Origin of the sequence: Gracilibacillus lacisalsi DSM 19029 (assembly GCF_000377765.1) — a bacterium.
GTDB classification, from domain to species: Bacteria; Bacillota; Bacilli; order Bacillales; family Amphibacillaceae; genus Gracilibacillus; species Gracilibacillus lacisalsi.
In genome coordinates, this window is record NZ_KB898670.1 from 1 (window position 1) to 115,343 (window position 115,343).

Annotated in this window: 111 protein-coding genes, 1 pseudogene and 3 riboswitches (1 of these 115 running past the window's edge); of the genes and pseudogenes, 24 read left to right on the top strand and 88 right to left on the bottom strand. The window is 36.4% G+C overall.

Features of this window, described 5'->3' with window-relative positions:
- The 3 genes and pseudogenes from D569_RS0113800 to D569_RS0113810 form a co-directional block, all read right to left on the bottom strand.
- Window positions 1-606: pseudogene (locus D569_RS0113800) on the bottom strand (UDP-N-acetylmuramoyl-tripeptide--D-alanyl-D-alanine ligase); the annotation flags it as partial.
- Window positions 606-1,382: an alpha/beta fold hydrolase gene (locus D569_RS0113805; protein WP_018933023.1), complete on the bottom strand. Its 777-nt coding sequence runs from the start codon at window positions 1,380-1,382 to the stop codon at window positions 606-608. The gene D569_RS0113805 and the pseudogene D569_RS0113800, both read right to left, overlap by 1 nt.
- A 173-nt stretch (window positions 1,383-1,555) precedes the next feature.
- A complete protein-coding gene (locus D569_RS0113810; protein WP_018933024.1) occupies window positions 1,556-2,095 on the bottom strand; it encodes a biotin transporter BioY in 540 nt (179 codons plus the stop codon).
- Window positions 2,096-2,259: 164 nt separating this feature from the next.
- Between D569_RS0113810 and D569_RS0113815 the strand changes: the two genes are divergently transcribed.
- Window positions 2,260-3,525: a glycoside hydrolase family 18 protein gene (locus D569_RS0113815; RefSeq protein WP_018933025.1), complete on the top strand. Its 1,266-nt coding sequence runs from the start codon at window positions 2,260-2,262 to the stop codon at window positions 3,523-3,525.
- Between the two features lie 172 nt (window positions 3,526-3,697).
- On the opposite strand, the gene D569_RS24025 is transcribed toward D569_RS0113815, so the two are convergent.
- From D569_RS24025 to D569_RS0113900, 17 genes are all read right to left on the bottom strand, one after another.
- Complete coding sequence (locus tag D569_RS24025; RefSeq protein ID WP_018933026.1) at window positions 3,698-3,853, bottom strand: YozQ family protein; 156 nt, start codon at window positions 3,851-3,853, stop codon at window positions 3,698-3,700.
- Window positions 3,854-3,890: 37 nt separating this feature from the next.
- Window positions 3,891-5,345 (bottom strand): tetratricopeptide repeat protein, encoded by a 1,455-nt coding sequence (locus tag D569_RS0113825; RefSeq protein ID WP_018933027.1) that lies wholly within the window; start codon window positions 5,343-5,345, stop codon window positions 3,891-3,893.
- A 16-nt stretch (window positions 5,346-5,361) separates the two neighbouring features.
- Window positions 5,362-6,051 (bottom strand): respiratory nitrate reductase subunit gamma, encoded by a 690-nt coding sequence (gene narI / locus D569_RS0113830; protein ID WP_018933028.1) that lies wholly within the window; start codon window positions 6,049-6,051, stop codon window positions 5,362-5,364.
- Window positions 6,052-6,070: 19 nt separating this feature from the next.
- On the bottom strand, window positions 6,071-6,700 hold the full coding sequence (narJ, locus tag D569_RS22915; RefSeq protein ID WP_018933029.1) for a nitrate reductase molybdenum cofactor assembly chaperone: 630 nt from the start codon (window positions 6,698-6,700) through the stop codon (window positions 6,071-6,073).
- Window positions 6,701-6,713: 13 nt separating this feature from the next.
- A complete protein-coding gene (gene narH / locus D569_RS0113840) occupies window positions 6,714-8,189 on the bottom strand; it encodes a nitrate reductase subunit beta (RefSeq protein WP_018933030.1) in 1,476 nt (491 codons plus the stop codon).
- Window positions 8,179-11,862, bottom strand: a complete 3,684-nt coding sequence (locus D569_RS0113845; protein ID WP_018933031.1) for a nitrate reductase subunit alpha — start codon at window positions 11,860-11,862, stop codon at window positions 8,179-8,181. Before D569_RS0113845 ends, narH begins: the two co-directional genes overlap by 11 nt.
- Window positions 11,863-12,575: 713 nt before the next feature.
- Entirely contained in the window at window positions 12,576-15,122 is a 2,547-nt protein-coding gene (locus D569_RS0113850) for a PEP/pyruvate-binding domain-containing protein (protein ID WP_018933032.1), read from the bottom strand.
- Between the two features lie 365 nt (window positions 15,123-15,487).
- Window positions 15,488-16,792: an ABC transporter substrate-binding protein gene (locus D569_RS0113855; RefSeq protein WP_018933033.1), complete on the bottom strand. Its 1,305-nt coding sequence runs from the start codon at window positions 16,790-16,792 to the stop codon at window positions 15,488-15,490.
- The gene (locus D569_RS0113860; RefSeq protein ID WP_018933034.1) at window positions 16,789-18,633 is read right to left on the bottom strand and encodes a sensor domain-containing diguanylate cyclase; all 1,845 of its coding nucleotides are present in this window, start codon (window positions 18,631-18,633) and stop codon (window positions 16,789-16,791) included. The genes D569_RS0113855 and D569_RS0113860 overlap by 4 nt, the downstream gene beginning before the upstream one ends.
- Before the next feature lie 86 nt (window positions 18,634-18,719).
- Window positions 18,720-18,806, bottom strand: a riboswitch (cyclic di-GMP riboswitch).
- A gap of 250 nt (window positions 18,807-19,056) precedes the next feature.
- Window positions 19,057-19,362, bottom strand: a complete 306-nt coding sequence (locus D569_RS0113865) for a rhodanese-like domain-containing protein (protein ID WP_018933035.1) — start codon at window positions 19,360-19,362, stop codon at window positions 19,057-19,059.
- A gap of 204 nt (window positions 19,363-19,566) precedes the next feature.
- Window positions 19,567-21,357 (bottom strand): methyl-accepting chemotaxis protein, encoded by a 1,791-nt coding sequence (locus tag D569_RS0113870; protein ID WP_018933036.1) that lies wholly within the window; start codon window positions 21,355-21,357, stop codon window positions 19,567-19,569.
- Window positions 21,358-21,489: 132 nt separating this feature from the next.
- Window positions 21,490-22,143 (bottom strand): class I SAM-dependent methyltransferase, encoded by a 654-nt coding sequence (locus D569_RS0113875; protein ID WP_342662687.1) that lies wholly within the window; start codon window positions 22,141-22,143, stop codon window positions 21,490-21,492.
- 190 nt (window positions 22,144-22,333) lie between these two features.
- Window positions 22,334-22,750: a universal stress protein gene (locus D569_RS0113880; RefSeq protein ID WP_018933038.1), complete on the bottom strand. Its 417-nt coding sequence runs from the start codon at window positions 22,748-22,750 to the stop codon at window positions 22,334-22,336.
- Between the two features lie 20 nt (window positions 22,751-22,770).
- On the bottom strand, window positions 22,771-24,231 hold the full coding sequence (locus D569_RS0113885) for a SulP family inorganic anion transporter (protein WP_018933039.1): 1,461 nt from the start codon (window positions 24,229-24,231) through the stop codon (window positions 22,771-22,773).
- 266 nt (window positions 24,232-24,497) lie between these two features.
- Window positions 24,498-25,769: an MFS transporter gene (locus D569_RS0113890; RefSeq protein ID WP_018933040.1), complete on the bottom strand. Its 1,272-nt coding sequence runs from the start codon at window positions 25,767-25,769 to the stop codon at window positions 24,498-24,500.
- Between the two features lie 126 nt (window positions 25,770-25,895).
- Window positions 25,896-26,756 carry a peptidoglycan-binding protein gene (locus D569_RS23650; RefSeq protein WP_018933041.1) on the bottom strand — a complete coding sequence of 287 codons (861 nt, stop codon included), beginning with the start codon at window positions 26,754-26,756 and terminating at the stop codon, window positions 25,896-25,898.
- Window positions 26,756-27,034: a phage holin family protein gene (locus tag D569_RS0113900; protein WP_018933042.1), complete on the bottom strand. Its 279-nt coding sequence runs from the start codon at window positions 27,032-27,034 to the stop codon at window positions 26,756-26,758. Before D569_RS0113900 ends, D569_RS23650 begins: the two co-directional genes overlap by 1 nt.
- 315 nt (window positions 27,035-27,349) lie before the next feature.
- On the opposite strand from D569_RS0113900, the gene D569_RS0113905 reads away from it, so the two are divergent.
- The 3 genes from D569_RS0113905 (at window position 27,350) to D569_RS0113915 (ending at window position 32,403) form a co-directional block, all read left to right on the top strand.
- A complete protein-coding gene (locus tag D569_RS0113905) occupies window positions 27,350-29,161 on the top strand; it encodes a BCCT family transporter (RefSeq protein WP_018933043.1) in 1,812 nt (603 codons plus the stop codon).
- Window positions 29,162-29,276: 115 nt separating this feature from the next.
- Window positions 29,277-29,978, top strand: a complete 702-nt coding sequence (locus D569_RS0113910; RefSeq protein ID WP_018933044.1) for a DsbA family oxidoreductase — start codon at window positions 29,277-29,279, stop codon at window positions 29,976-29,978.
- 262 nt (window positions 29,979-30,240) lie between these two features.
- A complete protein-coding gene (locus D569_RS0113915) occupies window positions 30,241-32,403 on the top strand; it encodes a methyl-accepting chemotaxis protein (RefSeq protein ID WP_018933045.1) in 2,163 nt (720 codons plus the stop codon).
- Between the two features lie 594 nt (window positions 32,404-32,997).
- Here the strand turns inward: D569_RS0113915 and D569_RS0113920 are convergent.
- From D569_RS0113920 to D569_RS0114015, 20 genes are all read right to left on the bottom strand, one after another.
- A complete protein-coding gene (locus D569_RS0113920; protein ID WP_018933046.1) occupies window positions 32,998-33,660 on the bottom strand; it encodes a rhamnogalacturonan acetylesterase in 663 nt (220 codons plus the stop codon).
- A complete protein-coding gene (locus tag D569_RS0113925) occupies window positions 33,653-34,333 on the bottom strand; it encodes a YesL family protein (protein ID WP_018933047.1) in 681 nt (226 codons plus the stop codon). Before D569_RS0113925 ends, D569_RS0113920 begins: the two co-directional genes overlap by 8 nt.
- A gap of 14 nt (window positions 34,334-34,347) precedes the next feature.
- Complete coding sequence (locus tag D569_RS0113930) at window positions 34,348-36,864, bottom strand: glycosylhydrolase-like jelly roll fold domain-containing protein (protein WP_018933048.1); 2,517 nt, start codon at window positions 36,862-36,864, stop codon at window positions 34,348-34,350.
- Window positions 36,865-36,885: 21 nt separating this feature from the next.
- A complete protein-coding gene (locus D569_RS0113935) occupies window positions 36,886-39,213 on the bottom strand; it encodes an AraC family transcriptional regulator (protein ID WP_018933049.1) in 2,328 nt (775 codons plus the stop codon).
- Window positions 39,214-39,300: 87 nt separating this feature from the next.
- Entirely contained in the window at window positions 39,301-40,176 is an 876-nt protein-coding gene (locus tag D569_RS0113940; RefSeq protein ID WP_018933050.1) for a carbohydrate ABC transporter permease, read from the bottom strand.
- A 30-nt stretch (window positions 40,177-40,206) separates the two neighbouring features.
- Complete coding sequence (locus D569_RS0113945) at window positions 40,207-41,100, bottom strand: ABC transporter permease (RefSeq protein ID WP_245548507.1); 894 nt, start codon at window positions 41,098-41,100, stop codon at window positions 40,207-40,209.
- A gap of 156 nt (window positions 41,101-41,256) precedes the next feature.
- On the bottom strand, window positions 41,257-42,789 hold the full coding sequence (locus D569_RS0113950; RefSeq protein ID WP_033405008.1) for an extracellular solute-binding protein: 1,533 nt from the start codon (window positions 42,787-42,789) through the stop codon (window positions 41,257-41,259).
- A 483-nt stretch (window positions 42,790-43,272) separates the two neighbouring features.
- The gene (locus D569_RS0113955) at window positions 43,273-44,490 is read right to left on the bottom strand and encodes an EAL domain-containing protein (RefSeq protein WP_018933053.1); all 1,218 of its coding nucleotides are present in this window, start codon (window positions 44,488-44,490) and stop codon (window positions 43,273-43,275) included.
- 101 nt (window positions 44,491-44,591) lie between these two features.
- Entirely contained in the window at window positions 44,592-45,962 is a 1,371-nt protein-coding gene (gene glnA, locus D569_RS0113960; protein WP_018933054.1) for a type I glutamate--ammonia ligase, read from the bottom strand.
- 301 nt (window positions 45,963-46,263) lie between these two features.
- Entirely contained in the window at window positions 46,264-46,479 is a 216-nt protein-coding gene (locus D569_RS0113965) for a YdbC family protein (protein WP_018933055.1), read from the bottom strand.
- A 72-nt stretch (window positions 46,480-46,551) separates the two neighbouring features.
- On the bottom strand, window positions 46,552-47,712 hold the full coding sequence (locus tag D569_RS0113970) for an MFS transporter (RefSeq protein WP_018933056.1): 1,161 nt from the start codon (window positions 47,710-47,712) through the stop codon (window positions 46,552-46,554).
- Window positions 47,713-47,714: 2 nt separating this feature from the next.
- Window positions 47,715-48,131 carry a MarR family winged helix-turn-helix transcriptional regulator gene (locus D569_RS0113975; RefSeq protein WP_018933057.1) on the bottom strand — a complete coding sequence of 139 codons (417 nt, stop codon included), beginning with the start codon at window positions 48,129-48,131 and terminating at the stop codon, window positions 47,715-47,717.
- Window positions 48,132-48,231: 100 nt separating this feature from the next.
- Window positions 48,232-49,701, bottom strand: coding sequence for a sodium:solute symporter family protein (locus D569_RS0113980; RefSeq protein ID WP_018933058.1), 1,470 nt, complete (start codon window positions 49,699-49,701; stop codon window positions 48,232-48,234).
- Complete coding sequence (locus tag D569_RS0113985) at window positions 49,698-49,886, bottom strand: hypothetical protein (RefSeq protein ID WP_018933059.1); 189 nt, start codon at window positions 49,884-49,886, stop codon at window positions 49,698-49,700. Before D569_RS0113985 ends, D569_RS0113980 begins: the two co-directional genes overlap by 4 nt.
- Window positions 49,887-50,559: 673 nt before the next feature.
- Entirely contained in the window at window positions 50,560-52,188 is a 1,629-nt protein-coding gene (locus D569_RS0113990; protein ID WP_018933060.1) for a BCCT family transporter, read from the bottom strand.
- A 96-nt stretch (window positions 52,189-52,284) separates the two neighbouring features.
- Window positions 52,285-52,470: a hypothetical protein gene (locus D569_RS0113995; RefSeq protein WP_018933061.1), complete on the bottom strand. Its 186-nt coding sequence runs from the start codon at window positions 52,468-52,470 to the stop codon at window positions 52,285-52,287.
- Between the two features lie 111 nt (window positions 52,471-52,581).
- Window positions 52,582-52,878, bottom strand: a complete 297-nt coding sequence (locus tag D569_RS0114000; RefSeq protein ID WP_018933062.1) for a metal-sulfur cluster assembly factor — start codon at window positions 52,876-52,878, stop codon at window positions 52,582-52,584.
- A 13-nt stretch (window positions 52,879-52,891) separates the two neighbouring features.
- A complete protein-coding gene (locus tag D569_RS0114005) occupies window positions 52,892-54,139 on the bottom strand; it encodes a hypothetical protein (RefSeq protein WP_051084520.1) in 1,248 nt (415 codons plus the stop codon).
- A 1-nt stretch (window position 54,140) separates the two neighbouring features.
- Window positions 54,141-54,356 (bottom strand): DUF2249 domain-containing protein, encoded by a 216-nt coding sequence (locus D569_RS0114010; protein ID WP_026287334.1) that lies wholly within the window; start codon window positions 54,354-54,356, stop codon window positions 54,141-54,143.
- Window positions 54,343-54,597: a DUF2249 domain-containing protein gene (locus D569_RS0114015; protein WP_018933065.1), complete on the bottom strand. Its 255-nt coding sequence runs from the start codon at window positions 54,595-54,597 to the stop codon at window positions 54,343-54,345. The genes D569_RS0114010 and D569_RS0114015 overlap by 14 nt, the downstream gene beginning before the upstream one ends.
- A gap of 192 nt (window positions 54,598-54,789) precedes the next feature.
- Here D569_RS0114015 and D569_RS22925 point away from each other — a divergent pair, with 192 nt between their 5' ends.
- Window positions 54,790-55,602 (top strand): COX15/CtaA family protein, encoded by an 813-nt coding sequence (locus tag D569_RS22925; protein WP_018933066.1) that lies wholly within the window; start codon window positions 54,790-54,792, stop codon window positions 55,600-55,602.
- A 61-nt stretch (window positions 55,603-55,663) separates the two neighbouring features.
- Here D569_RS22925 and D569_RS0114025 read toward each other — a convergent pair whose 3' ends face one another.
- From D569_RS0114025 to D569_RS0114035, 3 genes are all read right to left on the bottom strand, one after another.
- Entirely contained in the window at window positions 55,664-56,701 is a 1,038-nt protein-coding gene (locus tag D569_RS0114025; RefSeq protein WP_018933067.1) for an LLM class flavin-dependent oxidoreductase, read from the bottom strand.
- Window position 56,702: 1 nt separating this feature from the next.
- Entirely contained in the window at window positions 56,703-57,401 is a 699-nt protein-coding gene (locus D569_RS0114030; protein ID WP_018933068.1) for an RluA family pseudouridine synthase, read from the bottom strand.
- 149 nt (window positions 57,402-57,550) lie between these two features.
- Window positions 57,551-57,931 carry a cupredoxin domain-containing protein gene (locus tag D569_RS0114035; RefSeq protein ID WP_018933069.1) on the bottom strand — a complete coding sequence of 127 codons (381 nt, stop codon included), beginning with the start codon at window positions 57,929-57,931 and terminating at the stop codon, window positions 57,551-57,553.
- A gap of 171 nt (window positions 57,932-58,102) precedes the next feature.
- Between D569_RS0114035 and D569_RS24395 the strand changes: the two genes are divergently transcribed.
- The 5 genes from D569_RS24395 to D569_RS0114060 all read left to right on the top strand — a co-directional run bounded on the left by D569_RS24395 (window position 58,103) and on the right by D569_RS0114060 (window position 61,998).
- Window positions 58,103-58,228 carry a hypothetical protein gene (locus D569_RS24395; protein WP_018933070.1) on the top strand — a complete coding sequence of 42 codons (126 nt, stop codon included), beginning with the start codon at window positions 58,103-58,105 and terminating at the stop codon, window positions 58,226-58,228.
- A gap of 95 nt (window positions 58,229-58,323) precedes the next feature.
- Window positions 58,324-58,785, top strand: a complete 462-nt coding sequence (locus D569_RS0114045; protein ID WP_018933071.1) for a cytochrome c oxidase subunit II — start codon at window positions 58,324-58,326, stop codon at window positions 58,783-58,785.
- A 12-nt stretch (window positions 58,786-58,797) separates the two neighbouring features.
- Window positions 58,798-60,477: a cbb3-type cytochrome c oxidase subunit I gene (locus D569_RS0114050; RefSeq protein ID WP_018933072.1), complete on the top strand. Its 1,680-nt coding sequence runs from the start codon at window positions 58,798-58,800 to the stop codon at window positions 60,475-60,477.
- A 343-nt stretch (window positions 60,478-60,820) separates the two neighbouring features.
- Window positions 60,821-61,447 (top strand): SCO family protein, encoded by a 627-nt coding sequence (locus D569_RS0114055; RefSeq protein WP_018933073.1) that lies wholly within the window; start codon window positions 60,821-60,823, stop codon window positions 61,445-61,447.
- On the top strand, window positions 61,444-61,998 hold the full coding sequence (locus D569_RS0114060; protein ID WP_018933074.1) for a hypothetical protein: 555 nt from the start codon (window positions 61,444-61,446) through the stop codon (window positions 61,996-61,998). Before D569_RS0114055 ends, D569_RS0114060 begins: the two co-directional genes overlap by 4 nt.
- Here the strand turns inward: D569_RS0114060 and D569_RS0114065 are convergent.
- Window positions 61,995-62,561 (bottom strand): YdcF family protein, encoded by a 567-nt coding sequence (locus D569_RS0114065; protein ID WP_018933075.1) that lies wholly within the window; start codon window positions 62,559-62,561, stop codon window positions 61,995-61,997. The two genes, D569_RS0114060 and D569_RS0114065, sit on opposite strands and share 4 nt — an antisense overlap.
- A 100-nt stretch (window positions 62,562-62,661) precedes the next feature.
- Between D569_RS0114065 and D569_RS0114070 the strand changes: the two genes are divergently transcribed.
- The gene (locus D569_RS0114070; protein WP_018933076.1) at window positions 62,662-63,456 is read left to right on the top strand and encodes a thermonuclease family protein; all 795 of its coding nucleotides are present in this window, start codon (window positions 62,662-62,664) and stop codon (window positions 63,454-63,456) included.
- 57 nt (window positions 63,457-63,513) lie between these two features.
- Here D569_RS0114070 and D569_RS0114075 read toward each other — a convergent pair whose 3' ends face one another.
- The 15 genes from D569_RS0114075 to D569_RS0114145 all read right to left on the bottom strand — a co-directional run bounded on the left by D569_RS0114075 (window position 63,514) and on the right by D569_RS0114145 (window position 76,058).
- Window positions 63,514-64,269 (bottom strand): TatD family hydrolase, encoded by a 756-nt coding sequence (locus D569_RS0114075; RefSeq protein WP_018933077.1) that lies wholly within the window; start codon window positions 64,267-64,269, stop codon window positions 63,514-63,516.
- Window positions 64,262-65,005: an ABC transporter ATP-binding protein gene (locus D569_RS0114080; protein WP_018933078.1), complete on the bottom strand. Its 744-nt coding sequence runs from the start codon at window positions 65,003-65,005 to the stop codon at window positions 64,262-64,264. The genes D569_RS0114075 and D569_RS0114080 overlap by 8 nt, the downstream gene beginning before the upstream one ends.
- Window positions 65,002-65,760, bottom strand: coding sequence for an ABC transporter permease (locus tag D569_RS0114085; RefSeq protein WP_018933079.1), 759 nt, complete (start codon window positions 65,758-65,760; stop codon window positions 65,002-65,004). Before D569_RS0114085 ends, D569_RS0114080 begins: the two co-directional genes overlap by 4 nt.
- A 145-nt stretch (window positions 65,761-65,905) precedes the next feature.
- Window positions 65,906-66,199, bottom strand: coding sequence for a thiamine-binding protein (locus D569_RS0114090; RefSeq protein WP_018933080.1), 294 nt, complete (start codon window positions 66,197-66,199; stop codon window positions 65,906-65,908).
- Window positions 66,200-66,215: 16 nt separating this feature from the next.
- Entirely contained in the window at window positions 66,216-67,190 is a 975-nt protein-coding gene (locus D569_RS0114095; protein WP_018933081.1) for an ABC transporter substrate-binding protein, read from the bottom strand.
- An 80-nt stretch (window positions 67,191-67,270) separates the two neighbouring features.
- A riboswitch (TPP riboswitch) is annotated at window positions 67,271-67,380 on the bottom strand.
- A 99-nt stretch (window positions 67,381-67,479) separates the two neighbouring features.
- The gene (gene wrbA / locus D569_RS0114100) at window positions 67,480-68,079 is read right to left on the bottom strand and encodes an NAD(P)H:quinone oxidoreductase (protein ID WP_018933082.1); all 600 of its coding nucleotides are present in this window, start codon (window positions 68,077-68,079) and stop codon (window positions 67,480-67,482) included.
- A gap of 160 nt (window positions 68,080-68,239) precedes the next feature.
- Window positions 68,240-69,205 carry a DUF3221 domain-containing protein gene (locus D569_RS0114105; protein ID WP_018933083.1) on the bottom strand — a complete coding sequence of 322 codons (966 nt, stop codon included), beginning with the start codon at window positions 69,203-69,205 and terminating at the stop codon, window positions 68,240-68,242.
- A 95-nt stretch (window positions 69,206-69,300) separates the two neighbouring features.
- The gene (gene arsC / locus D569_RS0114110; protein ID WP_018933084.1) at window positions 69,301-69,720 is read right to left on the bottom strand and encodes an arsenate reductase (thioredoxin); all 420 of its coding nucleotides are present in this window, start codon (window positions 69,718-69,720) and stop codon (window positions 69,301-69,303) included.
- A 19-nt stretch (window positions 69,721-69,739) separates the two neighbouring features.
- Window positions 69,740-71,035: an arsenic transporter gene (locus tag D569_RS0114115; RefSeq protein ID WP_018933085.1), complete on the bottom strand. Its 1,296-nt coding sequence runs from the start codon at window positions 71,033-71,035 to the stop codon at window positions 69,740-69,742.
- A 16-nt stretch (window positions 71,036-71,051) separates the two neighbouring features.
- Complete coding sequence (locus tag D569_RS0114120) at window positions 71,052-71,399, bottom strand: ArsR/SmtB family transcription factor (RefSeq protein WP_018933086.1); 348 nt, start codon at window positions 71,397-71,399, stop codon at window positions 71,052-71,054.
- A gap of 100 nt (window positions 71,400-71,499) precedes the next feature.
- Complete coding sequence (locus D569_RS0114125; RefSeq protein WP_018933087.1) at window positions 71,500-72,042, bottom strand: hypothetical protein; 543 nt, start codon at window positions 72,040-72,042, stop codon at window positions 71,500-71,502.
- Window positions 72,042-72,668, bottom strand: coding sequence for an SCO family protein (locus tag D569_RS0114130; protein WP_018933088.1), 627 nt, complete (start codon window positions 72,666-72,668; stop codon window positions 72,042-72,044). The genes D569_RS0114125 and D569_RS0114130 overlap by 1 nt, the downstream gene beginning before the upstream one ends.
- Window positions 72,649-74,103 (bottom strand): cbb3-type cytochrome c oxidase subunit I, encoded by a 1,455-nt coding sequence (locus D569_RS0114135; RefSeq protein ID WP_156822958.1) that lies wholly within the window; start codon window positions 74,101-74,103, stop codon window positions 72,649-72,651. The genes D569_RS0114130 and D569_RS0114135 overlap by 20 nt, the downstream gene beginning before the upstream one ends.
- Window positions 74,104-74,116: 13 nt before the next feature.
- On the bottom strand, window positions 74,117-74,641 hold the full coding sequence (locus D569_RS0114140; RefSeq protein ID WP_018933090.1) for a cupredoxin domain-containing protein: 525 nt from the start codon (window positions 74,639-74,641) through the stop codon (window positions 74,117-74,119).
- A gap of 379 nt (window positions 74,642-75,020) precedes the next feature.
- A complete protein-coding gene (locus tag D569_RS0114145; RefSeq protein ID WP_018933091.1) occupies window positions 75,021-76,058 on the bottom strand; it encodes a metal ABC transporter solute-binding protein, Zn/Mn family in 1,038 nt (345 codons plus the stop codon).
- Between the two features lie 285 nt (window positions 76,059-76,343).
- Between D569_RS0114145 and D569_RS0114150 the strand changes: the two genes are divergently transcribed.
- Entirely contained in the window at window positions 76,344-77,099 is a 756-nt protein-coding gene (locus D569_RS0114150; RefSeq protein ID WP_018933092.1) for a FixH family protein, read from the top strand.
- 91 nt (window positions 77,100-77,190) lie between these two features.
- Here the strand turns inward: D569_RS0114150 and D569_RS0114155 are convergent, their stop codons facing one another.
- The gene (locus D569_RS0114155) at window positions 77,191-77,514 is read right to left on the bottom strand and encodes a DUF4870 domain-containing protein (protein ID WP_018933093.1); all 324 of its coding nucleotides are present in this window, start codon (window positions 77,512-77,514) and stop codon (window positions 77,191-77,193) included.
- Window positions 77,515-77,630: 116 nt separating this feature from the next.
- Between D569_RS0114155 and D569_RS0114160 the strand changes: the two genes are divergently transcribed.
- The gene (locus tag D569_RS0114160) at window positions 77,631-78,932 is read left to right on the top strand and encodes a lysine N(6)-hydroxylase/L-ornithine N(5)-oxygenase family protein (protein ID WP_018933094.1); all 1,302 of its coding nucleotides are present in this window, start codon (window positions 77,631-77,633) and stop codon (window positions 78,930-78,932) included.
- 67 nt (window positions 78,933-78,999) lie between these two features.
- Here D569_RS0114160 and D569_RS0114165 read toward each other — a convergent pair whose 3' ends face one another.
- From D569_RS0114165 to D569_RS0114210, 10 genes are all read right to left on the bottom strand, one after another.
- Complete coding sequence (locus tag D569_RS0114165; protein ID WP_018933095.1) at window positions 79,000-79,605, bottom strand: hypothetical protein; 606 nt, start codon at window positions 79,603-79,605, stop codon at window positions 79,000-79,002.
- 20 nt (window positions 79,606-79,625) lie between these two features.
- Window positions 79,626-80,303: an HAD family hydrolase gene (locus tag D569_RS0114170; RefSeq protein ID WP_018933096.1), complete on the bottom strand. Its 678-nt coding sequence runs from the start codon at window positions 80,301-80,303 to the stop codon at window positions 79,626-79,628.
- 129 nt (window positions 80,304-80,432) lie between these two features.
- A complete protein-coding gene (locus tag D569_RS0114175) occupies window positions 80,433-81,209 on the bottom strand; it encodes a class I SAM-dependent methyltransferase (RefSeq protein WP_018933097.1) in 777 nt (258 codons plus the stop codon).
- Between the two features lie 297 nt (window positions 81,210-81,506).
- Window positions 81,507-82,040, bottom strand: coding sequence for an ATP-binding protein (locus D569_RS0114180; protein ID WP_026287338.1), 534 nt, complete (start codon window positions 82,038-82,040; stop codon window positions 81,507-81,509).
- Between the two features lie 71 nt (window positions 82,041-82,111).
- A complete protein-coding gene (locus tag D569_RS0114185; protein WP_018933099.1) occupies window positions 82,112-83,146 on the bottom strand; it encodes a serine hydrolase domain-containing protein in 1,035 nt (344 codons plus the stop codon).
- Window positions 83,147-83,458: 312 nt separating this feature from the next.
- Window positions 83,459-84,028 carry a Uma2 family endonuclease gene (locus tag D569_RS0114190; protein ID WP_018933100.1) on the bottom strand — a complete coding sequence of 190 codons (570 nt, stop codon included), beginning with the start codon at window positions 84,026-84,028 and terminating at the stop codon, window positions 83,459-83,461.
- Between the two features lie 150 nt (window positions 84,029-84,178).
- Window positions 84,179-84,970: an alpha/beta hydrolase gene (locus D569_RS0114195; RefSeq protein WP_018933101.1), complete on the bottom strand. Its 792-nt coding sequence runs from the start codon at window positions 84,968-84,970 to the stop codon at window positions 84,179-84,181.
- 69 nt (window positions 84,971-85,039) lie between these two features.
- Entirely contained in the window at window positions 85,040-85,594 is a 555-nt protein-coding gene (locus D569_RS0114200) for a GNAT family N-acetyltransferase (protein WP_018933102.1), read from the bottom strand.
- A gap of 132 nt (window positions 85,595-85,726) precedes the next feature.
- Entirely contained in the window at window positions 85,727-86,335 is a 609-nt protein-coding gene (locus D569_RS0114205; RefSeq protein ID WP_018933103.1) for a transglutaminase-like domain-containing protein, read from the bottom strand.
- 63 nt (window positions 86,336-86,398) lie between these two features.
- Entirely contained in the window at window positions 86,399-86,872 is a 474-nt protein-coding gene (locus D569_RS0114210; RefSeq protein ID WP_018933104.1) for a GNAT family N-acetyltransferase, read from the bottom strand.
- Between the two features lie 107 nt (window positions 86,873-86,979).
- Here D569_RS0114210 and D569_RS0114215 point away from each other — a divergent pair, with 107 nt between their 5' ends.
- Window positions 86,980-87,432, top strand: coding sequence for a GNAT family N-acetyltransferase (locus D569_RS0114215; RefSeq protein WP_018933105.1), 453 nt, complete (start codon window positions 86,980-86,982; stop codon window positions 87,430-87,432).
- A gap of 53 nt (window positions 87,433-87,485) precedes the next feature.
- On the opposite strand, the gene queE is transcribed toward D569_RS0114215, so the two are convergent.
- From queE to queC, 3 genes are read right to left on the bottom strand one after another with little or no spacing between them, the layout of a single operon-like run.
- Window positions 87,486-88,214, bottom strand: a complete 729-nt coding sequence (queE, locus tag D569_RS0114220; RefSeq protein ID WP_018933106.1) for a 7-carboxy-7-deazaguanine synthase QueE — start codon at window positions 88,212-88,214, stop codon at window positions 87,486-87,488.
- Window positions 88,207-88,674, bottom strand: a complete 468-nt coding sequence (gene queD / locus D569_RS0114225; RefSeq protein ID WP_018933107.1) for a 6-carboxytetrahydropterin synthase QueD — start codon at window positions 88,672-88,674, stop codon at window positions 88,207-88,209. The genes queE and queD overlap by 8 nt, the downstream gene beginning before the upstream one ends.
- On the bottom strand, window positions 88,674-89,342 hold the full coding sequence (queC, locus tag D569_RS0114230) for a 7-cyano-7-deazaguanine synthase QueC (protein ID WP_018933108.1): 669 nt from the start codon (window positions 89,340-89,342) through the stop codon (window positions 88,674-88,676). Before queC ends, queD begins: the two co-directional genes overlap by 1 nt.
- 78 nt (window positions 89,343-89,420) lie before the next feature.
- A riboswitch (PreQ1 riboswitch) is annotated at window positions 89,421-89,465 on the bottom strand.
- Between the two features lie 367 nt (window positions 89,466-89,832).
- Here queC and D569_RS25140 point away from each other — a divergent pair.
- A complete protein-coding gene (locus D569_RS25140) occupies window positions 89,833-90,858 on the top strand; it encodes a pectate lyase (RefSeq protein ID WP_425401991.1) in 1,026 nt (341 codons plus the stop codon).
- A gap of 95 nt (window positions 90,859-90,953) precedes the next feature.
- Here D569_RS25140 and D569_RS0114240 read toward each other — a convergent pair whose 3' ends face one another.
- Window positions 90,954-91,751 carry a helix-turn-helix domain-containing protein gene (locus D569_RS0114240; protein ID WP_018933110.1) on the bottom strand — a complete coding sequence of 266 codons (798 nt, stop codon included), beginning with the start codon at window positions 91,749-91,751 and terminating at the stop codon, window positions 90,954-90,956.
- 311 nt (window positions 91,752-92,062) lie between these two features.
- Between D569_RS0114240 and guaC the strand changes: the two genes are divergently transcribed.
- Window positions 92,063-93,037, top strand: a complete 975-nt coding sequence (guaC, locus tag D569_RS0114245; protein ID WP_018933111.1) for a GMP reductase — start codon at window positions 92,063-92,065, stop codon at window positions 93,035-93,037.
- A gap of 129 nt (window positions 93,038-93,166) precedes the next feature.
- Window positions 93,167-93,694, top strand: a complete 528-nt coding sequence (locus D569_RS0114250) for a CueP family metal-binding protein (RefSeq protein WP_018933112.1) — start codon at window positions 93,167-93,169, stop codon at window positions 93,692-93,694.
- Between the two features lie 15 nt (window positions 93,695-93,709).
- Here D569_RS0114250 and D569_RS0114255 read toward each other — a convergent pair whose 3' ends face one another.
- From D569_RS0114255 to D569_RS0114265, 3 genes are read right to left on the bottom strand one after another with little or no spacing between them, the layout of a single operon-like run.
- On the bottom strand, window positions 93,710-94,387 hold the full coding sequence (locus D569_RS0114255; protein ID WP_018933113.1) for a DUF2306 domain-containing protein: 678 nt from the start codon (window positions 94,385-94,387) through the stop codon (window positions 93,710-93,712).
- A 4-nt stretch (window positions 94,388-94,391) separates the two neighbouring features.
- Window positions 94,392-95,327: an SDR family NAD(P)-dependent oxidoreductase gene (locus tag D569_RS0114260; RefSeq protein WP_018933114.1), complete on the bottom strand. Its 936-nt coding sequence runs from the start codon at window positions 95,325-95,327 to the stop codon at window positions 94,392-94,394.
- A gap of 46 nt (window positions 95,328-95,373) precedes the next feature.
- The gene (locus D569_RS0114265) at window positions 95,374-95,949 is read right to left on the bottom strand and encodes a TetR/AcrR family transcriptional regulator (RefSeq protein WP_018933115.1); all 576 of its coding nucleotides are present in this window, start codon (window positions 95,947-95,949) and stop codon (window positions 95,374-95,376) included.
- Window positions 95,950-96,170: 221 nt separating this feature from the next.
- Between D569_RS0114265 and D569_RS0114270 the strand changes: the two genes are divergently transcribed.
- Window positions 96,171-96,773 carry a PilZ domain-containing protein gene (locus D569_RS0114270; protein ID WP_018933116.1) on the top strand — a complete coding sequence of 201 codons (603 nt, stop codon included), beginning with the start codon at window positions 96,171-96,173 and terminating at the stop codon, window positions 96,771-96,773.
- 41 nt (window positions 96,774-96,814) lie between these two features.
- Here the strand turns inward: D569_RS0114270 and copZ are convergent, their stop codons facing one another.
- The 4 genes from copZ to D569_RS0114290 form a co-directional block, all read right to left on the bottom strand.
- On the bottom strand, window positions 96,815-97,021 hold the full coding sequence (copZ, locus tag D569_RS0114275; RefSeq protein WP_018933117.1) for a copper chaperone CopZ: 207 nt from the start codon (window positions 97,019-97,021) through the stop codon (window positions 96,815-96,817).
- 21 nt (window positions 97,022-97,042) lie between these two features.
- A complete protein-coding gene (locus D569_RS0114280; protein WP_018933118.1) occupies window positions 97,043-99,412 on the bottom strand; it encodes a heavy metal translocating P-type ATPase in 2,370 nt (789 codons plus the stop codon).
- 17 nt (window positions 99,413-99,429) lie between these two features.
- Window positions 99,430-99,732, bottom strand: a complete 303-nt coding sequence (locus D569_RS0114285; protein WP_018933119.1) for a metal-sensing transcriptional repressor — start codon at window positions 99,730-99,732, stop codon at window positions 99,430-99,432.
- Between the two features lie 214 nt (window positions 99,733-99,946).
- The gene (locus D569_RS0114290; RefSeq protein WP_018933120.1) at window positions 99,947-100,603 is read right to left on the bottom strand and encodes an SOS response-associated peptidase; all 657 of its coding nucleotides are present in this window, start codon (window positions 100,601-100,603) and stop codon (window positions 99,947-99,949) included.
- 234 nt (window positions 100,604-100,837) lie between these two features.
- Here D569_RS0114290 and D569_RS0114295 point away from each other — a divergent pair, with 234 nt between their 5' ends.
- Window positions 100,838-101,644 (top strand): VLRF1 family aeRF1-type release factor, encoded by an 807-nt coding sequence (locus D569_RS0114295; RefSeq protein WP_018933121.1) that lies wholly within the window; start codon window positions 100,838-100,840, stop codon window positions 101,642-101,644.
- Between the two features lie 45 nt (window positions 101,645-101,689).
- Here the strand turns inward: D569_RS0114295 and D569_RS0114300 are convergent, their stop codons facing one another.
- Together D569_RS0114300 and D569_RS0114305 are read right to left on the bottom strand one after the other, a co-directional pair.
- Complete coding sequence (locus D569_RS0114300; protein WP_018933122.1) at window positions 101,690-102,874, bottom strand: hypothetical protein; 1,185 nt, start codon at window positions 102,872-102,874, stop codon at window positions 101,690-101,692.
- Between the two features lie 104 nt (window positions 102,875-102,978).
- A complete protein-coding gene (locus D569_RS0114305; RefSeq protein ID WP_018933123.1) occupies window positions 102,979-104,151 on the bottom strand; it encodes an HD-GYP domain-containing protein in 1,173 nt (390 codons plus the stop codon).
- 470 nt (window positions 104,152-104,621) lie between these two features.
- Here D569_RS0114305 and D569_RS0114310 point away from each other — a divergent pair, with 470 nt between their 5' ends.
- Window positions 104,622-105,089: a nucleoside deaminase gene (locus D569_RS0114310; RefSeq protein WP_018933124.1), complete on the top strand. Its 468-nt coding sequence runs from the start codon at window positions 104,622-104,624 to the stop codon at window positions 105,087-105,089.
- Window positions 105,090-105,191: 102 nt separating this feature from the next.
- On the opposite strand, the gene D569_RS0114315 is transcribed toward D569_RS0114310, so the two are convergent.
- A complete protein-coding gene (locus tag D569_RS0114315) occupies window positions 105,192-106,397 on the bottom strand; it encodes a Bcr/CflA family efflux MFS transporter (protein ID WP_033404999.1) in 1,206 nt (401 codons plus the stop codon).
- A gap of 220 nt (window positions 106,398-106,617) precedes the next feature.
- On the opposite strand from D569_RS0114315, the gene D569_RS0114320 reads away from it, so the two are divergent.
- The gene (locus D569_RS0114320; RefSeq protein WP_018933126.1) at window positions 106,618-106,899 is read left to right on the top strand and encodes a hypothetical protein; all 282 of its coding nucleotides are present in this window, start codon (window positions 106,618-106,620) and stop codon (window positions 106,897-106,899) included.
- 42 nt (window positions 106,900-106,941) lie between these two features.
- On the opposite strand, the gene D569_RS0114325 is transcribed toward D569_RS0114320, so the two are convergent.
- A complete protein-coding gene (locus tag D569_RS0114325) occupies window positions 106,942-107,856 on the bottom strand; it encodes a phosphatidate cytidylyltransferase (protein ID WP_018933127.1) in 915 nt (304 codons plus the stop codon).
- Window positions 107,857-107,947: 91 nt separating this feature from the next.
- On the opposite strand from D569_RS0114325, the gene D569_RS0114330 reads away from it, so the two are divergent.
- Together D569_RS0114330 and D569_RS0114335 are read left to right on the top strand one after the other, a co-directional pair.
- Window positions 107,948-108,508: a C40 family peptidase gene (locus D569_RS0114330; protein WP_018933128.1), complete on the top strand. Its 561-nt coding sequence runs from the start codon at window positions 107,948-107,950 to the stop codon at window positions 108,506-108,508.
- Between the two features lie 82 nt (window positions 108,509-108,590).
- A complete protein-coding gene (locus tag D569_RS0114335) occupies window positions 108,591-109,493 on the top strand; it encodes a 3-hydroxyacyl-CoA dehydrogenase (protein ID WP_018933129.1) in 903 nt (300 codons plus the stop codon).
- Window positions 109,494-109,531: 38 nt separating this feature from the next.
- Here D569_RS0114335 and D569_RS0114340 read toward each other — a convergent pair whose 3' ends face one another.
- From D569_RS0114340 to D569_RS0114350, 3 genes are all read right to left on the bottom strand, one after another.
- Entirely contained in the window at window positions 109,532-110,524 is a 993-nt protein-coding gene (locus D569_RS0114340; RefSeq protein ID WP_018933130.1) for an LLM class flavin-dependent oxidoreductase, read from the bottom strand.
- Window positions 110,525-110,861: 337 nt separating this feature from the next.
- Window positions 110,862-112,634 carry a YhgE/Pip domain-containing protein gene (locus D569_RS0114345; RefSeq protein ID WP_156822959.1) on the bottom strand — a complete coding sequence of 591 codons (1,773 nt, stop codon included), beginning with the start codon at window positions 112,632-112,634 and terminating at the stop codon, window positions 110,862-110,864.
- Entirely contained in the window at window positions 112,634-114,580 is a 1,947-nt protein-coding gene (locus D569_RS0114350) for an efflux RND transporter permease subunit (RefSeq protein ID WP_026287342.1), read from the bottom strand. The genes D569_RS0114345 and D569_RS0114350 overlap by 1 nt, the downstream gene beginning before the upstream one ends.
- Before the next feature lie 266 nt (window positions 114,581-114,846).
- Between D569_RS0114350 and D569_RS0114355 the strand changes: the two genes are divergently transcribed.
- Window positions 114,847-115,343 carry the 5' portion of a TetR/AcrR family transcriptional regulator gene (locus tag D569_RS0114355; protein ID WP_425401990.1) on the top strand. Its footprint extends 88 nt past the window's final position, so only the first 497 of its 585 coding nucleotides appear in the window; it begins with the start codon at window positions 114,847-114,849; the stop codon falls past the right edge of the window.

The following is a 115,343-nucleotide window of genomic DNA, read 5'->3' on the forward strand; positions in this document are numbered from 1 at the left end:
AAAATGTGATGACAAAATCGTATCTAAAATAAACTTTGTACTTGTTTTACCAAAACTACCGGTAATTCCGATTGTTTTCGTATTTTTGGCACTGTTGATCATTCGTTTTGCATCTTGATAATAGTATTCTTTGATTCTATTTTCAATCGGCTTGTTAATAAGATTAGCCAATAACACTACTCCATATGTGAAGATCGAACCTAACACCATCACTAACCCAGCATAGCTTAACGGGTAATCATTCCAAATAAAATGCAAGCTCGTTGCGAATAAGAAAAGATAAATAATCGCAATAGTCGTAATCAGACGTTTGACACGTGCGGTAACAGCTAATTTTTTCTTTTCTTGTTTCGTTCTAGGCACGAATAGACCTAGCAATGCGATCACGAATATGAGCCAATTCCACTCCAAAAATAATAGTAGGGCGAAAATAAGTGCTAACCACTCATGAATAGGTACAACTTTTGACCAATGCTCTGTCATCCATCGCCATAATCGATTGTTAAAATAACTGTTTAATTGCAGCATATGGATCGATTGTTTCACTCGAAAGAAAGCATATACCATCCATAATACACTGACAATTGAAAATATAATCTCCATCATCAAACTGCTCCTTTATCCTCTTCTAAAAAAGTATCTACAATCACCGCGACACGACGTTTTTGTTCTAAAAACACATAATGGCCTGCATTCTCAATTAAAGCTAATCCTGCATTTGGAATTAACTTTTCCATCATTTTCGCATCTTGTACAGGCGTTGCCGCATCATTTGCACCCCAAATTAATAATGTTGGTGCTTTAATATTAGGCATATGGTGCTGTAGATCCTCGTTAACTACTTTACTTAATGTTTGCTGCATCACTCTAGATGCATTTTGATAATCCGAAGATCCAGCTTTACCACGGTATTTTGCAATAATTTCATCTTTATAACGATTTAAAATTGGCAAGCTTAACACTTTTTTCAGTGTTTTATACGTGTATACTTTTACATAATAATCTGCTTTACGCTTCGGTTTCACACCAGCACTGCCTATTAATATTATCTTATGTACATTATTCTGGTGTCGGTCTGCATATTTTATTGATACTCTTCCACCAAAAGAATGACCGATTAATATCGGATTGTTTATATCTAACTTTGCTAAAAACTGCTCAAAGAAATCTGTGTATCTGCCTACATCCCATGCTTCAGGTGGTTCATCACTTTGACCAAAGCCAGGAAAGTCCAAGGACGTAACCTGAAAATGAGCACTTAAACTATTTTGTAAATCCTCAAACAAATCGAGGCTCGTTCCCCAACCATGAAGCATAACGACAGGACGACCCTCACCAGTTTGTTTATAATGTATTTTTAATTGGTCAATATCTGTAAACACGAATGAACGCTCCCTTATTAATCTCAACTTATAATTTTCGAACATTACTTCTACTATATGACGCAAAACTGCTATTTAGAAAGAAAAATTTCACATCCATTATCATACCATAAAACAAGACAGAGGGACAGATTTAATGTACCGATATCAGCCCATTAACCTGTCCCTCTTATCTACAATAAATTTGCTTTGATTAATCTATTTCTTATCATAATTCCAAGCCAGCTTGCAAGAATGGCTTTGATGATTCCTACGATTAGGAATGGATATACGCCTGAAGCCATTGCTGCACTCCAACTTAATTCTGCCACGAATTTAAGCTGCGTCATGCCAAATGCCAAGGTAACAAACATTCCCACAATATTTGCGATCAATGCCATTCTGAAATTGAAGGATGTTTTTTCTAAAATGAATCCAGTTATGTACGCAGTCGCAATAAAGCCAAAAATGTAACCTCCGGTTGGCCCGACTAAAACTTGCGGTCCTCCTGATAAACCGGAGAATACTGGAAGTCCGATCAGACCGATTAACAAGTAGCCAAACATCGAAAGCGCGCCAAGCTTGCTGCCGATAATCGTTGCTGTCAATCCTACTGCTAAGGTTTGTCCACTGAATGGAACAACCCATAATTGTACTTGTAATTGTGCTAAAATAGCTGTAATTGCCGTGAAGATACTTGCTAATATAAGTGCTCGTAATTTACTAGAATGCATGATTCTCTCCCTTTCGTTAACCGTTACAAAATAAAAGTTAACACAAAAACTTAAAAGAGACAACTATATTTTTCAAGAAGATGAGACTAGCAACGATTCATTGCAGTTTTTAGTTCTAATTCATAAATGGAAGACCATACACTAGGAACAAGGGGTGAAAACGAATGACCGTTCATGTTGTCCAAAGCGGAGAATCTTTATGGCAAATTGCAAATCAATACCAACTTTCGGTTTCTACTATTGTTGAAGTGAATGGTTTGTCTAATCCAGATAGTATCATACCTGGTCTAGCTCTTTATATTCCAGAAGGACTTAATGGTCAGTTGCGACCTTATATCGTCAGAAGAGGAGACACGCTTTGGCAGTTGGCAAATCGTTTTAACACCACAGTAGAAGCAATAATACATGCAAACCCCATAGTAGGACCAGAGCAATTATATATTGGTCAAAGACTCTTGATTCCAACATTATTAAAGCCTCAAATAGAAACATTAGGATTTATTGTTCCTTACTCACCACAAACCTTTTTACCAATTCTTCAAAATTTATCTGATAAGCTTACATATTTAGCAGTTGTATCTTATTCATTTACTTCAGAAGGCAATGCCTATGTATTATTAGATGATACAGAGATCGTAAGAGAAAGTAACCGGCTCGGTGTTACCTCACTATTAATGATTCGTAACTTTACATCGGAAGATTTTGACGCAGAGTTAGCTGGGAACGTGTTGGCTAATCCCGTTTATCGGAGAAATTTAATCGATAGTTTATTACAGTTTATTCATGACAAAGAATATGGCGGAGTTTCCCTGGATATAGAATTTATTCCTCCTGCACAAAGAGATAATTTTAATACATTTTTGAATGAATTAAAAACCGCTCTTGGTACGCTTATTCTACATGTTAATGTACATGCAAAAACAGAAGACTTGCCAACAAATCCGATTGTGGGAGCCTATGACTATCAGGCAATTGGTGCGATTGCAGACGTAATAGCTGTTATGACCATTGATTATGGATATCCAGGTGGTCCACCCGATCCAGTAGCTCCGTTGTGGTGGATGTATGAGGTTGTCCGATATGCAACAAGCTTAATTGATTCTCGTAAAGTACAAATCGCTTTTCCTTTGTATGGATATGATTGGCGAGTAACCGATAATACGACCGCTGCTTTATCAGTTATAGGTGCCCAAAACCAGGCAATCTCTGCTCAAACAGTAATTGCCTTTGATCAGGTTGCTGCCTCACCGTGGTATCGATATTGGGAAGAAATGGAGGAGCATATCGTTTGGTTTGAGGACATTAGGAGTTATCAGGAAAAATATCATGTAGTCGATCAGTATCAATTGTTAGGTGTAACATACTGGCAATTGAATTTGCCGGCACCACAGAATTGGAATTATTTAAGTAATCATTTTATTATTAGATAAACGCTATCCTCCTTCCCCGGACAGCTGGTTCTGTTCCTTGGATAACTGCGTTTATTCAAGGAAGAATGAATGATTTTTTCCAAGGCAAAAACACGAGCATCCATATTGATGTTCGTGTTTGGTCATAAATCAAATTGTTAGTCTTCATATTTCCCCGGAAACAACTTACTTTTTATTCAGTCTGTTCTTCGTCGTTGTCCCCGCCCATATAGCTATCTGACACTTGTTCGTGTGTTTCGGCTAAACCTTTGCTCATTTGATCATTTCGTTTATAATCTTCTACCTCATAATTTCGTTCTGCAATTTTGGAATTGTTTTTTGGATCCATACTATCACCTCACCTATAGCATGAACCCACTAGCCAATTATATACTCTTTTTATTGAATTGAATTAATTTATGTTCGTACTGATATTGTTTTTTCGGTTGATTGGTTTCTTTATAAAATTCTATTAACGCTAAATAGGCTTCTTGTTTAATCGCTTGATCATTTACTTTTTCAATTGTCTCAGCACCAAGTTCGTAATATTTTTCAGCTTGCTTTATCTCCCCTGCTTGATAATAGCTATAACCTAGTCTAATGGCCGTTAATCCTTTCTCATTGCGGCAATTGGATCCTAGCTTTTCATAAATCGAAAGTGCTTCATGATAACGTACAATCGCATTATCTACATCAGCTTGCATTAAAAAGTTATAAGCGATGGCTTGTAATGTATTGGCATACGCTAATGTTCGCATTTTATCTTGTGCTTCTAGACCTTGTAAAAAGTCTGTATACATATCCATTGCTTGCTCATATATTTCTTGTTTAGAATAAATCTTTCCTAAAGCATATAAAAACTGCATGCGAATCTTTGGATATTTATCTGATAATGGTAAACCTGCTTCTAAAAATCGCTTTGCTTTTTGATCTTCGCCCATTTTTAACGCAATCGTACCTAATTTAGAATACAAAAACACGACAAGAAAATGGTCTTTTTCATACTTTTGATTGATAATCTCCAAGGCCCGCTCATAATATTTCACTGCACGTGGAAATGCTGTAAGATTTTCTTCAATCTCTGCAAGCAACATAAATCCTCTTACAGATAACGGATGCTCTGTATTCACCAGTTTTACAGCTTGATCAATGATCCGGCGAGCCTTTTTTAAATCAATATGAAAATGCAGCTCTCCTGTTTTCATCAATAGTGTCGCTTTACCCTCATCTGAAAGCAAGGTGTCCTCTCTAGCGATGATGTTATCAAACAATTGAATCGCTAGTGCCGGTTGTTCCAAAGCGACATAGATATCAGCTAACTGATCGGTAACCTTCATTACCATTGGATCAACTGGTTCTAACTCTTCCAGCAATAGTTTTCGAGCTTGCTCCATTTGGGTATGGGCCTGATGTAATTCTTCTTCTTGATAAAACAACCAGCCGATCCGTTGATAAACACGGGCAATCTCAGTATTATCCGCTTGTTTCTTTTCAAGATATTGCAGTACCTTTGCTAATGTCATTCTTGCCTGACTGAATTGCTTGAACTGTTCATCCAATTTAGCAAAAGCAAGATGTGCCTGCAGCCAAATTTCTTCCGCTTCCTTGTCACGATAACGGTGCTTCATAGCTTGTTGAAAATGATGAGAAGCTAAGGAATAGTTCTTCTCTGCTTGATAAAATAAAGCTGCTGTGTGATGAAGAAATAGAAGTTCAGCATTAGACAATTCCTCTATTTTTTTCAACTGTTGTTCGATTTCCACCACTTCTCGTTGTACCAGATGATGTTGACCTTGTTGGATTTTTTCGATTATGGTATTTGCTTTTTGCTTCCATTCCATTTTTTATCACACCTTTTTAAGCTTTTCGAACTTGTTTCTTGTAAATCACATAACTTCTTGACAAGTAACGTATAGGGAAACTGAACACATGCACCATTCTAGTAAACGGCCAAATCGATGCAAAAGCATAATTGGCAAGTAAGTGAATTTTAAACCAAACAGGTACTTCCGCCATTAGATGCGGATCAATCCGAAATATGAATAATCCTCTAAACCAAGGTGCAATCGTTGTTCGATAGTCAAACCCATGTGAATCGACATTCAAAAACGTTGCTGATAAACCTGATACGACAACAATCAATAAAAAGAATAAGACGGCCCAATCGCCTTTGGATGTTGTTTTTTTAATCCGTTGTACACTTAAACGACGATAACAGAGTAAAACAAGACCGATCACTGCTGCAATACCTGCTGGAATACCAAATGCAAGTGCGATAATATGGTACTGATGCTCGGTAACACCGAATGATTCATAAACAGTTATAGGGACTAATATTCCAAGAAAATGACCACCTAAGACAAACAACATTCCCCAATGAAACAAAGTCGAGCCGATTCGCAAATGTTTTTTCTCTAAAAATTCACTTGATTTGGAAGACCAGCCAAACTGATCCTTTTGATAGCGATAAATATGACCACCAATGAATATGGTTAACACGATATAAGGAAGGATTCCCCATAGAATCCAATCGATGGAGGCACTCATTGTTCCGCTCCTTTCTCCTTTAACTTAGCTGATTATTAATTAATTGTTCACGCATAGATTGCATGATCCGAACATCTTCTAAAGACAATGGCTTTTCTTCTACAGTTAGCGCTTCTTCCTCTACTTCCAAACCTTCAGCCTTTATCAATGTGATCAATGCGTTTAATAAAAGATGATAAGCACTTTCGAATTTGACTAACTTATTTTTCGTTTCCACAATCGCTGCGACATGTTTTGCTAATAACTCGAGCCTTACTTCTTTTCTTACTTCCCCACAAAATTCGAGCATTAAAGGCAAGAAATCAGGAAGTTCCTTATCCGTTACTTCAAAACCAGCCGCTTCATAAAATTTCTTCAGCTTTAATAGTTCTAAACCTCTTTCTTTTTGTTCCCCAAGCTTTAAATAAGTCATATATAAGTTAGAAGTTTTGCCGAAATCAAATACTTCGATATAATGTTCCACCCATTGATCCTGATCCCATTCTGAGATAGTATCGAGAAAATTTGTGAGCGACTTGTTAATGGATAGCTCCTTGATTTCAGCAACAAATCTTTGGGCTTCTTCAACCGCCAACCTATGCTCTTCCGTTGGGTAGCGAAGTAAAAAGCTGATTAACTGATAGGTGGAAGATATCACTTCCTGTTTCATACTATTTCCCTCCTTAGGTCAAGACGCCACAGCTTCCTGGTCCACCAGCAAAGTCAAGACCACATGCACCTTGATCCTCATATAAATCACGAACATCTTCACGGTGGCTTTTTGGAATCACAAAACGATCATCATACTTCGCAATCGATAATAAACGGAACATCTTTCTTGTTTCTTCTTTCGTTAGACCTAATTCCTTCATGATCTCTTCATCAAAAGATTTTCCGGTTGTTTCTGCTCGCATAAAACTTCTCATCACCGCCATTTTTTTCAGTACAGTCCGTATATGATCCGTATTTCCGGCTGTTAAAAGGTTGGCAAGATACTCAATAGGAATACGCATATCATCAATGGCAGGGAAAATATCGTCAACGTCTGCTACACTGCCCTTTCCTTCAATTACGTTCATCACAGGGCTTAGTGGTGGGATGTACCATACCATTGGCATTGTGCGGTATTCGGGATGTAAAGGTAATGCGATTTTCCAATCCATAATCATTCGATAAATAGGTGACTCTTGTGCTGCTTCGATCCAGTCATCATGGATACCATCTTTTTTCGCTTGTTTGATCACCTCTGGATCATTTGGATCTAAAAATATTGTTAATTGTTCTTCATATAATTTATCTTCATCTTCAACAGATGCTGCTTCTAATACGCGATCTGCATCATATAGCATGACACCGATATAGCGGATACGGCCAACACATGTTTCAGAACAAATCGTCGGCTGGCCATTTTCAATACGTGGATAACACATTGTACATTTTTCCGCTTTATTTGTTTTCCAGTTAAAATATACTTTTTTGTAAGGACAAGATGTTACACAATGACGCCATGCTCGGCATGCATTTTGATCCACTAATACAATACCGTCTTCATCTCGTTTATACATGGCACCTGAAGGACAAGAAGATACACATGGTGCATTAATACAATGTTCGCAAATTCGTGGAAGATACATCATAAATACGTCTTCGAACTCCGTTTTGATTGATTCTTCCATTTGCTCAACGTTAGGGTCACGCAAACCTGTTATATGACCACCAGCCAAGTCATCTTCCCAGTTCGGTCCCCATTCCAGATCCATAAACTCACCAGTGATAGCTGATTTTGCACGAGCTACCGGTTGATGTTTACGTTCTTCGGAATTCGTTAACTTTTCATAATCATAGTTCCATGGCTCATAGTAATCATCAATAGTTGGTTGATATGGATTATAAAAAAGGTTCATCAACCGTTTTGTTTTGGAACCTGATTTTAATTTCAATTCTCCCTTGCTATCTAGCTCCCAACCACCTTTATAATGGTCCTGATCTTCCCAGCGTTTCGGATAGCCGATACCAGGTTTTGTTTCGACATTGTTAAAGTACATATATTCTGCACCCGGACGATTTGTCCAGGTGTTTTTACACGTTACACTGCATGTATGACAACCAATACATTTGTCTAAATTCATGACCATCCCGATTTGTGCTTTAATCTTCAAGCCAATCAACCTCCTCTAGTTTGCGAATGACGACATGTAAGTCACGTTGATTTCCTGTCGGTCCATAATAGTTAAAGCCGTAGCTAAGCTGTCCGTATCCGCCAATCATATGGGTAGGTTTCATATGAATTTTGGTTGGACTATTATGAGTACCTCCGCGATTTTTCGTTAAGTTGGTTCCAGGTACGTGAATATGACGGTCCTGTGCATGATGCATAAATGCCATCGTCCTCGGAATCCGGTGTGACACAACTGCTCTGGCAACGACCACACCATTACGGTTAAAGCATTCGATCCAGTCATTATCTTCAATACCAGCCTCACTTGCATCATCTTTGTTAAGCCAAATAGTTGGACCGCCTCTGAATAAGGTCAGCATTGGCTGTGCATCATAATACATACTGTGAATCGACCATTTGTTGTGTGGAGTCAAGTAATTTAAGGTTATTTCTTTCCCTTCCACTGGCGGGCGATCCTTCTTAAACGGTGTATGGTGAAGCATTGGTTTATACGTCGCCATTTCTTCTCCAAATTCTTTCATCATTTCGTGATCTACAAAGTATGACTGTCTTCCGGTTATCGTACGGAACGGAATTAATTTTTCGATATTGGTAGTAAAAGGGGAGTACCTTCTGCCACCTTTTTCTGAGCCACTAAATGCCGGGGACGTAATGACTGTTTTGGGCTGAGCATTAATTTGCTCAAAGGTAAACAGTTCTTCCTCACGTTCTTCCGCTAAATCTTTCAGCTCTAAGTTTGTTTGTTTCTCTAATGCTTCCCACGCTTTCACGGCTACTTTACCGTTTGTCGTTGATGAAAGCCGTAATATTGCTTCACATGCACCGCGAGCATCGGTGATATTGGGTAAGCCTTTTGATATACCTTCCTCTTCTACTTGACCAATCGCATGCTTCGTTTGTTCATATTCCTTTTCCATGGACCAGTTGATTCCTTTACCACCGTAAGGATTTTTTGCAATATTATCTCCCAGTGAAGTGAACTTTTTATATAGTTGTTTATAATCACGTTCTACGACATGAACATTTGGCATAGTTTTACCTGGAATTGGTTCACATTCACCTTTTGACCAGTCTTTGATTTCACCTAATGGTTGTGCAATTTCTTGTGGTGTATCATGTTGTAATGGGCTTGTGACAATTTCCTTAAATGCTTCAAAATCTACTTCTTCTGCTAAATCAGAGATCCCTTTTGCTAATGCTTTGAAAATATCCCAATCCGATTTTGCTTCCCATGGTGACGAAATTGCTGGATTGAACGGGTGTACAAACGGGTGCATATCGGTACTGGATAAATCGTGTTTCTCATACCATGTTGCTGCTGGCAAAATCACATCGGAATAAAGACCGGTTCCTGCCATACGGAAATCTAAGTCAACCAGTAAATCTAACTTTCCTTCTGGTGCTTGATCACGCCACTTTATTTCTGATGGGCGTAGGCAGTCTTGATCATCATTTAATAATCCATGATCTGCACCTAGTAAATGCTTTAAGAAATATTCATGACCTTTTCCCGAGCTAGAAATTAAATTGGCTCTCCAGACAAAAAGGGTTCTTGGATAGTTGACCGGATTGTCCGGGTCTTCTATGGAAAATTCTAGTTTTTTCTCTTTTAATTGATCGGCCACATATTTACCGATTTCTTCTTGTGTTTGGTTACCAGCTTTCACCGAATCTTCGTATACTTTCGTACTGTTTTGCTTAAATGTTGGATAAGATGGTAACCAACCTAGCCTTGCTGCTAACACATTATAATCTGCTGGATGTTCGTATCTTGCCTCGTCAACCGTTTTGGCTGTTAACTCATTGATCGATGTTTCTTCATAGCGCCATTGATCCGTTGCAAAATAGAAAAAGGATGTTCCATTTTGTAGTTTCGGTGGTGCCTGCCAATCTTTTGCGGTGGCTATCGTGTTCCATCCTTCGGCAGGACGTAACTTCTCCTGACCGACGTAATGTGCCCAGCCCCCGCCGTTTACACCTTGAGCACCAACCATGATCACCAGATTGACTACCGCTCTGTAAATCGCATCGGAATGGAACCAGTGGTTAATGCCTGCTCCGACAATGATCATCGAGCGGCCATTGGTATCAATCGCATTTTGCGCAAACTCACGAGCAATTTTGGTTACTAGATTTCGATCGACACCAGTAATTTTCTCTTGCCATGCCGGTGTGAAAGCTTCGATCTCATCATAGGATGAAGCAACTTCACCGCCAATGCCACGGTCAATACCATAATTAGCGAGCATTAAATCATAAACCGTTGTAACATACTCGATTTTCCCATTGATTGCTACTTGTTTCACCGGAATGTTACGCTTCATCGTTGATCTTGTATTAGCATCGAAATAAGCAATTTCTACTGTTTTGATCGTATCCTCGATTCCTAAAAAGCCAAGAACTGGTTCGATTTTTTCCCCATTCCGTTCATCAATTAGTTTGAGGTTCCATTTGCCCTCTTTATCCCAGCGACTACCCATCGTTCCTTGCGGCAAAGCGAAATCTTCTGTTAAAGCATTGTACATTAACGGCTTCCATTCACTATTGGTCGTTTCTAGTGCTAAATCCTTCGCATGTAGAAAACGGTCGGCAATATAAGTATCTCCTTTTTGCTTTAATTTTACGGTAAAAGGAAAATCAGTATATTGTTTAGCATAGTCTTCAAAATATGGCGTGCGATTTTTTTGATAAAACTCATTTAAAATCACGTGTCCCATCGCCATCGCAACAGCACCATCTGTACCTTGTTTCACCGACATCCAATCATCTGCGAATTTGGTCGATTCAGCATAATCCGGACTAACGGACACTACTTTTGTTCCTTTATATCGTGCTTCCGCCAAAAAGTGTGCATCTGGTGTACGGGTTAGTGGTACATTTGAGCCCCAAGTCATAATATAACCGGCATTGTACCAATCTGAGCTTTCCGGTACATCTGTTTGATCTCCCCAAATTTGCGGGGATGCTGGTGGCAAGTCTGCATACCAATCGTAAAAACTAAGCATTGGTCCACCGAGCAGTGACATAAAGCGACTTCCTGCCGCATGACTAACCATGGACATCGCCGGAATTGGTGAAAAACCAATATTACGATCTGATCCATATGTTACCGTTGTGTATAATACAGATGCCGCTACTAATTGAGTGACTTCTTGCCAATCGGAACGGACTAAACCACCTTTGCCTCGTGCACTTTTATACATTCGTGCTTTTTCCGGGTCCTCCACAATACTCTTCCATGCATCTAACGGATTTTCATGTATCTTTAAAGCTTCACGCCATAACATTAATAATTTTTTTCTGACATAAGGATATTTAACACGCAGCGGACTGTAAATATACCAAGAAAAGCTTGCTCCCCTTGGGCAGCCACGTGGTTCAAAGTCTGGCATGTCTGGTCCTGTAGAAGGATAATCAATTGATTGCCCTTCCCATGTTACAATGCCATCTTTTACAAATATATTCCAGCTACAAGAGCCCGTACAATTGACACCATGTGTAGAGCGAATCACTTTGTCATGCTGCCATCTTCTGCGATAGACATTTTCCCAATCCCGATCACCTTCCTGTAATTGGCTATGATCGTTTGCATATTTTTCTTTTGGTTTTAGATAATTCATACGTTGCCATAATGGAGATTTTTTGTTTGGCATCTTGATCCCTCCGTGTTCCCAATTTCTATTGCTTATGTTCATTAAATCACGAACACACCAATACAAGGTGTGAACAACATCACACCAGACCGTGACGATTTTGTGACAAACACCGAGATATCAAGGTTTGATGAATATTTATATATTTTGATTGAAAATGTTTCAAAAGTTTATGCAGTTGAAGTAAATATGTAAAGGTGGGATTCTTACTTTGCTATCTTAATGATTCGTTTTACGAGCAAAACTTCTAAATGAAACTGTAAGATTTCCCGGTAATAATTCATTTACCGGGAAATCTAACAATTTAAATGTGAGGTTTTCCGTGTAAAAAGTTAGTTTATGATAGTTCGATGTAAGCTTTACTTTACCTCTTTTAAAGAGATAACTTTTTTATGATGCAGCTGTTTATTGCGAAATCACTCTTGTTTATTGCGAAACACCGCTTCTTTATTGCGAAATCGCTCTCGTTTATTGAGAAACTCTGCTTCTTTGCAATATAGAACAAATTCGACTAGATATTTCGCTTACTTAGGCAACTCTGTTTAACTTTCTTACGGAAACAACTCCATTAGAAAATCCTACAGCAACAAACTGTAGGATTAACATTACGAGTTATTCAGCACTTTTCCAAATCAGAAAAAAGCATTTTATAATTTTACTGGAGTTGTCCAATTTCAGTAATACAATTCCAGTCCTTATATTATAGCGTAATACTATCTACACAATAACTTCTGCTTCACAATGTCTGATAGTAGTTCCATCCCGGTTACTTTACTAACATGGATCACTTCTTCTGGAATTGTCGGTGTTTCTCCCCAATTCGTTAAGATATTTTCCTGGCTCGTCACATAAGAAGGTTCAAATCGAACCCCTTCTTCTCCATCAAAAATGGCGGCATAAAAAATATCTGATTCAACAATATCTTGAAAGAAGTGACTGCCATAGGATAATTCCGGCATAAAACCTTTTTCTTGCGAGGAGACCTCACAGATAGCAGACACATGTTGAATTTCTGAAAAGTGAACCGGAACACCTAGAGATGGTGTGGACGTCCCCCATCGTCCAGGACCAACCAGAAAAACACGTTCATTTTTGAGATCTCTTGTTATTTTACCTATGGTGCGTGCCACGCTGTATTTATCTTGTTCACTTAAATCGAGGTAACCATCCATATCTACATAAATACAATAATCGATTGGAATACGTACATTACCTCCCATAAAGTTACCCTCTGTTTGTATAAAACAGGCTTCATCTGGTTTTGTTTCTGGTATCTCTACTGATTGCCCCAATCCTTTGGTTTGCAATGGTCGACATTGGACAATGTTAATCTTAAAGTCATCTTTACCACGGAAATTAGCAGTAAACTCTACATCAACAGGATAATCATAAACACGTGCTATTTCTGCTAAAATTTCTCTCATCACTTCTGGAAATGTAGAATTTTTTAATAAGTTTTTAAAATCGAGAATATATGGTGTCGGCATATTCTTATACCCTAAATCCTTCAAACGAAAAGCTGTTTCGGTATCAATCGAGGCGAACAAATTACGCTCAACATCCCAAACATTGGCTATTGCCTCATCAACCTTCACACTAGTCAATTGATTTCTCGACATTGATAAAACGTCGACTCCATGCTGCGAAAATTTCTTTAAATCATCCATATGCATTAACGGCTTCCTTGTCGGCTGATCTAATGTAACAATCTTGGCATAGTCATCAACGGTTCGGTCCACTGCTCTAGTACCTAGCCCGAACACTAAACGAATCATACCTGCATCCATATCAACGCTTTTGTCCCATACATACAGATTGGAAGAGTTACCAACTCCAGCAACATGCGGGAAGAAGTTATCTTCATAGTGATCACCAGATACTCGCTGAATCAAAATTGCCATTTGTTCATCTTTTTCAAATAACCCACGATTCATTCGATATTCCAGTGCATCTTCATTCATTGTACTGGCGTATACAGTACGGATCGCATCTTCTAATGCCTTATAACGCTCTTCCGGTGTGCCCTGATTCACACAAAAGACGCTATCGTATTTCCCGGCAAATGCATTTCCGAAATTATCTTCCAACAACGAACTGGAACGAATAATAATCGGAGATTGACCGAAATATTCGAGTACTTGGACGAATTGTTCCTTAATGTTGGCAGGGAATTCTCCATTTAGTAATTTCTCTCGTAGTTCCCTTGCATACGTATAATAGCCTTCTTTTGTTTTCTGTTTAACACGCAATTTCCATCCGCCATTTTGCACTATATAGGTATAGAAAATATCAGATCCAATATAAAAAGAATCATGTGCTTCCATATATTTTGCAAAACGATTCTTTTTGTCTTCTTTTAATATTTTTCTAGCTAACAGCATCCCGACACTTTTTCCACCGATAAATCCTGTACCAACTTCCCTGGAAGCAATCGTCAGAATGTCTTGTAATGTAAAGTATTGATCACATAAATCAAACATTCTCGACTTTTCACCAATTAACAGAGTCATCAATAATCTTTTTGTTTTTTCTTGCGTCACCTGATCTTTTTGTAAATCGTCATGTGCTCTTGAAAAAATAACATCCCAATAATCCATTCGTTCTTCTACACGATTGATATTAGAAAATAAAGCAGATGCCTCTGCACTTGCTGTAATACTTTTCACCCGCTCATCTTCAATTAAATGAGGGAAAAACATTGTAGGAGAGTAGCGTTGCCATACTTTTAACGGATGAATATAGTGTTTGCCATCCACTTCATACAAATCTAACAAAACTTGTGTAGTTTCACGTATTCGGGCGATTGTTGCATACGTATGAACATTCCGGTTAATCGCAAAATATGCTACTGTATCTAATTCATATAAATAAGGACAGCACACTTTAAAAAAGTTGCCGATCATTAAATCCGAACACCAACTTGATAATAAATCCGTCAAACTATCGAATACATAAAACGTTTTAAATCCTTCATTTTCAATTAACCGATGAATTTCGGTAGCAAAGCTTTCAAATCCTTTTTTAGCATCCACATTGTACTGTTGAACTTCTTCTCTTTCAACCAATGGTTCATGTTTACCGAAGCGTACATAGATAACTTTTCGACCATCTCGTAAAGCTTTGTCAACATACGGAGTAATAATATCTTTATAGGCATGAATGTTATCCACTTGCCATACTACATTATCTCCTAGTCTCAGCGAGTCAATCGTCTTATCAAACCCAGGAATTCCGGTGGATATTTTTAATTCCATTTCCATCTTGATCACCAACCACTTCTATAAATACCTTATATTCTAATTATAACATCATATCATCATAATCCTATATCGATTAGGCATCAATACATTCCAATAAGTTGATAAGTAATAAAGTGTGTGTGTATTCGTTTGATGAAGTATGGATTTAGTTGTCAGCGATTAGAAACGGTCTAATTGACACGAAATGATAGTAAAATAGGCGTTCTTAATGGTTAAGAGACCGCTATACAACACGAGCTACTTGAAATAAGGTGCTTTAGTAGGTTAGAAGAATATGAATTGTTTTAGTGACCATTTTGAAATATATCAATCACATAACCATCGCTTCGGCTGCCCACTTCCCTTTCCTTTGAACATATACTCTTTTATTCCCATTTGGCCTCTTCCTGTGTCTTTGAGTTTAGTAATTTCTGTAATGCTCTCTGATCATATTTGATTCTTTCCTTTATTTCCTCATTTATATTTTCGATTGCTTCACTTGTAATAGCCTTTCCACCATGGAAATCTTTCATCGCTACATCCCAAATAAATTTGATGTTTTGATCTAAAGATTGAGGTGTACCTGGGACTTCTTTGTTCAAGGCAATCCAGTAAAGTTGTTTTAAGTCGGGATTAATGAAATATGGATCATTTTCTACATGTTCATACATATATAGCATGTCATCAGCCATCTTTTTGGCAAATTCCCATGCCAAGTCCTTATGTTGGCTTTTTTCAGAGATGGCAATAGACATACTTGCCTGTTTGTCCACACCTGCTAATCCAAATGGTAAAGTCGTGATTCCCCATTTTCCATTTTGCTCTGGAACCCACTCCTGTAAATGACTTGCAACATAACTGGCCATTTGAAACATCACCAATTCATCATTTTGAAATGCTTCTCTTCCTCTTTCATCCCAAATATTAACATAAGGACTAAGATCTTTTTCGACTACCGCTGTTGCGATATTAAAAGTAGTAACAAAAGGCTCATTTCCCCCTAAATACTCAAATTCTTCATCCAGAAAATAATTGGTTCTTAAAACCATCTCCAATAACATGTGCTCTGAATCTAAAATATAGTGGCCATTTTCTTTGAGGTCTTGAGCCATTTCCAGCCAATTTTCATCTTCATTTATATAACTGGACAATTCTAGTGGGTCACTAGGATAGCCATATTCACTTAAAATATCAGCACGATAGTAAGTAACATAAGGGAAAAACAATAACGGGATGGCAAACATTTCGGTTCCATCTTCACTTTTATAATGATTTAACAAGCTTTCTGGTCTTCGCTCAAAAAAACTTTCCTCATAATATCTTTTTTCGTATAAATTTTCAAAACCGCTTATACCAGTAAATTCACCTAAAACATAATCAGGTAAAATATATAGATCAGGTGTTTTTCCAGCTAACATTCCTTGACGATACTCTTTAATTAGATTATGTTCATCAATCTCTTTTATATTGACATCAACATCTGGATGCATGTCTAAAAACTCTGGTAATGAATCTTCAAAGACGTTACGATGTGTCCAAATGACCAATTCGTTCGCTTGTACAGACTCCTCTTCTACCTCAACCAAGTCACTACTTAGAGAAGATTCCTGAAAGGGCTTAAAACTTGAAGAATGACAACCTACTAAGAACAGTATACTTATTGCCGCTATCCATATTCTGAATGGTTTCAATCGTTTTCCTCCCCATATGTCAAATCTTCTAGATCTTGATGACGTTTTTTCTCTTCATACATTAACGAATCAGCATGATGCAATAAGTCATCTAAAGTCCTCCCATTATCAGGATAAAAACTTATGCCAATACTAGCTGTCAACGTTATTTCTGTTTGATTAATCATTAAAGGTTGAATAATGGCTTCAAGTAATTGTTTGCATAACCTTTGTACTTCTTCCTCTGTTGTTAATTCCACAATTGCTACAAATTCATCACCGGCTAAACGATAGAATGTAATAGGCTTTCCTCGTTCAAATCTCTTTAACCGTTTAGCAAACAATTTTAGCAATAAATCTCCTCCACTATGTCCAAGCGTATCATTGACTTGTTTAAATTTATCCAAATCAATAAATACAATCGAAAAGCGATCTTGCTTCGCTTGCTCCTCAAGCATCTCTGTTAAATCAATATGAAATGAATAACGATTTGGCAAATCTGTTAACGTATCAAAGTGTGCTAATCGATATAGTTTTGACTCTGATTCTTTAAGTTGATTGGTCCTTGCCGTAAGTAAGTCATTTTTCTTTTTAGCATCGGCAAACATTTGCTGCAGCTGGTTTGCTACTTTTCCAATGTTTTGTCCCAATTTTGAAAATTCATCAATCGGTGTATCTTTCCAATAAAAGGTTTCTTGTCGCTTCATTTTGCCTGGTAAATCGGTCGTCATTTGAGTCAGATGTGATAAAGAATTCGATAATATTCGATTCACTAACATACCAAATACTAACGCAATGAATAAAACAAACAATGCGAACAAAAGGTAATCAGTAAGGTGAGTAGCTAATGCTAGCACACCACTACTAATAGGAATAATTAATAATGTTGTTTTGTTTAAAAAGGCAGTTTCCCCGATATAATAGCCTTGATACCAATCAGATAGAGTTTGGTGACTCGACGGTAGCCAAATAAAACCATGTGAATGAACCTCTTTAACAAATCCAGCTTCCATTTCTAGGTTAGAACTTGATTCATTTTGATTTTTCGTATCAAGCCATATTTGCTTTTCTTGATCCATAATCAAGATTCGTTTGTTTGAAGTGCCGATAAACTCATCTAAAATCGATTTAATTTTAGCTTTTTCTAATTCAGCGTCTAATTCATAATTTTGAATGTCATTAGAATCCATTTCTGCTATTTTCCGTTGTAATCTCTCTTCCAACTGTTGATATTGAAGGTAATACTCTTGATATATATCATTTTCCATCGCTCTAGCATTAACTAAAATGATAATGAGTAACGGGAATACAGCCGAGAAAATTAGTATGTGAGAAATCACCTGTCCAAAATATAACTGGTTATGTGCAGGAAACCAGCTTTTTAATTTGGAAATGAGCGGAAGATAATCACATAACATATCTGCAACTAAAGCAGAAAACAAAGTAGCGGTAATAACTTGAAGGATCATAAAGTTAGTTAAAATCTTTATACTTTCAAAAACCTCTGGAAAGAGTAATTCCACCATAAAATATAGTATAAATAGAATGATAGAATAAGCAAAACTCCAGGTAAAAAGGTCTTTTCCTTTTTTAGAATAAAACACTCCTATGATCAGTACTTCAAGAATACTAATGAAGACAAATGAATTGCCAATATGAAGAAAATGCGTAAGTAAACTCATACAAATCGTTAACAAAAGTGCAAAACGGAAGCCAAAAATTCGAATGGATGCTAAGTATAAAACCGGTGCAAAACATAAGGTTAAACCAAAAATTAATGGAACAGCAAATATTTGCGCAATGACAGATACAGTTAAAATCAATATAAACAATGATATTTTTTTACTCATGACATTGCGCATATGTTTGTCTCCTCACTCAATTCACTCTTTATTTAGGTATTAAAAAAACACTATACAAAAAATGTATAGGTTTCCTGTTGTTTATATCAGGTAACCCAGCCATCATTGTGATTTTTCACCTTAGATCTGTGGTTTTGCGTCTCTATTTTTCAATAGATTTGCCTTTTTCTGCTAGTACTATTATATTACGAACATTAACATAACTGGCACAGAACATAAATCTATTTTCCTACAATCATATAACAATCATCTTATAATAATCAATACAATTCAAAATTATTTTAATGAATACAATAATTCAGGGGATTAATCATATTTTTTACTACTCATATTATACAATAATTTTCATCTTAGTTTTGATCAAAAAAAGAGTAACCCTTTTAAAGATTACTCTAATCATTTTATTCAGGCAATTTAGCATCATTACTCAGGTACTTCAGTTTCATCCTCCCAAGCAAGCATGCCACCTTCCATATTGGTTGCTCCAATTCCATTTGCCTCTAAATATTCAGTTGCTCTTCCACTTCGAGCTCCAGAACGACATACCATATAGTAATGTTCGTCTTGATTAAATTCTTCTAAACGGTCCGGTATTTCTCCTAATCTTATATGCTTTGCGCCCGGAATTATGCCTTGTGCCACTTCATCATCTTCCCGCACATCAATGATATTTAATTTCTCGCCATTTTTTAATTTGTTTGCCAATTCTGTTGCTTGTATCTCCTTCATGATTATACCTCCAATAAGTTTATACTTCGTATAGAATTATACGCTAGTTTCGGTATAGATTAGTATGTGATCAATCTCTCATTGAATCATACCATTATTACGTTTTCTTTTCTAACATTTAATCTAACTTCCTTCTTATTAAGAAATCTGTCAATATCCTTTTTTATAAAAAAGAGACAGACATACAAGTCTATCTCAACAATATTATACAATCTTAAACTTTTGAACTTCTTTTTGTAATTCCTCTGCTAAGACATCTAATTCACGGGCACTTTTTGATACCTCTTCCATTGAATGATTGGTTTCCTCGGCTGAGGCTGCTGTTTCCTCTACAGCAGCAGCAGATTGTTCACTTACAGCTGCAATTTCATCCACCGATTTATTCATTTCTTCACTATTTTCATTAACTTCTTCCAAGCTTTTAACCATGTATTTCACACGATCTACCATATCTGTAATGGATTGATTAATTTGTGTAAAGGTCTCACCAGTTCTCTCCATTTGTTCTGTCCCTTTTTCCACTTCTTGAAATCCAGATTCTAAGGAGTGAGCCATTTGTGCTGATTCATCTTGAATATTCGCTACAAGTCCAGTTATATCAGCAATTGAGGCTGTCACTTGTTCAGCAAGTTTTCTTACCTCATCAGCGACAACAGCAAATCCTTTACCTGCCTCTCCCGCTCTTGCTGCTTCAATGGCGGCATTCAATGCGAGTAAGTTTGTTTGCTCGGCAATCTCTTTAATAACAATTACAATTTTATCTATTTCTTCCGTACGCTTATCCAAGCCTGATACTTTTTGATAAGAGTCCTGAACCATTTGATAGATGATTCTCATTTGGCTAACAGACTTTTCTAGTTCCGAACGGCCACCCTGACTTATATTCATAACATCCCGTGACTCATTTGCCACTTGATTACCTTGATCTGCTACTTCTTTCACTTTTCGATTATATTGTTCAACCGAACCGGATAAGTCAGACGCAGAATTTGCCTGTGATTCACTTCCTGATGATAATTCTTCCATAGTAGCAGCTATTTGTTCACTACCTTCACGTACCTGGTCAGCAGATTGATTTAATGTACTGCTTTGCTGCATCACACGCCCAGTAGCTATCATCACCTGATTAACCATTCCATATAAATTATCTTTCATTTGATTCATCGCATTTGCTAGTTCAGTGAATTCATCCTTACTTCTTACTTCAACTTCCGCTCCTGATAAATCACCTTGTGCCAATCGATTCAATTCATTCTTAATTGTCGAAATATTATAGTTAATCACTCTAACGATCAATGTAACAATTGCTATACCGACAATAACGGCGATAATTCCGGTGATGAGAGTCGAGGTAACTATATCTTGACGCATACTCGAAGCAATAAGATACATATCAAAATCAATTGCACCTACCCCAATTAATTCATTATCATCGCCATAAAATGCTTTGGCCAAAGTTACTACTGGTTTGCCAGAAGCAGTATCAATATACGGTTGAGTCCATATTACATTCTCAGGTGACTGAATAGCCTGATTATACCAGTCCGTTGTTGTCGAATCGTAATCATTTAAATTCACTTCACTAGCAGGAATATTATTTAAATATAAAGCACCCTCAGGTGTTCCTAAGTATAAATTAATGATATATTCACGATTTTGAACTTGCTCTGATAAGTAACTTTCATAGTAATTCGTTAATTTGGGATCATTAACTGTAGGCATATGAGAATAGTTTGCATCTTCGAGATCAGAAGCGGAAACCTTTTCATAGTTTAATTCTTCTGATTCACTAAGTGTAGTTAGAAACGTTTCGTATTCTTCAAAGGTTTCCTGATATTTTGGTGACATTTCTACAATATCATCTTTTTGTATTATTGCTTTTTCTAATACCGCTGTCTTTGCATAGGCTATGTAACCCACAACCCCCATTGGAATGACTAATAATAAAATCATAATAGCAGGTAATTTGTATTTGATTTGCTGAAACTTCTGCATGATTGTCCCCTTCCTCTTGTAGTATATAATTCCCCTTTATATATTACCATTAAAAGATTTTCATTACTATCTGCAATAAACAAACAGTCCTAAAGTACTAAAAAACTACACTTTTCATTTAAGTGTAGTTAGTCATTTATATGCAATTACAATACCAAGAGGTTTATGCTCCATTTGGGAACCTTCCATCGGCTCTATTAATGCGCCTTTTTGATAGAAGAACTTCTTCTTTTGGAACTGATCAAACATAGACACAAATTCAGTTTCTGTCATTTGATGGACATGGAATGGCGAACCGCACGGCTTGCCTTTACCTTCACCGAAGGGGGTAGATAAAATTAATGTTCCTCCGGGCTTAAGAAGATGATAAATATTATCCATAAATTGATCTTCATCTTCTATATGTTCAATCGTTTCAAAACTTAGAATTACATCAAATGCACCTAATTGATCAGGTAATGTAGGGTCTGTTACATCTGCCACCTTAAAATCAGATAGTGGGTGATAATAGTTTGCTTTTGCGTACTGAATCGCATTAGAATTAATATCAACACCGATAATTTCCTCAAGTTCATGTTTGCATTTTTTTGCAATAACATGCGCTCCATAACCAACACCAGTTGCAAAATCCAAAGTTCTACCGTAAATATGGGGCACCGAAAAATGATAACGTGCTAAATGTTCTATTAATAACTCATTTGTAATGTCCATCTTCTCTGGTATCACACGCTCTCCATTATCCTTTAACAACATAATCACCGCTTTTTTAAATTTCCTATCAAGCATAACATATCATGTCTATTTGTTAGAACAGATAAGAAAAATAAGAAAAGCGAACCGATGATGACTTATCGGAGGGCGATTCGTGAAGTCGCCTAGTTTTTGGGCGCTCGGAGCTAGACATCTCGCAAATTTTATACTCTCTTTACAAGTAAAAAAAGATAACAGGTATAAGTTAAACCTGTTATCTCTAAGATTATTTCACTATTAAAACTGGGCAATGTACTCGTTTTGCAATTTTGTGACTGACACTACCTAGTATCATTGTTTGTACTTGATTTAATCCACGGCTTCCTACTACAACAAAATCATATTCATTTCGGTTCGCAAAATCGACAATTGCAGGACCTGGTTCGCCGTGCACTACATGTGTTTCACATTCGAGACCAGCTTCTTCAATTACTTCTATAACTGGTAACAATTTTTCTTGTCGTTCTTTTTTTACTTCATATTTATCTAAACCGTGTAAAACATCCTCTTTTGAGGTTTTACCATCTACTGCATAAACAATATCTATTTTACCTTGATCAATCTGAGCAACCTTTACTGCATGAGAAGCTGCTCGAATAGAGTGATCTGATCCATCAGCTGCTAATAATATCTTTTGATACATCTCTACACCTCGTTTACCGATTAATGACCTGAAGCTTTGGATAAGCCGCCAATTTTCTGCTTCAATTGTTTACTTTCCGCATTTAACCCTGTATAAGTTACTTTAACATGGTTTTGCTCAAATTTCGACTCGATTTTGTCCAAAGCACCAATTGCAGAATCATCCCATAAATGGGCTAGACTTAAATCAATTTCAACCTCTTCGATTGCTTCATTAAAATCGAACTTAGCTACTAAGTCATTAACGGAAGCGAAGAAGATCTGACCATCTACTTTATAAACCTTTTTCTTACCCTCAACAGCTACAATTTGGGTCACTTTCACTTTTGAAATCTTAGCTGCAAAGAAGATAGCACTTAAAAGTACACCCGCTAATACACCTATAGATAAATCATGCGTCACCACTACAGTACCAACTGTAATTACCATAACAGCAGCATCTGATCTAGGGACTTTATGGATATTTTTCACAGAAGACCAATCAAAAGTACTGATGGATACCATAATCATAACACCGGCAAGTGCAGCCATCGGTATTTGAACTACAATATTTCCTAAAACAAAGATTAAAAACATCAAAAATACACCAGCAACTAATGCAGATAATCGACCTCGACCACCAGATTTTACGTTAATGACGGATTGACCGATCATTGCACAACCAGCCATACCACCAAAGAAACCTGATACAATATTAGCAATACCTTGTCCACGGCTTTCTTTGTTTTTATCACTCTCAGTATCAGTCATATCATCCACGATATTTGCCGTTAACAATGATTCTAGTAAACCAACAATAGCAAGTGATAATGAATAAGGAAAAATGATTGCTAATGTTTCAAAGTTCAATGGAATATCCGGAATTAAAAAGACCGGAAGATCAGAACTTAAATTACCCAAGTCACCGACAGCACGTACATCAAAACCAAAATAAATGGCTAAAGCTGTCACTACTATGATTGCTACTAAAGTAGAAGGCACAACTTTCGTTAATCGAGGAAAAATATAAATGATTGCTAGAGTTAAAGCTACTAAGCCATACATTACCCAACTTTCTCCTTCAAAATGTTCCAATTGTGAAGTAAAGATGAGAATGGCCAGCGCGTTAACAAAACCTACCATCACCGAACGTGGTACGAATTTCATCACTGCTGCTAATTTGAAGACACCGAACAAAATTTGTAGTACACCTGTCAAAATTGTGGCTGCTAGTAAATACTGCAAACCATAATCAGCTACTAGGGTAACCATCAACAACGCCATTGCACCTGTAGCCGCAGAAATCATACCTGGTCTACCACCGACAAAGGCAATCACTACTGCAATACAAAACGATGCGTACAATCCTACCATCGGGTCAACACCAGCGATAATCGAAAAGGCAATAGCCTCCGGAATTAACGCTAACGCTACTACTATACCGGCTAGAACGTCTCCTCTGACGTTTCCAAACCAATCTTGTTTAATTTTTGCTACGTTCATGAAGCACCTCTTTCTAATTTTTTTGGCTTCTCTGATCCCCTCAGAGAAATTTTCCGAAATGAACAAAACGAATCATAACACAATTCACAAAATCGCCAAAACTCAAAGAAAACGTGAACATCCATGTTATACTTTCATTTTCATGTACATACTCTTTCATTCTTCTATTTATACTAAACCAAATAAAAAGTTTATTTTTCTATGTATTCCTTTCAAGTAGAAAATATATCTATCAAAACAAAAAACTGACTTTTATAAAGCCAGTTTCATAGATACTCCGCTTTATTTGGTTTTTTAGCAAGTAGTGCACTTAATATCCCAATAATCGGAAATATAAGTGATAAAATAATGATTGGATTATAGCTACCAAACGCGTCATATCCAACACCAAATGGTAAAGGTCCTAATGAAGACCCGATAACACCTACAGTCACACCGACACCATTTATACTTCCAATATATTTTCTCCCAAAATAATTGGGCCATATTACGTTGAGACCGATCCGTTCTAAGCCTCCAGCTAATCCCCATAAAACACCAAAGAGAATAGCCAGTAAGAAATTATCAGTTACTAATAATAGAAGTAATACGAAAAATTCGACTATAAAAATGGCTAGTAACACATAGTTAGATTTGATTTTATCTATAATATACCCTGAAGCAAGTGACATCGGAATACCTACAAAAGCCATTAAACTTAAGACCATTGCTGCTACTTCAAGTGATAAACCATTTGTTTTGAAAATCGAGGCAATATGAAACGTAATACCGGTATTGACCATGGCCGGGATACCGACACAGATTAAAATAGCCCAAAAAGCTTTTGTTTTCATTGCTTCTTTAAGTGTCCAATCCTCTTCTGCTTCTTCAATAGTTGGTGCTAATGGATTTCCGCTATCACTTTCATTTTTTCTGCTAAAACCGTCAGGCTCCAAACCGATCATTTCAGGTTTATTTTTTACACCGAAGAAGGCTAAAGGAACAAAAAACGCTAGTAATAAAATCCCCCAAAATCTCCAGGCGACTTGCCAATCCCACGTTTGGATTAACCATGTATTGACAATCGGAAATACCATGGCGCTGGCAAAAGAAAAAAGTGTGACTAAACTGAAAGCACGACCTCGCTTCTTAATAAACCATTGTGCAACAAGCGTATTCGGAATGAGCGACATACTTCCCTGACCTAATAACCTAACTAAAAAGAATCCGATTGCTAACATCCAGATAGATGTGATCAAGCTGTTAAAAAAACAAGCAATAGCAAATAATGTACCAATCGTCACCATCATAAATCGTTGTCCAAAACGATCTATAAAGCGCCCGATAAATATCATTAATAAACCTGCTATTAGAGTTGCTACAGAATAAACACCAGAGACTTCAGAACGTGTCCAACCAAAGTCATTGATGTACTCGTCAATAAACTGTGAATTGGAATATGTTTGGCCAGGACCAGAAAAAAAGATGCCAAACCCGCCAATGATTAGGATAAACCAACCGTAATAAATTTTGTCAAAAATTCTTAGTTTAGAAAGCATGGCTACACTCCTAGTTGTAAAACGCAATCTTCAAACAATAATATCTAACCACACCGACATATCACATGCAAACGTTTTGATTGATCAAATTCCTTTTCACAAGAAAAAAAGGAGGTCTCCCTCCCTTTAAAATAACTTTTGCCATGTTTCTGGACCTACGATTCCATCCACTATCAAATTATGCCGTCTTTGGTATTGCTTCACTTTTCGCTCTGTCTCTGGTCCGAAAATGCCATCGACTTTAGCACCTACTCTACGTTGTATAATTTCAACAATATCTCCTTTGCTTCCTCTTTTGATAATGCCAGGATAATTAGCTACTAGTGTGGTATTTTTGTCCAGTCTCGCTCTTGTTACTGGACCTACAATTCCATCTACTTTTATACCTTCAGATCGCTGAAAAGCTTTTACAGCTGATTCTGTTTCATCTCCAAACACGCCGTCTGCCCCATATTTATTTAAGTTAAAACCAAGTTTTATTAACTCTCTTTGCAGATTTCTTACTTCTGTTCCATTACTTCTTTCTCTAAGTGTCTTATTTGAACTAAACTGATTCAAATAAGAAATCGGATTTACGGTAGATGATGGTTTGTCAGCACGATATCCATATGGTGGAGCTGTTTCTACCTTTTTACGTACTTCAAAATGCAAATGTGATCCTGTTACATATCCGGTTTGTCCTTGATAACCAATTATTTGATTGTATGATACTGTTTGGCCACTCTTTACGGCAGCAGAATCGAGATGTGCGTAAAGCTGGGCTCTGTTATTTCTATCTCGGATTAACACTACATTCCCGTATCCTCCTAAGCCTGTACCACTTTTACCAAAGCCAGCATAAATAACGGTTCCAGAAGTAAAAGCATGTATCGGTGCTCGATGTGATTTTACTAAATCAACACCGGCATGAAAATCTCTTGATCCCCTTATCGGATGAGTTCTGTAACCATATGAACTCGTAATTCGATATCCTCGAAATTCCGCCATTAACTCCCCTCCCTTATAGTATCCTTTGCTCTATTACAAGTTTGCTTTACTATTTGATGACTAAATACAGCCAACCCAGTTGCAATAATTCCTTCCGCAATGGATCGTATGTTCCAACCATACAAATTACACGCTGCTAGGACTCCAATCGTTAATAAAATCCAAATAATCAGCCAATCAGGTATAAACGGTGTTCTTTTGCAGGCGTATCCGATAAACCAGAGTGCCGGTATAATAAAGTGAAAATCCTCTGGTAGCAAATGCCATAAATCATCCATCGAGCGAACACCTCCTCTGATTTCTTCATTCGAGCCACTAAGCAGTTGAGTTCTTCCGCTTCCAACAGCGCAAAGTAAGGACTCATATTACAATATGTATCGACCTCCAATCATGACTTGGCGTTTGACATGGATATTGTCTTATTTTTATAATCGGTGAGATACAAAAGAAAGTGTCTAAATTAATTTATTATTTTCAAAAAAATGTCTATGCTAAAAAATAATAGATTAAATGTTATAAAATGAGGGAATACCTATTAAAATTAACCGCAACATAGAAAGGGGGAACTATGTCAGTAATTGACATAGGTACATATGAAAAAAGAGGACTCAATTAGTGATAAAGTTGGAAAAGTTGGTATTGTATTTATTATTTCGGCTATCTTCGTTGCTATTTTCGTATTATGGGGGGCTATATCACCTTCATCCCTGAGCGATGCTGCAAACTCAGGTCTAGAATGGATGATCACTAACTTTGGTTGGTTCTATATGCTAATCACTGCCCTGTTCGTTTTATTTGTTATAGGTTTAGCTGTTAGTCCTTATGGAAAAATACGATTAGGTAAAACCGATGATAGGCCAGAGTATTCTTGGTTTTCGTGGATTGGCATGTTATTTGCAGCTGGTATAGGGGTTGGTTTTGTATTCTGGGGAGTTGCTGAACCAGTTCTATATTATATGGACCCACCTCTCGGATATGAGCCAGGAACAAGGGAATCCGCATTAGCCGGTTTGCGTTACGGTTCTTATCACTGGGCTTTACATCCTTGGGCTATTTTTTCAATCGTTGGGATGACATTAGCCTATGTTCAATACCGAAAGGACCGACCAGCATTAATCAGTTCAGCATTTTACCCGATCTTGGGTGACAGAGTGAATGGTTGGGCTGGTAAAACGATCGATACATTAGCTGTATTAGCTACATGTACAGGGGTTGCGACTACATTTGGCCTAAGTGCTATGCAAATCACAGGTGGATTATCTCATATCACACCAATCCCTAACTCACCTTGGACACAACTTGTCATTATATGTATCGTTACCGTATTATTTATGCTTTCAGCAGCTCGCGGCCTTGACCGTGGAATCAAAATATTAAGTAATATTAACCTAGTTGTGGCTGGATTACTTCTACTATTTGTTATTATCGTCGGACCGACATTATTTATTGCAGAAAGTTTTGTTACGACATTAGGTGGTTACATAACAAATGTCGTTCCAATGGCACTTACTTTAACACCATTCTCAGAAAGTGAATGGTTAGGGACAAATACCATCTTCTTTTGGGCATGGCATATTGCATGGGCTCCATTTATGGGAATTTTCATTGCACGTATTTCCAAAGGGAGAACGATTCGAGAATTTATGGCTGGTGTACTGATTGTCCCTTCTCTGCTTGCGATTATTTGGTTTACTACATTTGGTGGTACAGCGTTAAATATCGAAATGTACGGTGCAGGAGGTCTAGCAGAATTAATTAATTCGGAAGTTGAATTAGCCTTATTTGCAACACTTGCTGAACTTCCGTTAAGTTTTATTACTAACACTTTAGCGATACTGTTAATCTTGATTTTCTTTATAACTTCTGCAGATTCAGCTTCATTTGTACTCGGGTCCATGACATCTAATGGCGATTTAGAACCAAAAAACTCAGTAAAGTTAACGTGGGGTTTCTTGATAGCTGGTGCCGCAAGTGTACTACTCTTCAGCGGAGGCGGTGGTTTGAATGCACTGCAAACCGCTTCGATTATTGCTGCATTACCTTTCGCGATTGTGATGGTGCTCATGATCATCTCCATTGTTATTACACTAGGAAAGGATTGGAAGCTTGATCAAAGGCTCCATAGAAGAAGACGAGAAAAACGTGTAAAAACGGAGTTCAAAGACGAGTTTAAGGATGAGGTAAAAGAAGATATCCGTGATGATTTTAAGGACGACGTAAAAGAGGATATTTATCAAGATATGAAAAATGACTTCTATGATGACTTCAAAGAAGAAATTTACGATGAAATGAAGGAAGAGTTATATGATGATTTCAAAGAAAAAATATATGATGAAATGAAGGACGAAATAATCGAAGAAATAACAGACGAAGATACCATAGAGAAAGATAAACCCGACAAATAAGTCTGATAGTCCAACAGTGCTGTATTAACAAGTATACACCTCCTTAAGCAAATTGCTTTCTTTGACAGATGCATTTATGTCAGAATAAGATAGAAGCTTAAGAGAGGTGTTTTTTATGCAAATTGAAATATGGTCCGATTTTGTTTGCCCATTTTGTTATATTGGTAAAACAAGATTAGAACAAGCTTTGGAAAGATTTCCACAGAATTTAGATGTTTCGATTCAATATAAAAGCTTTGAATTAGATCCGAATGCAGCTAAATATTCAGGAAAAAATATACATGAATCTTTGGCAGCTAAATACAATATGACAATCGATCAAGCAAAAGAAGCTAATCAACAAATTGGTGAACAAGCAAAAGCTGTAGGTTTGGATTTTGTTTTTGACACGATGAAACCAGGTAATACGTTTGATGCACATCGGTTAAGTAAATATGCTCGCACATTGAACCGTGAGGCAGAATATATAGATACGATGCTTTATCAATATTTTACTTTATCAAAAGATCTTAGTGATAAAGAAACACTTCAATCTATTACGAATGAGCTTGGTTTTGATCAAAAAGAAGTTCAACGTATTTTAGAGGATGAAACAATCCATGCTGATTTAGTCAGACGCGATGAAACAGAAGCACAACAATTAGGTGTAACTGGTGTTCCATTTTTTGTAATCAACAAAAAATATGCTATTTCAGGGGCCCAACCTATCGAAACATTTATGCAAGCATTAGAAAAAGTAGCAGAAGAGGAAAATAATCAATTAGAAAATTTAAACCTTCAACAAGGTAGTTTTTGCGACGGAGATCATTGCAAATAAACCATCGCTATAGTGCAAAAATAGGCTCTTTCCTTTTGAATGGAACAGAGCCTATTTTTTTGTGTTAATCTTAGTCCTTTAGTCCTGATTTTATGGTTAGATAAAAAGTTTGCTATTTCTTGTCGTTTCCTGAATGAAAACATGTTATAATCTATTTGAACTAATTCTTAATGATTATAGACCATTTATCCACCAAGAATATTTACCTACACCCATTATGAAAACCCTTACTAATAATACTTGAAGTACGGAGGATTTGATTATGACAAACAAATTTATACGCAGAACTAAAAGCGTTTTCAACAAAACGAGACAAGTATTTCTAAACACATCGAAAAAAATAGGCAAAGGCGCAAGTAAACTAAAAATAAAAATTCCAAGCAAGAAATCTAAAGATGGACAACAAGTACTGCAAAATAGTAGTGTTTCTAAAAAAGATTCAATTAGCACCAAAATACTAATTAGTATTTTAGCAACAGTACTAATCAGTGTTTTGATCGTTGGAATTGCTTCTTATTTTATTTCTAATAATATTATTAAAGATAAAGTAACAGAAGCTTCTGAACAAACCATTGTCCAATCTGGAGATAAACTCGACTATTTGATGAATCAATATAAAGATCGGGTAACAGAAATATTAATGGCTGATAATTTCAGCAATACATTAGCCGAACTAGATCGTTTCGAAGAAACAAATAATTTTGATTATTTCAATTTAAAAAGTACGATTGATGATGCGCTAACCCAAATTACTATGATTGATAACAATGTGAGTCTCTATCTGTTACATACCGAAAAAGAAAGATTAATTTCTTCTTCGGAAACGCTTCCTGAGGAAACTGTCTTTAGTTCTGATTGGTATCAGAGTGCTATGGAAGCGGAAGGTTCGACTGCCTGGATTGGTGGTCTTGCACAAGGGGTTAATGGTACCTCAGATGATCCTAAAGTTGCTTTTGGACAGAAGTTAAGAATTAGTGGTACAGAATATGTTTTAATAGTTGAATTAGATACTGCCGTATTTGAAGATGCTCTACAAGATGTTAGATTTGGTGAAGAAGGCCTCGTGAGCATGGTAGATCGAAATAATGAAGTTGTCTTTTCTTTTGATCATGAAGAAATAACACAACCATATGCTTACCAAATTGCAGTAGATTCTGAAGAGAACATGACCGAAGATAATGGGCAACTCGTTTTTCAACATGATTCTGAAGTAACAGATTGGTATTTAGTGGGCTCTGTTCCTGAAGCAGAATTAACAAAAGATACAACCATTATTTTTTATGTAACAGCAGGTATTGTCTTATTGTCGTTAATTATCTCTCTTATCATTGCAAATGGAATAGTTAAAACAATTGCTCGGCCAATTGCTGATGTTTCCAGTTTGATGGCTTCTGCCGAACAAGGTGATCTTACAGTGAGATCGAATCATACGTCTCGCAAGGATGAAATTGGAGAATTGGCAGAAAGCTTTAATGAAATGCTTGAAAATATCTCAGGAATGATGCATCAAACAAGAGAATCTGCCAACAAAGTATTACATGCTGCGATAGAATTAACTGATATTTCTCAAATGCAATCACAATCAGCGAAAGAAGTCGCTGCTGCATCTGAAGAAATTGCTAGTGGTGCTACAGGCTTAACAGATGAAGCTGAAAAAGGTAATTCCTTAGCATCCAACATACATGATGAAGTGGAAAATGTCTTCGAAAACAATAGTGATATGGAGAATCATGCGGTAGAAGTGCTAGAGCGAAGTCATGAAGGTTTAGAAAAGATGGACGAGTTAGTAACCAAAACAAAAGACGGCGAGCAAATGACAAATGCACTTGTCGAAAAAGTAGATACATTGAAAGAAAGCACAGAGCAAATCAATCAAGTAATGGAAATGCTCACGAATATTGCACAGCAAACCAACCTACTTTCACTCAATGCTGCAATTGAAGCTGCACGTGCAGGAGAAGCTGGTCAAGGCTTCGCAGTAGTTGCAGACGAAATCAGAAAGCTTTCTACTCAATCTAAAGATTCGATTGATAAAGTGGAAGAAATTACAACAGGTATTGTAAATGAGGTTAATGAAACGTTAGAGGTTTTAGAGGAAGCTACACCTCGTTTCAAAGAACAAGTAACGCAAGCAGAAGATACACAGATAATACTAAATGGTGTTGGAGAAAGTATGGGTACGTTTACTGGTAAGATTCAGCAAGTTACTCAATCTATCCAGCAATTAAGAGATTCACAGGAAGTATTAACTTCTACCATTCACCAAGTAAGTGCAACAGCACAACAGTCTTCTGCGATTAGTGAAGAAGTGTCAGCCACTACAGAGGAGCAATTAAAAGTAAGTGAGTCGCTAGTTACTACTTCCGATGAACTAAAACAACTTTCTGAAGAATTACAAGAAATGATGAAGAAATTTCAGGTGTAGGAGTAGCATATGATTCAAAAGTAGATACAAACTGCGAAGTAATGAGAATTTGACTTGATGTAGCTTCTCCCATTCTGAATTAAGGTGAGTGCTAGCATCCGCTACGGCAGAGTACTGCGCTTTCCATGGGCACGGCTTCAGCTTCCTCGGAAAGCGAAAATCACTTTCCTGCGGGATCTTCAGCTCGCGCTGTTCCCATAAGAGTCTCCGTACTCTGCCTCCGCTATTTTTGTTATCTGATTATAGAAAAAAATGAACTCATGGAACAAAACTTTTCTACAGTACTAACCCTTTTAGCATAGTCGTACCCTACGCTACAATAGTGGAGAAATCGACTGGCTGATTTCGGATAAGTGTTGTGGAGCATAGCTTAACGAAGGCCGCCCACTTCCACTCCTGTGGGACCTGTTTGACCTGAAGATCCACTTTTTCGAGTGGTTTTTGCTCGAAAAAGTTAGCTGAAGGGCAAACCCCACGGAAAGGGAAGTGGGCAGCCGGAGTGGTAGTTAACATCATGATATATTTCAAAATTATCTTTTAATGCAGTACGAGTAAGGGAAGAGAGCAAATCCATGTCCAGTTACTTCGCAGTTTTTAGATATTGTGCATTAAACTATCTTTATTTTTTGGATGATCAAGCAAAGCTTCAAATTGCAGCGCTATTATTCTAGCTATTTGATCGGCACCTTTTTCTGTAAAGTGCGTATGATCTTCTCCATTATGCGCAACCATAAAATAAGTTTTAGCAGCTTGATAGCCAATTGATTGTAAATGAGTATTGCTAAGTTTCATTAAATCTATTAAAGCTACATCTTCTTCAGCTGCTACTTCTTTCATAGCATTACAATAATCACCGAAATCCTGCAAAAATTCTCCCTTAACGTAATGTAACCTAGTTACAGGTGTCAACAGTAATGGTATAGCTTGCTTTGCTCTTGCTCCTTCTATATACTGACGAAGAAAATGCTTGTATTCTTGATATGGCTCTGTATACCTGGCAGGTTTTTCTTTAGTAGAATCATTATGCCCCATCTGAATAAACAAATAATCCTTCTCCCTTATTTCTACTAATATTTCATTTAGCCTTCCTTCTTCTATAAAAGTCTTGGAGCTTCTTCCGCCAATAGCATGATTATGAATATTATATCCCTTCAAATACAGGCCAAGAAACTGTCCCCAACCTGCTTGAGGGTAATCTTGCTTTTGATACGTCTGACATGTAGAATCACTTGCTAGATAAATACTCGTTTTATTCATAACTCCATTCCCTTTTCTTCGTTTTCGATTCTTCTTCCAGTTGTTCTTCTATCCTTTTTTGTTTATATTCAATCTTCACAAACGTAACATACGTAATATACATGACGACCATACTCGTTAAACTCCCGCCAAATAAAAAGATAAAGATCGGAAATGTTGCAAGTAAATAATACAATGTAAAAAGTGCCGCTAAAGCATAGATCGTCCTTAAAGGTTGATAAATGGCAATTAAAAAGGCATTCTTAAAATATTGTTGAAAACTATTTTGATAATGGACATATAAAGGAAATAAGTATACTACCATTATGAAAAATAGAAATGCAAAAAATAGAAACACACCTTTTACTATCAGATTCCATATGGGATCTGATAACGAGAAATACTGTAAATTCGTTAACAGCATTAAACCAAACAAACCGGTAATCCATGTTATGCCATTGGCTCTTAAGAATTCTTTTCGGTATGTTTGCCAAAATAACTTCCCAATATGGTAGCCTTGCTCTCCCATCACCCATTTACGAAACACGGTAAACATGGCTACAGTACTCGGACCTAAACCAAATAAAATCAGCCCAATACAGGAAAAGACGATCCACAAAAAATTGACATATAATAAGAAAAGTACTGCTTCACCAAATTGATAAAATTTCCCTATCCAGCTATCACTATTCATTTGATCACCAACTTTTAAGTATGTTCTATGATTAATTGTACTGGGCCAAGTAACCCCGATGGTAATGCTAATTGATCCATTTGATTTGCACTGTTGTTTGTTACTTTCACTTCTAATTGGTTCGCCCCTTCCTTTAAAACATGTATTGGAATGCTCATCTGATAAGGAGCCCAAAATTGTACATCTGTAAAATGATCATTTAAAATAATTTCCGCTATTTCATAAACTTCTCCTAAGTCAAGGATTGCATCCGCTATCGGAAAAATATCTTGTTTTAAATCAAACTCAAAATAGTAACTCATCGTTCCAGAATAATAACGGAGCTCTTCGAATGTAGTCCAACTAACTAATTGATCCTTTGACCACTGGCGACAATTTGCCTTATTCGGTATTTTATTAGGATTCCATTTAATAGGTAATTGACGAATCAAATTTTCGTTGAGTAACTCGTTTTTTACCATTGATTTATTAGGATCTACCGCAATGATCAGCGAAGCTCTTCTTCCTAACTCTAAATATAGTTCGTCATTTTGAAAATACGCTTCTTTTTGTTTTCCAGTCCATGGATCCCATATTGCGGTTGCGCCTTCTTCTTTCAAGTCAACTGTACCTTTAAATTTTTCTTCACCTTCATTGACTATCAAATAGAAATATTGCCCTAGTTTTTCTACTAAACTCACTCTGATATCAGGACAGTATTCAGCCAATTGTACCGTTTGATACTGTTTAATATGCTCTATCATCTCAATCGAATGATCTAATTGAGTGATACCGTCCACTTCAGCTTCTCCACCAATACTGATAAGTTCCCCGCCTTGATTAACCCATTCCAATAATGTATTCCTTACTTTAGGATGACATTTTCTCCAAGATAACTGATCTAATATAACAACCTTATAATACTGATGGGCAATCTTTAAACTGTCACTTATTTCTACTAATTCATCAACAAATAATTTTTCATTTACATAATTAAATTCAATCTGGTTTTGAAATAATTCCTTTGCTGCTTGCCATGGTAAATGGTCATCTTTTGTAAGTATGGCCACCTCAGCTTGATTGACACTATCTGCCAAGAGCCAGCTCAACCTTTTCATGTAGGTGCTAAAATATTGATAATATGGCCACCACACATTATTAGGGCCCACATCTGGCGGTCGTTCATGACTTCTATGCTGACCATCTATCGAATAATAAAAAGCATGTGGGCAAAACAAATTAACACCCCGAACCGCTAACCAGTCGATGTACCATTTCATATCAGCTGCAGACAAATTCCAATTATTATCTACGCCACAAACACCTAAAAATTCATTTATATTTCTTCTGCGACGATAATGTCTTGCAATATCTGCACCACATTTTCCTGCAGTAGAATGGGCACCTTGTATTCCCTTCTCTTCTTCAGGAGCTACCCATCGCCAAACTACGTCCTGTCCTGGTATATGAAATGGTTTTAACAAACCAATGTCATCACTTGCTGCTGGATGACCAGTCAATGACAGGTTATTTTGCTCACACCATTCACTTATAGGACGGTAATAACTATCGAGCAGTCTTTTATGAAGCGCACGTTTATACCCTTCTTCCACTTCTTCTACTTTTCCATCTAGCTCAAAAAATAATGCAAGTAAGTCCTCAATATGAAAACCTTCGACAAAGAAATTATTTTCAAAACCAGATGTCCATGGTATTAATCCTTCTTTGGCATTTCTTCCTAGCATATCTGGTTCATCGGTAAACACCGCAAATATAGTAGTACCAAAATAGCTTCCTACCACTTCTTTGTAACGCTCATGCGTTATATCTATAAATGTTCTAACAGCTTCCGGGTTCAACAAATCAGCTGATCTTGGCGCATGAATTTCACCGTCGTCTTGACCTTCATGAACCCCTCTTATCGTACCATGTGATTCCGTCTCAACAAGGCCAACTAACGCCCATTCGTCTATGTTTCGATTGTTACTTTGGAAAAATTGGTCAATAAGTTCATCTCGTAATGTAACCTCTATCTTATCCTCAACATGTTTCTGTTCTACAATTTCCACATTTAATGGATACTGACAATAAATATTGTTACGATCGATCACTCGCTCTATTTTTCGTACTAAAAATAAAGCTACTAACCGATCTGATTGCTTCATTGTAAGTTTATTATTTTGGAATGTCAGTTGCTGCTCAATAGCTTTTAAACCTTTGCTAGCGAAATGTGGATTTCTTTCTACTACTTTACCATTAGCTGCACCTGATGGATACATTGCTTCATCGTATAAAATAACATGCATACCTAGTTTATCTGCTTCGTTAACAGCAAATTTTACAAATTCCATAAATGAATCCGATAAATATTCCAAATTATCTGGCAACCCTATCCGTGGATGGAGTACGAACCCTTCAACACCTTTCTCTTTAAAATCGTGTATTTGCTTTTTTAGTTCGGTTTTGGATAATTGATCATTCCAGAACCAAAATGGCATTGGTGAGTACTCAGATCCTGGATTATTAAATTGGTTCCATAATAGCTGACTCAAATTAATTCCCCCTCTATATATTTAAGAGCTATTTGATTTTATTTTTCTATACTGACTTGGAGGTACACCTATATGTTTTTTGAAAATACGATTAAAATAACTGTGGCGATATCCTACACTTTCTGCTATTTCATTAATTTTCGAGTTGGAATTCAATAATAATTCTTTCGCTTGATCAAGGCGTATCCTTGTTAGGTAGTCAATAAAATTAATACCTAACACTTTTTTAAATGCTTTACTTAATGTATATGCAGTCGTATCAGCTTGATCCGCACAACTTTCTAAGGAGATATCTTCCATATAATGTTCATGTATATATAATGTAACCTCATCTACTAGCTGTTTCATTTCAATATTCATATTATTCTCTACAAAATCAACATATGGTTGTATCACCTTATCTACTAACCATCTAACAATCCATTCTCTTTCTCGTATTTGTGCAAGCTCTTCATACATATTTCTCCCATTATACAGTACAGTAGGATCAATGCCAGAATGTAATATTTCATGTTGAATCGTACTATATAATTGCATAATACTAGCTTGCACATTTAATTCTTTATTACCGTTTTCAACTAAATAATTGAAAAATTGACGAATAAATGCTTCCGCTTCCTTCGTACGACCTCTTCTTATACATTGAATAATCTCCTTTTCCAATTCGAACGGATAATACAACTTCTTCTTATATTCTCTTTCCTGCAATTCATTTAAATGGATAATTTGATTTTGATTTTCAAACTCCCGGTATCTTTTTCCACGCCCTATTTCCTCAAACAAATGACTGATTTGTTTCACTTGCTCTGTTTTAGAACTAATCGTTATCGTCACCTTCAAGGCTAACACCTTATTTATAGCTTCTGTAATATTCTCTGCTAACTTATGCAGCGATGTTGGTAAACTCTCTTTAGTGTTAGGAACGATTAGAAAGATTCCCGCTGATAGGTCATAATTATTTAAAATGGTGTATTGTTGAAATTGTTCTTTCGTAATATCTTCTGCGATATTAGCCATTGCGAATGTTAACAAGCTGTCATCCTCTTCATTTATTTTATCTGCGTCATACATCCCTGTAAGCTGAATATCTAAAAGGACAAACGTATGATCCTTCACATTCCAACCGTATTTCGCCATCCTTTGTTTTAAAGCGTTTTCGCTGTAATCGTATAAGTATCCCTTTGTTAATTGAACTAAGAAATTTTGCCTTAATTGTGGTATTTGTTCTGATAACCTTTTTTCTAAATGACGCCTTTCGTCTGTCAAGGCATGAAACTGCTCATGAATTTGTTTAAACTCATCTGTCTTTACTTTCTGTTTGTCTGGGGTTGTAAGTGAATTGACCAAATTACGAACCGGTTTATATAATCGATTAGATGCAAACCAAGTCATCAAAAATGCTAAAATTAATATCGACAAGCTAGCGACCATGATTACTTTCGATATGGTAACGATAGGGGATGTAATAGCAGTTATTGGCGCCGCCGAAACATAAGTCCATGTTGAGCCAATTCGATCAAACTGCCCGGATGAAACCGAAAAAGTTTCATCCTCCCAATCTAATTGAAAGGAACTACTACTATGTTGGTTTTTGTTAAGTTCATTAGATAAAACATTCGCTAAATCCTCATGATTACTTTCTGCCGTAGATAGTAGTACTTCATTTTCCTGATTAAATAACATTGTAAAACCGTCGCTATATGGAGTTAACGTTTCGATTAATGAAGCCAACTTCTGTTTATCAATTTTCACAATAATAGCACCGAATGGATGATTAGCAACACCAGGTATTTGGTGTGTTAGAACAATATCATTCGTGTACTTAGTATTTTCAATAAACTGTTCTTCCTGGTCCCAGGTAACATTCTGACTGCCCAATAGTAATGATTGGTAAGCATCTTCCATATTGTGATCCTTGATAAAACTTAAGTATGGTGACAATAATATCGGTTCTCGACCATTTACGAAAAGCTCTACTTCATCAATTAACGGATGACTCCCTTGTAATATCAGTAACTTTTGCTTCAAGTCTCTCGTTTTCTGAAATTCGCTGACATAATCCATATTTGTTAACTGAGAATTAAAAATCGGTTCAAAAGCCCAATAACTTAATGATTCTTCTAGATAGTTAAATTGATCATCAATGTTCTGGGCACGATCAGTAATTTCCTCCACATGAATTTTTCGTAATTCTTCTTCCGTAGAATATAATCCAAACGTATAAATTCCAATGGCGGAAACAATACCTGGTATGGAAGTGATAAAAAGAATCATTAAAAAGCTTCTGCGAAAATACTTACTACTCCACCGGTTAACGATCCAACTTCTAATCTTTGTCCAAAAATTCATTTACGCCCACCTCTTATTCCTATAAGCATATCACATTTTGTAAGCGTTATCATGGTATAAAGAAGAATTAAGGAAAATTGAACTATATTATCCTTTCACAGATCCTAGTAAAATTCCTTTTGCGAAATGTTTTTGCAAAAATGGGTAGAACACAAGAATCGGAAGTGTTGCTACTACTACTACTGCCATTTTCAAAGACTCTTCCGGTGGATCCGTTAACATCGTATCCATTGTACCAAAATCTACATTGGCGACCATTATTAATTGTTGTAATAATAATTGTACCGGCCATTTTGCACTATCACTAATATATAGTAAGGCATTGAAGAAATCATTCCAGTAAAATACCGCATAGAACAGCGTAAATGTGGCGATTACTGGTTTGGATAGCGGAATGACAATTCTCCAAAACACCCCCATATCTGAACAGCCATCAATACGAGCTGCCTCTTCCAATTCTGTTGGAAGGTTTTGAAAGAAACTTTTGACAATGATCAGATAAAATGGATTGATCGCGACCGGTAATATTAATGCCCATAATGAATCTAATAATCCTAAACTTCGAACAACGATATAGGTTGGAATCATACCACCATTGAATACCATCGTAAACACAACCAAATTTAAGATAATATTACGCCCTAACAAATTTTTTCTAGATATTGGATAAGCCATAGACATCGTTAATAACAAACTTACTAATGTACCTAATACGGTGACTAGCACAGAAACCCCGATACTACGAACAAATGTATTGGTCGAAAATATATAATCATATGCCGCAGTAGTAATCGTTTCAGGTACTAGAAAAAAAGGTCTGGCTGCTATTTCTGCCTCAGTAGCAAACGATGCAGCGATTACATAAACAAATGGTATAAATGTTACTAACCCCATTAATATTAATACGATATGGTTAAACACATCAAATACTCGTCCTAATGGAGTATTGTGCATTTTGTGCATGCGAGCTTCCCCCTTTGATTGACACTTCTATTAGAATAGACCTGTTTGCCCCATTTTCTTGGCAAAATAATCTGCACCATATATCAGGATAATCCCAACAACTGCTTTAAACAGGCCAACAGCTGTACTATAACTAAACATACCTTGAGTTATACCAACAAAATAAACATACGTGTCAAATACATCTGCAACATCTCTGTTTAATGAATTGGTCATTAAGTAGATTTGCTGGAAACCTTGGTCTAAAAAATTCCCTAATCGTAATATTAATAAAATGACAATGGTACTTCTTAATGCTGGTAAGGTGACGTGCCACATTCTTCTGAAGCGACCCGCACCATCCATGATTGCTGCCTCATATTGTTCGGCACTAACACTTGCTAGTGCAGCTAAAAAGATAACCGTTCCCCAGCCTGTTTCTTTCCAAATAACTTGCGCAATAATCATGGGCCGGAACCAGTCTGGACTCGAAAGAAAATTAATTTTCTCACCGGTAAAAAATTCTACCACTGCGTTGACCGCGCCACCACTAGTAGTTAAAAAAACGTACGTAATACTAGCAATAATAACCCATGACATAAAGTGAGGTACATAAACCAATGTTTGTATTGTCCGTTTAAAAAATTGCATTCTGACTTCATTTAATAGTAAAGCTACAATAATGGGAGCGGGAAAGAAGAATATCAGATCATATAGAGCTAAAATTAAGGTGTTACGTAGAAGCCTTATAAAGTCAGGGTTCTGAAAGAAGTTGATAAAATGGTCAAAACCAACCCAATCACTAGCCCAAAAGCCTCTAAATGGTGAATAGTCTTGAAAGGCCATCAATACTCCCCACATGGGTAAATATTTAAAGAGAATAAAATATAAAGCACCTGGAATTAATAAAAAATATAGCCATTTATCACGCAATATTCTTTGCATATTCGTTAATTGACTTGCCGAGACAACGACATCGTTTTTTGCTTTTTTAGACTTCATACTTAGCTGTGCCAATGGTTTCCCCCCTTAATAAGCGGATATCTGTTATTTACGCTATCAAGCGTAGACAACAGATATCCAATCCAACATTATAAGAAATTATTGTGTTGCTTGATATAGTTCATTTATTTCTTCTATATACTCTTTACCACCTGAATTCATCCACAATTCTTCCGCTTCATCTAATCCGGCTTCATCAATTTGGCCAACAATATATTGGATTTTTGCATCTAAGATAATGTTATCCAATTGTTCACCTTGACGACTATAAATCTCAGAAACGAACGGTTCAGCAGGGTTTCCGACAACTATTTCTTCATTTGCTTCTAATACTTCTTCTTCTTTTTCTTCCAGTTCTTGAAGTGGTTTTTCTAAATAACGATCTTCTGGCACAAAGGTTAACAATTGATTGGTATCTTCATGTTCATAAATCAATGACTGATCAGTCGTTGGTGTGTAAACACCATCTTCCATTTCATAATGTCTACCTTCAATACCATTAAACGCTAGAGTTTGACCTTCTTCGGTACTCATATCATCCATAAATTGTAATACTTTATGCAGCTCTTCTTCCGTTTCAACAGCCTGTTTAGAAATAGCATACATCATGTTATATCCGGAAGTAGGCAGATTAAATAATCCATTTGGTCCCTCTACAGTGCCAAATACATCAACCGCCCCTTCTAATGATGGGTCTGCATCAATCATTTGATCTTGGTTTCTACTTGCAGCATCTACTACGTCGACAATGGTTCCTGCTTCTCCGTTCACAAATGCATCATGCCATTTGGCTGGGTCCATTACCGCAAAATCTTCATTTACTAACCCTTCATCATACATTTTTTTAAAGAAATCTAAGGCATCTCGATAGTTAGGATCTTGGAAGTGAGGATAGAGTGAACCATCATCTGCAATCCCCCATTTATTAGGAACACCAAACCATGTTTGCATGATATCCCATGGGCCTTCATATTCTGAAACAATTGTACCGAGTGTATCGTCTTGTCCATTTCCATCAGGATCATCATGTGTAAAGGCATACATCACATCATAGAATTCATCAATAGTAGTCGGTGTTTCCAGCCCTAAGTTATCGAGCCAATCTTGTCTAATTGAAACAGCCATACGTCCTAATGGTCTGGAACGGTAAATTCCATAAATTCGCCCATCAATGGAGATATTATTAAGCACAATATCATTCATTTGACTTAAATTTTCATAATCGTCAAGATAATCTGTTAAATCCCAAAATGCACCATCATGAACAGCATTTATAAAACTCGAAGTTTTTCCTGTTAAGATTAATGATGGTAGATCTCCAGATGCAAGTGTGATATTAAAGCGTTCATCATAATTACTATTTGGAACAAAGGTAATATCTAAATTGGTATTAGTAAATTCTCCTATCGCTTCTACAACAGGACTATCATTTCCTGGAGGTTCTGGTGAATGAGATGTCGTCATAATGGAGATGTCGAATGCATCTTCAGATCCATCACCTGAGTTGGTTTCAGATGGTGCATCGTCTCCACTCTCATCTGTAGAACTACTAGTATCACTATCGTCACTACACGCTACTAATATGGAACTAAGAAATAAACTAAATAATAACAATAAAAGACTCTTTTTCATTTTCAATTCTAATTCCTCCCCTTTTTCATCATAATTAAATAATAAACTCTTTAGTGAAATCGTGATGAGTTATTCACCCCCACCTATTTAATCTCGTCACATCCTGTAACGGCTTAAATAAAATATAAAACGCTTTCATTTTTCCTACAATATTCATTTTTTGTCATTAAACTGATTAATGGCGAAAGACCTATTCTTATCAGGATTATAGCAGTTTTTTATCACTTTTTTATCCTTTTATCACTTTTTTGCAAGCAAATAAAATAATTAATTTTGAGCACCTGATCACATATAGCTACCTTTGATTAATGCTATTGTTGGGAAGGATCTTTATACCAGTTGTTTGCCTTCATCATAATCGGCTGCAATGCTATCAAAACAGATCCACACAACAACTGTTTTTATCGATAAAAAACCTCCATTTTGCATGGAGGTTTATCAGTTGATTATCTTGTGTACTACTTTGTCCTTTGATGGTTTCAGTTACCACAACAAATCTTCATTCTCATCCATATACATCGGCGAAACATCCATAAATAAATACAAGGAATCAGCTAACGGATAGGAAAAAGTACGAATCCTGTCACCTGTTTCGATATCATTGTAAAGATCAGAAAGAATCCCAGCTTGATCTTCTTTCATACGAATAACATTTTCAATAAAATACGGACGCCAACTCCAATTTTTCCCTTTAATCGTCTCATCCCAGACCCAGCCTTGATCCATATGAACAAGGTTAACAGTTTTCTGAAACCCATCTTCATCTGTTACATAAATTCGAAAAAAGATATGTTCCATTTCTTTTGCTAGACTATCAACTTGTTCATCTAAACTCTTATTCTTCTTCACTAGCTGCCATTTTTCTTGAACCTGTTGATTTAGTGTGGCTGTCAGCTGATATTTAGTAGTTAGTTTGGATCTTTCCACCTCAATAAACTGTTGAATATTTTGACGAAAACGTTCTTTCAATACGTCTTTTGCCACGAAGGTATCAGAAGTTTCGGCGAGAAAGCTTCCTTGGTAAAACCGGCCATTATTCCTCCATGCATAATGAAAGTGATAATTGGACGTAATACCGTCAAATAATAATTCGGCTCCAAGTTTACGCGCAAGTAATGATAGGGAATAAATGATGCCATGAAAACCATTAGAATTTGATTCACTTTGAAGGGCTTGCAAATCAACTTTTAAAATATCTGGTTCCATGAGGCTAATCCGATCTAAATTACTTGTTCCTGTTCCTAGATCATCAATAGCTACTTTCACACCCATCGTTTTTAAATATTTGAATGTGTGTGTCACCAGTTCAATATCTCCTCGAAATTGATGCTCCGTTATTTCGATTACAATTTTGGAAAGATCAAGACCTTTTTCCTGATACTTTAACAGATGATTTAGAAACTGATCTTCCTTATCTAAGAGAAAATAATTCGCATGCACGTTCAAATACAAGTGCTCATCCATTCCTTGCTCAACATACTGTTTTAATGCCATGTCTTGAACCTTTTGATCGATTTCCATTTTGAAATCATCGGGAACATTCGTATCATGGAAAAATGAACCTAAAGGAATAACTTGATTATCTATTTCCAATCTACCTAACACTTCATAACCAGTCACTTCATGACTATCCGCACTGAAAATTGCTTGGAAATAAGGCTTCACTTTATCTACATGCATCATTATATCTAAAGGATCCATCTTGATTCCCCTCTCTTTACATTAATTGTAACCGCACATATTGTTTTATTCAAAAAAAATAGTCTGAATCCGATTGGAATTCAGACTATTCACTACTTCGATTAAAATTTCGCTTGATATCGATCTAATTCCCATTCTGTAACGGCTATACGATAACTATCCCACTCATCTTGTTTCAATGATAAGTATTCATTTAACGCATAGTCACCAAGAACTTTTTTACCAATTTCACCCGTTTTTAATGCTTGAATGGACTCACCTAATGTTGTCGGTAAGTTTTCAATACCACGCTCTTCACGTTCTTCATCACTCATGCTAAAGATATCATCTACTGTTTCTGTAGGTGCTTGTAATGATTTTTCTACACCATCGATACCAGCCGCTGCAATACTAGCATAAGCGTAGTAAGGGTTAGCGCTTGGATCTGGACAACGAATTTCAACACGAGTTCCCGCGCCACGCGTAGCTGGAATACGAACTAATGCAGAACGGTTAGACGCAGACCATGCGATATAACAAGGTGCTTCATAACCTGGTACTAGACGTTTATAAGAGTTTACTAACGGATTTGTAAATGCAACAAATGATGGTACGTGATGTAACAAACCAGCGATAAATGAATAGGCTGTTTCAGATAACTCACGAGAATCAGACTCATCATAAAAAGCATTCTTCCCTGCTTTCTCATCGAATAGCGACATGTTCACGTGCATGCCGTTACCATTTTCACCAAATACCGGTTTTGGCATGAATGTAGCGCGTAGACCGAATTGCTGTGCTACAGTTTTTACAACCCATTTAAATGTAGTAGCATTATCTGCAGTTGTCAGTGCATCATCGAATTTAAAGTTAATTTCGTGTTGCCCTTGCGCCACTTCATGGTGAGAAGCTTCAATGGTAAAGCCCATCTTTTTCAAAGTTTTATAGATTTCCAAACGAACACGTTCACCTAAATCGTATGGAGCTGGTTCGAAATAGCCACCTTGGTCATGTACTTGTTGAGTTGGCTGTCCTTTTTCATCTGCTTCAAATAAAAAGAACTCTAATTCTGGACCTACATTAACCGAAAAGCCTTTTTCTTTAGCGTCATCTATTGTTTTTTTTAGAATATTTCGCGGATCTCCTTCGAACAAAGAACCATCAGGATTTGTGACACTGCATAAAAAACGTGCTTCTGAGTAATCTGGTTCTTCTGTCCACGGTAATACTGCGAATGAGTTTAGATCTGGTAATAGGTATAAGTCTGATTTATTAATCGGTGTAAACCCTGTAATAGATGAACCGTCGAACATCGTTTTTCCTTCGACAACATCATCTAATTGTTCTGCTGTTACCGTCACCTGTTTTAATGTTCCTTCGATATCAACAAATTGTAAATGTAGTAATTCTACATGTTTTGTTTTGATTTCTTCTTTAATCGTTTCTAGTTGCGAGACAGTGTCCACTGTTTTCTCTGGAGCAATTGTTGCCATTTTTCATTTCCCCTTTTCCATGTAACTTTATTTAACATCTTTTGTTATTAACAATCCTACAATAGACCGAAATAAATCGTCATGACTTTTGTAAGAAAATCTGACAAACTTTTTTTGATGTTTTGAAAGTATTAAATGCTTCTAATCACTGGCAAATCGCCTATCATGACCTTTGTACGATAGCTTAATTTTTTTTGCAGAAAATTATATTATGTAAAGTGTAGCTGTATACGTATTACAAAACATAGATAATGGTTACAGAAAAAAACCGGTTCCTTTTTTAGGAGACCGGATTAAACAATCATTGCTCTTTCACAAATAATTTTAAAGCTTGCCATTCCTCTGATGTCAGAGTTATGCCTTTGCCCATTTTTTCATGATCTGGCGACCAATCACGAATATCATACTTTGGTTCACGATCATTCCAACTGATAAGATTAACTTCTTTTCGCCATCCTTTTGGTGATTCTGAAAGAACAGCGACTTCTTCTATAATCTCATATTTAATACCTGCCAATTTAAGACCCCCTATTAAATTCATTTGCTTCTAATGATAATTTTAATAGAAGATACAGGGAAAAACAATTTATCATGCTCTCCGATTAAGATAGAAAAATAGAAACAGAATCAATCCTACAAAAACAGCTAACATAATAAACATATTGGTAAAGCCCATTAGACTAACAACTATACCGAGGATATAAGAGCCTAATGCGATCCCTAAATCATATAAAGTATAAAAGGTTGCTGTTGCATGTCCAGTACGATGTTGCTTCACCCTAGAGACAGCTATCGTTAAGAAAAACGGCAACAATGAGCCATAACCGACGCCAATTATAGCAGCAGCAATCAAAAACGTTACCGCTTGATTAGAAAAGCTTAGCATGAATAACCCTAAAGAAAATAAAACCATACAAGGAATAATGACTGGCTTTGGTCCTCGAAGATCGAACTGTTTCCCTAAAAATGGTCTTGATAAAAGCATCGTTACTGCAAACACAACAAAGAAGTAATTGGATACATGATCTAATTCACGTGCATTACCATAAACAGATATAAAGGAAACAATGCTTGCATAAGCAAAAGCAATCAATAAGCCAATAAAGGAAATAGAGACTGCTTCTTTTTCAAGTAATTCTTTCAACTTAAATGATGATGTTCCTTTTGGCTGATCGGTAGGTTTTACCTCATTCGCTTGAACGAACAAGCTAGAGATCACACTTAAAACCGTAAACAGGTTAAGCATAAGAAATAAGTTATGATACGAAGTAAATTGGATTACGGTAAGACCTATAAAGGGACCAAAAACAACCGCTAAATTCATTGCCATTGTAAAGTATCCAAGTCCTTCTCCACGCCTTTTGGCTGGTACAATATCTGCAGCAATTGCGGATGTTACGGTTGTAACAATTGCAAATGATAATCCGTGAATAAAACGAAGTATCAGCATTGTCATAAAAGTGTCTACAAATAAATAAAAAATCATCGTTATCGCAAATAGAATACTACTGATTAATAACATTTTGCGTTTGCCAAATATATCGAGAATGGTACCTGAAAATGGTCTTAACAATATCGCAGCCAACAGCATGGCAGTGACAACGAGACCACCTTGCGCTTCCGTAGCTCCCCACTTATCAATCACATACAATGGTAATGTGGTTAGTAACGTATAAAATGTAATAAAAATAAACAGATTCACTGCCGCTATACTTATAAAATTCTTCGTCCATATTTTTGGTTGGGACATACTTATTCATCTCTTTCTATTGATAGTTTTTCTAGAAGGTGTTGTAGAGTAAGTTTTTCCTGTTCTGTTAATGGTCCCAAAAATAATTCTTCTGTTTGTTTCACTGCTTGAATAATTTCCGGATAGGTTGATGTTGCTTTCTCCGTTAATGTGACAATCCGTTCTCGTTTGTCGGTTCCGATTTTCCGCTCAACCCAACCGCTTTGCTCCATCCTTACTAATGTTCTCGTGATGGTTGGAGCTTCGACCTTTAAATATTGCCATATTTCAGTCTGTGTCATCTTCCCCTTTTGATATAAGGTATATAGAATTGTCCATTGAGAATGATACAGTCCAAACTGTTTTAACGTTATGTTTAATTCATTTTGAAACATTCGCAGTTTTTGATGATATAAGTGCAACAAACGACTCGTATCCATGTTCTTACTCCCTTCTATTTTATTTACCTAGGTAAATAAATAACTTTACAAGTATAAGATATAACTGATAAAAAGTAAAGAAGCAGCCAGTAATAACTGACTACTTCTTGCTTTTCATTCGTTCTTTTACATATTCAATAAATTCATTTGCTTTTTGTTCGGGTGGTTGTGTCATTAAACTAACTACTATAAATAAAGCTGTTGCAACCACAATTCCCCAGATACCAGATTTCAAACTGAGTAATAATCCGCCAGTTGCCTCTATATAAATCACCAAAATACTACTAATGGTAACACTGACGATAACTCCAGCTGCTGTACCTCTTTTCCAAAAGAAAGTCCCGATGATCGCCGGAACAACCACAATTAATCCGGCAGATGAAGCAACTGAAAGAACAGCAATTAAATCAAGCTCCAATTGAGCAAATAAAAAGGCTAATACAGCAATTACCGGAATAACGATTTTACCGATTAATAATTGCTTACGATCGTCTGCGTCCCCCTTCACATTACGATATACGTCTCGTGAAAATAAAGATGATAATGTTAGTAAAATCGAATCAATGGTTGAAATTGCAGCAGCCATAATTCCAACCATTACGATCACACCTAAAATCGGTGGAACGACTTCAGAAGATAACAACATCGGAGTCGCTAAATCCGCATTTTCTAAACCAGGGAATAGAATAGATGCTGAGAAGCCCCAGACAACAGACACAACCGTATATATAAGTCCAAATACTAAAAATCCCATTAACATATGACGCATACTTTTTAAAGAAGCTGGCATAAACAATCGCTGACTTACTTGTGGGTTGGAAATACTAAAGAAAAACCACGGTATCGTTAAACCTAAAAACGTCCAAAAATTAAAAAAACCATTGCCCGGAACGGCTAATGCTTGTGGATCATTTGCTTCAATTGATGCAAAAAATCCACTCACACCACCTAAACTATTGACAATTAGAATGACGACAATAGTAGAAGTAATAATCATGATTAATGATTGTAAGGAATCGGTCCATGCCACCGATCGAATCCCCGCAATATAAGAAAAGATCAGTGCTAATACCGTTGCAATAATAACACCTGTAGTATAAGGGATCGCATCATTCGTCACACCTTGCAGCAAATAGCCGATTCCTGTTAACTGAACAGCGCTGTATGGAATTAAAAATAAACAACTAGCAATCGCCGAAACGATAGCTACCCATCTATTCTGATAACGGTCACCTAACATTTCGGATGGTGTTACATAGCCATACTTATTACCTACTAGCCAAAAGCGTGGACCGAATATAGCAACAAGGGAAACCCCCATAAAATAAATAATTTCAAACCCTAAGGCACCGACACCACCATTGTAAGTGAGGCCTGCCAGTCCTACTAACATAAAAGCACTATAAGTCGTAGCACTATAACTTAAAGCTGATACAAAACCATTTAATTTTCGTTCTCCTAAAAAGTATCCAGACATACTGTTTTGTCTGCCATTTCTTGATAAATAAGCAATGACAATAGCAATCACCACATAAATAGTAATCGTTGACCAAACCAATGTTGTGCTCATTCCTCGTCACTCCAATCCGTCGTTAAGAAGTAATTCGCCAAAATGGTGATAACTGCTAAGATTGACCAAACTAAAAAGCTGCCATACCATTTCGTGACATCACTGAGGAATGTGTAAGGAATCACATAACCAAGAATAACAACAAGCAAAATAATAAGTCCCCAAAACTTCTCTTTTTGATTCACTTCTCTCACCTATCCTTTCGTGTCATGATTCTTATTATACAGATAATCATACATGTGTAAAGACACCTGTTAAAAATTTTCTTTCTTATAAAGAGCGGCTATGATCAATGTTAAGCACCACAATAAGAAAAACCGGGAAAAGCCCACCCGGTCCTTTTCATTGACCAACAAAATATAAAGTAGTTATTTTGAGATGGATATTGGGCGTAACAACCGCTACGGCTTGCCCACTTCGCTTTCCGTGGGGCGTTTCTTCAGCTAACTTTTGTAAAGAAGATCACGCTGATCCCACAGGAGTCGAAACGGACGCCTACGCTAATTCATGCTCTACAATGAATGTACTCGCTGACATTTCAATTTTATTACACAGGTTAAGAAAGCTCGAGAAGTTAGCAGTCACAATCGTTGTAGAACAGTTTCATAGCGGAGGCCGTCCACTTCCACTCCTACGGGATGATTTTCGACTAAGATCCACTTTGGTCAGCGCTCTTTGCTTACCAAAGTTAGCTTAGGCGAAAATCCCGTGGAAAGGGAAGCGGACAGCCGCAGCGATGGGTTTCCTATACAAGCTATTTCAAAATGGCTACTCTGCTTACAAATGCGTTGATACCGCGGATTATAGCTTTCCTATATTATAAAAAACACGACCAGCCTCAGAGCTGATCGCAACTTTTTAATCTTCTGGTGGATCTGGATTTTGGTCTTTTAATACTTCTAACGGGGAACGTTTTTTCTTTTTCTTTTTCCAACGTTTAATATAAATGGTTGGTGATTCATAATCATCGGATGCGGTAATATCACGATTCGATGCTCGCATAAATGACCATGCTAATAAGAACATAATGAAAATTAATGGAAAACCTCCCACAATACTAGCTGTCTGCAAAGTATCCAAACCACCAAGGAACATTAATGTAAGTGGCATAATACATAATGTAAATGCCCAGAATAGTCGGTTCCATCTCAGTGGTTCATTTTCTACTTCTTTTTGTGCAACAGATGCTAAGATAAACGAAGATGAATCAAACGTCGTTGCTAGAAAAATGATTGCAAGAATTGTAAAGGCTGCAACCATTAATCCTGGAAGCGGAAGTTGGCCAATAATCGCGATAATTGTTGCTGGTGCACCAAAGTCATTAATATAACTCATTGCGTCAAATTGTCCTGTTAACTGTAAATGCAAGCCAAAGTTGCCCATGATCCCGAAGAAAAGTACACAACCTAACGTGCCGTATACCATCGTACCAAATATCATCTCACGGATCGTACGCCCTCTCGAGATACGGGCCACAAACAATCCAACAAACGGTGCATATACTAGCCACCATGCCCAATAAAAGACAGTCCATGCTTCTGGGAAACCAGATTCAGTGAACTCATCCAAATTTCCGAACGGTTCTACCCATGTTGCCATTTTAAAGAAGTTATCTAACAAAATCCCTAAAGAGTTGAAGGTTGTCTCCACAATGAAACGGGTAGGACCAAGTACGAGAATAAAGGCTAGAATAAAAAGTGCTAGCCATAAGTTAATATCACTTAACAGCTTAATACCTTTCCGTAGACCAGAGTAGGCACTTACCGCAAAAATGGTCGTACAGACAAGCATGATAACTGCTTGTAACCATAAGGTAACAGGCCAGCCTGTCAAATAGTGAACTCCTTCTGCAATCATTGGAGTTCCCAAAGCTAGTGTAGTTCCTGCTCCACCTAACAATCCAAAAATAAAGAAAATATCGATAATTTTCCCTAATGGTCCATCTACCAAACCGCCTAAAACTGGTCTTACTGCTTCACTTACTTTTAATACAGGTTTCTTACGAACATAGAAAAAGTACGCGATTGGTAATGCCGGTAATGTATAAATCGCCCAAGCTATCGGTCCCCAGTGAAAAATACCATAGGCAGTCGCCCACTGAATTGCCTCCGTTGATTCTCCTGCCAAACCGAATGGAGGACCTTGATAGTAATATACCCATTCAATAACAGACCAGTACAAAATACTAGAACCAATACCTGCTGCAAATAACATTGCGGCCCATGAAAAAGAATTAAATTCAGGTTCTTGACCTTCATCTCCCAATTTCACGTGACCATTCTTACTAAATGCAACATATAAAAGAAAAGCAAATATAATGAGACCCATCGCTAAATACAGCACACCAAAATTAGTGGTCATAAAAGTATTAGCCATACCAACAATTTCTTTTCCTTCTTCCGGAAATAAAACAAGCGGTAGTACTACTGCTAGTAACAGTAAAAATGCTCCAATAAATGTCGGCCAATCAATCAGTCGATGTCTCATTGTTTTTCACACCTTCCTATTCGATATTATTTTTTAACTTTCCCATATTAGCCAAAAACAAACTAAAAAGAGGACAATTTTTTGATTGTCCTCTTCTTACTTTTTCTTATTTTTATTATGTTGATTCGATACATTTCTTCGAATATGGATGTTATACCACAGTAACGCAATTGCAATAATAAAAATAACAATAGCTGGAACATGAATAACACCTGTTAAGTCTAATATCATCATCACAACTAATACCGTCAGCAATGGTATTCGAATTTTATTATAGTTCATGACATCCCCCTTTAAGTGCGTGTTCAAAAAGTTTAGAAGTAACTTTTTAAACAAACTCTTTAACCGCTTTCATCCATTAATCCTACCATAAGTAGCGGGGAATTCATAATGTTAACCAAATAATTGCTTTTTGGCTTCTAAACTCATCTGTGAGGGATTCCATACAGGCTCCCATACTAATTCAACGGTAACATTCTCTATTTCATCTATTTGCAGTAATCGGTTTTTGACACCATTTACAATACTATCATGCATAGGACATCCTGGTGTCGTTAATGTCATTTTTATAAAAACATCATTCGATTCAGCTATTTGAATGTCATAGACCAACCCTAAATCAACAATATTTATTGCTAATTCCGGATCTATTACCTCATACAAAGCTTCTTCTATCACTTCACGATCCATCGCTTCCACTCCTCTATTTAAATAAAACCAATATCATCGATAGCGCATAGACCATTGACACAATCATCATAACGCCTTGTGCTATCCACACACCTACTCCAATTTGAGCTAACAACGATCCAATCAATACCACTACACTAATTGTTAAAATCACAAAAAGGATTACTGCTAATTTTTCATTGATCATCTCTTTTAAAGTCGGTACTTTTTCTTTCCCAATATTGTCTGCGTATTGTTTGGTCCACCATAAAAAAGGGACAATTTTATATAAATAACCTAAAATACTGAAAATAATCCAACACATAATATAACTAAATAAAAGAATACCCCAATGAAAGACTGATTGTAGATCGATAACAACTAAAATCACAGCAATAATATGGATAACGTTCCCAAGTAAAATGGCAAACAAGGAAAAAACAAAGGCTTTATCCAACTTTCTTTTCAAACGATTTCGGTAGATGATGTACATATTATAGGTAAATAATGTGAAGCCAATTGCTAATAACAAAAAACCGATTACTTGTACATAGGCTATTTGTATCCAAAACGAAACAGATACAAATAGTAATCCCATGCTATAACTGCAGATCGCATATTTGCCGTAATGAGTAGGATAATCATGTGATAAACTGAACATAGGGACCAATTTATAAGAAAAGCCGAAAATCAACAGGCTAAACCATCCCGCTACTCCGAACAAGATATGGGTGTAAAAAATCGATTCATGGAACGGTATACCTTTTGTTGCAAAACTATAAGCAAGCAAAAAACCTGCTGCTATGGTCAAAAAGAGCATAACTAGTGCTGTCTTTACAAAGGCATACATAATTGATTTTTTCTCTGTTTGACGAAGTGTAATAACCATTTGGAGCAAAAACATACAAATCCCTATTACAACCATGACTGCTCCATAAATGGATTGAGCGGGACTTATTGCTAATAAAACGACAAAGATGACCACACCAGAACAACTGAATAGTAATGGGAAATACGCTAGCTTTTGTCGGCAAATACTCGCTAAAAACACAACAGGAACAAGTTGGTACATTGCCCCCATCGCAACAATCATCGCAAATCCTAATAGCAATAGATGGGCTGCAGACCAAATTCCAGGTATGCGAAAATGTCCTTGTAAAATGGATGTACTGTTCCAAAAAATGATAATCTGTGCAACTACAAAAGCGACTATGCCAAAAACAATAAAACTTAATGGTAATCGAATATCGGTCGTACTCTTGATGTTTCCAGTTGTCATCATTTTACTCACCACGCTTTGTAATCATTATCTTAAAACTGCCATCCTGTTGGGGTTCTGTTACATAATCAAAGCCCAGTTCATCTAATTCTTCATATAAAAACATTGGTCTTCGATCATTGATAATGGTCAACACTTCACCAACTGTCATCGTTTCTAATTGATTCAAGGTGCGAATCATCGGTTGAGGCGGCTCCATCCCTCTGTTATCTAATATGATCATCAGCCTTCACCTCTTTTCGATAGATGACTTTCCAATGTTTCCTTTCGATTTTCTCAGCTTGATAGATATATCCCTTACGTCCTAATAGTTTATGCAATGGTATCGGATTAAATGGCGTATGTAGTATAAAAGCTTGATTCTCTTTTAACCCTTTGACAGTTCCCATAATTTTATCGAATGGTTCTTTTTTTAACGCTAAATCTTCACGGACGTCTAGTTCCACATATTCTTCCGTCATCATTATCCCTCCTTCCCTCTTTATCACAATGCTAATCGTCGATAAGACATCCACCAATGGAAGTCTATCTATATGATAGTCATTATCAATTAAAAGAGAAGTGATTTTGGTCACTTTTTTACACTATGAGTGTTTGATATCACATTTTTGTTTATCAAAACATGATATGTTATCGCAGAAGGAGGGAATGATTTGTTGAAGACTAAATTACTTGTAGTGATTGTCCTAACGTATATGTTGATTGTTTTTGGAGGTTATGTAGCATCATCCGAATCAGGAATGGGATGTGGACCGGAATGGCCGTTATGTAATGGAGCGGTGATACCCGAATTACAGGGTGATACTTTAATCGAGTTTGCCCACCGTGTGATTGGACTTATTTTGTTTTTATTGTTCAGCCAGATTGTCCTACAAATTCATAAGAAGAAACGATATCAGCATCTTAAAACTATTTCGTTACACAGTTATTTGTTACTCCTATTTCAAATTATAGCGGGGGCTGTCGTAGTGATTCTGGATTTGCCTGCTCTTGTTGTGACACTGCATCTTGTGTTAGCCATGATTTTTTCTGGGTTATTACTTTATCTCTATCATCATACAAATGACACCCTTTTTTATGAAAAGAAGCCCATACATTTGCCATTATTGTTATTAGTCCTACTCATCACAATAGGATTGGGCGCCTATATCAAGCACACATCGATTGGTCTAGCATGTAGTTGGTTGGATTGTCACGGAACATTTATGCCGACCTCCTTAGTAGAATGGATACAAACGATCCATAGAGTTTTTGCTCTTATTAGTTTTGTATATCTCATTTTTGTCACTTTTATTTATCGCAACCGTTCTATACTGATTGCGCTCGTTTTATTTGTTATCCAAGTGACAGTTGGTATTATCACCATCTTAACCAAGATAGATATGTTCTGGAGTGTATTACATTTAGCCTTTGCCACTGCTGTTTACTATCTTGTGTTAGATGCATGGCTGCAACCAAGAAAATAAAGGATAGCATAACAGTAAACGCTCAAGTTCACGGTGAACTTGAGCGTTATTGCCGAATCCATTATTTATTTGTTGTATCTTTCAATCTTCTATTTACTTCAGGTATAACTTTATGGACTAATAAATCCATCGTTTCTTTGATTGATTCGATCGGTTGTCCACCAAAATCAACTTGTGCGTAAAATCGATCATGATGAAACAATTGATGTTGGTAGATTATTTTTTCTACGATTTGTTCTGGTGTTCCTACAAATAACGTCGATTCATTACTTGTGATAAATTCTAAATCTGTTCGAGCAGCGCCCATTGCTCCACCAATCCCTTGTTTCGTTAAATGTTTCCAATAGTTAGCATAATAGGGATAGAAGTCCTGTTCTAACTCCGTTTCTGTTTCACGAATCATTGTATGACCAGCAATCGCAACTACTGGACTTTCCCCTTGATAGACTTCATGATAACGGTGCACTAATCGTTGATACTTTTTAGCAATTCCACCAATCATCACAATGGTTAAACCACAGCCGTTGCGCCCTGCTCGCTCGGCACTCTCGAGCGTTCCACCAACTCCGATCGAAATCGGTAACGTGTTCTGTAGTGGACGTGGCGCAATCTCTGCCGCTTGTATAGCTGGTCGGTATCTACCTTCCCATGTTACTCTTTCTTGTTGATTCAGCTGTAAAAATAGTTGTAAATGTTCGTCAAAGAGTTCATCATAATCCTTTTCACTGTAACCAAACAATGGAAAAGATTCGACAAATGCACCTCTCCCTGCCGTGAATTCCACACGACCGCCCGCTAACAAATCTAAGGTCGCAAAATCTTCGAATAATCGTACGGGATCCGCTGTATTTAATAAGGAGGTCAAGGCTGTTAATTTGATCTTACTCGTTTGCTGAGAAATAGCAGCAAGCAGCATTTGCGGCGAGGAAACAGCGTAATCCAGACGATGATGCTCTCCTACACCAAATAGGTCTAAGCCTATTTGATCTGCATATCGAGCCATTTCCACTAACATATCGACTCGTTCTTTTGTTGTTATTGTTTCTTTTGCTTTCGGATCTTCTAAGATTTCAGATAAACTATACACACCAAACTCCATACTATTCTACCTCTCTCTCTTTTGTAAGCAGAGTTTTCCAATTTGACCATGGGAATTGATTAGGCGGAAAGGACACCGCACTGATTTCCTCTTTACGAACCGGATGAATAAGTCGTAATTCGTGCGACCATAACGCAATTTGCTGACCAGGCTTGTTTACCTTTTTCCCGTATTTCTGATCGCCATATAGTGGATATCCACGTGAAGCAAACTGAACTCGAATTTGATGTGGGCGTCCGGTATGTAAATTAATTTTTACCAAGCTCAAACCTTTATCACTAGCTAAAAGCTGATAATCAAGCACCGCTTTTTTTGCTTTTGAATTATTTTTTGACGAAACCGTGACAATATTGTGACGACGATCTTTCCACAAAAAATCGACCCATTCCTCAGCTGGTGACGGAACCCCTCTGACAACAGCTAAATATGTTTTATCTAATTCATTTTTTCGGATTGTATCAGATAATCGGGATGCAGCCTTTGATGTTTTCGCAAATACCATCACACCACCAACTGGTCGATCTAACCGATGGACTAGCCCTAAATAAACATTACCAGGCTTCTGATAACGGATTTTGATATCTTCCTTTAAAATAGTGAGAAAATCCTCATCATTACTTCGATCTTTCTGTACAGGTACATTGACTGGTTTTTCCACCATTAACAAGTGATTGTCTTCATATAAAATATGGATATTCATAAGAAACCCCTTTTTTGTAGATAATCATTCGTACTACATATTCTAACATAAGAAAAGTGCAAAGCGCCCACTTCAAAATTTCCAGTTTCTCATAAGTTTCCTAAAGCCAAAAAAAGATCCCCTAATACTAGGAGACCTTGTATGCTTTATTATTCAACGATCAATGTTGCCACCATATCTTCATGACCAGCACCACAAGGAACTGAACATCTGATCGTATACTCGCCTGCTTCTAAAGTTGCTGTTTCAGAACCTGCATCATCCAATGCAATATCAGTACCTTCTATTTCAATACCGTGGAAACCTTCTTCGTTCGTTAGGTTTACTGTAACTTCACCAGCTGGTACCGTATATTCTTCTTGATCAAATTGCCAGTTAGATGCCTGAATATCTACTGTTTCACCATCACCGCTTGCAGTTTCTCCAGCTTCTCCATCGTTATTTGAACTTCCTTCATCATCACCGCCACCACAAGCTGCAAGCACAAGTGCTAATGATAATGTCATCATGCTTAAAAGAATTTTTTTCATGATTGTTTTTCCCCTTTCTATTCCATTTAGTTTGTCAACCACTTACATCATAAACGATTGCTCAAGACATTCATATGATTTTAATCACACTCAGATTGTGATATGGCTCACTATATAACCAAACAAAATATCCTATGCTTGAGTCAAATCCAATAGATAGGAGGTCACAAAATGTATTCCAATACAAAGAAATCAAAGTATTCCATGTCAGGAACGATCGCCTCTGTCACTATTGTTGCTCTAGTCATTATTTTGATGTGGGCAGGTGTATTCGCTATTTATATGGCTAGAGTGTGATCTATGACTCCATTATAACGATTGGTTTCTTTATTTATCTACTATTACGTTATATTCTTCACAAAACATTCATATTTGAAGGAGGGAATAAATCAATGAGTAAATTAGAAGAAATTTGGATGACAGTAAGTATTGGGATTCTCGTTATCTTTATGGTGATTGTTGGTTACCAAACCTATGCCTTAGGAATGGGACCACCAAGTCATAAAGAAACGATCGATCCACAAGAAGTTGAACAAACCGCTCCATTTGATAACCCGGGTCTAATTGATCTTGGAGACAACCAATACGAACTAGTTATGACGTTAGAAGCGTTTGCGTTTAACCCAGGAAATGTCGAAGTGCCTGTTGGAGCAGAGGTCGAATTTACGATGACCTCAAAAGATGTATCACATGGTATTCAAATTCCAGGAACAAATGTAAATGCGATGGTGTTACCTGGTCATATTCAAAAAATCACTCAAACATTTGATGAACCTGGCGAATATTTAGTTGTATGTAATGAATATTGTGGTGTTGGTCATCAAGCAATGTTTACCACCATTACAGTGAAATAAGGAGGGGCAAAAATGGAACAGGCAAAACATATTGGATTGAGAGAAAATGTAATAAGTAAATTAGGAGTTAACCCTCAAGATGCTATAATTGCACTCACTTATTTTACCATTTCATTTGCAACATTATTAATTGGTGGGTTATTAGGGTTAATTCAAGGATTAGAGCGCGCCGGTCTGTATTCATTACCGGCAGGATTTAATTATTATCAAGTCTTATCTGCACACGGACTTTTATTGTTAGTTGTTTTTACTGCTACATTCACGATTGGGTACCAACTTGCAAATCTTTCCCATTCATTTAATGGATTACTACCTAAAGTCCGCAAAATGATATGGGTTGGTATTGTATTAAAGGTAATTGGTGTTGTGCTTGCCGTAACCATGATTGTTTTAGGTGAAGCATCAGTATTATACACTTTCTATCCACCTTTGGCAGCACACCCCATATTTTACATCGGATTAGTTCTACTAGTGTTAGGTATTTGGTCTGTAGCTTTTGGTGTATTTATCAACTATCGTCATTGGCGAAAAGAAAATCCAGGGCAACCAACACCAATTCTTGCTTTCTTTGCAATGGGTGTGTTTGTACTATGGTTCTTTGCAAGTCTCGGTGTAACGATTGAAGTATTTATGATTATCCCATGGGTTTTAGGATGGGTAGAGACGATTAATGTAATGGTTACAAGAACACTGTTTTGGTGGTTTGGTCACACTCTCGTTAATATTTGGTATCTTGTTGCTACTTCTGCATGGTATATTATTGTACCGAAAATAGTAGGTGGTAAACATTTCAATGAGAAACTAATTCGTTTAGTGGTTATTTTACTTGTTGTATTGAATATTCCAGGTGGTTTCCACCATCAAATTATCGATCCTGCTATCTCATTATCAATTAAATTCTTACACGTCTTCATGAGCCTGTCGATTGCAGTTCCATCCTTGATGACTGCCTTTGCCATGTTCTATGTACTAGAAAAAGCAGGACGTAAAAAAGGTGGCAAAGGATTATTTGGATGGTTTAAAAAGCTGCCATGGGGCGATGTTCGTTTTCTTGCACCAATGATTGCCATGATTGCCTTTATTCCAGGTGGTGCAGGTGGCATTGTCAACACTAGTAACCAAATGAATCAAGTCGTTCATAATACGATGTGGGTTGTCGGACACTTCCACGTCACCGTAGGGGTATCTGTTGTACTTACATTCTTTGGCATTTGTTATTGGTTAATTCCACATTTATCTAAGCGTCAATTAACAGCTAAAATGAATAAGGTTGGTGTGATTCAAACTTGGATTTGGACAATTGGCATGACCATTATGGCCGGTTCGATGCATCTAGCTGGCTTAGTCGGAGATCCTCGTCGTACTTCTGATACAACATATGCTGGTCATGAAACGGCATTAAGCTGGTTGCCATATGAGTATGTCTTTGCAACTGGCGCAACCTTACTGTTGATAGGTGTCATTATTCAGGTATATGCCGTGTTTAACATGATGTTCTTTGCTCCAAAAGGGAAAACAGAATATCCAGTGGCAGAGCCGGAGGATGATCAACCAAAAGTGCCGATGTGGACAGAACGCTGGGGGCTATGGGCCATTGTTCTACTTGCTGTTGTTGCAATGGCATATGTGATTCCAATTGTAGACATGATTGTTAATGCACCTCCAGGTTCTCCACCGATCAAAACATGGTAACTATTTAATAATATGCGGGAAGGACATACTTCCCCTTGAATATCTTCATTTATCCATGGAAGAGAGGGCTTTTCCAGGGAGCAGAATTTCTCTTCATGGGATATCTGTTCCACTTCCCGGGATATCTTCACTTATCCATGGAAGAGAGAGCTTTTTCCAGGGAGCAGAATTTCTCTTCATGGGATATCTGTTCCGCTTCCCGGGATATCTTCACTTATCCATGGAAGAGAGAGCTTTTTCCATGGAGCAGAATTTCTCTTCCATGGATATGGATTAGGGAAAGTTCTAATCAAAGAGTTCTTCTCAGCCTCTACTCAATCTATAGCAAAAGGTGGTGCTTGGTTTGACTAAGCATGAAAGAATCGCAGTTAGTGTTATCATACTTTTTGGGTTAGTTGTTTTCTTGGTTGGCACAGATGGCTTTCAAGCTTTTACAACAGAACAAGCACGCACTAATCAATTAATTAAAGAACAACCTCAGGTTCCAAACGTAGAACTAGAAGACAGTAAAAGTCGTACTTATTCGATTGAGGAGTTACAACAAAATAAATATTTATTTATTACTTTTATGTATACTAATTGTGCTACTGTCTGTCCACAATTAGAACGTAACATGCAAGAAGTTTATCAGCAATTGCCTGTTTCCATGATCAAAGATGATATTCAATTTTTAAGTATTAGCTTTGACACCGAACATGATGATCCAGAAACACTGGAAAAATATCGGAGCTATTTTGACAGTGATGGAGAAACATGGCGCATGGCACGAATAAATGATCAAGAAGAATTAACGAGTTTGCTAGATCAACTTGGTGTTATTGTGATCCCAGATGATTATGGTAATTTCCAACACAATACAGCTTTTTATTTAGTTGACAAGGATGGCTATTTAATCGATGTGATGGATTACACCGAAATTGATCAGGCAGTTGAACGAATTAAATCTGTGATCGGAGGAGATTCCGCATGAAACAGACAAGGTATGGTCTACTATTATTTATTTTTTTAATCCTACCTCCTGTTGCCGATTTATTAGAGTCGATTATGATCTTTCATATGCATACGCAAATGCCTTTAATTGTTTTTGCTGGTTTTCTGATGACACCTTTTTTCCAAAAAAAGTTCCCAAATTTTTTTATGAAATGGAATCGTTCAGGAATTCCAGGCATCTTGTTAGTAATCTTAATCTGGTCCTATTGGCAAATTCCTCGAGCAATGGATGATGCCTTAACCCATTCCCATGTGGAAATCTTTAAGTTTATCAGTCTACCTTTTTTAGCGGGAATACCACTTCGTGATAGCTGGCGAAAGATCAAAAACAATGGGCAATTTATATTTTTAGTCTATTTACTTGCTACATTGATTGTCACTGGTTTTCTTTATATTTGGGTAGATGAGCAAATTTGCAATAATTATTTAATCATTGAACAGCAAACTCTCGGTTGGGGTTCCTTAGCAATGGCTGCCTGTTTGTTGTTATATTTAGTTTACCGTCAGTTTGAGAAAGATGAAGGAGTTTAGAACATAAGATATTTATAAAAGGCAGGAAATTCGCGAATGGTTGAGTAAACATCTCGCCATTCAAAATATTCTGCGTGTGAACCGTATACTTCCTCAAAACCTTGTTGTTTCATAGCCAATTTAGTTCTAGAAATATGAAAAAATTGCGTGATAACCGTTATATGATCTGTTGATAAGTTATGTTTTTGAGCAATCTCCAAACTATTCTCTGCTGTCATTTCGGTATTATAGCCATTGTTATCAGTGATGATCGATGATTCAGGTACTCCTTTTTCAATTAAATAACCTTTCATTACTTTTGCTTCATCAAATCCTTCCATACCAATGCCACCACTGACAATAATCGTTTCTAGTAAGTTATTGATATACAAATTGTAGGCTTTATCAAGACGAGCTTGTAGTCTGGCTGAAGGCGTGCCGTCTTCGTTCACTTTATTACCAAGGACTACACCAACTTCTGACCGTTCATTTTCATCAGTTAATCCATCAATAGTAATAACGATTGTATGTATAACAAAAAAAGTAAACGTTAGTCCAATCAAAATGATAACTCTTTTTTTCATAGAATACTCCTTTCCCTTCCTATCATAACTAAAAAAAAGCTTTTAAACTATCCCTTCATATAGTAAACTTATTTTCCAAAAGACAACTGGGGGATACATCATGTTGATGAAAAAATGGCTGATCAGTTTACTTTTTGTGATGACCATACTAGCCGGGTGTGGAACTGCAACAATCGAAGAGCAACAAACTGATCCAACAGCAGCAGACAGTACTACTGAAGAAACAATGTCTCAGGAAAGCAAGACACCGTCAGAAAAGCCTGAGCATGCAGAAACACCAGATGATGAACATTTCGCCACGGCTACTGTCAGTCGTGTAGTCGATGGTGATACGGTCCGTATTGAATTAGATGGTCAGGAAGAAACAGTAAGACTTTTATTAGTCGATACACCTGAAACAAAACACCCTAACCTTCCTGTTCAACCTTTTGGTCCGGAAGCATCTGAATTTGCAGTGGAAAAACTGGCAGGAAAAGAAATTCAAATCGAATTCGATGGGCCAGAACGAGATAATTATGATCGACTTCTTGGCTATATTTGGGTGGATGGAGAAAATTTTAATCAACTATTATTAGAAGAAGGCTTTGCACGTTATGCTTATGTCTATGATCCTCCTTATATCCACCAGGATGAAATGAAGCAAGCGGAACAACGAGCACGTGAAGCAGAGATTGGAATCTGGAGTATCGATGGGTACGTAACTGATGATGGTTTCAACCATGAAGGAGTCAAAGATGACCCTCAAGAAAATCAAGAAACTGAACCACCAGATGAAGATGTTTATTATGCTAATTGTACAGAGGCACGCGAAGCTGGTGTAACTCCTTTGCATGAAGGTGATCCTGGTTATGGAAGTCACATGGATGGCGATGGTGATGGCGTAGCTTGTGAGTAATGAAGGAAAGCCCGAAAGGTCAGATGTGACCATTCGGGCTTATTTTTATCATTGATTTTATACGCGATAAAATAATTTCGTATTCTGTTCTACTTGTTCTTTTATATGTTGTATTGGTAACTGTTTCACTTTTGCTATTTGTTTAATCACTTCTCTTATCATATTGGGATGTGTCATTTCCCCTTTAAATCGTCCTTCAAACGGCCATGGACCATCTGTTTCTACCATCATCAATTCAATAGGATAGCTTTTAATTAAATCCTGAATCTCTTTTTCATAAAAACAATCTGGTGTCACGGAAATCATACATTGTGCCTCGATCATCCGCTTAATCGTGATGTCATCTCCTTTAAACCAATGAAAATGTGCACGTTTCACCCCATACTTTGCCAATAAATTACATACTAATGCAGCATCATCATATACTGCATGCAACACAATCGGCAAATCATATTGTACAGCGAGGACCATGAACCGCTCTAATATGTCGATGTATGGTTGAAGATCGAGAATAGGTTCTTCTTTTCTTTTGTAAAATGGAAGCCCGACTTCTCCAATCGCAACTATCTGCTCATGGTGTTCGTGAATCAATATTTCAATCTGTGTTAATTCTTGATCAGTCGGGAGTGGTTGTTCTGGATGCCAGCCAAACGCTGGATAAACAGTTGGATATTGCTCCGCTAATTGCCAGACTTTTTCGCAGCTTGTTAGATCACTGGATACTGCAATCATCCCAGCCACGTCTAACGTATCCATGACCTTTTTTTGCTCAGTGGGCTTGTACCAATCCAAATGGATATGAGCATCAATCATTTAACACACCTCGTAATGTTTGATAAATTTCCTTCTTTTTTTCAAGGAATTCCTGCGTTAACGTCAACTCTTCATTTCTCGGACGTTTGAAATCAATCGTAAATTCCTTGATGACATTGGCAGGCTTAGAACCCAACACTAGAATTCGATCTGATAAAAAAATCGCTTCCTCAATATTATGGGTAACAAATAAAACAGACGGTCTTTCTTGTTCCCAGATAGTTAATAACCATTTTTGCATTTCTAACCTTGTGAACTCATCTAATGCCGAAAAAGGTTCATCCAAACAGATAAAAGATTGTGGACTCAAAAGACTTCGAACAAACGCTACACGTTGGCGCATCCCACCAGATAATTCGTGGGGATATGCGTTGGCATAATCTTTTAACCCTGCCCGTTCCAACATTTCTAGCGCTTTTTGTTTATCAGGCTTTTGATGTAATTCCACACTTAACACAACATTTTCGAGAACGGTACGCCATGGAAAAAGAGAAGGAGTTTGTGGCATATAGCTTATCGATCCTTTTTTACCATTGATCGCTTCATTATCTAAACGAATCGTGCCATGATCGGCTTGATAGAGCCCGCCAATCAAGTGAAAAATGGTACTTTTTCCACTGCCAGATGGTCCGAGTAAGGAAACGAATTCACCATCGTTCACGCGTAAATCTAAGTGATCAAGAATAGTTAGTTCACCAAAGCTTTTTGAAATATTTTCGAGTTCTAGTGTACTCATGACTGTTCCTCCTTACCCGGATGCCATTTTAAGATGATTTTTTCTGCAGCAATGATAATAGCGAAAAAAATCAGGCATAAGATCATAATAAATAAAATCGCTACAAAAACTCGATCAGTACGGAATGATGATGAGGCTAGCGTCATGTATACACCAATTCCTTTGTTAGCACCTAACCATTCCGAGATAACAGCCCCCATCACACTATAGGTAGCGGAAATTTTCAGTCCGGAAAACATTTGTGGAACTGCATGAGGCAGTTCCAGCTTAGTGAAAATTTGTTTCTTCGTTGCACCAGCCATTTTCATATAATGAATTAATTCCGGATTTGTATGTCTTAATCCATCGATTGTTGATACCGCAACCGGGAAGAAACATACTAATGTAATAATTAATAGTTTAGGTGTAACACCAAATCCAAACCAAATAACAAGTAAAGGTGCGAGTACAATAATCGGAATGTTTTGCGACATAATCAGCAATGGATAGAGTGCTTCACGGATTTTAGGCAATAGATGAAGCATAATCGCAATGAGTAAACCTACACTTACACCAATGGCAAATCCGCTCACAGTTAAAAATACAGTTGATAAGATATGATGCTGATAATTACTCCAGCCATTAATCGCCTCTTGCATAATGATAGTAGGTGCAGGAAGAACCCAGGTCGGAATAGCTAATATCCGACTGGACAATTCCCATATAATTAAAATACTGACGATCACACTAACTGGTAAAAAAGACTTTCTAAACATAGAGCATGCTCCTATTGGTTTACTGGACACTTTTTAATGTTTATTGGACACTTTTCGTGATTTACTGGACACTTTTAACCTTTATCTGGACACTTTTATTAATTTTCTGGACACTTTCCGGAATTTACTGGACACTTTTCCAATCTTAACGATACTTCTTCGTCAATTCACTCATGGAAGCTTGATGATCTTTTTGTGAATAGATCTTCACTTGTGAAATCACGCTTGGACAGTCTAACTCATGCATACGTTGATTCATTTTTTCGATAACAGATAATAACGTTGCCAGTTCGCCCTCCATTGTTGTTTCTAATGGATGAACTTGATAGTTGACACCTGCTTGTTCGATAATCTTGATTGCTTCATCAACAAAAGGGATGGAATCTTCCCCATTAGGTGTCTTCGGAATGATTTGTACACTAACTAATGCTTCAGCCATTCATACCCCTCCATTATTATTCTGGTAAAAATTCGTTTGTATATGCTGCATCAACGTCTAGCTCGCGTTCTAGTAGGTCATTTTCGAACATGAATTCTGCGTAATTGCTCCAGACTTCTTCTGATTGTTCGCCCCATCTATCCGCATCATCTTGGTATCTTGGTGATATCCATTCCTGACTAGCATGTACTAATTCTTCGTCTAAATCTGGTTGCGCTTCTATTAAAATGTCAGCTGCTTCTTCTGGATTGTCGATCGCATCCTGATAACCGCGACTAACTGCAGCCATAAATTTTTTGATTGTTTCTGGATTTTCTTCGATCATATCTTCATTGGTGGTAATAACTGGTGTGTAATAATCTAGTTTTTCTGAATAGTCCGTAAGATAGATCATATCAATTTCCTTACCTCGAAGTTCTGCCTCGATTCCAGTCCAACCATAGTAAATCCAAGCAAAATCTACATCACGTTCTACTGCTGTGAAAAAGTCTGTATTACCCATATTTACGATATCAACATCTTCAACTGATGCTTCCTCTTGTTTCATTAACGCATCAATAACTGCCGATTCAACAGGAGCACCCCAACCACCATATGTTTTTCCAGCAAAATCAGCAGGTGATGTGATTTCTTTTTCCTCTGGTGCGGCAAATCCAGAAGTATTGTGCTGGATTACTGCTGCAATCGAAACAAGCGGAATATCTTGTGTTCGAGCTTCTGTTACTTGTTCTTGATAACTGATGCCAAATTCTGCTTGCCCTGAAGCTACAGTCTGATCTGCTCCAGCTTCTCCTGGCATAACAATTTCTACATCTAATCCTTCATCTTCGAAATATTTTTTCGATTCCGCAACATACAGTCCGGTGTGATTAGTGTTGGGTGTCCAATCTAATACTAAAGTAACTTCTTCTAATTCTTCTCGTGTGCTTTCTTCATTCCCACAACCTGCGAGTATAAACATACCTATTATTACAAATAAAAATTTTTTCATGATGAATCCCCCTATTTTTTATCTTTTTTGCGGAACATATAAGAAAGCGCCCTAGACTTATAGCCTAGGGCGCATATAGATATCTCATCTCATATGTTCCCTACGCTGGTGCTAACCAGATCAGGTTCTAAGGGTCAGCATCTTACGGATACAGTCTCAACCGGCAACACCGGTCCCCCTACATTTCATATAATATTGCTAACTTCTACTTTGACATAATTCGTGTATTTCTTCAAGTTTTGACATTTAAAAAACGAACCTCTAATGAAAGAGGTTCGTTTATTTAGTATTATCCATGAATTTTACTTGCCACATCTACGACACGTTTTGCCTGATGTTTAACCGCATCTTGAACATTTTCGACCATAGAGCCGTCTTCCTGGCTTTGGGTAACACTTGTACCATATGGATTACCGCCAGCTGCAAATAGTGAATCATCGGAATACCCTGGAGGAACAATGATGGCACCCCAATGCATCATAGATGTATAAAGACTTAGAACAGTTGCTTCCTGTCCACCATGAGGATTAGAAGCTGAAGTCATCGCACTTACTACTTTGTTTACAGTCTTACCTGATGCCCATAGACCACCTTGTGTGTCAATAAATTGCTTCATTTGGGAAGCAACATTTCCAAAACGAGTTGGCGTACTGAAAATAATGGCATCTGCCCAGTCTAAGTCTTCAGTTGTTGCAACAGGAACATCTTTGGTTTCTTCCACGTGCTTTTGCCAGCCTGGATTTTGAGCAATCGCTTCTTTTGGTGCTGTTTCAGCAACTCGTACTACTCTTACTTCTGCTCCTGCTTCTTTTACTGCGTCTGCTGCCCAGTTTGCTAATTGATAGTTTATACCTGTAGAACTATAATAAACTATTGCTACTTTTACCATATTGATAAAACTCCTTTTCTTATTAGATATTATTGGTTTGCCCCGTTTGATAAAATCTATACATTTATCTCGAAATTGAGATATTAACAATTTACCACGCATTTATCTCAGTTTCAAGATAAATGATTTGAGAAAAAACACGGAGTGATGCGCTCCATGTTTAATCAAATGTTAAGCCTGCCTCTACCAACGTATTATAACGGATCACATTTCCTACTTCCTGATAATCAATATGAATGATTGCTTGTTTTCCATATAAAATAATTTCCCCTTCTGGAGCCATCATGGTCATCGTCATTACAGATTGTGGTGTACCCTCACGTATGTTTGTAATGATCTCCTCTTTTTCGGATTCGTCCGTTGTATCCAATACAACCTCCTCACCTACGATCACCTCAACACGGTGATAGATGTCTTCAGGAACTATCATATCTTTAAAGGGTAGATTTGCGATCGTTAATACTCCAGTGTTGTTATCACAACCTGTCAGTTCAAACATAATGTGTTGATCATCTGTTAAGTAATATTCTAATTGTGGACAGGATACTTCACTTATTGTTTCTACTTCAACAAAGTTATCTTGCGTTGCATCTGCTTTTACGGTATACTCTCCATTCTGAAAAATATAAGTATCAAACACAGAGCTACCTTCAACTGTAATGTTTACCCCTCGCATGGTGGCTTCTTCATTGTTTTCTGTTTTTTGGATAAATTGTTCCAAAGCGACTAAGTTTACCGTTTCATCAGGTGCAATGACCATATCATGTTCTTCATCAACGATCCGTTTTATTGCAATTGCACTACTTTGTCCTGGATAGGATTCTGCAACTGCACCATGGGTGACTTGAATTTTTTCGCCCCTCATAAGTGAATCAGCCATGCTATCTTCTATATCATCGAGGCTGAAACTAATTGCATTCCCCGCCTCTTCATGCTGTTCTGGATGAAACTCAGAAATGGATGGATCTAATCGATTCTCAACAACTAATACACTATTGTCTCCTATGTTAGCGACATAACCTTCCATCACATTTTGCACATCATCTTGTATTTTATTCCCGTTATCCAAATTTGTACCACAAGCAGTTACGAATAATAGCGTGATAATACCGAGTACATTTTTCAACACAATCGCCTCCCTTTTTCTATTAGTCGTTGGCCTTTGAAAAAGGTTACATCAAAAAAAGAATGGACATTCAAACATCCATTCTTCATCTTCGTTTATTCTCCTGTTTCCGCAAACTTTCTAATCCGTTCCCCAATCTCATCACGTACTCGACGGAAAACTTCCCACTTCTCTTCGTCTGTTCCTTCTGCTTTTGCTGGATCATCAAATCCCCAGTGTTCATTACGGATACCAAACGGGATAACAGGACACTTATCTCGTGCATCACCACATAATGTCACAACCATATTTGAATTTCTTAGTATTTCCAAGTCAATTTTGTCAGAGGTTTGCTCAGAAATATCAATACCGACTTCATTCATCGCTTTCACTGCATTTGGGTTTAATCCATGTGTCTCAATTCCTGCACTGTAAACATTCCAGTCATCACCTAAATATTTTTTTCCCCAGCCTTCTGCCATTTGACTGCGACAAGAATTACCTGTACATAAAAAGTAAATGGTTTTTTTCGCCACTTTATATTCCTCCTAATAGTTAAAATAATAATAGTGTCAGATATAGACCGACTAGTGTAATAAATAAAATCGGGATCGTGAGAATAATCCCCGTCTTAAAATAAGTACCCCATGAGATTTTTACACCTTTTTGGGATAGAACATGTAGCCATAAAAGCGTTGCTAATGAACCGATCGGAGTGATTTTTGGACCTAAGTCAGAACCAATCACATTCGCGTAGATCAATGCTTCACGTACTACACCAGATGTATTTGTTTCGGCAATCGCCAATGCATCAATCATTACCGTAGGCATATTATTCATCACAGAAGATAATATTGCCGCTATAAAGCCCATCGCGACAGTAGCACTGAATAATCCTTGATCTGCACTCCATTGAATGAGACCTGCCAATACGTCGGTAAGTCCGGCATTACGAAGACCATAAACAACGACATACATACCAATAGAGAAGAAAACAATTTCCCATGGTGCGCCTTTAACTACTTCTGTCGTATTAACCGCTGCACTATTTCGTGCCATGATTAAGAAAAAGATCGCAACGATTACAGCTATAATGGACACTGGAACAGCAATAAATTCACTAACAAAATAACCAACTAATAATATCGCAAGGACATACCATGACAGATGGAACATTTTAATATCTTTTAATGCGTCAGATGGCTGTTTTAAATGATCGAGCTGATATGTTTTCGGAATATTTTTCTTAAAGTATAAATACAATACCACAATGGTTGCTAGGATTGAGAATAAGTTTGGAATGATCATTCTTGAAGCATATTCAACAAAACTAATTTCAAAGAAATCTGCCGAAACAATGTTGACCAAGTTACTCACAACTAATGGCAAGGAAGTTGTATCAGCAATAAATCCACTCGCCATGATAAAAGGAAAAACCATTTTTTCACTAAATTGCAGATTGCGTACCATCGCAAGTACGATTGGTGTTAAAATCAAAGCAGCACCATCGTTAGCGAAAAAAGCAGCCACTAGTGCACCTAGTAAACTTACATAGACAAACATTTTAATACCGTGACCCTTTGCAAGTCGTGCCATATGTAAGGCAGCCCATTCAAAAAAGCCGATTTCATCCAATATTAACGAAATAATGATAATTGCTACAAAAGCAAGTGTTGCATTCCAGACGATTCCAGTTACTTCTAAGACATCCTGAAATCCGACGACTCCTACGAGCAACGCTAATACAGCACCACCGATCGCTGACCAGCCAATCGATAAATTTTTTGGTTGCCAGATCACTAGTACTAACGTTGCCAAAAAGATGATAATAGCTAAGATAACATCTAACAAAATACCCGTCCCCCTACTAACAACATGTAATTCTTGTTCCGTTTTTCTCTAATTCTATTAACTTGTCTTCCTGACTAGGTAGTTGTTCCAAAATAGACTTCATTAGCCCGAACCATTCACTTTCGTGATTTAAGGAATAAAATACCCATTGTCCTTTCCGTTCTTCTTTGATTAAGCCTACATCTCGTAATTTCCGCAAATGCTGACTGATTGATGGCTGACTCATTTGAAAAATTTCAACGAACTCACAAACACAACAAGTCTGATTTTCGATTAATTTCATCATGGTAAGTCTTGTTTTATCCCCTAACACCTTAAAAATTGGTGCAGCTTTTTCAATTTGAAATTCCGTTTTGGTAGCCATTCTCATCCCCCTTTTTTCATTCGCATATAACTATATAACAATATTCTTATATGATCAATGCATAAAACCTATCTTTACAAAAAATTAATAAAGGAAGGGGCTATATTGCCTCTTCCTCTAACCCTCTAACAAAAACAAGATACAATAGATAAAGGATCGAAACTAGTACAATGGAAAGATACACTGCTCCAACTATTTGTTGTTCGTTAATCAAATAATTATTACAAATTTGCACAGGTGTTCCAAGATATAACCATGCCAATAAACCAAACATCGATAAAAAATTGATATAGAGAAAACTCTTGAATATGCCCACTATTTTTCGCCAGCTATTTCTCCATAAAAATCCGAGAAGCGGGAGTGACACAAACTTCCAAACTTCTATTCCTATCTCTGTTAAAGCATCATCCAATGACCGAGGAAGCATCCAGAAAATCAATACCCCCACTGCAAGTAACATGCCTGCAACACCATTCTCATTCCATTTTTCTAGAAAACGCCAATCACGATTGCCATGTAATAAAATACCAACTAAGATGAGCAAAGGTAATTGCAGAAACATATGCAGGACCATTACCGATTCAAGACCTTCTCTAGTACCAGGGGCTAGTAAGAGGATATAAAATAGGATGGCCAGTTTCATCATATCTCCCTCTCTAACCTTCCAACAACATATTCTGAAGCAGCCTTAATATCAGTATAATCTAGCACATTCTCTAAATATCCAAGCTTATTAACAAAGTAAAAAGCAGAATTGTGGGAAAAGCCATCGTACTCATCAGGGATAACAATCACCCCAAAAGCGTCTAATAAAGATTTTAACTGCAGCTGATCTGGAATCCTAGCCATTCGCCAGGTTTCTCCATCACTTTGAAAATATTGCTGATAGTTTTCTAATGTTTTGGGATCATCTCGTTCTGGATCAAAACTGATCGTGAGAAAGACGATCTCTTCACCAATATAAGATGCGGGAATGCTTTGATATACCTCGGCAAAATTTCTTTCTAACTCTGGACAAACTGTGGTACAAGCTGTATAAACAAAGGTTATCAACACATTTTTCCCACGAAATGATTCCATTGTATACGTTCGTTCTTTGCTATCTTCCAATATTACCTCTGGGAATTTCGGTTTCGCCTCTATTAAGTTATTCTTTCTAGCTGTTTCTGCTGTAAAGGCAGTAAATCCATCTGTTCCAATAAACCACATCCAAACAACTAATATAATCGATACAGTAATGGCTATTCTATTACACCAGTTTTTCATCATATAGATCGTTCCTTTTTACGTTTCGTTGCAAAATATAGCGAACAAAATGAACGATAAATAATGTGGTAGCAATTACTAGAAATACGCCGGCAATTCCTCCAAATAATGCTGGCCCCATCCATTCTGGAATATGTGTTGCCCAACGCCTAGGCGTGCTTAATGCACCCGAGACTAAAAATTGAATACTGACAGCAGCCATCGTTACGATATAACTAAAAAAGGCAATCCAGTCTAACTTGGTTACTTTTAGACCACCATCTACTTTTGCTAGATAATACATAAAGGCAAAAATCATTACTACTGCCCCAAGCCCCATATACATATGGAAATGTCCCGGTACCCATTTGGTATTATGCATCACATGGTTCACAACAATTGTAGCATCTATGATTGCAGGAACGACTCCAACTGTCCAGCCAAACATGGATAAAAAGGCTAACCCAGATGCCATATCCCATTTAATTCCTGATTTATATACTATCATCAGTGCACCATATGCGGTGACAATTAATACTGGTAATCCATTTGCATAGGAGAACACCTGTCCGATTATTAACATCCATTTTGGCATTACGGAATCCATTAACATATGATGTGTATAAATCATTAACGTGAATATGGTTGACATAGACCATGCAATTAGAAAGACTTTATTCGCTTTCCAAGGCCTGTTTGTATATTTTGCTAACAATTCATAGACGACAATAACACTCATATAAATAATCGAATTAGCAAAAACATGACCAAATGCAAACGTTAAATTTTTTGCTAACAGTGGATCAAAGGTAAACGATGGATTAACTGTATGAATAATATTCATCATAATCACCGTTGCACCGGCAATCAACGCTGTTACATTAACGATCGCAACCATTGTACCAGCAATAATCGCAGGTTCCGGCGCATCTTTTTCAGCTTTCTTCCCAGCAATCACATCCCAGCCTAAACCTTTAGCAAGACTACCTTTTTTCTTAATAATTGCTCGACCAGTATCAATGAATAAAAGTAAAAAGCCAATACCAATAATCAACATCCCAAACAGATATAGTAATGCACCAACTGTTCCCCATGCTTTAGCAGATAAGGTTGGTAGAGGATACAAAAACGTCCAGGCACTTGCATAATCAAAGGAGAAAACACCAATGATCACAAGCACAAGTCCGGTTAAAAATAATACTAAGTTTGCCTTAAAAATGTTCTTTGATAATGTTACATGCTGACTTAAAAAATACCACATCACAGCTGATGCAGCTAATGCTGCTGCACCAATCATGCCTGTTCCATGAATGGTCATGTATTGATAAAATGACGGCGGACTAAGAGATAGAACACCACCTTGGGCAAGTAGCATTAAAATACCAAATCCCATCATTAACAAAATCACTGTTCCTCCAATGATTAAATAATTTCTTATTAAACGGTTATGGACCATCATAAACACTCCTTCTCTAATTCGTTACCGTAATTTGATAAGTCATCGCATGATGTGCAAGACCACAATATTCTAAACATAACACTCCATATGTACCAGGTTCAGTAAACGTCAAATAGACAACATTGGTATATTCAGGCATAGCTTGTGTTTGGGCAATCATGTTCATTTCCTCATCGTAAAGCCCAAATCCGTGATTAACATCTTGACTTGACACATGAAATTCTATAGCCTCTCCTACTTTAAATTCTGATTGACTTAACTCCCAACCAAATTGCAACGCTTCCACCTCTACAATTGTAGGGTCCTCACCTTTTCCGTATACTGGCTGATCATAAGGAAGTTCTCTCAGTGTGTATATCGTAATAATGAGCATAAATACCACTAGAGTAATCCCATAAAATGTCCTTGCTTTGTACCATTTCTTTTTAATCGGTTCATACTCTCTTTTTTCAGTCGATTTCATAGCTACAAACAAAAAAATAAAGGTAATCAATAACATAAAAACAAGACTTGTTATCCACGCAACTGTTTGAATCATTCTACTACCTCCTAAAATCAATATCTATCTCACAATGTATGACAATTTATTTATGTTACGTGTGATACAAATCACGTTGAAGAGTTTTTTTATTGACAAAAGTTAAAACTTTTAATATATTTAAATATTAAACTTTTATTTATGTAAAATAAAAAAACTTGGTATTATCAAGCTTGCTTTGAAGTTATGGTGATAACAGATACTTGGCAAAGTTAGCTGAGGCCGTTCCCGTAGAAAGCGTAGTAATGAGGCGGAACGTTGCAAATACACATCAAATATTTCAATATAACTACTTCGTTTAACGCAGTCATTGCACTGATTTCATACTTTCCATATAATAAATAAACACGGAGTAAATAAAATCACTCCGTGTTTTTCATTAGTTATCTAATGCTTCTGTTAATACGTCCAAGTTTCGTTCCATTAAGCTAAAATAGGTTTCGTCATTTTCAATATCCTCATCAGTCAAAATGGATAAGTTATGCAATTGTAATGATTCGACATTTGTTTCTGCTTGAATCACTTCTGCTACTTTTGGTTCTACATTTTGTTCGAACAACAGATATTCAATATTGTTATTTTCCACACGATCTAGAATTCTTTCCAACTGTTTCTGAGAAGGTTCCTCAGATGACGATAGTCCTGTAATTGCAATTTGTTCAATACCATAGCTCTGTTCCCAATAGCCATATGCTGCATGTGTAACAAGGATTTCGTTATTTGGTGCAGATTCTAATTGTTGATGGAATTCTTCATCTAAAGCAATTAATCTTTCTTCAAGATCGCTAAAATTAGCTTCAAAGGTTTCCTCATTTTCTGGATTTAATTCGATTAATCCCTCTTTGATATTGCGTGCTAATTCTATGGCACGAATAGGATCTAGCCAAAGGTGTGGATCGACATCACCATGGTCATGATCATGTGCTGCTTCCTCTTCGTTTGTATCTTCTTCATGACTATGCTCTTCTTCGTGGGCATGTTCTTCTTCATGGCTGTGCTCTTCTTCTTCGTGACTATGTTCCTCATCTTCATGGTTGTGTACATGCTCAACTAGTGATACTCCTTCAGCTGCTTCTAACATTAATACATCCTCACCTACAAGCGCTTCTTCTATTTGCCCAGCATAAGTTTCTAGATTTGCTCCATTATATAAAAACATATCAGCTTCTGCGATATCTACCATCATTTTAGAAGTAGGTTCAAAGTTATGCGGATCAGATCCAGGCGGTAATATCGTTTCCACCTCTACAAACTCTCCACCAATTTCTTCTGTAAAATAAGCTAATGGATACAATGTTGAATAGATTTGAAGTGTATCATTTTCTGACTCTTGTTGAGTTGCTTGGGAATCTTCCTCAGCATTACAACCTATTAATAGAAATAATATAGATAACATGGCTAAACTTGTCTTTTTCATTTAAAATTGCCCCCTTAATATTATGTATAAAATTTATACTGGGAATAAACACACAAAAACAAACCGTAATCAATACGATTTAATAGTATTATAGATGATTAGCTTCAAAATGTAAATAATAATTGTTACGATTTGTTTAGTTTTTTTTCAACCAATTGTAGTAGGCTATAAACTTTTTGGGAACCATGATCAAAGTCAGATGTTAAATGTCATACATTGTTCATTGATTATTGTTGCTATAAGTCGTATAGTTACATTAGAAAAATGCATATATGGAGGATCATAATGAAAAAAAACTATATATTAATTACTTTATTAGCCTTGTTATTAGCAGCTTGTAACAGTCAAGCAGATGACGATGAACAACACGAAGATGAAGAAGTAAAAGGTATTCAAGTTGATTTTGCACTTCCTGAAGAAGCAGAAGTCGGTGAATCCGTATTGTTACAAACTACCGTAACTTATGGTGAAGATGAACTGGTGACAGACGCGGATGAAATGGATTTTGAGTATTGGAATGTAGAAGATGAGGACAATACAGTCCATGTCGATGCTACTAATCACGAAGATGGCACGTATTCAGCAGAGATAACTTTTGAGGAACCTGGTACTTACGAGATTTATGCACATACGACAGCTAGAGAAATTCATTCGATGCCGAAAAAAGCCATTACAATCACTGGAGAGGAAATGGAACATCATGATCATGAGTCACATGAGGATACAGAAGAACATGAGCATCAACACGGGTTTGACATTAAGCTAAACCCTCTAGAAGGTTTAACGGTTAATCAAGAAGAAGACATCACCGTAGAGCTTACAATGGATCAAGAACCATATGAAAATGCACGCGTACGCTATGAAATCATTCTGGAAAATAACGAGAAACACGACTGGGTCGAGACGGAGGAAGTTGATTCTGGTAAATACGTGGCTTCTTATTCTTTTAAAGAAGCTGGACAGGCTGAGATGATTGTCCATGTAACAGATGATACCGGATTACATGAACATGAAGAGTATGATTTTGAGATAGAAGAATAATTGCCAATGAAAAAGGTATACGCTGTTTCAGTATCTTATTGAAACAATGTATACCTTTATTTATTACTATTTTTTCAATTATTAGCGCAACTTATTTGATAAAGCGGATTACTAGCGGAATTCGATATTCCTCTCCATTAAATGCTTTAAATAGGGCAATAAGAGTAAATATAAATGCTAGAACAGCTACAATCGGCAGTAGTACAAAACCAATCAACAATACTACAAGTATTCCACTTACTATGCTATAAATCGTAAAGGAAATAAAGAAATTGAAGTATTCTTTTCCATGAAAGTCAATAAATGCTGACTCATCACGTTTGATCATCCAAATAATTAATGGACCGATAATAGCCGTAAAGAAACTTAGTAAATAAATTAACATTCCAAACAATCGTTCATCACTATTCGTCATTATCTACACCTCCTCCTTCGATATTGTACCATATCTTGTCATTTTCTGTTGATAATTAGATAATTTTTTTTGTAACGTATATAATAAGAAGAAATCATATAAAAAAGGGGTATACTATGGAACAATATGATCTTATCGGAATAGGGATTGGCCCCTATAATCTTGGACTCGCAACGTTAACAGCAGAAAAAACAAATCTGAAAACAATCTTTTTTGATCAAAATGGGCAATTCGCCTGGCATCCTGGTATGCTTATTGAAGGTACTGATTTACAGGTTTCCTTTTTGGCAGACCTTGTAACATTCGCGAACCCTACTAGTAAGTATACGTTCTTAAATTATTTGCATGAACAAAATCGCCTATATAAATTTTTCTTTTTTCATAAATTTGAAATGCCTCGCGCTGAATATGCTGCCTATTTAAAATGGGTAGTCGACCACATGTCAAATTGCCACTTTAAATCTCAAGTAAAAGATGTCATCGACCATGGTGATCATTACGAAGTAGTTGTCAACCATTGGGGTGAACAAAAAGAACGTTCCTACTTCACAAAACATGTCACACTAGGTACGGGTGGCACACCTATGATTCCATTCGAATTAGATAATATTGGCTCTGAACATGTCCACCATTCCAGTCAATATTTATACCATAAAAAACGAACCGTTCAAGCGAAGCATATTACCGTTGTTGGATCAGGACAAAGTGCTGCAGAAATTTTCTTCGACTTGTTAAAGCTACAGGAGCATTTCGATTATCATCTATTCTGGTACACGAGATCTCCTGGATTCTTACAGCTTGATAACAGTAAATTAGGACAAGAAGTTTTTACGCCGGATTATGTGGACTACTTTCATGAATTACCATACCAAGAAAGAAAGGATTCATTGGAACTCCTTGGCCAGTTACGAAAAGGGATTGACCAGGAAACATTACATAGAATTCATGAACTGCTCTACCATCGTTCTATTGAAAATAAAAAGCTGCCTGTAACGATTCAACCTTTAACAGAGATACAGAAAGTAGTAAAAAATGGATCGCTCTTAAAAGTCGAAGCTAAACAATGGCAGAAAGGCGAGGATGTTACTTTTGAAACAGAGAAAGTGATACTGGCTACTGGGTATAGGCCAAACATTCCGGACTGGTTTTACCAACGTTTTGAAAACAACATTGAATGGGAAGATGACAAACGCTTTAAAGTAGATAATAATTTTAAGCTTGTCTTTAAACACGGGCAAAGAGAGCATCACTTTTACACCTTAACGAATTTGGAACAATCACATGGAACAGGAGCGACTAATTTAGGATTGGCAGTAGATCGCAATATCCAAATTATTAATGAAATTGCCGGAGAAATCGTTTATGAACAACAAAGAGATACGATTTTTACCCAGTTTGATTCGGATGATAGCAAATAATATGACAATGAATTTTGAAACGCTTGGAAATTAGTCCAAGCGTTTTATTTTTACCTGCATTATTTAATTAGAGCTGTATCGATTTTATATTCAATAATCCCTTATCAACTGATGTCTCTATATAACCGACCATCTGATTAAACGTAAATACATTTAGTTCATCATTTATAACTTCCCTATCATATTCCATATCGCCTAATAGATAGGGAATAAAATCTTCGACATCCTTGGATTTAACCTCTTGCAAATCAATGATAGCATCATTAAATTTGAGCATATTTCTCACTTCATTTGTAAGACCATAGTATTCTAACAATTTGCCATTTAGTAATCTGAAATCGTGATGATATAGATTCAACATATCTTTATTAGCATCGATTCTGTTTTTCAACCAAGGCAGGTAGAAGCCTTTCAACCACAAATCATCTGCAATTAAATGTGTAAAATAACCTAATATATAATGGCTTTTTACTTTCGATCTATATTTATGTAAAAATCCTTGATAATCAATGTTTCTTGAATATTCAACTTTACCGGTATAGAAATGTGATATGTCTTTAGGTGAAACAGCATCTGGAGCAATTCCTCCAAGTAAAAAAGGGGTTCTTTTTTCTATCGACAGACATTCTGCAATACTATTAGCAATAATCAAGTGCATGATTCTTGAGCCCATTGTTTTTCCCTCCTCTTCAATCATCTCTCACTAACGATCTTTGTTAACTCTACAAGACTATGTATTACTTTTACACTTGAAGTAGTTTTGTGACTTATTCTGTTTAGCCATACCCCAATCATTCCTGCTTGTTTACTACCTATTGCATCTGTTTCCAATCTATCTCCTACATAATAACTTTTATGAACGTGAGCATTTGCTAGTAGACATGCTTTTTGAAAAATAATTGGATTAGGCTTAGCAACACCTATTTCACTTGAGGTAATGATATGTTCAAAATAATGCTTAAACGCTAAATTCTCTAATTTTTCAATTTGTTGCTGATAATCACCATTGCTAATAATCCCAAGTCGAATCCCTTTTTGTTTTAACGATTTTAAGCAAGGGATTACATCTTCAAAAGCAGACCAATTTTTTTTATACAACGCTACATAATAGTTGAATAGATTATCTGCTTGTTGGTCATTTAAATGATGACCGAACAAGTCTTTTATACGCATTCTTCTCTGTTCCTGAAATGTTACTTCACCTGATAAAAATTTCTCGAAATACTTTTTGGATAATGCAAACCATAAATCAACAAAATCCTTTTCGCTACACGCTAGCTCATCGCTATTTTTTTTATAGAAATCGATCGCTGCCAATCTTTCCGCTTTGTCGTGGTCAAGTAGTGTTGCATCAATATCGAAGAATATCATTTAAACTTTCCTCCACGGTTAAATATAAATATGTTCAAAGTGGTATACTCTTTTTTCGTAAACAAGTATATTAATTGTTCTCTAAGCTATTTGTAATAGCCTTGCTCCCTAGGCAGACAAATCTTCAAATTATTTAATTGCTTTCCAAATTGTCCATCTATCCTTTTCGGTTATGATTTCGTTATTTGGCAAGGATTGATCTAAATGATTTATTAACACATTTAGTTCATCATCATCTAATTCGTGTAAAATACTTCTACCAGTTCTTTGACGTAAATCATTTAGTAACGGTTCTTTGTTATCATATACTTTTCTTGTTTCCCACAACTTAACTTCTTCAATTTCCCTAAAGCCATTATCCTTTAAGGTTTCCATTACAAATTGGCTATTGTATCGACGATTATTCTCTTGCTCAATCAATTTTGGAAAAAGTTCAAAAAAATAACCTCTGATGTTGTTGTCTGTACCTTCTAACAAACAATCTTCAGGAGTACGATCTTGAATAAGGAAATATCCATTTTCCTTCAAAACTCTGAATGCTTCTTGAAAGCAAGAGTGTAATTCTTTAATATGATGTATTAATGCTCTTTCTAACAATAAATGATAATTATTACTATCTAATCCCGTTTCCAAGGCATTTCCGTGTTTAAATAATATGTTTTTATATTCTTTACAGTTTTCCATTGCGCCTTCAAGAATAGTTTCGGAAAAATCGACACCAGTAACGTCTTCAACACCCATGTCAGAAAGTGCCTTTGAATAAATTCCCCCACCACATCCAATATCTAAAGCCTTCGATATATTCTTGATAGGTACGAGGTCTTTTATTACTTCATTCCATGAGTTATCAGCAATTCGAGTTGTGTAAGACAAACGACTTTTTTTACTATGGAAATCAATTCCCATTCTACATCCCTCATCTCTGTTCTAAAGGCTTTTAAATATATTGCAGTAAACACAAGAAAACTATTGGTCTAAGCTTGTTATAAACAACATCATTATTCCAAAATCTCTTTAAATCTTCATCATAAGCTGACGGAAGATGATGATAAACCCACCATTTAGGCATATCATGTATTGCTATATTATGTAATTTATGAATGCCCCCTTCAACTCTATATTGATTTTTGTCGTACTTTTTGACAATTTGAGTAAATAGTTCCTTTCATTCTCTAACCTATCTATCTTCCTGTTAGAGTATCATTAATTTTTAAGATAATCCAAGACCATATCAACTCTTTCAGACAAAGTATAATCTCCTTCGATCCTTAAAATTGGACAAGTTAAATCTTCCATCCAATGTTCATGTAAGGTTTTACTTCTAACATCCATACCGCCATTATCATATAGAGAAGCCCATTTTAAGAACGTGTTCGATTGCTCGTATTTGCTACCACCCGCTAATATCTCCTTTCCATACCTTTGAAATTCTCTTTGTCGCAACCTTTCCATTCTAATATCTGAAGGAATCCATAGAAATATAACCAGATCAAAACAATCTTTAAAGGTATCTCCCCAACCACAAACTGCTCCGGATAAAATCCAGTTTTCATTTTGCGATGAATCCTTTATAAGCATTTTTCTTCTTTCTGGAACTTGTCTTTGTTCTGTAAATTTGGTTATCCAAAAATAATCATCTGTATCAAGATGTTTATGCGGTAAAGCTTCTGACAATGTAGCACCAAGTGTTGAAGTTCCAGCACCAGCTGCTCCCATTATATGAATTTTCCTGTACAATTTTTCTCCTCCTGTATGACGATCTTCATATATTATTATCAGCTAATTCTAAATAAGGACAGATAACTTAATTAACCGTTTACAATTATGATTTCATGTTCTATTTCTTTCATAATATCGTATGCCCCTTCCGACTTATTCGAGCAGACTACAAGCTTATAAGCACTTTCTGGATAAAAGGCAGAATGAAAACTAACACCTGGATCATACCCCATAACGTGATACTTGTTAATATTGTCATGATTTCTTTCAATCCAGACACCGTATCCATAGTAACTATTCTGCTCATCTTTATTCACATGAGGTGTAAACAGTTTTTTCGTGTATTCCTCAGCTAAAAGTTGATTACCTATTAGTGCATCCCATAACTTAATCATATCTTTCACTGTAGTGTATGCTCCTCCGTCAGATCCACCTTTTACTGGAAGCGAATAAATATTTGTCTTCCAACTACCATCCGGGAAGTCCATATACCCTAGCGCTGTGTTTTGTGGTAAAGCATCAAATTCAAAATATCCTGATTGATTCATCCCTGTTTTGTTAAAAATATGTTCTTGAATATAATCTGAAAAGCGAAGGTTGCTTGCCTGTTCAACTATTAAACCGAGTAAAATATATCCTGCATTGTTGTAATGAAATCTCTCCCCAACTTGTAGTTTCATAGCATTTTGTTGAAATAATGGCAAAAAATCCTCTAACCTTCTGATCGTGTACATCGGGTATTTAATCCATAATTCTTCAAAATCATCCATTACCTCTTCATCAAAATAGTCAGGTATTCCAGAAGTATGCGTTAGTAGATGATGAATGGAAATAGATTGATCGAAATGAGGAAGCGAGATGTCCAGACAGTCTTGTAACTTGGATTCAAACGATAGCTTACCTCTTTCAACTAGTTGACAAATAGCTATCGACGTAAACAGCTTACAACCTGAAGCAATACCAAATCTAGTATCTACTTTATTCTCAAGATGCTCTGAACGATTTGCAAAACCATAACTCTTCTCCACCACAATATTATTAGGATTTTGCACAATAACGGTTCCCGAAAAATCAATCTTTTCCATAGCAGCTTTAATACGTTTGACAACATTTGCTTCCAGCATAAATTTGTTCCCTTCTATTTAGTTTTCCGCAAAGAGTCGTGCTGGCTCTATAGCTTACCACTTTAATACTAACATAATATTCCAAAAAAGATGACATTTTTGGAATATTGATTAAGTGTTTGAAAATAAGAATATTTTCCTGCCTTTGTAGTAAATTGTTGTAGTGTAGCTTTAATAAATGTTTAATCAAAAACAGAGAAAGCATCCATTTTAAATAAAAACTAATCAAAATGGATGCTTTCTTTCTATAGTGTTTTTATATTTGAACCTTTTCCATTACACTCACGCATTTATGTTAGAAATTATAATTTTCTAAACAAATATTTGATTGAGAACTACTTTTAATCCAGTTATGATATTTACAGAAATTGTGTCATCTTTCGTAAAGACTCCTTGAAATTTATATTGATCGCCTACTAATAGATGTATTTCTACAGATTCGTTTACCGGATCAACAAGCCAGTACTCTTTTATCCCCGCTTTTTCATAAAGATGATATTTCTTCCAGCGATCTAACTTTACAGAGGACGGTGAAAGGATTTCGATAATCATATCTGGTGATCCATTACAACCTTTGTCATCAAGTTTTTCCTGATCACATACTATCGATAAATCCGGTTGAACAACATTATTTATATCATCATCGTTTTTATTATCTACAAACAGGCGTACATCAAAAGGCGCGAAAAATACTTCACATTCCCTTTCTCGCAAGAAAACAGAAAAAGCTGTAGATAATTCCCTCAGAACCTCTTGATGCCTTCTAGAAGGAGCAGGAGACATATTGAAAATCTCCCCATCAATTAACTCGACCCTTTCACCATCATTCCAGGTTCGATAATCAGCATACGTATATTTCCCATTTTCGTTTGGAATGGCCATTTAAATCATTCCTTTCAACTTATGCTTTTAGAATATAATACCATAAACGAAAACATTACACAGCTAACCTTCAATTTATCATTTAGTCATTTGAAGGTATAAGCTTTCTAGAAGTAAAATCATGACCTTGAAACAACTTTTCCTTTGTAGCTACGAAATTACGTTAAACGAGTGTAAATACTTCTCCATTTCCATTCTTGTTTTATGAAAGTACTTATTCTGGTGCTTACCATAGTTAAAAAAACCATGTTCCATACCTTCAAAAGTTTTGAAGGTAATATCATTTCCTTTATCTCTCATTTGTGTAATAAAATCTAGATTTTGAGCATAAAAATCGTCAGCTGTACCACAAATCCATAGTGTACGAGGTAAACATTTTTTCATATTATGAATAGGTGAAAGTTTAGTAGCATTTTCGAGTAATTGAGGGTATCGTCTTCTCATGATATCCACTCCATCCATTCCAGCAGCAAATATGATTAACAAATTGGGAATATGGTCGATACTTTGATTACTATATTCAGGTTCATCATTGAAGTCTTTAAACATAATGGAAGAGATAGTAACATATCCACCTGCAGATGAACCACATACAACTATTTTGTTCGGATCAACGCCTAACTCTGAAGAATTTCTCCTTACCCATCTAATGGCTGACTTTACATCAGTTATTGCTTGGGTAGGTAAGAAATCTTTATCAGAGCCATTTCGATAGTCAACACATATGGCAACCATACCCTTAGAAGCAAAATAATTTGCTTGATGTTGGAATTGTACGGGAGATTTAGTATTCTTCTTAAAACTACCTCCATTAAAAAATAAAATTGCTGGCCTGTCTGTTTGCTTTACCTCTGGCTCAAAAATGAACAATTTTAATTTTCTATCCTCTATCACCTTATAAGTTCTTTCAGATACGGGGAAATCAAACTTAAGTTTACTCATCGCCCAACCACCTTGAAGTTTAGAATCATATTAGTTAATTCTCTATGTATCTCTGATTATCCTGCTAAACTATTTTGAAATCCGATCTTTTTTGTGATAAGCAAATGATGAGGATATTGCGTTAGCATTAAGCGCTACTTGGACGATTTGTTTTTCTCCATTTTTCTCAAAGACTTTATATTTCTGCATCCCTATTCTCTCTGCTACTCTTTGGGACGGTATATTCTTCATGGTGGTGTATGAAAAGACCTTTGAATAATGTAGAACTTCAAATGCGTATTCCTTACAAGCAGTTGCAGCTTCTGTTGCATATCCTTTATTCCAGTAGTTTTTGAGAATATGAAAGCCAATCTCAGGTACTGTTTCATCTGCAATATTTTGCATTGTGATGCCACAATCACCAATGAATGTATCATCATCTTTTAAGACAACTGCCCATAACCCGTGATTATATTTTTGGTAATTTTCGATATTCCACTGGATCCACTTTTCTACTTTTTTGATATTAAATGGTTCAGGATAGTATTGCATCGCTTCTGGATCAGAAAGAACCTTTGATAATTTTTCTGTATCCTCCAGTTTTAATTCTCTTAAATATAGTCTTTCAGTTTCCATTATTTTCACTAATTTCACCTTCTTTATAATGAACCTTTCTTCTCTAATATTACCCTAATATTCAAAACCAATTAATGGATACATAACAAAAAAAGAGCGATCCATTTGCTGACCGCATAGTATTGTTCATGTGCTGTTGTATTATAAGGTATCTGGAAGGTGATTTTTGTACATTTCGATAACATTTGGAGATGCTTGTAAAGTAGTTATTGTTTTGTGGTTAGGCTTCGTAAAAATAATTGGATAATCTTTTTCACCGAATTCTTCTTGAACGGAGAATGCTAATTTTTCTTCTTCTAAAGAAAATTCTGCTTGTACTCCTGGTTTATTTCCCCGAGCGTCTACCCTTATCCAACGATTTACCGAACTGAGAAAAACGCCATTTAATGCATGTAATGAGTAACCCTTTTCTGGTGTGTCAAAGATCATTAACTTTTGATAACAGAATCCGGCAGGGATCCCTTCGGCACGTAATATCGCTGCTAACAAATTAGCTTTTGCATAACATATACCTTCTTTAACTCTTAACACATCTGAAGCTTGACAGGTTACGATTGAGCCTTGAATATCCCAAGAATGAGATATTTTATCTCTTACAAATTCAAAAGCTGTTTTCACCTTTTCGATTTCAGTCTGCTCATCGTAGAATAAATCATTTTTCTTACTTTGAATGATGGAATGTGAATAATTAACAACTTCCAGCTCTTTGAGATACTCTGCCATGTTGTATGATTCTGGTATCAGTTTCATTCTCTCATCCCCTTTGTGTATAATTATACAAAATAGAGAATATTAATACAATAACTAATCAAATTATCCTAAGTATTTTTTAAATAACACTCTACCTTGATCAGAACCATCATAACTGGTGTGAACTGGTACACCACCCACTTCACTATCGCCTTCTTCTATTTCAAACCCCATTTTTTTGTGATAAGCAATCGAAACTTTATTCACTGGGGAGGTGACAGCACGAACAATATTTCTATCATGTTTTTGAACCACATGAAAAAACTCCTTATAAAGTTGTTTTCCTATCCCATATTTTCGAAAATCAGGGTGAACACCGACGAAATGAATATATGCTTCATTAGCATAAGATTGGGACAAAAAGCCAATTAAAAAACCAATGATTTCGCTATCCTTCTCAGCGATAAAACTTGTATTATTGAAATGGACGAAAAATAATTTTGGCAACATATCAGACATTTGTCTACCACCCCACCAATCATTGATTAGGGGAGATATATTATTATAATCTGAACTTTTCACTAAACGAATTTCCATAACTTTTTACACTCCTAGTTAATCTAGTTTCAATCTATTGTAAAATAAAGGGAGAATAACTTAAAGGATATCTGCTTGATTCCAAGATATTAACAAAGGAGAAGCCTATGGAATTACAAACGAAACGATTAAAAATTATTCCTTGTACAAATGAAACACTATCTTCCATTTCCGCATCTGAAGAATATCAAGTTGGTTCTCATATAACGATGTATTTAGAAGCACTAAAAGAAGACGCATCACTTTTAGGATGGGGGGTATGGTTTGTAATAGATAAAGATAATGACACTGTTATTGGTGATATTGGTTTTAAAGGAAAACCAGATTCAGAAAACACGATTGAAGTAGGTTATGGAATAGTGCCTTCCTTGCAGGGGAAAGGCTGTGCAACGGAAGCAGTTAAGGAAATTATACTTTGGGCGTTTACATCCAATAGTGTAAAAAGAATCACTGCTGAATGCGAAAATAATAATGTTGCATCAATCAGAGTATTAGAAAAATTAGGCTTTAATAGATTAGATTCAGAAAAAAATATGTTGAAATGGCTATTGGAGAGATAAATTGGAATCTTACTAACAAAAACGTGCATAGAATTGCACGCCTTTGTTGGTTTTCACACACCTCTTTTATTCCCCCATACCAAAGTATGGATTTGTGGTAACACACGGACATCGTTTAAAGCACTGGAGTTCATAACCTGCTCTATTAACCACTCATATTTTGTTAATAAATGACTCGCTAATTCGTTCGGTGCTACTGCTTCTAAATTATCATTCCCTACCTGTACGAAAAAAGGAACCTCTGGATACCTATTATGAACATTAGTTGCATAATCCAAGTCATTGTCATCAAAAATAACCACTTTTATACTTGTATGCTGAAGACGACCGTGCTTTTCTAGTTGGGCTAAAATGTCATCCAACATCGGCCAATTGGTTTTCATCATGGAGCTTGGTGGTTTTGGAGATATCGTTAAGTCGTCTACTTCCACAAACCAGTCCTGCCAACGACTCCCCTGCGTTTCCAATGCTACTTCCATATTGTTCGAGTGTAACAAGTCTATTAATTCACCTACATGTTTAAGGAGTGCTGGATTCCCACCTGAAATCGTGACATGATCAAACTGATCACCACCAATTTCTTTTAATCGATTGAAAATTTCCTCACTAGTCATCTTGACAATATCTTCTTTGGCACTGCCATCCCAAGTAAAAGCAGAATCACACCATGCACAGCTGTAATCACAGCCGGCAGTACGAACAAACATTGTCTTACGGCCAATTACCATGCCTTCTCCTTGGATAGTTGGACCGAATATTTCCAATACAGGGAGTTTATTCACTGATCATCCATTCCCTTCTTGCTTCCGCATAGCTAGTTGGCGTTTCAAATAAACGGACAAACTCTACCCGACATTGATTTGGTAAATCCTGTACTGCTTCTTCCATCTTCTCAAAAATCCAAACAACCATATTTTCTGCTGTCGTGTTCATCTTTGGTAATGTTTCGTTTAAATAACGATGATCGAGATGGATTTCAATTTTTTCTTTCCAGATTTGTTTGATATCGCCAAAGTCCATGACAATTCCAATGTCATCGACAAAGCCACTAATACCAAATACTACTTTATAAGTGTGTCCATGCAGATTTTTGCATTTTCCTTCATAACAATGAAGGTGATGGGCTGCATCAAAGGTGAACTCTTTACTTACCATGACACGTTTCTGGTGATATTTTAATTGATCGCGTTTAATGTCCTGATCTATTTTTTGTAAATCATCGACAATTCGAAAGCCGTACATTATTGATTCACTCCATTACGTTTTGCTAAATAGGTGTCTAATCCTTTTTGTCTTAAATGACAAGCTGGGCATTCTCCACACCCTGTACCTCTAACCCCGTTGTAACAGGTTAATGTGTTTTCTCTGATATAATCAAAAGCTCCTAATTGGTCTGCTAATTCCCATGTTTCTGCCTTATCGAGCCACATTAATGGCGTATGGACGACAAAATCATCATCCATTGATAAATTCAAAGTAACATTTAATGATTTGATAAAAATATCTCGGCAATCGGGATAACCGCTAAAATCTGTTTCACATACACCTGTAATAATATGTTTCGCATCTATTTGTTTTGCTAGAATCGTTGCGAAGGATAAAAATAAAAGATTTCTTCCCGGAACAAACGTATTGGGAAGCTCACCATCTTCTCCATCCGCAACTTCAATATCATCTCTTGTCAAAGCATTTGGTGCCAATTGATTTAACAATGACATATCCAAAATATGATGTTTAAGGCCTTGCTCAGCTGCAATTTCTTTCGCTACCTCAATTTCCGCTTGGTGACGCTGATTATAATCAAAAGTTACTAATTCCACATGGTCGAACTTTTCTAACGCCCAAAAAAGGCATGTCGTACTATCTTGACCACCACTAAAGACAACCACTGCTCGATTATTTTTATCCATAAAAAAATTCCCCTTTCACATTGAAAAAGAGAATTCTATACACCCAAAAACAAAAATCATACCTAAGGCACGGCATGATTATCCTTAGTTTTTTATAGAGGGTGTAGCTAGAACCTCTCCTGCTTAAATCGCAGACTTATATGTTATTTTAAGCACAATTTGTAGTATAGCATATTTTCCTAGACAAAAGGAAGTCAAATAAAAGAATAATTAATTACTACTATCTTTATCACTTATAGTAAATAATCAGATTACAATTGGTGAGTACTAAATGATTTTACATTTTTTTCTTGAAAAGTATAATCACACCTGTATATAATAGTGATGTAGTGTATTGGCCAATCATTACAATTAACTAGGAATAGATTTTTAACACATTCACCAAAAATATGGAAGGATGTAAAAATTGAATACTAAATTCACATTTTTGTTAGCGCTTACTTTATTGGTAGTTGGTCTATTTTCAGTAGAAAATGTCGATGCTGCTAGTTTGGATGCTAGTAAAAGTTACAAGATCATCAATAGATTCAGTGGTAAAGCATTAGAGGTTTACGAATGGTCTATGTCTGATGGCGGTAATGTGGTGCAATATGATGACCTTGAAGGAATGAATCAACAGTGGAGAATTATTGATGTCGGAGAGGGTTATCATAAAATTGTCAACATCAATAGTAGTAAAGCTCTAGAAGTATACGAATGGTCTACAAGCAATGGTGCTAACGTAGCTCAATGGTCTGATTGGAATGGTACAAGTCAACAATGGGATATCGTTGATCTCGGCAATGGTTACTACAAGATTCTAAACAGGCATAGTGGCAAGGCATTAGAAGTATTTGATTGGTCCAGCGAGAATGGAGCAAACATTGTCCAATGGGATGATTTAGGAGGAGAAAATCAACAATGGCAAATCATCGAGGTTCCACCAGCTGACACTATTACAGTGAATGAAACGATAGTCATCTCAGAAGGAGAAACATTTGATGGTGAAGGCAAAAGATATGTAGCTAATCCAGATACGTTAGGTGATGGAAGTCAATCAGAAAGTCAACAATCTGTGTTTAGATTGGAAGATGGAGCCACTCTTAAAAATGTCGTATTGGGTCATCCTGCAGCAGACGGCGTTCACACCTATGGTGATGCATTAGTCGAAAATGTAGTTTGGGAAGATGTTGGTGAAGATGCTTTAACAATTAAAGATGAAGGACATGTAACTGTACGTGGTGGTTTAGCTCAAAATGGTGAAGATAAAGTTTTTCAAGTTAATGCACCTTCCACTTTTGAAATTATTAATTTCACTGCAGATAATGCGGGTAAAATGATACGTCAAAATGGTGGTACTACCTTTAAAACAAGTATATTTATTGAAGGTAGTGTTATTACCAATATGAATGAAGCGATTTTCAGAACAGACAGTAGTTCCAGTGAAGTAACCATGACGAACACCAGATATTCTGATGTCGGTTACAAGTGGTACAATGTACAAAATGTCTCTGAAAGCAATAACTTTGAATTTTAAATGAGTAAAGTGCGTTTAACTTGAAAAATATTAGTTAAACGCACTTTTTTCTGTGAGAAGTCTTCCAAATAGCTCAAGATTTAGCTGTGAGTTTCTTATATATTGCCCTCACCTATTCCAATATTGGATGATATATACTGCTGCATTAATACAGCTATAGAAATAAGAACTGGTGGGTCATCTATTCTAGGTGGGCGTAAGGTGACGTTTAGCTGTGGCGTTTCATGATGAGGTTGAACAATAACGGGTTCTTCTAGTTTAGCTCTAAGTGTCGACTCTGTTAATAATATTTCGGAACTATTCATTCCGGTATTCACCGTAGTAGAAAGTAAATAGTAGGTACCTGCTTTTACATTTTCAAATGCAAACTCCCCTTCTGTTTCAAGAATAGTCCCGTACAAAGGCAAACCTTCCGGGATAGGCTTAGAAAATAAACCTAATAATATAATACCATTTATCTCTGAAGGTGATGTAATCTTTCCCCGAACAGTTTGAGATATATTTCTATAGCGATTAAAAGCTTTAGTGCGTTTTAATTGAATTTGCTGAAGGTGTTGCGTGACACTCGATTCCGATTGACGAAAAACAGAGGGTGACACTCCTACCTTTTGTGTAAATCGGGTGGTAAAAGTACCAAGGCTATGTTGCCCAATCTCCATTCCTATATCTCTTATCGTTAAATCTGTATGGATCAGTAGTTCTTTGGCTCTTTGTAGTCGAAGTGCTGATAAATAGTAGTGTGGTGGCAGACCGATTTGATCTTTGAATATTCTAGAGAAGTGATAGGGACTGTAAGCAACATGCTTTGCTACTTGTTGAAGTGTGATTTCTTCATGTAAATTTGCTTTGATATATTTAATAGCTGCTTCAACTTCAGGAGAGTTATGTACCATGAAAACACCTCATGACTGTTTTCTATCATTTTACTAAATCTACGGAAATGAATCTACTATAATTAATATCTGTTATGAAAAAAGTACAATGACAGACGTAGCTTAGTACGGTCACTATTGGGGTTTTATGGCCACTTTTAATCTTTTTATGGCCACTTTCCGATTATGTAAACAAAAAATATACTCTTATTTGATTACTAGCAAGTAAAAACGACATTATCATTGACAAAATTCTTTATCTATATTATATTACCTAAGGCGAATGATTATGAATAACCCATTAAAAATGTTCGTCTTTAGGAGTGAGATAAATGGAAAATGTATTTGATTATGAAGATATTCAACTAATTCCTGCAAAATGTATCGTAAAAAGCCGTAGTGAATGTGATACGTCGATTCAATTCGGAAAGCATAGATTCCGCCTGCCAGTTGTTCCTGCTAATATGCAGACAATTATTGATGAAAAAATTGCTACTTTTTTAGCAGAGCGTAATTATTTTTATGTGATGCACCGTTTTGAACCTGAAACGAGAAAAGATTTTATTAAATCCATGAGGGAAAAGAACTTAATCGCTTCCATTAGTGTTGGGGTGAAGGATGAAGAATATAGCTTTATTGAAGAACTTGCCGATGAGAAAATTGTTCCGGATTACATTACAATTGACATCGCACACGGACACTCTGATGCTGTAATCGAAATGATTCAGCACATTAAAAAGCATTTACCTGACAGTTTTGTAATTGCTGGTAATGTTGGTACACCAGAAGCTGTTCGTGAATTAGAAAACGCTGGTGCGGATGCAACTAAAGTTGGTATTGGCCCTGGTAAAGTGTGTATAACAAAGGTAAAAACAGGTTTTGGTACTGGTGGATGGCAGCTTGCTGCTTTAAGATGGTGTGCAAAAGCTGCAACGAAACCAATCATTGCTGATGGTGGTATTCGTACACACGGAGATATCGCCAAGTCAATTCGTTTTGGAGCATCTATGGTAATGATTGGCTCTCTTTTTGCCGGCCATGAGGAATCACCAGGTACGACGGTAGAACATGATGGTAAACTGTACAAAGAATACTTCGGTTCTGCCTCTGAATATCAAAAAGGTGAAAAGAAAAATGTAGAAGGTAAAAAAATGTATGTGGAGCATAAAGGAGCTTTACAAGATACATTAACTGAAATGGAACAAGACCTGCAATCCTCTATCTCATACGCAGGCGGGAAAACATTAAACGCAATTCGCACCGTTGATTATGTCGTAGTGAAAAACTCAATTTTTAATGGAGATTAACACGAGAGCACACCTATTAACTTAGGTGTGCTTTTTTGCCGAAATTGTGTCAACAATCAGCAAAGGATACTGCAATTTCATGTAAAGTGTTATAATAATTTTAGTAATATTTCAGAGGAGTCGATATCAATGAAAGTAAGATCAATATTATCATTGCTACTAATCATATTATTATTTGTCGGCTGTAGTAATGATGAAGAACAGCAAGCAGATACATTATCTACAGAAGAATTAAAAGATCTCGTCCATCAATATAGTATCGATGAAAAAGATGCCGAATCGGCTTCTATTACTTCTACAGATTTAATCATTGCCGAAAAGAATGGTAATGAAACAAGCTATTCTTTACCAGACAATGAGTTTTTTGTTTCGATCGCACCATTTATAAATGAAACACACCCATGTACTAATCATAGTCTTACAGGTTGTCAAGGTGAGTTATCCAACACTTCTTTTGATGTATATATAGAAGATACTGACGGTAATGTTATAGTGGATGAAACGGTTGAATCCTTTGATAATGGATTTATTGATTTATGGTTACCACGAGATAAAAATTATCAAGCAAAGATTAAATATGATGGGAAAATAGCTGAATCAGAAATCTCTACTTTCGAAGATGATGGAACATGTATTACAACCATGCAACTAATGTAAGGTAGCGGTATCTTTTTATATAACTTTTTGATTGAACTTCCTTCCGTAATATACACTGAATCCTATGATCACTGGTGTAATGACAACGGTTGGAGCAAACCATAAGAAAATACTAACCGATTCAATATTCAATAATCGCGGTGCTCCGAAAACAATAAAGGCTGTAATCGTCGAAATGGAACAGGCTAACATACCAATTAAATGTTCGATATACCAATGTCCTTTTTTGCTAGGCTTACGAAGCCAATAAAACAGCTGGCTTCCAGCTACAAACAAGCCGACAGCAGGGAAATAACTTAATAATGGCATATCGATATAAAATCCATAGACACTGATCAAAGCTGAACTCGTGAGCAAAGAAAAGGAAAATGCCAGATCTGCTACATGACGATGAGGCGTTTTTCTTTTTTTAAATTGTAATATCCGTATACCGTACCAGGCTGTTGCGACACTTAGTATCGCAATATAAACAAGAAACCAGGAAAAAGTTTGGTCTCCTAAAGGATCGTAAAAAATCCGGTAAAAACCCATATAACATGCTGAAATAGCCACAACCGCCATCGAATAGGTATACACCCAACCAATTTTACGATGGATTTTTCCACCTTTACGTACGACGATTGGAATCCAAAAAATAAACAATGCCAGAAAACCTGCAATAATATGAGAAATGCGAAACAGTTCAAAAAGCATTTTTTTATTCTTCCCCCTTATAATAGGATAACGTTTGTTTAATTCCTTCTCTGTATGGGGTACGCGGTAGAATACCGATATGCTTTTCATATTTCTCTCCACTTAAAACAACAGGCTCTTCAGTTAAATAAAGCATTTCCACCACTTCTTTCATATCTTTATCAAACAATCCCAGAAAAGAGATAAGTCCTTTTTTTACTGTAAACACCTTTTTCGTAAATCGTTCACCTTCCTTTACTAGTTCGATAATTTCTTTTCCAGATATAACGTCGGTAGCTGGGATATTCCAATGCTGCCCGTACGCATCAGGATGCTGTGCTAACGTAATAATTGCCTTGGCACCATCTGGTGTATAAATATACTCACGTTTCACTTTTGGATTTCCTATAAATATCGCTACTTTATCCTGTCTCACCGACGCAAAAAAATAATGGAGCATTGATTTCTCAGCACCTGGACCATAGAAATCAGGAAAATGAGCAAATAGTGCAGAGACGCCAGAATTTTTGACTATTTCCTCAAGTCGTAGTCGTATCTTACCTTTTTTGGTATGGGGCTGTTTTGGATAGTCTTCGGTAATTTTCTTTCCATTCCCTTCCCCATAAGCATAGATATTATCAACAATCGCTAGTTTGATATTCTGTTCTTTAGCCAATTCAACGACATTAGTCATGATCTTTTCCAGTTTTTGCTCCCACTGAGAATATGGAACATTTAATGCATGAAAAATAACATCTATATCATGTAATTCTTTTTGCAATTCGTATTTATTCTGAGCGTCCCCTGGGCAAACAATTACCCGACCATCATGGCCGAAAATGGTTTGTAGTTTTGCTTCATTACGTGCAAATGCTACTACTTCTATCTCTCTATTTACTAATTCCTTTACAATTGCTTGTCCCATCCCCCCACTTGCTCCTAAAACCATTGCTTTTTTCATCATATCCTCCCTTAATTAACCGTTGTTCAATTAAATCGTAAAAAAATTAACCCATGTATATCATCCCTAAAATCATATCAACATGTGACATTGCCAGCTCCTCTACCTCTTGAAAAGAATGACCGATTCTACAATAATGCGCAACAAATCCATGTAACATTAAAAAGACGGACCAAATTTTTTTAATTTCTATTTGTTGGTTCGTTAATGCCGCAACTGCCTGTGCAAATTGCTGATAGCTTTGTTCAGGTGCATTGGTCGCGTAATGCTGTAATTCCTTGTCATTCATAATAAACATCACTTCATAATGATTAGGATACGTTAATCCAAAACGAATAAATCCCAAAAGCAGCTCTTTTAACTTCTCTTCTCTTGAAAGTTCTAATTTGTCTAACTGTGCTAATTCCTGATTAATCATGGCAAAATCTTGCTCAATCATCGCATAAAATAAATCAGCTTTGTTTTTAAAGTGATAGTAAATCGCTCCATGACTATAACCTAATTCTCTTGCAATCATTCTCATCGAAACAGCCTGAAATCCTTGATCCACAAAGAGCTGATGTGCTACATCGATGATGGCTTCTCTTGAAAGTTCCTGATCCACTGCTTTTCGCGGTGCCATATATATAACCCCTTTTTTTAACCACTGTTCAATTAAATCATATAAAAAATGGAATTGATTGTCAATCCCTTTTTATCTTCTAATTGTGTATTTTATCAAATTATTTCCAATTAAGCTAACATCTGTATATATAAATAATATAGTTTTATTTTCCTATAAATTTTAGAAGGAAATTACTATATGCGTGACGAAATATACTTATGGAACATAGGTAATATGGAATGAAACCAAAATACTTGAATAGTATTTTTATCATAAAAACTAATATAATGGAAAAGGGGGTGTTTCATATTGAACTGATTGTCCTGACTCAAATTATCATATCTATCATTGCTCTAATCGTCACTGTTACTTTCTATTTCAAGCATAAAAAATCGAAAGACCATCTGAAAGAGTCTCGTACTCCAACTAATCCTGAGTTGCTTGAGGCTAACATACGAAATAATTTCCGTATTACCTTACATCATCAACCATGTTTAATTACACTAATTCACTTAGAAAACGCTCAACTATCGCAATTAACGAACAAACAATTTTATGGCTATGTAGATAATATCAGTACTAGCGGCTTAATGTTTTTATGCAATTTTAATTTTCCCGTAAAAGATCGCGTGACGGTCCAATTAAGTATATCGATTAAATCGTACCATTTTACTTTAAACGGGGAGGTTATCCGAAAAGAAGAACATAAGAAAAAGAAACAAATAGCCTATGGTGTACAATTTCATAAAATGTCCGAAAAAGAAAAGATTCGTCTCACTAAAGTATTAAATGAAGTGATGGTCGAAAAAAAGAAAAAGTCAAATATGGTTGGAGTGCGTTAAAAGGGGATACCAATAAATTTGGTTCCCCCTCTTTTTACTCCTTATACTATATCATATCCTTGTTCCTCTACTGCTTCATGCATTGCTTCGATCGTAACATCTGATTCGTCATAGGATACAGATACAGTACCCTCTTCTAAATTTACTTCTGCTTTAGTTACACCCGTTAATTCTTGTAATGCTCCCTCAACAGATGCTTTACAATGACCACATGTCATACCTTGAACTTTTAGAATTGTTTGTGCCATTTGATTCTCTCCTTTTTATTTTTATATTTTTACTCTCTTCAATCGCAAAGAATTTGTTACCACACTTACAGAACTAAACGCCATTGCAGCACCGGCAATCCATGGTGCTAATAAACCAGCTGCCGCAATCGGTATGCCCGCACTATTATAGGCAAATGCCCAGAATAAGTTTTGACGAATATTTCGAATCGTTGCATGACTGAGTTTAATAGCTTTTGGAATCAGCAGTAATTCGCCCCCTAATATCGTCACATCCGCAGCTTCAATCGCCACTTCTGTACCGGTTCCTATCGCAATTCCGATATCCGCAATTGCTAATGCAGGAGCATCATTTATACCATCACCAACCATTGCAACGGTTTTTCCTTGTAACTGGACTTCTTTTACTTTATCTGCTTTCTGTTCTGGTAGTACTTCTGCAAATACCTGATCAATGCCAACTTGTTTCGCGATAGCTTGTGCAGTAGTCTCATTATCGCCAGTTAACATGATCACTTGCAAGTCTTGTGCTTGTAACTGCTGAATGGCTTCAACGGCAGACGGTTTTATTGTATCTGCTACAGCAATCACTCCGCTAAGCTCGCCATCAACAGCAATTAGCATTGCCGTTTTACCTTGTTTTTCATAACTTTTTAATGCATCTTCCTGGTCACTCGTTTGAATATCGTTATCTTGGAGTAATTTCCGATTACCTATGACAAGACTTTTCGCATTTACTTTTGCTTTAATACCATGCCCGGGTATTGCTTCAAATGATTCTGTTTTATCTAATGGAAGCTGCTTCTCTTCTGCATATGTTACAATAGCTTCTGCTAATGGATGCTCGGAATCCTTTTCCGCACTGGCAAGCAATTGTAATGTTTCCTCATCACCACTGAAATCGGTCACTTCCGGCTTTCCTTTTGTCAATGTACCGGTTTTATCAAAGATAATCGCGTCTAATTGATGCGTTTTTTCTAAATGTTCTCCACCTTTAAACAAAATACCTGATTCGGCTGCTTTTCCTGTTCCAACCATAATCGATGTTGGTGTAGCAAGCCCTAATGCACATGGACAGGCGATTACTAGTACCGCTATCGTCGCAACTAATGATGCTTCGATATTACCAGGCGATACGAATGTAATCCAGATTAAAAAAGTGACGATCGCAATACCTACCACTATTTGTACAAAATAGCCTGAAATTACATCTGCCAGACGTTGGATTGGTGCTTTTGACCCTTGAGCATCTTCAACGACTTTAATAATCGAAGCCAATGCGGTATCTTTCCCCACCTTGGTCGCTTTCATTGTTATCGAACCATTTTTATTGATCGTTGAACCAATGATTGTATCATCGATCGTTTTCTCAATCGGGATTGACTCCCCGGTTATCATCGATTCATCTACTGCAGTCTGACCATCGATAACAATACCGTCTACAGGTATTTTTTCACCAGGTTTTACGATTAACTGATCACCCACTTCGACCTGTTCGATGGGAATCATCACTTCTTTGTTGTCACGAAACACTCTTGCTTCCTTAGCTTGTAAATGAAGTAATTTTGAAATTGCCATTGTTGTTTTACTTTTCGCAGCAACTTCTAGATATTTACCAAAAAGAATCAGTGTTATAATGACAGCACTTGTCTCAAAATATAAATGAGGCATGCTACTCATCAACATTTCATATACACTGTAAAAGTAAGCAGCACTTGTACCTAGCGCAACCAGTACATCCATGTTCGCCGTTTTGTTCCTTAGGTTCTTATACGCACCTCGGTAAAACTGCCAACCTATAATGAATTGAACAGGTGTAGCCAAAGCAAATTGGAACCATGGATTCAAAAGTATAGCAGGTATGCTGATATTAAATAAATGCACTAGCATTGTTGCAAAAAGTGGTAAAGTCAATATTACAGAAATAATTAACTTATGCTTCATTTTTTGAAGTTGTTTTTCTTTTTGGGAGTCTTGTTCCCGATTATCCGCCTTTCTTTTTGCATCATACCCTAGTTTCTGAATTCGACCGATCATGTCTCTTTCCTCAATAAAGGAAGGGTTGTATTCAACAGACGCACTTTCCGTGGCCAGATTAACTGTTGCTTTTTGAATACCTGGTTGTTTGTTTAAAACTTTTTCGATACGATTGGAGCAAGCAGCACATGTCATACCGTGTACATCCAAATCAATCCGTTCTGTCTGAACGCCATAACCAAGCTTTTCAATTTTTGCTTGGATGTCCTCCACTTGAACATTATCAGGATCATAAGAAACACTTGCTTTTTCTGTTGTTAAGTTTACCTGTGCGTCCACCCCATTCATTTTGTTTAATACTTTTTCAATACGATTGGAGCAGGCAGCACATGTCATGCCAGTAATCCCTAATGTGACTTTTTTGTTTTCACTCATTTGAAGTTCCCCCCCTTTTATTTGGAGAATTGTTTCATGACTTCCATCAGCTCTTCTATCGTTTCATCACCATTTCCTGATAATATAGCGTCACTGACACAGTGTTTGATATGTCTTTCCGTAATGGAATAGCCTACTTTTTTAAGTGCAGCATTAATCGCACTTATTTGCACGAGAACATCTACACAATAACGATCTTCTTCAATCATTTTTTGTATACCCCGAACCTGACCTTCTATTCGTTTTAACCGATTAACGGTAGCTTGAATTTCCTCTTTAGATCTCGGTTTACTTGGATGTTGGTGCAAGGATTCATTCACAATTATCACATCCTTTTCATCTCTTTATTTATACTATACCCCCCTATAGTATAATGTGTCAACATTTTTGTTTAAATAAGAAAAGCGAACCGATGATGACTTATCTTAGGGCGATTCGTGAAGTCGCCTAGTTTTTGAGCGCTCAGAGCTAGACATCTGCGCAAATTTTTACTTTCTTTTCCTAAGAAAAAGAATGTACATTATTTTGTACATTCTAAATAGGTTCTATTAATGATTGATCATTATTTGTTGGATTATTTACTTTTTTAGAAACCGGATAAGCCTTCATAAGAGAAGCATCCAACGGCACTAGCAGAGTTTTTAAGAAAGTTTTATCGTCGATCGTTGGGTCGATCCAATTACCTTGATCTTTATCTTGTAAAATAACTGGCATTCGATCATGTATCGATTGCATAAGTCTATTTGGCTTCGTGGTTAAAATTGTACATGAGACGATCTCTTGGTCTCCACTGCTCCAACGATCCCATAAGCCCGCAAAAGTGAAGAGCTGACCATCATTAACCGTAATTCGATATGGTTGCTTATCGTTTTCTTCTCGTTTCCACTCGTAAAAACTATCTGCCACAATTAAGCATCGTCTTCGTGATAATAATCGTTTAAAGGAAGGCTTTTCATCAACTGTTTCACTTCTAGCATTTATCATTTTACTTCCTATTTTAGGATCTTTTGCCCAGCCTGGCACTAGTCCCCATTGAAGATAGCCAGCTTTTCTCCCTTCATTGGTTCCTACGATGGACAGTACTTGTTGCGTTGGTGCTATATTATAACTCGGTTGAAATTCGGTCAGAACGATATCTAGTTCACTTTCCAGAACTTCTATCGATGTATCTAAGGTAAATCTACCACACATTTTAACCACATCCTTTTAAGGTTATATTTCCACTAGTGGGATTCCTTCACTAAAGCGGGGCATTTCCCGGGAAATACGATTAATGCTAGTATACTATTTTAAGCAGTTCTTTATTAGCTATTTACATTCTGTTAGGTATTAATACTCAAATAGTGTGATTGATGTTTAAACATATTCACAGCGGTTAGAGGATAACTAGAAACGATCATACTAAAAAGGAGCGTATAACACTTTATGGATATCAATAAAGAAATCAAAAAGTTGAAAAATGTTTATCTGGAAAAACCACAACGCGTATTTAGTATGTATTTAAACACTGATCCAGCTGATCCTGAACAACAAGGTGGCAAATGGAAGTTACATTTAAAAAATGGTTTAAATAGTTTTGAAAACTACTTACAAATGGACGGAGATAGTGAAGAAAAAAGAAATTATTGGGCCGTTAAAGAAATGGTCGAAAACTATATGCATGAAAATGAACAAAACTTAGCCAAAAGCGTGGTAATATTTGCAACAGGTGATCAGTCGATTTGGTTTGCTGAGAAATTTCAAATGCCCGTTGAAACTGAATTTAGTTGGGAAGAGACACCTAAATTAGATCAGATCAAAAAAATGCTTGATCAGTTCCCAGAAACAGGTATCATCCTAACACAGAAAGAATCCATCAAAGTATTGGACACCGAACTCGGAAACTTAAAAAATACGAAATTGTATCAATTAGATCTTGATACCGAAGATTGGCGTGAACATACCGGACCACATCGAGCCCAGCCATCTATGGGATCTGGCGGAAAAAACACAAAACAAGAACAGTTCGAAGCCCGTTTTGAAGCTAACCGCTATCGTTGGTATAAAAGTATAGCTACAAGCCTCGACAAATTAGCAAAAGATAAAAACTGGAAGAAGATTATAATAGTCGGAAACAAAGAGGAAGCGGAAGATTTGTCTAGTAATATGAATAAAAAAGTAACGAAAGTGATTCCTAAAAATATGTTGGAGCAAGAAAAAATGAAAATTATCAACGAGGCTGTCTTCCACTAAAAAAATCGAGCTATTGAAGCTCGATTTTTTTAGTTCTAGTAAAACTTAAGTAGAAGCAGATTTTCTCTTTTTTCTAATCGAATAAATCAATAAACTGATCATTAGAATGAATTGTGCCACGATCACCAATGCATCCCAGAAGTAGGGATTATCGATCGGATTCATTAAATGTGGTAGTGTATTTACCATTAAGTAAATCGTTTGGGGAATGAAATATATAATGAATAAACTCATCGTTAATATGACTCCGATGAAGGAAAATACACCATATAATTTGACTACTTTTTCTTCCCCTTCAAAGGTAGTACTTGTTTCATCTACTTTAATAAATGGAATCCATTTTGCCATATAATTTTTACCGTTCTCCATTAAATTATAACAACCTGTTATGTTTTCTACTAAATAATATAAGTCCGTCTTCATATAGAAACAGCATTGATAAATTGTTCTAATAAATATGTCCAGTACTACTACCGATAAGATTCCATTCATAAGATGATGATCAATAGATACTGTCAGTTTGATTAATAATACGGTAAACAGAATCAGTTGGTCAATGAACATACCACCTAAAAAGAGTATATTCCTTTTTTTCGATGGTAGTTTCCAACCAGCAGTTAAGTCTGTTTCTGCCACGACAAAGAACAATCTGTGTCCTACATTAACACTAGCAGGCAAATCGAATGACCTGATGGCTAAAATATGCCCAAACTCGTGAAATATGAGTAGGATAAGTGATAGAAGTAAGTATATTAACATATTTGCTATCATAGATTCGAATATAAATATGTCCATAAAATTCGGAATAGTCCGCGGAAATGAAATAAAAAGCCAAACATTTATCGTTAAAATAATGATAAATAGGAGTATTGTCCACCTGTTAAATATTTTCTTTGCAAAACTTGGAGATATCCATTTAAATCCTGTAGGTGAAGAACCAATACTGTTGAAAGCTATTTCTTCGTTATCGATCGCTTTTACTAGCCCTAAATCAAGCAGTTGTTTAATAAATTCAATAATATCAATATCTTCTTCTGGATATTTTTTCTCTAAATATATTTCAATATCATTTAGGTTTTCGTTTCTATTTATTTTTTTTATAGCCTCTATAGCAGGTTTTGGCATTTGATAAAATTCACCTGTATAGCTATTCTCCACTAAAAAAAATTTGTTTTCTTCTTTAATAATTAGATCATGTAGCAAGATAGTTGAATTCGATGATAGATTCATAGAATCCCCTCCTAAAAAAAAGGATGCTAAAATAGCATCCTATTACCATTGTAGATGTGCACACCACCAACAAGTTGCTTTTAGACTTTTTAGTTTACGGATCTTCATTTGTTATCTCTCCTTTCTGCATAATATTGTTTATGATATTCAATCCATAATGGAAAAACTTCTTTGACTTTTTCCACTAGGATTGGATCAAACTGAGAACCACTACCATTAACGATCTGTTCATATGCCTTTTCTAAAGGCATTGCTTCACGATACGAGCGCGAAGATGTCATCGCGTCAAAAGCATCAGCAATTGCTGTTATTCGAGCAAAAAGGTTAGTTTCTTCTGCCTTTAAACCGTTTGGATATCCTTTTCCATCCCACCGTTCATGGTGATCTCTAATTACTGTTATGTATTCATTTATTCCTTCTACATCTTTAACAGCTTCAGCTCCTACCACTGGATGAGATTTGATAATTTCAAATTCTTCTGCAGTTAACTTTCCTGGTTTTGACAATATTACATCTGAAATATGAATTTTACCTACATCGTGTAATAAACAAGCATAATAGAATAGTTTAATATCTTGATTTTTGAATTCTTTTAAAGATTTGGCAAGAATCATGGCATAATTAGCAACTCTTTCACTGTGTCCCCTAGTATACGGATCTTTTAGTTCTAATGTCGCGATAACTCCTTTCACGATCCCTTCCAACTGATTATCATAAGAAAGTTTTAGAGAATTAACGTACCCTAAGAACCTGTATAAAACTATACATGCAACAGTTGCAAAGACTAGTAATAATAATAGCGGAATCAGTACCACATACTGGTTTAAAACTATTCCAATAAAAATATACTTAAAAATTTGTACTAGGGATACAAAGTAGAAGAATCTTTTATTGACAAAAATGGGTGAAAATAAAACAAAAACCATTTCTACGATATTTCCAGCATTATAGGTTTCATTATTTGATAAAAAATATATTAATTCTATGATGACATTTGCTACGGTAAAAACAATAAAGTAAATGTATTTTACTGGTGATGGTTTATTTCGCTTTAATAAATATATTGCTATGGGTAATAACGCCAAAAGAATAGCGTATAAATAGAAATCGAATATAGTTTTTAATCCATTAGAAACTAGATTCCAAGGCATTTGTGGCAATATATAATAATATATAATTTCATATCCAAAATAAATAACATAAAACAACCACAAAAACCATATTGTAGTTCTTTTTTCCTCATTTAATAGATTGGTATACTTGTGTATATTTTCCATATCTAAGTCCCTTCTTAATAAGAATTATACTATATAAAGAACAAAATTTCTACAAATTTCCTTAAATTAGTTCGAATTTTTTGTGTGCAAAGTAAAGCATCTGTCGAGACTTGTAAACAAAACTAGATTTTTTTTAATAATTATTGCTTTAGACATACCATATGTTATTATTTATCCAATTGTCTCATATATTAACTTTTTTGTAGATAATAAAAAATAGTTAGTGAATAAAATTCCTATCTTTGTAGTATACACCCATCTCGGCAAAGATCGCATTTGATATTTTAAAAGCAACTCAGAAAATTTCTTTTTGTAAATTAACTTTTATATTAATAAGCCTTTCTTCTTACTACTATAGTAACAAAAGAAAACATTTTCAATTATTTTAATGTTAAAGAATATCACAAGCTAATCATATTTTTGAGTTTTCTACTATAAAATATTTTATAGAATATAGGGAGGCAGTTAATATGAAGCTAGAATTTATGAAGCACGCTTTACAGATAGCATATGACAATGTAGAAAAAAGAAATGGTGGCCCATTTGGTGCTGTGGTTGTAAAAGAAGATAAAATTGTAGGAAAAGGGACAAATGTAGTCACAACGACAAATGATCCATCCGCCCATGCTGAAATCAGCGCAATACGGGATGCGTGTATGCACCTTAATGATTATCAATTAACAGGTTGTGAAATTTATACAAGCTGTGAACCTTGTCCGATGTGTTTAGGAGCGATCTATTGGGCACGTCCTAAAGCTGTTTATTATTTTAATACAAGAGAAGAAGCAGCAAAGATTGGATTCGATGATCAATATATTTATGACCAAATCGCTATGAATATCGAAGATAGAAAATTATTAATGAAGAAACTAGATTTAAATAGTGATAAATTACCTTTCCAATTATGGGAGCAAACTACGGATAAAGTAGAATACTAAGAAAAGCGCAAAGAGCCCGTTTAAAACGTAGCGATCGGAGCTAGACAGATACCCAAACTTTATACTTTCTTTCTAAAAAAAAGATGAGTTGGATCAAACAACTCATCTTTTTTGTCTAGTAAATGCAAAAAATATAATCGCCCCGATAAGAGAATTCGTAAATAGTACTGCTCCCATTGGAACTGCCGTTGTTTCATCTAATCCTACAATAGGGGCAACTATTGCGCCCATTACTAAAGGCAACATACCAAGTAATGCACTTGCGGTCCCTGCACGTTCTTTTTGATTCTCCATTGCAAGTGAAAAACTACTAGTTAAGATAATCCCAACTGAGTTTAAATGGATAAATAACGAGATAACAAGCATATACAATGGCCAATGAAACACCGTCGCTATTAGCAATATTGTGTTTGCTGTTAGTGACATGATAACGCCGGTTCTCAATAAACTTTCTTCTGAAAAATGGCTGCTTAATCGACCGACAAGAAAACTACCAAAAATAATCGCTAATCCATTTATACCGAATAGGATACTAAATACTTGTGGTGATACATGATACAGATCCTGATAAACGAATGGTGTCCCTGCAACATATGCAAATGTTCCACCTTGAACAAAACAAACTACAATCGCATAGCCGATAAAGGATCGGTCTTTTAATAAATACCCCATTGTTTTTAATGAACTGGCAATCGAAGTTGGTCGACGATTTTCTTCTGGTAAAGTTTCCGGCAATTTAAAGGCACTAATCGTCACCATGACAATACCTAATAGAAATAAAAAGATAAAAATAGTATGCCATGTTGCAAAGGGTAGTAATAATACAGCCCCACCTGAGATCGGAGCAATCATTGGTGCTGTAGCATTAATTACCATTAACAAAGCAAAAAATTTGGTTAATGCTTTTCCATCAAATACATCTCTCACAACTGCTCGTGATAACACAACACCTGCTGAAGCAGTGAACCCTTGTAAAAACCTAGCTAAAATTAAAACAATAATATTTGGTGCCACAGCACAAAGTAATGAAAAGATTGCAAATAGCGAAATAAAAAATAGTATAGGTTTTCTTCTTCCTATTGCATCACTGATCGGTCCAATTACTAATTGGCCAAAAGCTAAACCTAATAAACAAGCAGTTAAGCTTAATTGAACAAGCGATGCTCGTGCTCCCAAATCATCTGCTATTTGTGGGAAACTTGGTAAGTACATATCAATATTGAACGGCCCTAACATTGCTAACATCGCTAGCAAGAATGCTAAGCCGATTCGCTGTTTTCCTGTTGGATTATGTAATTTCTGTTCGATGTTAACCCCTCCCTTCTAATTATTATATAAGAATTAGCTGAGGAGTTATAGTAATTGGCTTTTAGACAATGGAAGTCTACCATCAGTGGTGGGTTTTGATCTCTTATAGAGCTTATGGTTAAGCTTTTGTAACATTTGTCATTCATTTTTAATACAAGTTACCGTTTCAACGATTGGTAAACGGGTTATAGATAAGTAGCTTGTATGAGGAGGGTGCAACATGAAGAAGTTTTTATCTAAAAATATAAAGTTGAATGAAAGATTATCCATTAACCAGCTCTTAGCATTACATACCTATCAGAAAAATTATAAAGGTCATATTTATCTTCTTTTCCATCATGATATGATCACACTTGAAAGTTTACCAAGTCTCATTTCATTTTCGTTAACTATGAACCCAAGATGTGAAATTAAATTAATTGTCGAAGGAGAAAATCCACAACAAACATTAAATGATCTTACAAAATGTATTCATTTAAAGGAATATCAGATTGCTCGATAAATGATACTTGAAAAATCCATGGTCGTCCCCATGGATTTTTAACTACATAAAATCAAAAAAGTAACGGATCACATGAAAGAAGACCGGTGCCGTATATGTTAAACTATCAATTCGATTAAGATAACGATCCTTTAACCGCTCCAATGCTTCTTTGTTTCCTATTAAAAGATCCCGCTTTAACACAGATATCGTCAAACTTCCAAAGTACCCCGAAACACTGATTAAAATGCCTGAAGCAATACCAAAAGTTAGATCTAACGGAGTTAATAATGGATACACACAATAAGATATGACGGTTGTTGCAATAAGTGCTCCAATAAACCCTTCCCATGTAATATAAAGATTTGCCGTCGGTGCAACTTTTCGTTTGCCGAGATATAGTGATATTAGATACTGAGTGACATCATTGACTTGTGTCAAAATAATGAGATACAAGACAAGGTTTGCACCGAATTCTGGTGTCGCAACTGGAAAATAGGCTAAATGACTTAAACCAAATACCATCAAAATTAACCCCCACTGGGTAAAACTTACCGATCGTAGAAAGCCAACTGTACCTTTACCAATAATACGCGGAAGTGGTAAAAACAAAAAAACATAGACAGGAATAAATACAATAAACATGCCATACCAACCAATATAGATCCAGTAAAATTGTAATGGAATCATTAAATAAGACCATAAGAAAATTCGCCTATCTGATTTTCTTGTTTTCATCATGGAGAAATATTCTCTTAATGCAAAAAAACATAAAATCATGATGGCGATCAAAGAAACGGTAGTATTGAATAAGGTAGCAAACCAGAAAATGGTGAACATGCCCCACCATGTCTTGACGCGGAGCTGAATCGTAGTAAAATCCTTATCTGGTTGTAATTTGGTAATAATCTTAAAAACTATGGATACAACTAACAAAATAAAAAAGATAATAGATAAAGTCCAAATCGTTTCCCTCATGATTTTCACCCAATCTTTTTAAAAACTGCATTCATTTTACAGTAAATACGTTATAATGAAAAGAGTAGAATGATGATAGTTGGTGATGTACATGAGTGAAGAAAATTATGTTTATATTATGTTATCCGATACAGGTACTTTATTTACAAATGTTATCAAAACATATACCAAAGCGCCCTATAACCATGCTTCTCTTGCTTTTGATCCAGAACTGAAAGAGATGTACAGTTTTGGCAGAAAAAATCCGAAGAACCCTTTGAATGGTGGGTTTGTAAAAGAAGATATTTGGACCGGCACGTTCAATAAATATCGTAATACCACTTGTGTTATTTATCGCCTCCAAGTAACTGAACGTGAAATCGATAAGATGAAACGAATATTGGAAGTGTTTATTAAAAAGAATGATAAGTTTCTCTACAATATCCTAGGTGTGATTGGAGTCTCATTAAAAGAGCCAGTTGAATTCAGCAACTCCTATTTTTGTTCACAATTTGTTGCAGATATTCTATATCGTTCAGGCATTAAAATATCGGATAAACTTCCCGCCATGGTAACTCCAGATGATTTCAGAAAGAATGATCGCATGGAATTGATATACGAAGGGAAATTATTTGACTATGCACCGATTAAGCAAAACGAATCTAAGTCTTAATACCTATCTTTTGATCAATATTCTATTCTTGTGTCATAATACAGTAGTGTTCTACTAGAAAAGTGAGAAGGGATGGATAGGTATGGAGTCATATCAAAAAGTTACCGTTGCTGGTGGAGGAGTTTTAGGAAGCCAGATTGCTTACCAAACTGCCTTCAAGGGCTTTGATGTGGTGGTTTATGATATTAATGAGGATGCGTTAAACCAAGCAAAAGAGCGTATTACCAAACTAAAAGATCGTTATAAAACAGACTTGGATGCAACACAAACTCAAGTAGAGGCTGCCTTTGAACGCATGGACTTTCAATCAGATTTAAAACAGGCAGTAGTAGAAGCAGATCTTGTCATCGAAGCAATTCCGGAAGTAGTGAATATTAAAAATGCATTTTACCAAGAACTTGGACAAGTTGCTCCAGAGAACACGATTTTTGCTACTAATACTTCTACATTATTACCAAGTCAATTTGCAGAAGTAACAGGAAGACCTGAAAAATTCCTGGCACTCCATTTTGCCAACGAAATCTGGCTAAATAATACAGCTGAAGTGATGAAACATGAACAAACCGATGAGCAAGTGTTTGAGGATGTTCTTGCATTTGCTAAACAAATTGGCATGATTGCTCTACCGCTACATAAAGAACAACCCGGGTATATCCTTAATTCCTTATTAGTTCCTTTACTTGATGCCGCTCAAGGTTTATTTATTAAAGGAGTAGCAGATCCAGAGACAATTGATAAAACCTGGATGGCTGCGACTGGATCACCAAAGGGACCTTTTGCAATCCTTGATATTGTAGGAATTACTACCGCCTACAACATTGTGAAACAAAAAGCAGATAAAACTGGTGATCAAGGTGCTGCAAAATTAGCAGAGCTTTTAAAGACAGAATATATCGATAAAAACAAATTAGGAACAGCTACCGGCGAAGGATTTTATAAGTATCCTAATCCAAGCTATCAAGCTCCTGACTTTCTTCAAGCATAAAGAGGGGGACAGTGGTTCGTACCACTGTCTCTTTTGTTTTATCGTATCGCTTCTGCTATCAGTTGATAGGATTTCTTTTTTGCTTCAAAATCGTGAATATTCGTGATCAGCATAAATTCATCAGTTTGATAGACTTTTTGCAAGCGAGTTAGCTCTTGTTTTATCTTAGCAGGTGTTCCGATAAGACAACGCTCTCTGTTTTTCTTCATTATATCCAGTTCTTCTTGCGTAAATGATTTCTTTCGGACTTCTTCTATCGATGGTACTTTCGTATCTGCTCCTTTTCCTACACTAAGCAACCATTTGTCTTGTGTTAATGCTAATTCTTCTGCCTCTTCTTCCGTTTCCGCACAAATGACAAAAATACAAACCATTGTTTTAGGCTGATCCATTGAAACAGAAGGTTGAAATTTCTGATGATACGTCTGCATTACTTTTTCACCATGAGCAGGATTGATAAAATGACCAAAAACAAATCCTACTCCTAGCTCTGCTGCGTTTGTAGCTCCACGCTCCGATAATCCTAATACCCATATCGGTGGCACCTTCTCCACTCGAGGTCCAGCTTTCACCAAACGAAAGTCATGCTGTCTTGGTAGTGAATTATGCAAAAAACCTTGTAAATCGGTAAGTTGACGCGGAAATTCGCTTAAGCTTTTGTTTTGATTATCCGTAAGTGCTGACCGGGTAAGTTGTGAACCACCAGGCGAACGGCCGACACCTAAATCAATCCGCTCAGGGAAAAATCCTGCTAATGTCTTGAAATCTTCAGCAATTTTATAAGGACTATACTGTGGTAATAAAACTCCACCTGATCCAACGCGGATGGTATTGGTTACAGAAGCAATCCTTGTCATGATAATTTCTGGAGAAGCACTTGCCAATCCATTGGTATTATGATGCTCTGCTACCCAATAACGATGATAACCTAATTGCTCTGTCCACTGCGCAAGTTCTAACGTATTTGCCAATGTTCGTTCAGGTGTATCTCCTCTGGAAATAGGTGCTTGATCTAATACACTTAATTTCATCATTCTTCGCTCCTTTTCTTAAGTGTAATTTTTTTGTGGCAATTTGAAAAATAATAAAGCTTATCTTTGTTTCGCGGACATCTGTTCCGCTATTCGTAACAAAAAAGCCATTTTGGGGATGCTTGCGGACATCTGTTCCGTTATTCAGCTATTTCATTAGAAAAATAGCATGATTTGCAGTAAATAACGGAACAGATGTCCGAAAACGTCAAAAATCACTACTTTTAGCTAAATTAACGGAATAGATGTCCGGCAACTCGACTCACAGTGTTCTTCTCACAAAAAAAGATAGCATACCCAACTGACAGGTATGCCATCGACATTATCTAATCTACTATCATCTAAATAAATCTAATAAGCGATCCCAGAAGCTCTTCTCTTCTTCTGTCTCTTCTTCCTCATCAGCTTCTTCATCTTGGGTAATGCTCTCTGTTTTTATTACGAATTGAACGGATTGCACATTTTCATTTTTGTCGGAAACAAATGATTCTGCATCAAAATCTGACTTATCATAATCATTGATCATCTCATCTATTTCATCCTGCATTTGGTCAGGTAAGTCACTTGTTGAATCAGCCAATTCTGTTGTTCCATCATGTAACTCACTTGCACCATCTTCTAGTGCAGTAGTTCCGTCTTCTAATTCTACAATTCCGTTATGAAGGTCCTGATAGGCATTGGACAATTCATCAACACCATTTGTATATTCCTCAAGACCTGCATGAAATTCTTGATAATTATCGGATAGTGTCGCTAATCCTTCTTGTAATTCTTTTAAGCCTTCCTGAATATCCATTCCTTCACTTGCTGCTGCAATTTGTTCAGCCATTGTTTCCAAGGAAGATGCCATATCCGTTTGAGAGTTGCTTACTTCATCTAGAGTTGGCGCAACTGCTGCAAAAGCTTCGCTGACTCGACCATACGTACCTTTTGCTACTTGAGCTTTCTCATATGTGTCGACTAATTTTTCTACCACTTCAGGATTTGCCCCACTTTGGTATATCTCCTGAATCTCTTCCTCTGAAATATCATAGGATGGTATGGCATCCATTGCTTCATCCAACGCTTGATAGGCTTGCGTGTAATTATCCTCCAATTCCGCTAATCCATTGCTTGCCTCTCTCAAGCCATCAGCAATTTGCACAAGTCCATCCTGTAATGCACTGAAATCTCCAGTCTCCACATCTTGATCGGTGGAATTTTTCATTGTGACTAGTGCTTGATCGATGGACTTACTACCACTGATCAAATCAGCTGATCCATTACTAATTTGAGTAATACCATCTTGATAATCACTGGAACCATTTTTCAGACTGGAAACACCATTATTTAATTCTGAAATGCCTTCCGCTAATTCGCCTACTGCCTCATCAATTTCCGCGGTAGCATCTGATAAGGTTTCGAAATCCTCCGTGACATTATCAGTATCTGGAGAATCAATCGACATAGAGGAAGGAATAGCCGATATCTCGATTCCTTCCAATTCAAAGTCTGTTACATCTGCTTCTAATAGAAAATTTTCCTCTTTCTCCGGCATTACCGTAAATGTCACTTGCTTGTTCTTTCCAGCATTTGCGATAGTACCTTCTCCTGCCTCAATATTTTGATACAACTCACCATCTAGCGAAAGCGAAATCTGTAATAAGTAATTTTCAAAGAAGATCGAATTAACATCTTCGTTCGCAGAAGTTTCTATCTCTATTTGCAAATGGCCTTCCTGACCTAACAATTCTTCTGGATTCACCTCTTCCCCATCAAGCTGATAGTGGATGGCAAAATCCCAAGGTAACGGTTTGTTTTCTAGGTCACCTTGGTAGTAAAAGGTGTCCTCAGAGGCCGTAAAGGATATTTCATCCCCCTCTTTGGTTATCTCGGATAGGTCAGTCAAGTTTTTCACATTTGTATAATCACCGTAATCGACTAATTCTTCCTGTTCTTCCACTTCAAAACTATTCACGACATACATATTCAACTCTTCACCATTTGGTTGTAATGTGGCATATATTACCTCATCCTTTGGAGCCGTAGCACTTGCTGCAACTACGTTAAAAGGAGAGAGTGCAACTATCCCCACCATCATTAACAATAAAAATCGTTTTATTCTCATCATCAACCCTTCTTCTTATAAAAGTTTGCTTTCCATGTTGTTTTTTCAATCACTTTATCAAACACTAATAACATCGCTGGTAAGAAAAATACAACTAAAATAAACGCTAGTAATGCTCCTCTACCAAGTAACAACCCTATTGATCCGACAATTGGATTAGAGGACGTCATCCATAAGATAAATCCAACACTTGATAAAATCGAAGCAGAAATTAAAATCGAAAAGATTTTTTCATCAATTGTTTTCTTAATAGCTTGTAAAGCTGGCATCTCTCTTCGATTGACATGATACGCTTCTGATAATAAGATCGCGTAATCGACTGTTGCGGCCAGTTGCACTGTACTTATGATTAGATACCCTACATATACTAGTGACGAATCCATAAAGTATGGTACAGATAAGTTAAACCACACTGCCGCTTGTATGGTTAGTAATAAGACAATCGGCATGGAAATCGAACGGAAAGTGATTAATAACACCACCGCAATCGCAACGATCGTTAGTACGTTAACTACTACATTATCTTTTTCCACCGTATTTTTAATATCGTATAGTGTCACACTTTCACCTAAAGCATGAACGTCATCCCCGTAATAATTTTCGGCCGTTTCTTCTGCCTCATCAATCAAAGAGAAAGCTGCATCACCTTCTGCATCCGTATTGGAATGCAAAATAATACGCGAATAATTTTCAGAGTAAAATTGTTCTGTGATCGATTCATCCAAATACTCAGGAGGAATCGCCGCACTGACAGAATTGACATAAGCTAACACACTCGACACATGATCAAGTTGTTCCAATTCTTGTACCAGTTCTTCTTCTTTTGCAATATCTCCTTTTGGCACTAACAAAACCATTGGTGTATATTTACCAAACGAATCTTCAATCGTTTGTTCATCCACACCGATTCGGGTAGAATCCGGATGCTCACCTACACCATAAATAAAATTCGTATTACTTTGTGCTAAAAATGCTGGCACAATCATTAACAGCACAAGAATTAAACTTGGTATTCTAAACTTCAGCACACGTCTACCGAGATTTTTAAAATTCGGTACAATCTGTTTATGTTCTGTCTTGTCAATCCATTTGTAAAAAGTAAGTGTTAGTGCTGGTAAAAATACCATGACACTAATAAAGCTGAGCAATATACCTTTGACTAAGTTAACACCTAGATCAGCACCAATTTCGAAATTCATAAATGTAAGGGCCATAAATCCGAAAAAGGTTGTCGATGCACTCGCTGCGATAGCAGGGAATGATCGCTTCATTGCCAAACGCATCGCATTAGTCGGTTCCTCCCCTTTGTTACGAAAGTCTGAAAAGCTATGTAACAAAAAGATCGCATAATCAAGTGAGACGGCTAACTGAAGGATTGGTGCAACCGACTGGGTGACAAATGATACTTCTCCTAAAAATATATTGGTTCCAAGGTTGATCAGCACCGATACTCCAATCGCAGTAAGGAAGAAAACTGGCTCCATCCAGGAATTCGTTGATACCACCAAAATAATGATGATAATCGGAACTAAAAGTAATGCCGCATAAGCTGATTCTGATCCCGCCATTTTCTGTGATTGTGCAGTATCTACAGCTTCCCCTGACAGCGCATTTTCCTCACCAATTAATTGATAAATCTGATCGGTAATTTCTACCTCATCCCCGTCACGAATATGAAAAGAAAACAGTGCATGGTTATCTTTATAATAAGTTTCCACTGTATCTTCGTCAGCCATTTCAATCGGTGTTTTAATATCAATGGCATCATCTAACCAAGTTACATCACTAACACCATCAATAGCTGTAAGCTGTTCTTTATATTCTAATGCTTCCTGCACGGTTACATCGTGCATTAAAACCCGAGCATTTGCCACAGACGCTTCAAACTCTTCTTCCATCGTATCTATTGCATTTGTTGACGGCGCGTCATCTGGCAAGTAATCAACCATATTATAATTAACAGATACGGCGAATTGCGTAATTACACTAATCAGAGCAACCACGATAAAAGTAATAACAATTGATTTTTTATGTTGAATTATTTTTGTTGAAAGGTCAATCGTTGTTCATCCTCTCTTGCAAATTTCCTCAATCCACTTTAATATTATATAGACACCGTGTTGGATATTCAACAAACAGTTTTGGATATTGCGTTTATTTTCCAACATTTCATACTTTTTTGTTGGAAATTAACAAAAAGTTCACAAAGTAAGGAGTGTTTTTATTGCCTGACAAATTAGATCGTCGCAAAAAATACACGCGAATGGTCTTAAAAGACAGCCTGATCCAATTAATGAATGAGAAAACTTTTTCATCGATAACTGTCAAAGAAGTATGTGTTCTTGCTGATATTAATCGCTCTACCTTTTACACACATTTCACCGATGTTCACGATTTACTTTATTCCATTGAAGAAGAAATTATTGAAGAAATGAATAAATACTTGAATGCCTTTCATTTTATTGTGGAAGAAGAGTCGATTCAGATGACGGAGAAGTTGTTAGTATACATCAAAGAACGAAAAGAAATCTTCGAAGCATTATTGGAGAATAATACAGGGACAAGCTTTGAAAAAAGAGTGATGGATATTGCAAGACTTTTTTTAATAAACAAAACGGATACTGCTAACATAGACGCTGCTTCTTACTTAAGCACCTTTATCGTATCTGGGGCCATCCATGTTATTAAAGATTGGCTACTGATTGATCAAAC

Coding starts and splice junctions, on each gene's coding strand:
- D569_RS0113850 (WP_018933032.1), bottom strand. CDS start 15,122: ATGGAAATGGAATTAAAAATATCCACCGGAATTCCTGGGTTTGATAAG.
- guaC (WP_018933111.1), top strand. CDS start 92,063: ATGGAAAATGTATTTGATTATGAAGATATTCAACTAATTCCTGCAAAA.
- D569_RS0114015 (WP_018933065.1), bottom strand. CDS start 54,597: ATGACGGAAGAATATGTGGAACTAGACGTCCGTGAAGATTTAGCGTTA.
- D569_RS23650 (WP_018933041.1), bottom strand. CDS start 26,756: ATGGCGGAATTTCGAGGATATCGAATTACGAGTTCATATGGTTACAGA.
- narJ (WP_018933029.1), bottom strand. CDS start 6,700: ATGAAACAGGAAGTGATATCTTCCACCTATCAGTTAATCAGCTTTTTA.
- D569_RS0114070 (WP_018933076.1), top strand. CDS start 62,662: ATGTTGATGAAAAAATGGCTGATCAGTTTACTTTTTGTGATGACCATA.
- glnA (WP_018933054.1), bottom strand. CDS start 45,962: ATGGCAACAATTGCTCCAGAGAAAACAGTGGACACTGTCTCGCAACTA.
- D569_RS0113890 (WP_018933040.1), bottom strand. CDS start 25,769: ATGCTTTCTAAACTAAGAATTTTTGACAAAATTTATTACGGTTGGTTT.
- D569_RS0114335 (WP_018933129.1), top strand. CDS start 108,591: ATGGAGTCATATCAAAAAGTTACCGTTGCTGGTGGAGGAGTTTTAGGA.
- D569_RS0114035 (WP_018933069.1), bottom strand. CDS start 57,931: ATGAAAAAAATTCTTTTAAGCATGATGACATTATCATTAGCACTTGTG.
- D569_RS0113905 (WP_018933043.1), top strand. CDS start 27,350: ATGAAAAAAGAGGACTCAATTAGTGATAAAGTTGGAAAAGTTGGTATT.
- D569_RS0114215 (WP_018933105.1), top strand. CDS start 86,980: ATGGAATTACAAACGAAACGATTAAAAATTATTCCTTGTACAAATGAA.
- D569_RS0114135 (WP_156822958.1), bottom strand. CDS start 74,103: ATGATGGTCCATAACCGTTTAATAAGAAATTATTTAATCATTGGAGGA.
- D569_RS0114190 (WP_018933100.1), bottom strand. CDS start 84,028: ATGGCCATTCCAAACGAAAATGGGAAATATACGTATGCTGATTATCGA.
- D569_RS0114120 (WP_018933086.1), bottom strand. CDS start 71,399: ATGGCTACCAAAACGGAATTTCAAATTGAAAAAGCTGCACCAATTTTT.
- D569_RS0113875 (WP_342662687.1), bottom strand. CDS start 22,143: ATGCTTGATAGGAAATTTAAAAAAGCGGTGATTATGTTGTTAAAGGAT.
- D569_RS0114145 (WP_018933091.1), bottom strand. CDS start 76,058: ATGAAAAAGACAAGTTTAGCCATGTTATCTATATTATTTCTATTAATA.
- D569_RS0113950 (WP_033405008.1), bottom strand. CDS start 42,789: ATGAAAAAGAGTCTTTTATTGTTATTATTTAGTTTATTTCTTAGTTCC.
- D569_RS0114170 (WP_018933096.1), bottom strand. CDS start 80,303: ATGATATTCTTCGATATTGATGCAACACTACTTGACCACGACAAAGCG.
- D569_RS0114090 (WP_018933080.1), bottom strand. CDS start 66,199: ATGGCTGAAGCATTAGTTAGTGTACAAATCATTCCGAAGACACCTAAT.
- D569_RS0114290 (WP_018933120.1), bottom strand. CDS start 100,603: ATGTGTGGTAGATTTACCTTAGATACATCGATAGAAGTTCTGGAAAGT.
- D569_RS0113970 (WP_018933056.1), bottom strand. CDS start 47,712: ATGTCCCAACCAAAAATATGGACGAAGAATTTTATAAGTATAGCGGCA.
- D569_RS0114030 (WP_018933068.1), bottom strand. CDS start 57,401: ATGAATATCCATATTTTATATGAAGACAATCACTTGTTAATGGTGGAA.
- D569_RS0113870 (WP_018933036.1), bottom strand. CDS start 21,357: ATGCAGAAGTTTCAGCAAATCAAATACAAATTACCTGCTATTATGATT.
- D569_RS0114320 (WP_018933126.1), top strand. CDS start 106,618: ATGAAGAAGTTTTTATCTAAAAATATAAAGTTGAATGAAAGATTATCC.
- D569_RS0113940 (WP_018933050.1), bottom strand. CDS start 40,176: ATGCACAAAATGCACAATACTCCATTAGGACGAGTATTTGATGTGTTT.
- D569_RS0114175 (WP_018933097.1), bottom strand. CDS start 81,209: ATGGGAATTGATTTCCATAGTAAAAAAAGTCGTTTGTCTTACACAACT.
- D569_RS0114060 (WP_018933074.1), top strand. CDS start 61,444: ATGAAACAGACAAGGTATGGTCTACTATTATTTATTTTTTTAATCCTA.
- D569_RS0114295 (WP_018933121.1), top strand. CDS start 100,838: ATGGATATCAATAAAGAAATCAAAAAGTTGAAAAATGTTTATCTGGAA.
- D569_RS0114160 (WP_018933094.1), top strand. CDS start 77,631: ATGGAACAATATGATCTTATCGGAATAGGGATTGGCCCCTATAATCTT.
- D569_RS0114065 (WP_018933075.1), bottom strand. CDS start 62,561: ATGAAAAAAAGAGTTATCATTTTGATTGGACTAACGTTTACTTTTTTT.
- D569_RS0114045 (WP_018933071.1), top strand. CDS start 58,324: ATGAGTAAATTAGAAGAAATTTGGATGACAGTAAGTATTGGGATTCTC.
- queD (WP_018933107.1), bottom strand. CDS start 88,674: ATGTACGGCTTTCGAATTGTCGATGATTTACAAAAAATAGATCAGGAC.
- D569_RS0114195 (WP_018933101.1), bottom strand. CDS start 84,970: ATGAGTAAACTTAAGTTTGATTTCCCCGTATCTGAAAGAACTTATAAG.
- D569_RS0114310 (WP_018933124.1), top strand. CDS start 104,622: ATGAAGCTAGAATTTATGAAGCACGCTTTACAGATAGCATATGACAAT.
- D569_RS0114260 (WP_018933114.1), bottom strand. CDS start 95,327: ATGAAAAAAGCAATGGTTTTAGGAGCAAGTGGGGGGATGGGACAAGCA.
- D569_RS0114280 (WP_018933118.1), bottom strand. CDS start 99,412: ATGAGTGAAAACAAAAAAGTCACATTAGGGATTACTGGCATGACATGT.
- D569_RS0114265 (WP_018933115.1), bottom strand. CDS start 95,949: ATGGCACCGCGAAAAGCAGTGGATCAGGAACTTTCAAGAGAAGCCATC.
- D569_RS0113975 (WP_018933057.1), bottom strand. CDS start 48,131: ATGGATACGAGTCGTTTGTTGCACTTATATCATCAAAAACTGCGAATG.
- D569_RS0113860 (WP_018933034.1), bottom strand. CDS start 18,633: ATGCGCAATGTCATGAGTAAAAAAATATCATTGTTTATATTGATTTTA.
- D569_RS0114270 (WP_018933116.1), top strand. CDS start 96,171: ATGAAACCAAAATACTTGAATAGTATTTTTATCATAAAAACTAATATA.
- D569_RS0114255 (WP_018933113.1), bottom strand. CDS start 94,387: ATGCTTTTTGAACTGTTTCGCATTTCTCATATTATTGCAGGTTTTCTG.
- D569_RS0113825 (WP_018933027.1), bottom strand. CDS start 5,345: ATGGAATGGAAGCAAAAAGCAAATACCATAATCGAAAAAATCCAACAA.
- D569_RS0114125 (WP_018933087.1), bottom strand. CDS start 72,042: ATGAAACTGGCCATCCTATTTTATATCCTCTTACTAGCCCCTGGTACT.
- D569_RS0114300 (WP_018933122.1), bottom strand. CDS start 102,874: ATGAATCTATCATCGAATTCAACTATCTTGCTACATGATCTAATTATT.
- D569_RS0114305 (WP_018933123.1), bottom strand. CDS start 104,151: ATGGAAAATATACACAAGTATACCAATCTATTAAATGAGGAAAAAAGA.
- D569_RS0113925 (WP_018933047.1), bottom strand. CDS start 34,333: ATGAATAGTGATAGCTGGATAGGGAAATTTTATCAATTTGGTGAAGCA.
- D569_RS0114330 (WP_018933128.1), top strand. CDS start 107,948: ATGAGTGAAGAAAATTATGTTTATATTATGTTATCCGATACAGGTACT.
- D569_RS0113810 (WP_018933024.1), bottom strand. CDS start 2,095: ATGCATTCTAGTAAATTACGAGCACTTATATTAGCAAGTATCTTCACG.
- D569_RS0114185 (WP_018933099.1), bottom strand. CDS start 83,146: ATGCTGGAAGCAAATGTTGTCAAACGTATTAAAGCTGCTATGGAAAAG.
- D569_RS0114080 (WP_018933078.1), bottom strand. CDS start 65,005: ATGAGTACACTAGAACTCGAAAATATTTCAAAAAGCTTTGGTGAACTA.
- D569_RS0113900 (WP_018933042.1), bottom strand. CDS start 27,034: ATGGATGATTTATGGCATTTGCTACCAGAGGATTTTCACTTTATTATA.
- D569_RS0113885 (WP_018933039.1), bottom strand. CDS start 24,231: ATGAACGTAGCAAAAATTAAACAAGATTGGTTTGGAAACGTCAGAGGA.
- D569_RS0113990 (WP_018933060.1), bottom strand. CDS start 52,188: ATGAGACATCGACTGATTGATTGGCCGACATTTATTGGAGCATTTTTA.
- D569_RS0113865 (WP_018933035.1), bottom strand. CDS start 19,362: ATGAAGGAGATACAAGCAACAGAATTGGCAAACAAATTAAAAAATGGC.
- D569_RS0114210 (WP_018933104.1), bottom strand. CDS start 86,872: ATGGAAATTCGTTTAGTGAAAAGTTCAGATTATAATAATATATCTCCC.
- D569_RS0113845 (WP_018933031.1), bottom strand. CDS start 11,862: ATGCCAAACAAAAAATCTCCATTATGGCAACGTATGAATTATCTAAAA.
- D569_RS0114325 (WP_018933127.1), bottom strand. CDS start 107,856: ATGAGGGAAACGATTTGGACTTTATCTATTATCTTTTTTATTTTGTTA.
- D569_RS0114095 (WP_018933081.1), bottom strand. CDS start 67,190: ATGAAAAAATTTTTATTTGTAATAATAGGTATGTTTATACTCGCAGGT.
- D569_RS0114005 (WP_051084520.1), bottom strand. CDS start 54,139: ATGATGACAACTGGAAACATCAAGAGTACGACCGATATTCGATTACCA.
- D569_RS0114350 (WP_026287342.1), bottom strand. CDS start 114,580: ATGGTTGATTACTTGCCAGATGACGCGCCGTCAACAAATGCAATAGAT.
- D569_RS0113915 (WP_018933045.1), top strand. CDS start 30,241: ATGACAAACAAATTTATACGCAGAACTAAAAGCGTTTTCAACAAAACG.
- D569_RS0114000 (WP_018933062.1), bottom strand. CDS start 52,878: ATGGATCGTGAAGTGATAGAAGAAGCTTTGTATGAGGTAATAGATCCG.
- D569_RS0114155 (WP_018933093.1), bottom strand. CDS start 77,514: ATGACGAATAGTGATGAACGATTGTTTGGAATGTTAATTTATTTACTA.
- D569_RS0113920 (WP_018933046.1), bottom strand. CDS start 33,660: ATGAATAAAACGAGTATTTATCTAGCAAGTGATTCTACATGTCAGACG.
- D569_RS0114075 (WP_018933077.1), bottom strand. CDS start 64,269: ATGATTGATGCTCATATCCATTTGGATTGGTACAAGCCCACTGAGCAA.
- D569_RS24395 (WP_018933070.1), top strand. CDS start 58,103: ATGTATTCCAATACAAAGAAATCAAAGTATTCCATGTCAGGAACGATC.
- D569_RS0113935 (WP_018933049.1), bottom strand. CDS start 39,213: ATGAATTTTTGGACAAAGATTAGAAGTTGGATCGTTAACCGGTGGAGT.
- narI (WP_018933028.1), bottom strand. CDS start 6,051: ATGAGTGCCTCCATCGATTGGATTCTATGGGGAATCCTTCCTTATATC.
- queC (WP_018933108.1), bottom strand. CDS start 89,342: ATGGATAAAAATAATCGAGCAGTGGTTGTCTTTAGTGGTGGTCAAGAT.
- D569_RS0114140 (WP_018933090.1), bottom strand. CDS start 74,641: ATGATTCAAACAGTTGCGTGGATAACAAGTCTTGTTTTTATGTTATTG.
- D569_RS0113945 (WP_245548507.1), bottom strand. CDS start 41,100: ATGCAAAGAATATTGCGTGATAAATGGCTATATTTTTTATTAATTCCA.
- D569_RS0114250 (WP_018933112.1), top strand. CDS start 93,167: ATGAAAGTAAGATCAATATTATCATTGCTACTAATCATATTATTATTT.
- wrbA (WP_018933082.1), bottom strand. CDS start 68,079: ATGGTAAAAGTAGCAATAGTTTATTATAGTTCTACAGGTATAAACTAT.
- D569_RS0113995 (WP_018933061.1), bottom strand. CDS start 52,470: ATGAACTATAATAAAATTCGAATACCATTGCTGACGGTATTAGTTGTG.
- D569_RS0114130 (WP_018933088.1), bottom strand. CDS start 72,668: ATGATGAAAAACTGGTGTAATAGAATAGCCATTACTGTATCGATTATA.
- D569_RS0114240 (WP_018933110.1), bottom strand. CDS start 91,751: ATGGTACATAACTCTCCTGAAGTTGAAGCAGCTATTAAATATATCAAA.
- D569_RS24025 (WP_018933026.1), bottom strand. CDS start 3,853: ATGGATCCAAAAAACAATTCCAAAATTGCAGAACGAAATTATGAGGTA.
- D569_RS0113955 (WP_018933053.1), bottom strand. CDS start 44,490: ATGGATCCTTTAGATATAATGATGCATGTAGATAAAGTGAAGCCTTAT.
- D569_RS0114345 (WP_156822959.1), bottom strand. CDS start 112,634: ATGATGAGAATAAAACGATTTTTATTGTTAATGATGGTGGGGATAGTT.
- D569_RS0113910 (WP_018933044.1), top strand. CDS start 29,277: ATGCAAATTGAAATATGGTCCGATTTTGTTTGCCCATTTTGTTATATT.
- D569_RS0113815 (WP_018933025.1), top strand. CDS start 2,260: ATGACCGTTCATGTTGTCCAAAGCGGAGAATCTTTATGGCAAATTGCA.
- D569_RS0114340 (WP_018933130.1), bottom strand. CDS start 110,524: ATGAAATTAAGTGTATTAGATCAAGCACCTATTTCCAGAGGAGATACA.
- D569_RS0114150 (WP_018933092.1), top strand. CDS start 76,344: ATGAAAAAAAACTATATATTAATTACTTTATTAGCCTTGTTATTAGCA.
- D569_RS0114085 (WP_018933079.1), bottom strand. CDS start 65,760: ATGTTTAGAAAGTCTTTTTTACCAGTTAGTGTGATCGTCAGTATTTTA.
- D569_RS0114165 (WP_018933095.1), bottom strand. CDS start 79,605: ATGGGCTCAAGAATCATGCACTTGATTATTGCTAATAGTATTGCAGAA.
- D569_RS0114050 (WP_018933072.1), top strand. CDS start 58,798: ATGGAACAGGCAAAACATATTGGATTGAGAGAAAATGTAATAAGTAAA.
- copZ (WP_018933117.1), bottom strand. CDS start 97,021: ATGGCACAAACAATTCTAAAAGTTCAAGGTATGACATGTGGTCATTGT.
- D569_RS0114025 (WP_018933067.1), bottom strand. CDS start 56,701: ATGGAGTTTGGTGTGTATAGTTTATCTGAAATCTTAGAAGATCCGAAA.
- D569_RS0113880 (WP_018933038.1), bottom strand. CDS start 22,750: ATGTATCAAAAGATATTATTAGCAGCTGATGGATCAGATCACTCTATT.
- D569_RS0114205 (WP_018933103.1), bottom strand. CDS start 86,335: ATGAAACTGATACCAGAATCATACAACATGGCAGAGTATCTCAAAGAG.
- D569_RS0113980 (WP_018933058.1), bottom strand. CDS start 49,701: ATGAGCACAACATTGGTTTGGTCAACGATTACTATTTATGTGGTGATT.